The sequence below is a fragment of the Lysinibacillus sp. PWR01 genome (assembly GCF_043359455.1).
GTDB classification, from domain to species: Bacteria; Bacillota; Bacilli; order Bacillales_A; family Planococcaceae; genus Lysinibacillus; species Lysinibacillus fusiformis_F.
The window spans coordinates 1-113856 of the sequence record NZ_JBHERJ010000096.1; the positions used below are offsets into that span (position 1 = coordinate 1).

A 113856-nucleotide genomic window follows, 5' to 3' on the forward strand; every position below is an offset into this window, starting at 1 on the left:
TTAGGAATCTGGTCTCCATTTTATTTTATCAGTGAATACATATAGGTATCATGTGGCACATTATTTTGATGCATATATTTTTTTAATAAGCCTTCTTGTTCGAAGCCTATTTTTTGCAATAACAGATTAGAAGCTTCATTTTCTTTAAACACAATGGCACCAATTCGTACTAAATCCATCTCTTCAAAACCATAGGAAATGGCTCTTTTCACAGCTTCCTGAGCATAGCCCTTTCCCCAATATTCAGGAAAAAGTGCATAGCTGATTTCCGCTCTTCGATGCTCTATTGACCACTCTTGAAAGCCGATTGTACCAATAATCCCTTCTTGTTCCTTTAATGCAATGCCCCATTTAATACCGCGTTTTTCGGTAAAATTATTGGCAAAATTTTTAATGATTTGTTGCACCTGTACTAAATTCGTTAAAGGTTGTTGTCCATAATGACGTAAAACTTCAGGATTCGAAAAGCAATCAAGGAGAGCTTGTGCATCAGGACTCGCCAATTCTCTTAACACTAATCGTTCAGTATGTAATATAGGAAACATCGTATACCTCTTTTATCATGGATTTGTTAATCAAATTTTACATTTGGCAACGAACGATTTCAATCTTTATTTCCATTAGATGACATCTTATTAAAAGGACAAGGCCAAACGACCCTGTCCTTTTTGTGCGTGTTAGTTTGCTTGCGCATCCCGACAGCTTAAGACTAACACAGCCATCTAAACATACTCTATACAAATCCTCTACGAGTTCTCAACATGCTTCTGCATAAAATCAGCCAACTTGACCACAATAAGTTCTAAATCAGTCAATGCGAGGTGCACGAAATGGAACATTTTCCACTCATACATACAAATTTTTGGGATGCCGTCATTGCAGTACCTGTCGTGATGTTGATTACACAACTCATCAAGAAAATATGTCATATTAAGCCTTTCTGGGTTCCGACCATTGCATTAGTCGTCGGCTTACTCATTTCCATTTTCATCAGCCATCGCCATAATCTTCTTGCTGGACTATTTATGGGCTGGTTTTATGGCTATGCAGCAATTGGGAGTTATGCTTCTTTAAAGACTTCTTATATTGCCTATAAACAAAAGAAGCAAAAGAAGCAAAAAAAACAGAAGTACACCGCTCCTTAAAAGGGTAGCTATTGCACCAATATGTACAAAAGTTTATACTAAATTTTAACATTTACAATTCTACTATTAAGTTACTTTTTTAACAGAAAGATTAATTGGAGAGGAGGAAAAAACATAGCTGAACGAGATCTTACACCTGAAGAAATAGATGCTTTTTTATCTAGGCAGGAAAAATTAAATCGTCCTGCAAGCCAAAAAGATATTCAGGCTATGATAACAGCGATTGCTCTTGAATTAGACAAAGAAACAAAAGCTGAAGCACCGAACGAACAAATCATTCAACAATTTAAGCAATTGCTAGAGCATCATACGAATTACACTATATATATTAATGACAATTCAGCCGACAGCATTTTTTATTCTTTTTCTCCAAAGAAAAAAAGCTTCGTTACTGAAAATAAGAACGACATACAATTTCTTATTATTCGACCATAGTTGCACACGCCAGAAAAACGGAGGAAAATCACGTGTCTAAAATCATTACTTTTGCCTTCAATACCAAGTATAAAGAGCAAATCCAGGAAACATTTTCATTTGAGCAATTAGGGATAAATGAGCAATTACCTAGCGATGAAATGAAAAAGCAAATCGATCAGCTATTCGAAAACTGGGTATGTGATCGCCTCAATCTTTCCTACAGCATCGTTATAGAGGAGGAAGATCAATGACCACTCTATCCCCTTCTAGTAACTTCCATTAAAATTCGTTACATCAGCCTGCAAACGGTTAACGAACACTTGGATTTGTTCCATCGTCACGATTATACATAATGCAGGGCCACATTCTCTTGCTCCGTAATGATTCCTCTCATAGGCATCTAGGACAAACATTAATTTATAACGAGGCTCTGCTTCCTCTCTCTCCTCCTCAGGGATTTGAAAAATACCATATCCAGGGTAAAAATATTGCCCATAATGAGGGATATGATAGATGCATAGTCCAGGATCATGCGGCTCGAACATACTTAAATGGGTAGGCTTCAATTGCGTCATGTCTTCTAATAATTGAAGAAAATCTCTTTTTAAACAATAAATTTCAGTATGTATAGCTGGGAAAGCTGGTCCATAGCGAAATTCAATGCGGAATCTTACACTTCCCTCGTTCACCAATATAATGTTAAGCTCTACCTCACAACAAGGATTGCTCGAATATTCTTTTAATAGTGCCATCCTATCTCTCCTTTGTTCTTCTCTCTACAATATACTACGAAACTAATAATTTACCAAATAAATGAAAATATACGCATTTATGTATGATACAATAGAAGTACTTTTCATTTTATGGAGGTGAAGGTGTTGAAAAAATATTTGGTGACAGGCATTGTACTAGGAGCCCTCTTCCTTACAGGCTGTAATAATGATGACGAAGCAGCCTCACCACAATCTACATCAGTCGATGAACAAATAATAGAAAAGAAATCTGTCATGGCACCTGTTCCATTAGTTTTGACGCTAGCACAGAAGGAACAATACTATAAAGAATATTCGACGATTGTCAATCAATTAAATGAAGAGTATGGTACAGGCTTTAAACTAGATCCCATTACAACATTTTCAGCGGATTATTGGCTTGAATTAAATGATTTTGAGGACATGTTAAAAGGAAGAATCGACACTTCATTTGTCGTGGTCGATAATAAAGAAATTTTTTCACCAGTAAAAGTACCAAAATTAGTGAAATTACATATGGGATCACATCAAACAATCATTCGTGTTGATGGTTCATTTGACACCCAACTAAGCAAGGATATTCCTGGTGGAAGACAGTTATTCTCGGTTATGCATTCATTGTCGTCAAAAATTGAACAGGGCGAAGGCAACTGGACGCAAACAGGATATGACCCTTCCATTAAAGATCAAGGCAGTGCTTACAATATTACAATCGGTGGCTACTATTCATATAATGGTGTATCATCGCCTCATATTATTGAGGTCGAATATTATTGTAATATATATGGTGGCATTACTTAATAACTAGTAACAGAGCTTGTCTGTAATCTTTTTTACAGACAAGCCCTATTCTTTTATAAGATAGCCTCTATTCCTTTCATCATATCAAAAGCTCCCTTTGATTTATTAGAACAAACGACAACTTTGATGGACGACGCAGGATAATAAGCTGAATGGAAGCACACACCAGGATCATATCCCATTACATGGTATTTTAGTATAGCTTGTTCACTGTTCTTCTTAATCCATACACCATAGCCATAACCATCATTTTCATCTATTTCTACATGAGGTAAAAGCAGCTGATTCGTTAAATCTTCATTTAAAAACTCAAAGTTCATGAGCGCACACCAGAACTTTGCCATATCCTTCCCTGTGACAAATGCTCCCCCATCAGAACCACCTTTTACAGGTAATGAATAGATATTAGTTTTCCAGGTCCCGTCTGGGTTGTCTAGATACCCTAACGCTGTATTAGATGGCAGAGAATCAAACGAAAAATAGCCAGATTCCGTCATATTCACCCGATCGAATAGATGTTGCTGAATGTAATCGGAAAAATCCATCCCAGCGATATGCTCTACGATTAACCCTAATACAATATATCCTGCATTGTTGTAATGAAATTTCTCACCTACTTTATATTTCATCGGTCGATTTTGGAATAAGGGTAAGAAATCACGCAATGTTCGAAGCTGATACATCGGATTTTCAACCCACAACGCTTCAAATTCCGCCATTTCTTCCTCATCAAAATAATCGGGTATGCCCGAAGTATGTGTTAGCAGATGAGCAACGGTTACTTGCTCATCGAAGTGCTTAAAATGTGGAGGCAGACAATCACTTAATTTCGTGTCAAAAGAGAGCTTCCCTTTTTCAATAAGCTGACAAATAGCGACTGCGGTAAAGATTTTACAGCCAGAGGCAATGCCAAAACGAGTTTTAGCATGATTATCGATTTGTTCTGAGCGATTCGCATAGCCAAAGCTTTGGCTGACTAAGGCAACCTTCTCCTCATTTTCCACTAGAACTGTACCTGAAAAATCAACCTTCTCTTGTATTTCCATTACGATATGTTGTAATTTTGTTTGCATAAGTATTCTCCTGGTTTTCTTAAAATTACTAAATAATAGATTTTTTATTTTAACCATATCGTTTTGAACATATTTTTACAAGTCTATTTCGTTTCAATCATAAAGATCCGCATAATCATGTAACGGAAGGAAACAATAAGAAAAAAGAGGATGTGTCACTGTGGAATTTTTTCATAGTCAAGAATCACTTACGGCGATTCAATGGATTCTCCGAGCCATTATCGCTTTTTTCTTCTTACTTTTCGCGACAAAAATTATGGGGCAGCGTTCTATTTCTCAGTTAAGATTACTGGACTTTGCCATGGCCATCACACTTGGGAATATTATCGCACACCCCTTATCTGATGAAGGATTAGGAATGAAGGGCTCCATGATTACCATGACCGTTTTAGTTTTGTTATACCTTATCGGTGTTTTTATAAGCCTAAAATGGATAGCCTTTCGCCATTTGATAGACTCTCCGCCAATTCCTCTTATTAAAAATGGGCAAATTATTAACGCCAACTTACGGAAGGCTAGAATCTCTGTAGATTTGCTTTTATCCGAGCTAAGAAAGGAAAAAATTGAAGAGGTTCAAAATGTAGCGCTGGCATTGTGGGAACCAGACGGATCGATTTCTAGTTTTTTACACACGCCCTATCAAACACCGACACGGGCAGATATGAATTTACAGCCGGAACCCTTTTTTCTTCCGATTATTCTTATTAAAGAGGGAAAAATTGATTACCATGAGCTAAACAAAACCAAGCATTCTGAGCAATGGTTGAAGGGTCAACTGAAAGCAATCCATAACCTAGAAATAAAAGATGTCCTTCTCGCTACAGTGGATCAAAAGGACAATTTGCATGTATTTGAATACTAATTAAAATAAAGAGCATTAGGCTCTATTTAATCCCAATGCTCGAAGAAGATATTCAAGTCAAGTCGTCTTGGTTACATGTCGATTGTCTATCAATGCATGGAGCTTACGCTGGATATACCATTCCATTACGATGAAATTGGGCACCCAGCATAGCCAGGCGATAACGGCGTAACTATACTGAAAATGATCAAAGCCAAATAATACCGTAAACAAAGGTAGCCAAATTCGTAATGTGACAGCTGCAAAGGTTAAAGCATAATTTCTTAACATCCATTTCTGATGGCCTTGGATGTTTCGTTTTTTAATATGAACCAGCGCTTGAAACATGGTGATGAGCCACCCTATAGCTAATAAAGCAAAGCCTAGCTGTGCTACCCAGCCCCCTGTTGCGTTCAGTGCTAAATAAAGTCCTGCCAAGCCACCAAATAAAATACTGACCATATAAATACTGCCTAATATTCTATGGCGTTTCACATTTTTCTCTCGTAACTTTGATGACAATGTAAAAGGACCGATGACTAAGGCTAATACACCGAATACAATATGTATATAGAGCATCATATACCAAAATGAATTCAATGTAGCACTAAGCATGAGCTTTAATTGAACAAATCCTGCCTGCCGTGCATCGAATAGTAAGTATTGAACAATCGAATAGCCCGCTATGAATAATGCCAAGCCGCATACAATCAACCACAATTTCTTTTTCATTTTTATAGCTCCTTTCTATGTTAGCGTACCATTGCAATTTCCTATCTTTTAACATAAACAAATAACAGGGCGTAAAAAGCATATAAGTGGACGTTTATCGACAGTACAACGAATTGACCATTATGTAGTGCAGGTTAATAGACAGGCAAAACGCTCCACCCCAGGGTATTTTTCTCCTAAACTCGTAATGTGAAAGCCAAGATTTTTATAAAAGAGTACGGCTTCTTGATCTGTTTCTGCATAAATAGAAGAAAAAGCATGATATTCTTCTACATACCGAATCATCTCACGTCCAATACCTTTTCCACGAAAAGCGGGCGATACGGCAATATGTTTAATTTCACAGCGATTTGCCTCTCCTTTAACGATTCCTATACAACCGACTAAATCTTGCTCGATGGTATAGCCATACAACACTCTTTCTGTATTTTCAATATACAATGGATATTCCCTATCCACTTTCTTTTCTGAAGTAGCATAGGATAATAATGTTTTCACTTCAGGTTGGATCTTGCTTGATTGAATCAGTTTCATGGAATTCTACCTTTCTTGCGGTTCATTTTAACTTACTAATAATACCTTTAAATTACTATATTTGTAAATAACACTTTGGTACTTCCATAATATACTAAAACATTATCTTTTATGTTATGATGACTTAAAAGTTGAGGAGGGAGTCCCTTGCTGGTTAAAGGCTATAAATTTAGTTTACCGCCCTTTTATTGGCTACTTTTCATACCCATCTTTTTGGGGACGAGTTACAAAGCATTATTTTTTGATTGGCACATACAAAAATATACTTTTCATGAATTAGAAGATTTCGGTCGTTATGTAATGATACTAGCAACAAGCTTGATTGAAGCTTTTATCTATCTACTCATTTTGCGACTGATTGTGTATTTGCTTCAACTCGTTTTTCGACAGTCTAATAGAAATCATAGCTAATGAGTAGGAGGAAGAAATTAAGAAATTTAAGGGTAGCCACCTACTCGGCACACCCTATTTCTTTGTCCACCTCAGTTAGGATTGAGGTGATTCCATGTAATGATTTCCACAGTGTCTATGTTTACATTGCCTAAGCTTAAGAGATGCGGAATATACGCAAAAAGCCCAAAGTTCTTGCCTTTTTCTTTCTCCGTTTGAAAATAGTCAATGGTTGCTGAAGGTAGCTGTTCCAGTTCCCTATAATCATCTATTGACAGTGGTTTAATATCCTTTGCAGCGATTGCCCCTGCAGGCACTTTATAGTGTTCCTTCGAATACAGGTACATCGTATTTTGATTAGCTGTCAGCTTTTGGATTGGAATTTGATAAAACATAAGGTTTTCTTTCGTTTCAATACCTAGCTCTGTTAACTTCTTATAAATATGATTAGGGTGGATAGGTAGGAAATGGACAACATCATGCCACAAGCAATTTAATGGAGGGATTTCTCTTGATAGCAATTTCGTTCGCTCAGGATGGTCAAAATACTTTTTCGTATAGCGTTCATATAAATGTGGATACTTTGCCCCTAGCCTATTTAATGGCATGAGCTCCTGACCGACCATTTCCCTTGGAACCATATGATAAACATACCTCTGCATGACAAGCACCTCCACCTAACTATTTCTTCATACATTTGGAAATTCCTGTTACAATGATTGTAAAAATAGAAAGTAGGTGCATGATGGAATTATTGTTTGTCATTGTTATTTTTGCTGGGATTTTGGCGATATATGATTCGATTAGACGAGTCAACAATACTATTTTGGAGCAAACTGAGGAAATAAAGAAATTACGAGAAGAGCTGAAAAATAAAAACCAGAAGGGCTAATACTTTTGCTTTGGATAATCAATTGAATTGGCAATATCAATCAGGACTTCAGCTGTTAAATGGACGTAAAGTAGCTAAGTGTCGGTACTATGTTATTCGCGTGAAGCATTCTTTCAAGCTCTAGCTTTGTGACCCATTGAATCGCTGTCACTTCCTCCTCTTGAAGTATGGTGTCACTCATTTCAAAGCTTTGGTCAAACAACCAAACATCGTAAAAATCATTGAAACAATCACGACGTTCACTCTTTACTAATTGTCCATTGGTCCTCAATAATTGTATCCCTATTTCCTCTTCCACCTCACGAATAGCCCCATCCAGACTGCTTTCACCAGCTACTATGGAGCCACCAGGACATTCCCATAAATGAGGATAATGTTTATTGGGATGTCTTTTTGTTAAAAGGAATTCTCCCTTGTTATTACGAATCCATACATGCACAACGATATGGTAATCTTCAGCTGCTAATTCTGTCCCTCGTACATGACGCTTATTTGTTTTTTTTCGGTTTTTATCGTAGATATCCCATACTTCCAAAGGGCACCTCATTTCTGAATTTGAACAAGCACATACTGCTTCGTCCACATTTCCGTTGTCACAATGGAACGTTCCCCATTTTTTTCAAAAAATAGCCCGCTCCCCTCCTTTTCAAGAAATGCCCATCCTTCATTAGCCATCATTTGCTGAATGTCCTCGTCCACCTTCTGTATGCCCCTAGCTGAAATGGCTGTGAGATACCAAGTTGCCTTCCTATCATTGGAGAGCGCCACTACATCAAAGGGGGATGTATTTAATTTTTGTATGGCTTCCTTTGGTGTAAGGGAATCGATCGGCAAAAGAGGATAAAATAATTTATTGCTATCAATAAAGACTGCACTTACTGCCAAAAGAGCTGCTATTAGTAAGCCTAAACTTTTCATTATTTCATCTCTCCTTCACTAAAAATATTCTAATGTAAAAAAACTCTTTAAAACTTTTCATGATTTATTTCTTCAATCATTTCTATTATTCCATTTTCATGAACGGTCTTCACCTTCACATCTTGAATTGGACTAATGGCATACCAAAATCGTTGATCGTTTTCAATGGGAAGGAGCTTCGCTTGTTCGTTACCTGCATAAATCTCAACAATTGAATTGTCGTCTATTGTACCTGAATAGATATAGGGTTCACTATTCATCGCTGACCATTGTACAGGAGAATGCCACTTAGCTCCCCTCGTTTGTATCCATTCCCACTGATTCTTTTCTTTTTCAAAGTAAGCAATATAAATTTTTTCTTCCTGATCTTTCTGTTCTAAGAAAATGGCAATGGCATCCCCTTCATGAACGACATTCAACTCTTTCTGAACGAGGGAATACGTAAAGTTTTTTTCACCTAGATGCATTTCCGTCATTTTTTGCTGAAAAAAATGTTCAAATTGTTGTTCTTCATTTGAACATCCCAGTAAGAAAACTAAGAAACTTACCATCATCACTCTTTTCAATGTTCTTTCTCCTTTTACTATGCTATTCAAGCTTTTAATAGTGAAGAAAAGTTATAAAAAGCATTTAAAACATCCTCTCCTAAAGGATGAGCAAATGCTTGATCTTTAAATGGGAAGATACCTTCATTCTCTAACTGCACCAAATATTTTTTGAAGCCCTGCTCTATAGCCTCCATATACTCCCTAAGAGTAAATTGATAATTAACTATTCTTTCGATAGGATAATGACTTTTATGTTCAATTAATATGTATTCACCATCACTGGAAAAAATATAGTAATCAAAGTATCCATGACAATCTATCGTTACTTGATTTGTATTCCCTTGATAAAAACTGGTGAGCGTGGAGAAAAATTGTGGGATGGCTATAAAGGCTAAACCAGATCTAAAACTAAATAATTGTTCATCATTTGACACATCAAATTGAATATCTCCACCATCTAAATTAATTTGAATAGTACACATATACTTATTTTTCAAGAATACCCTCCTCTATAAACCTATACATTTCATATTTTACCTTATTTAGTAAATAAACTGTAGAACATGTTATAATTCCGTTTATAAAGATTTACATAGGAGGTGATAAAATTGATCGTTAGAAAGGCAACCATACAAGATGCGAAAGGCATTGGAAAAGTGCATGTTGATAGTTGGCGAACAACCTATAAACATATTGTGCCAGCTGAATATTTAAGTAAGTTATCTTACGAACAAAGAACGCAATTATGGACGCAACAACTTGCCGATAAAACCAAGTATGTTCTAGTAGCTGAAAATGAATTGGGCGACATTATTGGCTTCACATCTGCAAGTAAAAGAGACTCAAACCCCACACCTAATTCCAATTATCTAGAAACGCTCTATCTTTTAGAAGACTATCACGGGAAAGGGATAGGAAAACTATTGTTGAAGGCAATCTTTCACTACTTTCATCAAAAGAACTGCCAAACTATATTTGTTGAAGTCTTAGCTGAGAATAAAACACGTCATTTTTATGAACATTATGGTGCGAATCTTATAAAAAGCTTAGAAATTACAATTGGTGGGAAAGTAGTAGAAGAATTAGTGTATGAATGGCATGATATCGAAGAAACTTTAGAGAAACGCATGTAATAAATTTGATTTTTAAATACTATCTAGTCAAAGCAAATAAAGAAAATCTTTTCAGCATTGGATCATTTGTTTTATTAGCTATAATGTAAATAGTATTCACAAATTTATGTAATGATCTTCCAACAATAAAGGCCACTCATCATGAGTGACCTTTAAGGGTTTATTTCATTCTTATTGTTTATTCGTCAACATGTTTACAACTTCTTTGATTTGCAGCTCTAATGAAATGGGATCATTGCCCCAGAATAAATCTGGATCTAGCTTGAACACTCGGTCATTCTTCACAGCGTCTAGTGATTTCCAAAGTCCTTCGCTCTCACCCCATACTTCTGAGATCAAATCACCCTGATCGATGAAGATATAATCGCCCGCATATTCAGGAATAACCTCGTACGAAACTTGTCGATAGGCTTCTTTCCCTATCATTTCCTTCTCCTGTTTGGCAGGTGGCTTTAATTGCAGATGCTTATAAATAGCTTCACCGCCCCTATAGCCTCCGTCACCGTAAATATAAAATCCTTTATCTACTACGAAAACGCCCATCAGTGCAAATGTGTCATCTGGCTTCACAATATTCGCAAGCTGTGCTCGTGCTTCCTCTGCTGTCTTATCTAGATGCTTAATCCATTTTTCGGCTTCCTCTTTTTTATCTAAAGCATCACCCAAAAGACGCATAATTTCATAAATATCACCTGAAGAGCTATAAGGGAGCGCAAGCGTTGGTGCAATTTTCTCATACTGCTGAAGAATCTTTTCATCACTCACCCAAGTGATGATTAAATCTGGCTTCAGCTGAACGATTGTCTCCAATGATCGCTCTCCAGTAGATTCAATTCCTTCAATCTGATCCTGTATGACTTTGTTCTCCAAATCCCATTGCGTAGAACCGACTGGCTTCACCCCTAGCACAAGCAGCTCTGGTAAATAGCCATCTGTTACAATGCGCTGCGGATTACGTGGCATTTCAAGCTCTCCACGTTGCGTTTTAATTATTTTTGTCGCTGAGTCTGATGTTTCAGCTGTTGAGGAAGTATCCTTATTTGTCTCCGTTTTCGTGCTATCATTTGCATTGCCACAGGCAGTAAGTATAACGATTAAAGCAAGAAATAATATGGTTTTTACCAGTTTATGTAAGTACAAGATTGTACCTCCTTGTTTGATAATGATTATCATTCGCGATGATATGTTCATTATAAAGACAAGATTGTACAAGGACAACGCCTATAAATTGGATGTTGTATAGGGAAAATTGTTGGATTTAACTTTGATTAGTTAACAATTTTACCATTACATCAAGTTGAAGCTCCAATGATAGACCATCATCAAACCAAAAATCATTTAGCTTCAGTAAGTGTAGTTGGCAGCCTTGTTCATACACTAATCGTTGCCAAACAGAGCGCTGTATCAACTTTTCACGGAAAGATTCCGTATCATCAGCCGGCACAATTAAATACATGTGACTTGCCGCGTACATTGGTACGTCCTGTTCTTCGACTTTCAGATGTTTACCTGTTTGCAGTACCTCCTGCTGAATACGCTGAGGCGCACTGAGTCCTAAAAGCTGATATAAAGTATAGGCGGAGCGAACGGATAGATAAGGAATCAGCCATAAATTATCGTGCCCTAATTCATAGATTCCTGCTGTCATCCCGGGCTCTAAAAATGGTTTGATGATTGTTCTTGCTTCCTGAGCTGATTGCTGCAACCTCGTCATCCAATCCTCAGCCTCCTGTGTTCGCCCAAGCAGTGTACCAAGCAATTGCACTTCCTCAAGCTTGTCTAGCTGCCCCCAAGGAAGAGTCAAAACAGGAGCGATTTGTTCGAGTGTTTTCAGTATCTCAGGGTAATTATATAAATAAGTGGGAGCCACGATTAGCTCTGGGGCTAGTTGTCGCAACACTTCCATTTGATCAAAGGATTCTATCTCCACAATATTCGGCAAATGCTTGTGCAACAGATGGGATGATTGAAGCAGCTCCCGTGTAGTCGCAAGGGGCTGAATATCTAGAGCCAGTAATGCCCCTAGAAATTGAATACTGACGATACGGTTTGTATGTCTCCTTTTGCGAAAACTACTAGCTGAAAGGTGAACATACTTGGTGAACGTTTTCCCCAAATACGAGCCATCTGCGAATCCTGTTTTCAATGCAATATCCTGCAATTTGTCATTTGTGCCAAGTAGCATACGCTTTGCCTGATCAATCCGAATTTGATTGACGTACTCAGCAAAGCTCCATCCTGTCTCTTTCTTAAATAATGAAGAAAAATAGCTTTCATTAAAACCAGTCATATTGGCCATAAAAGAGCGTGTTAGTGGTGCTGCAAAATGCTGTTTAATATAGGTAACGGCCTGCTGAATGGCTTGATCATGTGTCACGAAACTAATATCGATACGCTTTCTTTCAAAAATCGTATCGAATAACTCATGCAGGAGCAAATGGAGCTTAGGAGTAGCACTTACCTTTTGTGTCTGCTGAAACTGCGCCATCAAATTTTTCAGCAGTCCTTCCGCATATCGAGGAAATTCCATAACCTGTCCATGCCCTGGCAAATGTGCTGTATCTGCCACATAGAGCAGCGTGTCTTGTTCCCGTTTAGCCAATCGATAACTGTTAAAGGATAGACAGTAAACAGGAGCAAATGCTTCTCCCTCACTTGGGACCATATGAAAGCCCTGTTCTGGATGCAGAAGCAAGACAAATTGCCCTTTCCCTATTCGACAACTACGCTTCTCTGCCCGAATGGCAATCGGTTGTGTAGGAATGATAATCATAGGAAACGGCCCTGTCAGCATAACAGGACGAATCGTTCCCTCATCGGCTAGTAGCCTTGTATCCAAAAGCTCATAGGTTAGCATTTTATCACCTCTTTCTTTAATTCTTCTATGTATCTCTCAACCTGTAATTTATCTGCTTCTTTATTTCCAAGATCTTTTTATCCTATGCAATTATATTATATCCCCTATTGGAATTGATAATTTCCTTTTCTATTTCAATGAATTTATTGTCAAGGCAGACCTATTCATTTCTCCGAAGAAAAGGGATTGGCTAGGTAAACGTACAAAAAGCCTAACTCTTTACGCATAAAGTAGCCATATATGACCGAAAGGATGTCCTGTGTGGGGAAAGAACAGAAATATTTTAAAAAATTCAAGTTCAAATCAAATCCAAATTGTCATTGTCGCTGCTGTTGTCCTTGTTGTCGTTGTAATTGTAAGCCCCCATTTTTACCCATACCACCAAGCTGTCATTATCTCGTCTATGTGACAGATGCTGGGCAGCTCGCAACGCCTGATAATAGAGTATCTGTGATCGATACCGCAACAAACACAATCGTCGCTACCATTCCAGTAGGAACTGCTCCGCTAGAAGTAGCGATTACACCAAATGGCGCTTTTGGTTATGTTCCAGCGCTCTTCTCGGATAATGTAACGGTTTTTAGCACGGCCACAAACTTGCCAATCGCTACCATCCCTGTAGGCATTAACCCCCTTGGTGTTGCCATTTCACCAAACGGGACGCTTGCTTATGTATCCAATCACGGATCGAGCACTGTATCTGTCATCAACACAGCTACTAATACCGTAACCGCTACGATTCCAGTAGGGCTACAACCTCAAGGTATTGCCTTTACGCCGAATGGTGCGTTTGCATATGTTGCAAACGAGAATTCAAATTCAGTATCAGTTATCAATACTGCCACCAATACGGTGATTGCGACAATCCCTGTAGGAATTCGTCCTAGATCCATTGTTTTCACGCCAAGCGGACAATTTGCTTACGTGACAAACGAAAATAGCGGCTCAGTATCGGTCATTAATGCCACTACAAATACGGTAGTGAATACTATCCCTGTCGGAGCAGGCCCAGTAGGAACAGCTATTACACCTAATGGAACACTTGTTTACATTGTAAATAAAGGCAATAATACGGTATCTGTTATCAGTACAGCCACTAACACGGTAATTGCGACAATTCCAGTAGGATCATCTCCAGACCAAGTAACCATCTTGCCAAACGGAACACTTGCTTATGTAACAAATCAAACAGAAAATACGGTGTCTGTCATAGACATAGCAACAAACATGGTGATTGCCACAATCCCAGGATTTAACGGCCCTACTGGTATCAAAACCGGAACCATCTGCCTATAATTTCCCAAGAAAAAAGCAACCGACTATTCCCTGTCCATCTTAAAAAATGGTCGGTTTTTTGTCGGTTGCCTTTGTTCATTATGAAATTAGATTGGTATAAAACGTTGAGTTAGTCTTGAATTGCTGCGTCTAACGCTACCACAATCATATCATTGAACGTTGTTTGACGTTCTTCACTTGTTGTTACTTCACCTGTAATGATGTGGTCACTTACTGTTAGAACAGAAAGTGCTTTACGGCCGAATTTTGCAGCTAATGTGTAAAGAGCTGCTGATTCCATTTCTACTGCTAGTACGCCGTATTGAGCTAATTTTTCGTTTTGGTGCTCGTCTGAGTAGAATAAATCTGCTGTAAAGATATTCCCTACTTGTAAGTTAAGACCTGCTTCTTTTCCTGCATTGTAAGCTTTTAATAATAGGTCAAAGTCAGCGATTGGTGCGAAGTCGATAGCACCGCCCCAAATGATTTGGTTCATACGTGTATCCGAAGTTGCTCCTTGCGCTAAAATCACGTCACGCACTTTTACATCTTTTTGAATTGCACCACAAGTACCTACACGGATTAATTTTTGTACATCATATTCTTGCATTAATTCTGTTACATAGATAGAAATAGATGGCACACCCATACCAGTTCCTTGTACAGAAATACGTTTCCCTTTATACGTACCAGTGTATCCGAACATATTACGTACTTCATTGTAGCAAGTTACATCTTCTAAAAATGTTTCTGCAATGTATTTTGCACGTAGTGGATCTCCTGGAAGTAAAATTGTGTCAGCGATTTCACCTTTTTTTGCATTAATATGAATACTCATACTGCAATCCCTCTTTTCTGTCAGTTATCACTATAAATAATACTGTGTTTCTGTCATTTACGCAATGCTAGACGTCTAGCAACTTCAAAATTATTTATAGTTTTCGTACAATTAAGCTTGTTCCTCATAAAGCGTCCACAAAGAATCAAAGGTCTCGATTGTTAAGTTTTCCGTCGCGTAGGTTTCGATATAGTCGGACAACTCATTAAAGTCTGTGCTCTGCTTTGGAAAATTATGCTCATGAAATACTTCCTCTGCAAAGCGTACTTTAGGGTCAGACCAATCACCACCTCGATAGGTTAGGACATATAAATAAAAACTTTTCTTCATCAAACAATTTCCCCTTTTTATGCATTGGCTTTTCGCTAGTGTATCAAAAAAAATAGCGTTCGTCATAACTTCCACTACTACTATATTTTACCCACTTATGATTTTAGAACTATTTTCATGGTCGGTCCTGACTTTTGTCATAGTTATTTTATCTGAAAAATTTTAATTTTTAGAAATAACGATAGAAAAATCTAGCAAAATAAGATAAAATTGAAATCGACTATTTAAAAAAATAGGAAGGTGATGGCGATGAAAAAGACTAAAAAAACTCATGATACAGCGAAAAAACGCCCGTCTCTCTTTATTTTTAGCTTTTTTAAAAAGAGGAAAGCTTCTACACAAGGGGAAACCGGGAACAATCCCCCTCCTATTAAAGAAAAACGACAACGTTTTTACCATTTAATTCGGGGTAAAGTGCTTATTATGTTTGCACTTCTTATTGTAATTAACGGTGTAATGGGTATATTGTCCTATGTCAATATACAAAATTTGCAGCACCAAATGGAAGACTTCACAAAGAAAAATGTGCAGGAGCAACTAACGGTGAATCAACTTGCCTACGAGATTGCTAGACTGACCAATTTAGAACAATCATATTTGATTACTGGTAACGGCATTTATTCCACTTCTTATCATTTAAAAATTGATACCATTAATAAAAAGTTAGCTGCTTTGAAAGATCAATTTCAAGATCGACAAGTGGAACTAGGTCATATGCAGGCAATCGAACAATATTATAAAAATTACCTTGATTATTCAGATAAAGTTATGACGATGCGTGATGAGCTCGGTCTTGAGCAGGCTCGTAAGCTGATGATGGGTGCTACTGGGGAAACAATGAAAACGCATATCGATAAAAACATCGAGACCATCAATACCGTCATGGACGATTCCAATAAAACAAAATTAGACAAGCTTAACCAGCAGGTAAACCTTTCGATCACGACATTCTTTCTTGTATCAATCGTTGGCTTTTTAGCGATTGTGATTTTTGGCTTTATGCTATTTAAATCACTGAAACGTAATACACAGGCGATTAATGACTCTATCCTTGATATTGCACAAGCTGGCGGCGATTTGACAAGACGAGTAAATGTACGTAATCGTGATGAATTTTCGATTATTGCAGCCTCAACGAATACGTTAATCGAGTCGATTTCCAACTTAATTCGACGCGTAAGTGAATTGGCCGATCATGTATCAAGCAGTAGTCAGGAGCTGATGTCGTTAGCAGATGAAAATGCGCGTACAATTCAGGATATTGCGGATGCGACAGCTGATATTGCGAGTGATAGTGACAATACAATTTCCAGTATGAATAGTGCACAGCAAAAAATGAGCGACTTAGAGCATTCGATGCACCAATTAAATGAGCAAGCGAGTGCTGTCCATCGTGCCTCTGTTGCCATGCAGCAAGCAGCCGATGAAGGTAGTCGCTCTGTGGAACAATCGTCACTCGTGATGCAATCCATTGAAGAAACAATGGCTTCTACAACGTCTACTGTGGAGGCATTAGGTCGTAAATCGGCGGATATTACGTCCATTATCGGTACGATCACGGCCATTTCTGAGCAAACAAACCTTCTCGCTTTAAATGCGGCGATTGAAGCGGCGCGCGCTGGCGAGCATGGACGAGGCTTTGCGGTCGTAGCCGATGAGGTACGCAAGCTGGCGGAGCAATCCCAAAGTGCAGCAAAAGAGGTTACATCGATTGTCACATCCATCCAAGATGAGGTCACATCGATCATTGCCCAAAATCATGAAGGTGTGACAACGGTCATCCGAGGCGTTGAAGTGACCAATGAAACAAATCAATCCTTAGCCAATATTTTGTCGCATACCGAGGAAACAACGTCCATCATTGCAGCCATGGTGGATAAAATTGCGACAACACTTGAAAATAGCAATGCGGTGGCAAGTGACTTCATTCATGTCAATGCCTACGCAGAACAATCCGCGGCCAACACCGTGACATCTGCCGCAGCAGCCACACAAGGCTCCGCATCCATGCAGGAAATCAACGCCGCAGCCACTGAGCTCGCCCAACAAGCCGATAGCCTACGAAACCTCGTAAGCGAGTTTAAAGTTTAAGGGATTTGAATTGGAGAGGGAGAACCAATATTTTCGATTGGTTCTCTTTTTTAATTTATAGGGCTATCCTTTACTTTGAGTATTCTATCCTTCTATCTGCGAGGGCTCCTCCTAATTCGTGGGGCTATCCTCCACTTTGAGCGTTCTATCCGCTACTTTTTCAGTTCTATCCTGCGCTTTTAGAATTCTATCCTTCTATCTGCGGGGGCTCCTCCTAATTCGTAGGGCTATCCTCCACTTCCAGCATTCTATCCGCTACTTTTTCAGTTCTATCCTGCGCTTTTAGAATCCTATCCTTCTATCTGCGGGTTCGCTTCCTAATACGCAGGGCTATCCTCCACTTCCAGCATTCTATCCGCTACTTTTTCAGTTCTATCCTGCACTTTTAGAATCCTATCCTTCTATCTGCGGGGGCTCCTCCTAATTTGTAGGGCTATCCTCCACTTCCAGCATTCTATCCGCTACTTTTTCAGTTCTATCCTTCACTTTTAGAATCCTATCCTTTTATCTGCGGGGGCTCCTCCTAATTCGCGGAGCTATCCTCCACTTCCAGCATTCTATCCGCTACTTTTTCAGTTCTATCCTTCACTTTTAGAATCTTATCCTTCTATCTGCGGGGGCTCCTCCTAATTCATGGGGCTATCCTCCACTTTCAGCATTCTATCCGCTACTTTTTCAGTTCTATCCTACGCTTTTAGAATCTTATCCTTCTATCTGCTGTTTCTCCCCCTCACTTTATAATGACACAAAAAAACCTAGCAAGGAGCTACCTTGCTAGGCTTTACTATTTAAATAATGCTAGGTATTCGCCATAGCCTTCTTTTTCTAAATCTTCTTTTGCGATAAATCGAAGCGCTGCTGAGTTTATGCAGTAGCGTAAGCCGCCTTGCTCACTTGGGCCGTCTGGGAAGACATGTCCTAGATGGGAATCCGCTTCTTTGCTGCGTACCTCCACACGACGCATGCCGTGAGATGTATCGAAATACTCGGTTACCTGTTCTTTTTCAATTGGCTTTGTGAAAGCTGGCCAGCCACAGCCGGAGTTGTATTTATCGAGTGAGCTGAATAAAGGCTTGCCAGATACAATATCTACGTAGATGCCTTCTGCAAAATGGTCATCGAATTCATTGCGAAATGGTGGCTCAGTACCATTTTCCTGTGTCACATAATACTGCATTTCAGTTAATTCTTTTAAACGCTGTTCTTTACTCATGCTTATTCCCCCAGTGATGCTCCTGAAACGCTCGTCGACCGGATCCAATCGAATAGCGCTCATAGTGCATTGGATTTTTCTTATAATACTGCTGATGATAACCCTCAGCCGGATAAAACGTAGTGGCTGGTAAGATTTTTACCATAATTGGTTTATCAAACTTGCCAGACGCTTGTAAATCCGCCTTTGAACGTTCAGCTAGCTCACGTTGTTCTTCGTCATGATAAAAAATGGCCGTTGTGTAGGATTCTCCACGGTCGTAAAATTGCCCGCCTGCATCTGTTGGGTCAATCAATGTCCAATAAATCGCAAGTAACTGCTCGTAGCTATATAATTCATCATCAAATGTGATTTGTACAGCCTCTACATGCCCTGTTGTTTCAGAGCACACCTGTTCATAGGTAGGATTCACAACATGTCCACCTGTATAGCCTGAAATCACAGAATCAATGCCGGGTGTTTCGTCAAAGGGCTTGACCATACACCAAAAACAGCCTCCCGCAAATGTTGCATATTGCTTTGCCATTCATTTCACTCCTTATTCACCAGGAACAATAATTTCCAATAAGATTTTATCCTTTGGTAAGTCCAATTCTTTAGCACGTACACGTGATCCAGAAGCAATGTTAATGCGCGATAAATCAATATAAATTTCGGCTTTATTCGGATTCACAGTAATCCATGAGGGAAATTCCACCGAATCGCGCATGATTTTCATCGTCGTCTCCGGTGGAATGTTTAATAACCCGACATTCATGCCCGTCTGTTTTAAAATAATATTCCCCTTGTCATCCACAATGGGCTCAAAATTCATGGAAATAGGGATTTCCGTATAAAATACCGTTAGTGTGCTGCGTAATTGAATATCATCCCCAATTGTGAAATCAAGTGGTAAAGGTGAGCCTTTCGCTGCATCCTTTAAATATTTTTTTGATATCGATTCTAATTCCTTTGTTGTGGTTTGCACCACGAGTACATTCCCTTTGCTTTCACTTTCACCTGCTGAACTCTTCGCAACATGGACGCCATCCACTGGTCTAGTTGCTAAAAAAACGACGAGGAGGATTGCAAAAAGCACTGTGCCCGCTAAGGCGAAAAACGCGACTTTCCATTTATTCATTTTGTCACTCCTCGAAGCCTATTGCCTTGTTAATCTTTTTTTCCATACCACACTGCTCCATTGCTGCTAGTATACGCTCTGTCATTTTTTCATACCCCTTTGCATTGGGGTGGAAAAAGTCTGTATGATAAACGAGCTCTTCATTTGAATCAAACAAATCTTCTACTGATACGTAACAAGCATTGGAATCCTTGCTGGCTACTTCCTCAATCACATTATTCCATTCTGTGATAATCGTATCAAATTCATTCGCCTCATTGGTCACAATCGAAAAGGGATTATAAAAACCAATGAGTAATAAGGGAACTGTCGGATTTTTTGCGCGAATGCCTTCTACGATTTTGCTGTAACGTTCTTTATAAGCCAGCAATTCCTTATCAAAAGCGTCACGCTTCAAGTTAAATAAATCCTGCCTGACGACCTTCATGACATCATTGCCACCCATTGTTAAGGAAATGAACTGTGCTTCTTGCAGCTCTTCATCATAATGCCCTTTTTTCACTAATTTTAGTAGCTGATCGCTGCGTCTACCACGTTTGCCCCGATTATCGACCTCCACATCCGAGATTGAAGGCCATGCGAGCAATGAATCTGCTAATCTTCCAACATAACCGTCTTGACTATACTCATCACCGACACCATCTGTCAACGAATCTCCCAGTGCCAAGTAATGTAGTTGCTTTGCTTGTTCTTCATCAATTTGCGATAAATCCTCTGCTGATGGCTCAAAAAAATGTTCAAAAATTTGCGTCAACATATTCTTAGATGTTTTTTCCTCATCTTCTGTTTGTTGCTCATCCTGCGGCATATCTTGCTCCGTTCCTGCTTGCTCACCTTCAGGCTCTGCTTGCGGATTCGGTTCATCGATTGAAATTGCACAACCACTTAGTACTAAGACGGTCAAACACGACAACATAAATCGCCAAATGTCCATTTGACCACCTTCCATCCCTTTCTATTACTTCTATTATAGAATAGTTTATGCCGCAATGAAAAGTGACTTACCCTTAGTTCTCCATAATTTTGTGTTCTTGCCAAATTTCCTCACTCAATTATGGGGTGTATGTATGGATAATGTGTATTTATTCAGTGTACCTTTATGCGGAAGTGATGATCATTAGGAGGATTACTCATTGTATTTGATGGCAAAACGATCACTATTTAATTGAAGACGATCATACTTAGTGGTTAGCCGCTCTTCTTTTTTTAAACCCGCTCATATCAGGCGAGAAAGCGATCACACTTTGTTTGAAGACGCTCTTACTTCGTGTTAAACCGATCACCTTTGTAACGAAGCCGCTCTTTCTTGGTAGCAAAGTGATCACTATTTAATCGAAGACGCTCTTTCTTAGTAGCAAAGTGATCTCCATTTGATCGGAGACGCTCTTTCTCACTAGCAAAGTGATCTCCATTTAATCGGAGACGCTCTTTCTTGGTGGCAAAGTGATCACCATTTGACCAGAGACGCTCTTTCTTGGTAGCAAAGTGATCACCATTTGACCGAAGACGCTCTTTCTTAGTAGCAAAGTGATCACCATTTAATCGGAGACGCTCTTTCTTGGTAGCAAAGTGATCACCATTTGACCGGAGACGCTCTTTCTTGGTAGCAAAGTGATCACCATTTGACCAGAGACGCTCTTTCTCAGTAGCAAAGTGATCACCATTTAATCGGAGACGCTCTTTCTCACTGGCCAAGTGATCACCATTTGATCGAAGACGCTCTTTCTCACTGGCCAAGTGATTACCATTTAATCCAAAACGCTCTTATTTAGTTGGAAACGGATCACGGGTTAATTAAAATGGCTCATCTTTGGCACAAAGCCGCTCATCCCTGGTGTGAAAGTTATGGTTGCTACGAGAGCAACGTATAAAAAAAGCCACTACATTTACTTATGTAGTAGCTCCTTCCTATTATTCTGCAAAGTAAATAAAACCGATGGCTCCTGGACCTGTGTGTGTCGAGATGATTGGGGATGTAAAGGCAATTTCTACATCGTTAAAGCCTGTGTCTTCGATTAACGATTTTAATGGGTTGCCCATCGTTACTAAACCGTCTGCATGGGAAATGCCGACTGCCTTAACCGTTTTTCCGGCTGTGTCTGCTTGGAATTGTTTAAATAAGAAATTGACTACTTGCTTATGACTACGTACCTTTGACACAGGGTTGTATACGCCCCCTTCAAGGTTGGCAATGACTTTGATGTTTAGGAGAGAACCGATAAAGCCTGTTCCTTTACCGATTCGACCGCCCTTAATTAAGTTTTCGAGCGTGTCCACAATCACGTATAAATGCGTATTGTCTCGTACCTTTTCCAAACGTGCTACGATGTCCTCTACTGTTGCGCCTTCATCACGCATACGGATTGCCTCACGTAGTTGGATAGCCAATCCAATCGCGATAAAGCGTGAGTCAATGACTGTCACATCGACATCTGTCATTTGTGCCGCTTGACGTGCAGATTCTACTGTTCCACTCATGCCGCCTGTCATATGGATGGAGATTATTTGATCACCATCTTTACCTAGCTCATCATATAATTCTTTAAATTTCCCTGGTGCTGGCTGCGAACTTTTTGGTAAATTTTTCGCATTTTTCATTAAGCCTAAAAAAGACTGTGGCTCTAAGTCCACACCATCTGTATATGTTTGACCATCAATTTGAATCGTTAAAGGCACGATATGTATTCCATGTTGTGCTACTTCTTCTTTTGTTAAATCACAAGTTGAGTCCGTTACTATATGAATTCGTCTCACTTCGACACATCCTTTTACTTCATTAAAATTTATTATATAGACTAATGAATCATTATGTAAACATGACATTTGTCATTAGGCAAAACCTTGTCCTCACTTGCATGTAAACGCTACCTTGGATACTATAGCGTTTTCGCCTACCTCTTGTCTATCAATGCCCCTCAAAGATTATGACAGCCTTATGACATTTTTGATATGAAATATATGACAAATGTAAATGTTCATGTACAAATTATTGGGGTATAGTAAATGTATGAACGAAAGGAGTGTTTCAAATGGTTGATTCATTTGACTATAAATCATGGAGGGAAGAGCTGTGGAATGCCATTACACATGGTATTGGTTTCATCGCTAGTATTCCAGCACTGGTTGTTCTACTGTTAGCAGCCGTACAAACAGGAAATGCCCTACATATTACAACCTTCAGCATTTTCGGTGCGTCTGTCATCATTCTGTTTTTAATGTCTACCTTGCTACACAGTATGCCAGAAAAATATAAACACTTTTTCGCTATTTTGGACCATTCGTCCATTTATATTTTAATTGCCGGCACCTATACGCCATTTTTATTAATTGCCGTTGGTGGTACTCTAGGATTGACGTTGCTATGTATTATTTGGTCACTGGCTGTGCTTGGTGTGCTGTTTAAATGTTTCTTTATTAATCGCTTTGAAGTACTTTCATTGATTTTTTATATCGGCATGGGCTGGTTAATTATATTTGCCATTAAGCCTGTTTATCTGTATTTAGGTTTACATGGCTTTGCTTTACTGCTAGCTGGTGGGCTGTTCTATACGATTGGGGCCATCTTTTATGCATGGCGCTCACTGCCCTTTAACCATGCGATCTGGCACCTCTTTGTGCTAGCTGGCTGTGCCTCTATGTATGCATGTGTTTATTTTTATCTATAATAAAAGCAATCGCTCATTGTGAAGGGAGCGATTGCTTTTTCGTTTATTTACGTTCAAAAATTTGATATTGGAATGTATAGCCTTCTGGTGCTGTTTCAGGCTCCTCTGAAGAGACTTGAACAAAATTCTGTTCATAGCTTGGGAAATAGGTATCTCCCTGAAAGGCGTGATTAATTTTCGTGATATACAAGCGATCAGCCATCTCCATCACTAAACGGAAAATCTGCTCGCCACCAATAATCATCACCTCAGGTACATCTCCAGCTAGCGCTAAAGCCTCTTCCAAGCTTGTCACGGTTTCAATGCCCTCTGCCTGATAGTTTTCATCACGCGTAATGACGATGTTGCGTCGCCCTGGAAGTGGTCGACCGATGGATTCAAATGTTTTACGTCCCATAATCATAGGCTTGCCCATTGTTTTTTGTTTAAAATACTGCAAATCCCCTGGTAAATGCCACGGCATCCCATTGTTATAACCGATGACGTGGTTGTCATCATGTGCCACAATTAAAGAAATCATACTGTCCCTCCAAATACGTTCATCCCTTTTATTATAAACATAATGCGCTGATTTCACCTCATTTATAAATAAATAAACTTTTTCTAAATCAAATCCTAGTAAAATTATATGAATAGTTTATAATAGAAATAACAAACCTCACGATAAAGGAATGATGAAGATGACTACTTTAAGAAAAGAAGCTGTTCACTATATAGAAGCTCAGCGTACTGGTACACCTTATTACAAAGTGACACCACAGGAAGCGAGAGCTATGCGAACGGTTACGCAATGGCAATCCGCCCATAAACCGAAGCTAGCATCCATTGAGGATCACAACATTACGGTGCGAGATGGCGCGCAAATTACAGTTCGGCTTTATACGCCCGTTGTCGGTAAAGCATTACCAGTTATTGTTTATTACCATGGTGGTGGCTGGGTCTATGGCAATTTAGAATCTGTCGATGCAGGCTGCCAGCTATTAGCAGATCAGGCACAGGCGATTGTGGTGTCAGTGGATTATCGTTTAGCACCCGAATACCCCTTCCCAATACCCTTACACGATGCCTACGATAGCTTAGTATGGGTGCATGACCATATTGAAGCCATAGGTGGAGATGTAAGTCGATTGTCGGTTGCTGGGGATAGTGCAGGTGGAAATTTAGCTACAGTCGTTGCGCACTTAGCTACTACACTGGATGGTCCAATGCTACAAGCGCAAGCACTGATCTATCCTGTGACAAATGTCGATTTTTCAACAGTATCTTATCTGGCATATGGTGAAAATTACGGCTTAGATGCACAAGCCATGCAATGGTTCTCTCAGCACTATACGGAGGAAGCAAACTTCACGAATCCATTTGTGTCCCCTCTTCAGCTAGAGAATGTCCGTAACATGCCAAAAACATTGATTATCGCGGCAGAGGCAGATGTTCTCTTTGATGAGGGTCTAAGCTATGCACAAAAGTTAAAGGCTGCTGGTGTGGCAGTCGAGCATATTACAATGCCAGGATTAATCCATAGCTATTTCAGTAAAATGAATTATTTTGAAGACGCAACAATTGAAACCGTGACAAAAATTGCGCAATTCCTGAAATAAGTTTGGCTATCCCGCTCAAACAGTGCGATAATAGAGCAAAACGTTTTTTAAAGGATGACACTATGACACAAATAATGGCACTACAAATACAACAGCCCTTTTCTGATCAATTAAAAAAAGGCTACCCTCTTATTTCAAAGGATGCGGTCGATGCACGACGTCTACCTGCTGAGCAAGGAACACTCCTAAAGCTCATGGATCACCATAACCGTTTTATTGGAACAGGTTACTACGGAATCCAAAATAAAGGGATTGGCTGGGTGCTAACGACCGATGCGAATGAAACCATCGATAAACCTTTTTTTATGAAAAAATTCAAAAAAGCCATCGACAATCGTACTGCATTCTTCAACAATGAAAACACAACAGCTTTTCGTGTATTTAACGGTGAAGGAGATGGCATCGGCGGTCTAACGATCGACTTTTTTAACGGCTACTACATGGTGAGCTGGTATAGTGAGGGTATTTACTCATTTCGAGAAGTGGTTTATGAGGCGCTTGCTGAGACAGTGAACTACCAAGCGATTTATGAGAAAAAACGCTTTGATAGCAAAGGGCAGTATATCGAGCAGGATGATTTTGTGATGGGCACGCCAGGCGAATTTCCCATCATGGTAAAGGAAAATGGTATGACCTATGCAGTGCATTTAAACGATGGTGCCATGACAGGGATTTTCCTTGATCAACGTGAGGTGCGATTGGCTATTCGTGAGCGTTATGCGAATAATACTGACATGCTGAATACGTTCTCCTATACAGGAGCATTTTCTGTGGCAGCTGCTCTAGGAGGTGCCATCAAGACAACGAGTGTAGATGTAGCCAAGCGCAGTCTAGCCAAAACAATTGAGCAATTTAGTGTCAATCATATTGATTATGAGGCACAGGATATAAAAGTCATGGATGTCTTTCATTATTTTAAATATGCGCAGCGTCATGCTTTACAGTTTGACCTTGTCATTTTAGACCCACCTAGCTTTGCACGTACGAAGCAAATGACCTTTTCAACAGCAAAGGACTACCCTAAATTACTGAAGGACACGATTGCCATTACCGCTAAAAACGGCATCATTGTGGCTTCCACAAATAATGCTAGCTTCGGTATGAAAAAGTTCAAAGGCTTTATTGACCAAGCATTTAAAGAAACTCGTACACGCTATAAAATCGTGGAGGAATACGGTTTGCCGAAGGATTTCCGAGTACAACGTGAATACCCTGAGTTTAATTATCTGAAGGTCGTGTTCATTCAAAAAATCGACTAACCCATCGAGAATCACACCTTGTTGTGATTCTTTTTTTATGTGATGAACACAACGATATCGCGAGAAAAAAGGAGGATAATTGTGAAAAAATTTTTATTCATATTAAGTTTGTTAGTATTAGTTGCATGTTCAAATGATGAAGCTAAATATGATGGAGCGCCTTTAAAAATGGCTGTAGTTGGTACTATTCCTGAATTAAATAACGAAAAAATTCATTTCGAAACCATTTCATTAGATGAATTTAGCGAGGATACATTACATATTTCCACAAATTTTGATGCTGTTATGGTAACACCCGTGATGTTTGAAGAAGCATCAGCTGATAAATTGGTTAAAGCTTATGAAAACGCTAAAATCCCTATTGTTTTTTTTGATTCACCAAAACGTCATTTTCCATTTACAAGAGAAGGAACTACATTTGAAACGGCTCATTGGGAATCATTAAATAACGGTTCTCATACAACCATTTATTTATATGATCATGATGCAAATCGAGAAGATGTTTGGTATTTCTATACGAAAGATGAAAAAGGGTTAGATATCCTTTACAAAGAGATTTTTCAAACGATTGAAACGTTATAAACAATCATACGGGGCTTTTCTATTAAAAATAGCCTAAGAAGATATGCTCTTCTTAGGCCACCCTATTATAGATATTTCACAAACCAATCACGAATATATTCAAGTCGATTAATTCGTAATGTGGGCTTGCCGCTCCTTGATAGTTCATGATTCGCCTCAGGGAAACGAACGAATTTTGTTTCTTTTTTCCGATACTTTAAGGCGATAAATAATTGTTCTGCCTGCTCAATTGGACAACGATAGTCTTTTTCACCATGTAAAATCAATAATGGTGTCTCCACATTGTCTACATACTTCAGCGGTGAATGATGCCATAGCTTCTCTATATCATCGAGTCCTGCTTGAATTTGCCAGTCTGTAAAGTAATAGCCGATATCACTGACACCCGCAAAGCTAATCCAGTTTGAAATGGAGCGCTGCGTCACAGCCGCTTTAAAGCGATTTGTATGGCCCACAATCCAGTTGGTCATAAAACCACCATAGCTTCCACCTGTTACACCAAGACGGTCTTGGTCAATAAAATCATAGTGCTCCAAAGCGTAGTCTACCGCTGCCATTAAGTCTGCATAATCATTGCCACCGTAATCGCCACGTACTGCATCCACAAATTTTTGGCCATAGCCATGACTACCACGCGGATTAGTATAAAGCACTGCAAAGCCTTGTGCAGCAAGAATTTGAAATTCATTAAAGTAGGTGTTGCCATACATCGCATGTGGACCACCATGGATTTCAAGAATAAGAGGATACTTCTTCCCTGCTTCATAGCCAACTGGCTTCATGATCCAGCCATTGACCTTCCAGCCTTCAGCGCCTTCCAATTCAATACTTTCGGGAACAGCTAATGTTTTGGTCTTTAAAAATTCTTCATTAATTGACGTCAACTGTTCTTTGTCACCTGTTTTTAGGTTTACATAAAACAAATCGCCTGGGTTTGTCGTTGTGCTAATCGCTACAATAGCCTGATCGTTTTGCGGATCAAGTGAAAAGCCATAGACATATTGATCATCATGAATCGCTGGGTAAATTTCGCCATCTATATTTCCGAAATAAATCGCCGCATTGCCATGATCTGTGACTTGGAAGTAGAAGCTATGATTATCATTCATCCATTGCACGCGTGGTGACGCTACCCCTTGTAGGAAATCACCGATGACAAAATCACCGACAGGCGCATCGAATTCACTTGTTACACAGTTTAGCAGTTTTTGCTCCATGTCATATATCCATAGCTTCGCTTGTGTGGCATTTTCAAATTCACGCTCTCCGCCTACAAAAGAAAGGAATCGGCTATTCGGAGACCAAGCCGTTTGGTAATATGCACCAGATCCTTCTGTTAGCTTGCGGCTCTGTTTAGTTTCTAAATCCAATAAATAGATATCCACATTAAATGAGAAATCCAAATCCTCCGCTTTATCGGCTAAGTACGTAAGGTATTTGCCATCTGGCGACCATGTACCGAGATGGAAGTACTCTTTTCCCTCCGTCACTTGCTCTAGCTCTCCTGATTCCACATTGACAAGGGCAATATGAACAAACTGCTCCATATCAATAAATCCACTAGCATCCGATTTGTGCTTCATTTTCTCGATTTCTAGTGGCTTGAGTTCTTTGTCCTTTTTCTTCTCATCCTCCGCTTTATCTTGGATGGTTTCATCTTTCCCTAGGACGACTGAAAAAGCAATTTTCTTGCCACATGGGGACCAGACAGGGGATGTTGCCCCATTTTTACAATGTGTCAGCTGTTTTGCCTCTCCACCTGCTTTCGATAGCACATAAATTTGCGATTTACCTGTTCTCGTTGACAAAAACGCAACTCGGCTGCCATCTGGTGACCAAACAGGGGAACTTGTTCTATCCTCACCAAATGTCCATTGCTGTGGCGTTTTGTCCTTCAAGTTTATGTAAAATAAATTCGAGATATAGTCGTTTTTCTTCTCGTCCATACGAGTCTCTACATAAACTACCTCAGTTCCATCGGGTGATAGCTGTGGATCTGCTACTGATTTTAAGTGATAAAGATCTTCTGGTTGAATCCCTTGTTTCGATGTCATGTTCTTGCTCCTTTGTATTGTAATTTTCTGTGCCTTACTACAATACTTCGACACCCTAAGTAATATTCCTGCTATTTAATAGAATTTTTTACTAGTTCCCAATATTCTGCGGACTTTGTTCTGCGATAAAATTTATAAAAGGGTTCATTCGGGCGAGCATGCTCTTTATAAAGGCCTATCATGTGCAATAAAAAATCTTCAATGTGCTCGACACCTACCCTTTTAGCGAACAATGTGCCAGCCTGTGCCTTTGCCCCCATCGGCACAGCACCTAAATAGACATCAAAGCTTTCCTGCTGATACACGAGCCCAATATCATCATAGACTGCATTGTAGCAGGCAGATGCACAGCCATTGATATTGACACGTACTCTTGCAGGTACCTTGATCCCCTCTAAAGCATGATAAAGATGTTCAGTTATCGGAGCAGCCTCCATTTTCTCACCATCACAAAAATCGCAAGCCTTCATGGCAATAATGGAACCAGAGGGCGCAACATAAAGACCCGCTTCCTGTAAGGCTTGCACAGCTTCTGTCGCATCGCTCGTTGGAATGGATACGAGAATACTATAGGAGGCGGAATACTTAATCGCACCCTTTTCGCCAGCAATTTCGGCTATTTTTTGAAATTGCGCTGGCGTATAATGCTTATTGATAATGCCAGGGCTAACTGCTAGACGGGTAAATTCACCCTCACGGTTTAGTGTTTCAAATGTTTGATCTGGTACGTTTTTTTGAAATGCGTTCATTGATATCGCTCCTTATGAAAAAGGAGCTAGCAAAGCGCTAGCTCGAATGGTTTAAAAGTTTTCAGGATAGAAGCCCTTCGCTAAAATTTCAATGGCCTCTGCAGCACGAACCCCTTCAGACGCTGCTGAAAGTGGCAGGATGACAAAGTGATCATTCTTGACAGCTTCCATCTCCTTTAATGCTGGATCATTTTTTAAGAATTGGATCTTTTGTTCGGCCGTTGTTTCACCATAATCAATCACGACAACAACCTCTGGATTGCGGTCTACTGCATCTTCCTTCGACACAGTTGTCCAGCCTGATTCCACATCACCAAAGATATTTTGACCGCCCGCGATTGTCACTAGCTCATTCATAAAGTTTTGACCAGCTGTAAATACATCCTTTTCACCGCTATCAAACACAAGAACACGTAATTTTTCGCTATCTTTTGGTAATTTAGCTTGTACTGCCTCTACATCTTTTGTCATTTGCTCAATTAAAGCTTCGCCACGATCCTCGATACGGAAAATCTTCGCGATATTGCGAATATCAGTGAAAATATCTTCTAATGTTGGTTTTGTCATGTTAGAAGCCGTATGTAAATACGTATGAATGCCTAATTCTTCAAGCTCCTCTGGTGTGCCAACGCCCTTTTCACCAAAACCACTTTTCCAGCCTGCATATAGGAAATCTGCCTCGGCATCAATCACTTGCTCCTTCGTTGGGTATTGGTCAGAAAGCACAGGGACTTTATCGTATGCCTCTTGTAGTGGCTCATAGATTTTATCATCTAAGTAAGCCGTCCCAACCATAGAATCCTCTAAGCCAAGCGCCAGCATGATTTCTGTCACATGCTGATTTAAGCTAATCGCTTTCGTAGGTGCTTCCTTATATGTTTGGGTTGTGTCATTATTTTCAATGGTTACTTCTGTTGCTGCCTCAGATGGCTCAACCTTTTCACCTTGTGCTGCTGATTCAGTTTTGTCCTTTGCATTACAAGCCCCTAAAATAGCGACTAAGGCAATGATCATCATCAGCCATATACTTTTCCATTTCTTCATGTCCTTTTCTCCTTTGTTGTTAAAATATAGAAAGAAATCAGAGACTTCTTTGCTACCAAGGTGGTTGGAAGGGCATAAAAAAACCCTCTTGTCGCCAAGAGAGTAGCATAGTGAAAAAACGGTATCATAACCTTCATCACTATCCCCATCCTCGTGGTTCTTAGTCAAAAAACACATACTGGCAGGTATCCTGGCTTAGGTTCATCATCTATACGCCTTCCCATAGCTTTACTACAGTGGCATGCTGTATAGACTCTCCATTTACAGTTGCGGGACAGCATCGGAATTGCACCGATTTCCCTTTTAAGCAAATGACAAATGCCATTTGCACCAATACGTTCTATTATGGTCAATACTATTGATAGACTAGCGTAGTATGACGCTAATTATGCAATCATCACTATATTAGCACTATTTCGACAAAAATACGAACTATTTTACAAGAATTATATATGCGAGTATTCTGTTACAATGAAAAGATAGCAATCTATAGAAACGAGGATTTCTTATGTACAAAACAATCGGTGTACTTGCGCATGTGGATGCAGGGAAAACGACCTTCTCTGAGCAAGTGCTTTTTCATACAAATAGTATTCAAGCCCGTGGTCGAGTCGATCATCAGGATACCTTTCTTGATAATCATGAGCTAGAGCGCAGGCGTGGGATTACGATCTTTGCCGAGCAAGGTCGCATGAGCATTGGCGATGATACATACACATTGATTGATACACCAGGGCATGTCGATTTCTCCCCTGAGATGGAGCGTGCCATTCGTGTGATGGATTATGCCATTATTATCATTAGCGCTGTCGAAGGGATACAAGGCCATACTGAAACGGTGTGGCAGCTTTTACGTAAATACCATGTCCCTACCTTCTTCTTTATCAATAAAACGGATCGTGAAGGAGCAAATGTAGGAGCTGTCATGAGCCAGCTTCGTAAAGATTGCTCTCAGCATGTGTTGTTCGTCGATGAACCGCTGCGAGCAGATTATGTGTCAAATAGCATCATGGAATGGCTGGCTGAACATGATGAAGAAATGCTTGATGCCTTTTTGAGTGAGTCATTGGAACACGGACAATGTCTTGCTCAGCTACAGGCTATGATTAAAAACGAGTGTGCTTTCCCCTGCTTTACAGGCTCTGCCTTAAAGGATGAGGGCATTCAGGAATTTCTTGACCAACTTCCCCTGTTAACTGTGACCCAATTTGACCAGAATGCCCCGTTTGAGGGAGAGGTTTTTAAAATTCGTCATGATGGGCATCAGCGTTTAACCTTTATGAAGGCTGTCAAGGGCTCCTTACATGTGCGGGATGAATTTTCATTTGGTGAAGTGACGGAAAAAGTGACAGAAATTCGCCTTTATAATGGCAATCGCTTTGAGACCGTTCAACAGGTTGAAGCAGGAGAGATTTTCGCTGTGAAAGGGCTGAGTCAGGCAAACATTGGAGATCGAATCGGTACAACGACGCTAACACAGCCCTATGAGCTTGTCCCAACGCTACAGGCAAAGGTTCAATATGCGGGCGATCAGCATATCAAGGAAGTGCTACAGATTTTCCGTTTACTTGAAGCAGAAGAGCCTTCTTTACGTGTCGTTTGGCAGGAAAAGTTTCAGGAAATCCATGTCCATATTATGGGCGTCATTCAATTGGAGGTCCTGACAGAGGTATTAATGAAACGTTTTTCATTAGCCGTCTCCTTTGGCGAGCCGCAAATTTTATATATGGAGACCATTGCGACGACGGTGACAGGCTATGGCCATTTCGAGCCACTCAAGCATTATGCGGAAGTTCATTTATTAATGGAGCCAAATCCACGTGGAACCGGCAATACCTTCAGCAATGCCTGTCATGCAGATCATTTATCCGTAGGCAATCAGCGCCTTGTTGAAAAACACCTGTTTGAGCGTGATCATCATGGCTTACTTACAGGCTTCCCTGTAACAAATGTTCATTTTACACTGCTAACAGGTCGCGGGCATAATGAACATACATCGGGCGGCGATTTCCGAGAAGCTAGTTTCCGTGCGCTGCGCCAGGGACTAGAGCAAGCCCAAAATGTTCTACTTGAACCCTATTATCGTTTTAAAATGAAGGCTTCAAACGACTTTATCGGCCGCATGATGACTGACATTCAGCAAGCAGCAGGCACATTCGATGACCCGATATTATCCGAAACAGATGTGGTGCTAACAGGTCGCGCGCCCGTTGCCACTTTAATGAGCTACAGCACAACCTTTGCTGCCTATACAAATGGGAAAGGTGCACTCACACTCCAATTCGATGGCTATGATATGTGTCATAATACAGAGGAAGTAATTGCACAGATTGGCTACGATAAAAATGCCGACCCTGAATATAGTTCCTCCAGTATTTTTTGTGCAAAAGGCAAAGGATATACGGTTCCGTGGCATGAAGCACAGGCAGCCATGCATTGTTTGTAGGGCTGCTCGCTCGGAGGCGTTTTGCCTGCTTTCGCGGGTATTCGTCGCTCAAGCGCGAGTATTTCACTTGCTTCCGCGGGTATTCGTCGCTCAAGCGCGGGTATTTCACTTGCTTCCGCGGGTATTCATTGCTCAAGCGCGAGTATTTCACTTGCTTCCGCGGGTATTTCTTGCTTGAACGTGAATATATTTCGATCCTGCATTTAAATGAAAGAGGCTGGGACAGAACTCGATTATTTTGAAAAATAACGAAAACAGATAATAACTTTTTCGCTTCAATGAGTAGAGTGTTCCTTCCTAAATCAAAAAAATGTTAGACCCAAATGCAATCGGTCTAACATTTTTTCTTTTTGTCCCAGCCTCTTTTATAGTGCACCGACGGCTTTCTTTGTTGGTTTGTCCATCAAATAAGCGGGTTCTACTATCACGTAGTCATGCTTGTTCGTAAAATCAATCAGTACCTTGCCTGGGCGACTTTTTAAAATTTGTAGATGATCAATTAAGTGCAGTAAGAGCTCGTGCCCATTGCCGCGTGGATGCCAGTTGAAGTGATAATCATTTAACGCTTGCACCGCTTCAATAAACTGGGCATATTCCTGCTGCACGAATGCGATGAGTTTGTCATGGTGAGGTGCCAAATCGTGTAAATATGTTTCATAAAAGCGCATGACAATCGAGCATAATAAGTCATTGACACGAGCGGCACTTAAAACAGGCTTTGGCTCCAATGTTAGACGATCAAGGTTAGGCTTTGCGCGTGTTGAATCAATGCGCGTAATTAAGTGATACGCTTCCCCATTGACTTCATAGACAATCGGATTGGTCGGCATATACATCATAAAATGATTGGTCTTTGTTTTCAGTTCATCTGTTAATGCTGCTTTTGCCAATAGATGACCATCCGCACCCCCATTTTGTATCCAAATAATTTCTTTATTATATAAGATTTGTTCAAAGAAGCGATCGTTGCGAATCAACTTCGTTGCTAATAATTGATCGATCAGCGATTCGACCACCATTCTTGTTTTCGCTTTCTTGGCAACTTCTGTGCGTGGTTGCTTACAAATGTTCATATCTTCATAAGGCGTTTCCAGCGTTGTCGTTACATGAATATTCGTCATACGTGCATCCCCTTTGCGTACATATTTTCAAAACAAAAAGGACTCCCTACGTTTTGAGGAAATCCTTCGCTTTATCTTCTTTCATCACACAATGCCAAACAAACCCTAAGTATGTGTGAACGAGTCCGATTGTGAACCCTTTCATTTACTATGGGCGTTTGACGTACTGTGACGAACAGAGCATTCTGTTTTGTCAACATGCCACCTCCTATTCCTCGTAGGTTACTGGTGTGTACTCGTAACAGGCAGGTCTCCTGACTCATGGTCATCGCTTCCTTTCTCCTTCCCGTCCAAAGACAGTGGTTGCTGAAAAGTCGCTCACATTTACAGTTGCGGGACAGTGTCGGATTTGCACCGACTTCCCTTTTAAGCAAATTGCACGCAATTTACACCTATTACTACACGCTATTCAGTTGGTAAGGAAACGAGAATACCTCGTTTTCCTATTAAAGTATTAAAATTAATTGTAAAGGAGTGCCATTTAGAAGTCAATTCTTGCTCGTTTAAAACACAATTTCATTCACCCAAATGGTCCTACACCTTTTGGAAACCAACAATCCTACTTTGTGGAATAGATGAATTATGTTCAATAACAAATACCTTGGAAAAATGGTCGTAATAGGTTTTATCATGAGCTTTTGGAGATAAAATAATTAACTTTCGATTTAACTCTTTTGCATATAAATGAAATACTTTGTCCTTGCGTTCATCATCTAGTGCGCTATCAAACTCATCAAGTACGATATAGCTTGGGGCAATCGAGAGGTTTTGCAATAAAGCTAAGGCAAAGAGGAGCGAGCTTAACGATTCCTCCCCTCCTGAAACACCTTTACCTACTTTGCCATTTCGTGCTTTTAAGCTAACATCCTCCATAGTACCCTGATGACCAATTTTACGAGCTTTCACATAAAGCAAGTATTTAATGTGCCCTGCCTTCTCTTCTATTCTTTCTTTTTCAATATGTCCCTCAAAATGAAAGATATCCATATACTTTTGGAACAACATATTAATCTTTGTTAAATACATATTAATGGTCGTTTCTAGTTTATCTTCTAAATCTGCTGCAAAGCCCGCATTTTGCTCAAGAAGTATTTCAGCACTTGCTAATTCTGCATTTTTACGCTCAAAATCTTCTTTCATTTTTTCAAAATTTACTTCAGCATGAATATTGACCTTTTCTAGGCGTGCCGCTTCGAAAGCAGCAGCTTTTTCTGCATTACCATGAATTAATCTTGCCTCAGACCATTTAATGGAGATGGATTCATCAACAACACATGCTTCGACAGGTAAAATATGCTCTAATTCCTGTAGTTTTATTACTAGACTTGCTTGGCTAGCCTCTAATTGTTCGATTTTTTCTTGCGCTCTCACCATACGTAGCCGACAGTTTGTTAGATTACTATTTATTAATTCAAGCTCTGATTCATGATTTTGTTTTAGTAATTTTAGTTGACGTTTATCATTGGACAGCTCCTCCAATTGCTCTGTCCATTGCTGATGTTTTCTTTTGGAATCATAAATGGTTTTGCGTAATTCTTTTAACGTTTGTTCCATTTGCTGTAACTGGATTTGTTGCTCTGCCACTGCCCCTAGCTCCTCATAAATGCGGCACTCCTTCTCTAGCAATTGCAGCTCTTGAAAATGTTCTGCCTGATGTTTTCTAGCTGTTTCCCGCTGTGTTTCCATTTCCGCTTGCTCATCATAAATTGCTAACAATTGCTCTGTTAAAGCTTTCTGTTGACTTTCATAGGCATGCAGTTCGCTTTCCTTCAATAGCATACTTTCAGCCTGTTGAATTTTGCGCAAGTCTCCATGCAATTGGTTAATTTGCTTGATATTATGATCATACTGAGCATTTAACTGTACTTGACGCTCTTGCAAGTTGTTTAAGTTACTCGCCTGGTCTTGTAAGGTTTGTTGAATAGCTGCATCACTTAGAATAAATTGCAGTTGTTCCTGTGCGCCTCTAGCACCACGTTCATCTATAAGCGTACCTGCCTCAATTCGAGGCGTTGAAGTGAAAAATTGCTCGATCCACCACAATGCTTTATTGGCATAGTTTTGTAGTTGCTCAGATAGTCCGCTACGCATTTGTAATCCTAAATGAGGGATATTGTCAATCATACGATTCGGTATGAGCTGCTTTAATGAAACATAATACAAATCATTCAGTGGCTTATAGCTCGCTGCATTATAAAAAATAGCGTATTTAATCGCTTCAATACTTGACTCTAACTTTAAAGGCGCACTTGGTGTCAACGAAATTAAATCACGTAATGTATATGCCTCTATACCTTGTCTATGTAAGTCTTCTAGTCCTTGTTGTTGACGAGCAGATCTTACTTTATTTTGTTGTAGCTGCTGGATGATTTTCTGCTTCTCTTGGATGGCGGAAGATAATAACTGTTTTTCCTTTAAAAATTGATGTTGCTGGAGATTTGCAGCATCTAGTTGGCTTAAAATAAAACGGCTACTTTGATATAAATGGACGATTTTACGTGCTTCCACTAGATCTTTTTTCAGGTTTTCGAAATGTATCGTCACTCGTGCGCTTTCACTATTCAAAAGTCGTTCGTTATCTCTTAATTGTTGTTCTTTTGTTTTTAGTTGCTTATCTTGCTCTTCAACTTGTTTTAGTAGAAAGGCTGTTGCTTTTTGTTTTTCCCAGGTTGTTTGTTCATCGAAACGTAGTCGCTTTGCTTTATCGGAAATTGATTCTAGCTGTGCAGAAAGCTCACTATATCGCCCTAGTAGTGTTTTTTCCTGCTGTACTTCCTCATTTAATAATGTCTTTGACTCAATAATTTGTGCTTCAACCTGTTCGCACTCATTCACTACTTGAATTAAATGTTGACCTGTACGCTCCTTTTCGTGCAACAGTAATTTTTGCTTTGTCCCTATTTGTGCTTCCTCTTCCTGCAATTGCTGAAGAATAGCTTGTGTATCAGAGCATTCATTTGAATATTTTTGCAGTAGAACATTTGTATATGTATAATACAGACGACCGTTTTCCAGAATACGTTTTTTATTATTTAAAAAGGCGTTGAGATCATTTTCTGCAATGGTTAGATTATGTTCAGCTGTTTTTACAATGGACGATAAATGGATGATTTCTTGTTTAGCTTCTCTAATTCCTTCTAATGCCGCTTCCCATTCTTTTTGCATATCAGCAATATGAAACATATTACTAAATTGACGAAATCTTTCCTCCGGGTTCATGGCGGCAAATTGGTTCACTTCTTGCTGATACCAAATTAAATGATACAAATCTGGATCAATTTTATATTTAATTTGTAAATCTTCTTTGTAAGCTCCGAAATTCCGTCCTGCTATATTGCCAGAAGTATAAGATGTTATGTTCGTTAACGTATCTTCTGAATCTCCTGTTGTTATACGATACTCTTTTTGCAAGGCACCATTTTTCACAGCTTGTTGTACAATTAATTCAAATGCAATAAATGGCGGCGCATCAATGCGGGTCATGCCTTCATTTTTAAACACTAACGATAATTTCGCATACCATGCTTCATTTGCTTGTAAATTACTCGAGCGTAGCCCTTCAATATCTACTTTTGCAGAATATAATATAGCCCCTATGCAAAACGTTAATGTTGACTTTCCGACACCATTTGGACCTGTTATTAATACGTGTTCATCGGCTTCACCTAGCACCACCCTTGTTGGTGGATAGTCACGTACACCCTGTATTTTCAACACGTAAGGAATCATTCTTTGTCCTCCTCCACATGTAAGTTATAACGGTTAAAAAATTTCATCACTTCTTCTTTATTCAACTTTGTTTCTTGCGCAAATTCGACTGTACGACGTAAAAAAGATTCGGAGAATAAATGAACACCTATTGTTGTTAATTGATATGCCTCTTCTGAAGATGCTTCATAATCTTCAACAGCTCCCACCTTTTTTAATTGGTCGATATTACTTTTCATTCTTCTATTAGCATTTAAAGACTCATGGCCAAAATCAACTAAAATTTGATGTACTAATGTAAATTCATGGCCTAATACTTCTTGCTGGTAAAACATATAGAGTAAAATCGCCAATGCTTCACTACTCAATGTAGATTTTGCATTTTTCGCTGTGATTCGCATCATGACAACAACACGATCACGCCTCTCATCATAAATAATTTTGAAATAGCGATTTAAAGCTCCATTTACGCGATCTATAAAGGATTGCAAAGCATTGTCGTCATTTTTTATACCTAATAATTTTTCTAACTCCTTCCGACGCAATCCATAATTCGCTCCCTTAATAGAGGCAGATGATGAAAACAGTAATTGCATAAAAGCCAATTCTTCCTCTGTCGTTAAATAGCCTTTTAGATGATCAATCATCGCTAAAGAGCTTATATATGGTATATCGTTTGTCGTCATCATTAATCCACTCCCATTCTTTTTCAAAGTTTGCCGTCTCCGCTTTAGGTGACCTGTCTATTTTTTTACTGCTCGTTAAAGCAGAAACAGCGAGCATTGATAAAACGGCATCATGCCATTTGTTCGAGCTAGCTTGCACGATTAATTCCTCTATTTCACTCTCTCCATGGTCATCTAAGTAACTTTCTATTTTCGTTGTGTCGATTTGGGCCTTTGTCATTTGCCAAGCAGCTTGATCAAACATTTCTTCAATGGAATCTCCCACCATTTCTACTTCTCTATATTCTGGCTCCTCTCGGTCAATGATATCGCCCTCACGTTTTGGCTCATAGGTGGCTAAATAATGGATAGCATCATTAATATCTTGATGTCCTATAGGTGCAGCAAACTTTACCGGCATCCACATGCCATCAAATGTTTCTTCTTCATATTGATTTTGTTCCATAAAGCTAAAGATATCATGTGCTGTCGGGATATTACTATGCAAGGGTGGGTTATACATCGCCAAGATGAAATTTCGTACTTTTTCAGGGGAAATAGCCTCTTCCATCGGTGTTAATTGCATCGTAACGAAACGCACATATTTAGTTAATACGCTTAAACTTAATGTTGTGCCCTTTGTAATGGCTGCCGTTCCACGGTGCATCAAGTCACTCATTACAAGACTTTCCTCTATCGTTTGGAATTGTGCTAAACGCTCCGTCATTTTTTCCTCTAGCCCCAACATTAACTGATTGATTTTTTCTAGTTGTGGCAAGGCATTGCGATCAGCCAAAAATTCAAGCTGTCTATTTTCTAATTGCTCAACGGCTTGCTCTACATTATAAATCATCGACGCAATTTTATTTCCACCTGAAATGCCTTTATCATCATAGGCTGCACTAATTTCTGCATCACGTCTTGCCTGAAATAGTGAACGGCCAATATCATCTTGTAAATAATAAGCAAGTGCATCATTTCCCATACGAATTAAGCCATCCATCATACGCTTGCCTCTGTCCATTAATTTAATTTGCCGCGTCTGCTTTACAACCCAATTATTGCGTTCTAAAATATGGAGCACACGTTGAATATACTGAAGCGTCGGTGGCTCAGAGTCATTCCCATATGTATGGCGGTAGCGATAATAAAGCGTATCTTCATGATCAATCGGGTCTCCAATACCTAAAGATGCCGTATTTAGTAATTGAATAATATTTAAAAAGCGGATAATTTCCATTGGTGAATCATACATTTTTTCCGTGCTTAAGTCTTTTAAGACAGCTGACAGAGAAGCTAAATCTCGCATTGATTTCATAAATTCAGCTGAAAAATAATCACTGTGAAAAATCGAAATGGGTGCATTTACATCCACATTTTCCATTCGGCCACTCCTCCCAATTGTTGCTCTTGCTCATGACGATTTTCATGCTGAAGCCACTGCTCGTAAGTTTCAATATCCGTAAAAATTTGCGAATCTCGTCCAATAATTTTAAAGGGACAAGGAAGAAGCTGAATAGCTTTTTTGGCAATCGTTAGTCCTGCCTCATCATAATCCGTCCAAATCAGTACTTGTTGTATGGAACTTTTAAGCAACTGTTTGATAAATTGCTTATGAGCGGATCGAATTTGCCCATCCAAACAAAGCACAAATGAATGGCTTTCTCGTAGAAATTCACTTTCCGTTGCCATACGTGTTAAAATAGCCCTATTTTCCACAAGCCATAGTGTCGTGTTGGAAGTTGTAAATGTCGTTTGTAACACTGTATTATCTGTTGTTGCATGAACTGCACCAAGATGATAGGAGGCTAGCTCTGACTGTGCATGTCCAGTAAAATAGATTGGCACGATTTTTCCTGAGCTTACAAGGCCATAAGACGGGGCATCAATACCTAATTGTGCGAGATGGGCTAAAAATTCCTCTCGCTCCTGATCAAACATTTTCGAACCACCAATTCGATCTTCATATGTCGCACCTATTTCTTTAAAGTCAAATAAGTCTTTTTGCTGAGCAAGCTGGTACATAGCAATACAAAACTGCATAAACTTTAATTGCTTTACACGACTCCAATAACGTGGCATTGCTTCCGCTGACAGTGCATGTAGAAACAGTGGCGACATTTGTAGGTCATCCGCTTGCTTTCGTAACTGTTCTAGTTGTAGCTCATATTGCTGTTGTTCTTTACTTTTACGATATTTAAGCGCAAACAGATAGGCGGGACCCATCCGATAGACATCATCTTTGATACTTATACCATCTACATGATAACGAATCTCTCGTATTATCCACCCTTCCTGGAGCCAGTCCTGAATCGTTTCAAATGGTTCATTTAGTAGGCGATTTACTTTTGGTGAAAATTTATATTTCACAAGCTCCTGTGGAATAGTTGTCTTCCAAATGGGCTGCTTTGCTACTTTGATTTGGGCAACCTTTTTGTAAATACGTGCGGACCTTCTTACAATCGTTACTGTTTGAATAGGCCCTTGGTATTCAACCTTCTCAATTTTTTCACCTGCCCTCAAAACAACTTCGTTTAAAAATTCAATTGAGGTCTTTTCTTCATATTCCACTATAGATTCCCCTTTATCTCTTCAAGAGACTATTTATTGCTTTATTATACTATGTTGGACAGGGTATTACTTATCGAATTAACGAAGGGCTAGTCCTCTACAACAAAAAAAGCCTCACATAAATGTGGGCTTCCATAACCTATTGAATCCTCACGTCCCCAAAACATACTGCGCTAAGACGCTTTGCACTTTATAAATATTTGTCGCCTTATTGAAGTTTTTTTGAATCGGTAACGGACTGCCAGACACCCATATTTTGAGCTCTGCATCTAAATCAAATGTACCGGCTGTTTCTACTGAAAAATGAACGATATTTTTATAGGGAATGGAATGATATTCCGTTTTCTTGCCAGTCACCCCTTGCTTATCGATGAGGATTAATCGTTTATTGGTAAAAATAAACGTGTCTCTAATAATTTTATAGGCATTCTTGATTGTCTCGTTTGGAATTAATAAATCATGGACCTCCTCCTGTAGTTTTTCTAAATTCACCTCACTTGCATTGCCGATTAATCCATCAAATAAGCCCATTATCTGTCCCCCTTTCGCTGTCGTTTATTTAATGTATTACAAAAAAGTAAGAGCTACGACAGAAAATGATGGTATTATTTAGCATATAGAGGGGGTGAGAGGTTGCGAACAATGGTGATTGCTTTATTGTCTCTAATAGCCGTTGTTTTACTAGGATGTAATGAAAATAGTGTACCCGATGGTGATTTAGCTAAGGTCAGCATTTCTATTGGTGCTAAATTTTACAAGGTGAACACTGATTTTTTTAAAGAATATACGGATGAAAAATCACTTACACTATTCCAACAAGCCATAACAACAGCGGTCAAAAACGAGGGTATTGTCGATATGGCTACACCTGAATATGATGTACAAATAGTGGATACGGCAGGAAACAAATATGGCTATCACCTTTGGTTAGGTGATAAAGATCAAAACAGTAGTTTGATGCATGTCAAGGATACCCATTCAATTTACACAATCTCAGAGGATTTCACTGAGGAATTAATTGCGCTGGTTCGACAATAAAAAACACTTTCCAAGTATTCTAGGAAAGTGTTTTTACGATCAATTAGTGCCATTGTGTGGCTTTTCGTAGTATTGATGAAGATGCAGGGCTAAACAATCTTGAAAATATCTATTTCTTGTTTAGACACGGAATTGATTTGTTAACTTTTGTAAGTTATCGGCTTGAACACTTAAATCCTGTGTGACATGATTAACAGCTTGCATAGAGGCTGTTTGCTCGTCCATTGAATGTAACACAGCTTCTGTATAATTCGATAGCTTGCCCATGCCAGCTGCGATGGTTGTCACAGTGGATGCCACTTCATTGGCGCTGCTTGAAAGCTGCTCAGCTGTCGTCGAAATATCCTCAAGCTGACTCGTCATCTGACTAACATGCTGTGAGATCGTGCCAAATGATTTTGTTGCCTCGTCAATGACATAGACTCCCTGTTGGACATTTTTCAAATCATCTTCCACTGATGAAGCGACCTGTTTTGTATCACTTTCTATTCCCACAACTAAATCCACAATTTGTGTAGCGGAGTGCTTTGATTGCTCTGCTAATTGACGCACTTCCTCAGCTACAACGGCGAAGCCTTTACCATGCTCTCCAGCGCGTGCTGCTTCTATCGCCGCATTTAATGCTAATAGATTGGTTTGATCCGTAATAGCTGTAATCATGTCTGTCATCGATTTAATATCTGACATTTTAAGGGATAATTGCTGCATCAGCCCGCTCGTTTTTTCTGTTGATGAGGAAATGAATTGCATTTGTTCTTTTGCCACATGTAAAATATTCGCACCATTTCCCGCTATTTCGCTGGCATCTTTCGCATGCACGAACACATCTTGTGTGGCTACTGTAATTCGCTCAATTCCATCAACGGTTTCTTGCATAGACTGGGCACTATCATTCGCAGATTGTGCTGCTTGCTTCAAGCCGTCTGACGTCTTCTCCATTTGTTGATCGACTTCTTCCACAGCTAGCGTAATTTCATTCGTACTTGCCGATAATTCTTCAATGCTTGCTGATAAATCCGTAGAGCTGTGTGCAATTTTTTGTGTCATTGTTCGTAATTGTTCCTGCATCTCTAAAAAGGATTGCGCTAGTTGAGAAATTTCACTATTGTCACGAACCTCAATGACAACTGTATCTAATTGGCCTGCCGTAATCCCTTGTGCTGCCTCTGTTAATTGTTTGATAGGCTGTATCACTTTGTAGTGGACATACACCGTGTAAGATAGTGTAATAGCGATTCCTACAATCGTTAACACGGTAGAAAACCAATCTAATGTCGTTACATTGGCTAAATCGATGAATAAAATAATAATCATTAAAACATTTAAAACGGAAAAGCCAAGTAAACTCTTTTTTCGTAAACTCATAACAAATTCCCCCAACTAAAATATGTCTTCCATACCATTATTATAGTTGAATAATCCTAAAACGCATAAGGATACGCTCTATTTTTATATGAGGAAAGGTCTACAAAAAAAGACTGTAGACAGCCTTTTAAGGCATGTCTACAGTCCATCATTTTCGCTTTATTTTAGTTTCATGATACTAGAGCCCGCAATACCTGGGTGTGTCATTTCATAAGGGTCTAAAATTAAGTCTAATTGTTCTTTTGTTAGGACGCCTTCTTCAATACAAAGCTCACGAATGGAACGACCAGTTAGAATGGCTTCACGTGCAAGACGTGCTGCTACTTCATAGCCAATATGTGGGTTTACAGCAGTTAGTACCCCTACACTTTTCTCTACATATTCTTTCATGCGCTCTTCATTTGCTTCGATATCTTTTAAGCAGTTTTCTGTAAACGCACGGAAAACATTATTCATAATGCTAATGGATTGAATTAGGTTGAACACTAATACAGGCTCCATTACGTTTAACTCTAATTGGCCAGCTTCAGATGCTAGAGAGATTGTATGGTCATTCCCGATTACTTGGAAGGCTACTTGGTTCAGTACCTCTGGCATAACTGGGTTGACTTTACCTGGCATAATTGAAGATCCTGGTTGACGAGCTGGTAACAGGATTTCTCCTAAGCCTGCGCGTGGACCAGAAGCCATTAAACGTAAGTCGTTAGCAATTTTAGACATATTAATCATACAGATTTTTAAAGCACCTGATACTTCTGTATAAGCATCTGTATTTTGTGTCGCGTCTACTAAATGTGTCGCACCTTTTAATGGTAAACCAGAAATTTCAGCAAGATGCTCATCAACGGATTTAATGTAGTCTGGGAAGGCATTTAAGCCTGTTCCGACAGCCGTTGCACCCATGTTCACATCATATAAATTTGGACGTGTTTGACGAATGCGTACGATATCACGGTTAATCACGCGGCAATAAGCTTCAAACTCTTGTCCTAAGCGAATTGGCACGGCATCCTGTAAATGCGTACGACCCATTTTAATGACATGTGCAAATTGCTCTGCTTTTTGATGGAAAACCGATTGCATATAATCCATCGTTACTAATAATTCATCTATTAAATTTAACACAGCGATATGAATAGCTGTTGGGAACGCATCATTTGTTGATTGTGACATATTAACATGACTGTTTGGACTTACTGTGTGATAGTCACCTTTTTCTTTCCCCAAAATTTCTAGGGCACGGTTGGCGATGACCTCATTAGCATTCATATTGATGGATGTACCTGCTCCACCTTGGATTGGGTCTACAAGGAATTCTGCATCCCATTTGCCATCAATTACTTCTTGTGCTGCTTCGACAATTGCCTCACCAATTTCTTTTGATAATAGGTGTACTTCCATATTACTTAAAGCCGCTGCCTTCTTCACAATCCCCATCGCCTTAATAAGTGAAGAGTGAATTGTGTAGCCTGTAATTGGGAAGTTTTCCGTTGCACGTAATGTTTGAATTCCGTAATAAGCCTCTGCTGGTAATACGCGCTCACCTAAAAAATCTTTTTCTATACGTTGTGTTGACATGATTGTCGTCTCCTTTTATGTAATACTCACACTTGATAGTAGCTAATAAAAGTCGTATTGTAAACAGTCATTTTTCTGTAAACGAAAAAAATCCTTCAAAAAAGCAAAAAAATCACAGAAAACCGAGCGCTTTTTATCTTGATTCAGCAAATGTTTTGTGCAATGAAAGCCAATGTAAGGTACTTATGACTTGCTCATAATATTTGCTCAAAATTCCACTGAAATAGAAGAACACCGTCAAAAGCGCCACGTCCTGTGGCATTGACGGTGTGACCAACTTCGTGTTGCCCCAAAGCCTCCGGCGGATGTCACAGATTTTGCAGAGGAGCTTTTCGAGCAAACTCGAAAAAATCTGGACGCATACGCCGAGGCGAAATGGATAGAAGCGCTCGGTTGTATTTATTATTTATTCGACGTTACTGTGAAACGGCTATTGACATGCTGTGGGTTTTCTAATTCATCTACGACAGCCACTGCATAATCGGCATAGCTGACATAGCTTTCCCCTGCATCATTTACTAATAAATGGTCGACACCTGCTGTATAGTGACCTGTACGTGGTCCTTCTGGATCGAAAAATGCAGATGGACTGATAAATGTCCAAGTAATGGATGATTGTTGTAAATCCTGTAGGTTATGTCCTTGATTTTGCGCTGTCGCTAAGTATATTGCTGGGAAATCTGGTGTATCCATCACACGCACTTTTTTCTCTGGGTCCACAAATAGACTGCCCGCTCCCCCTACAACCACTAATTTTGTAGCAATACCTTGGAAAATCGAGATCAAATGACGCCCAGCTTTTACATGTAACTCTTCTTGTCCAGCTGGTGCACCAAATGCATTGACAACCACATCGAAGCCTTTTACATCTTCTTGTGTCACATCAAACACATCTTTTTCAATTACTGGAATCGCGGCTGTCACTTTTGCTGCTGAACGAACGATGGCTGTTACGTCATGCCCCCGTTGTAGTGCTTCCTCTACTATTTTTTGTCCTGCTTTCCCTGTTGCACCAATTACGGCAATTTTCATGATTTATTCCTCCTAAGATTTAGTTGTAACCATTTTAGTTACAGGTTAGATACAAGAAGACCATCTCCGTCTAAGTACGAAGCTGATCTAGCACATCCTGTAGCGTCTGTGCTTGTAATTGCTCTTCCATTGCCTGCCACACAGATGTATAGACACCCTCCAATGTATGCTGGATTTTTTGACCTACTGCACACGCTGGATTCGGCTCATCATGAATCGCAAAAAGCTGCTCTGGTCCATCAATTGCCTGATAAATAGCCAGCAGTGTTAAATCCTTTGGCTCCACTAACAGTTCATAGCCAGCCATGCCAGAATGAGAAGAAAGTAAGCCTGCTTTTTTTAACACACCAATCATTCGTCTTACAACGACTGGATTGGTATTAACACTTCCAGCAATAAAGTCAGACGTTAGCAGACTTTTATCAGATATTGTGGCAATGAGCGAAAGAATATGGATCGCTACCGAAAATCGACTGTTCACCATATGTATCACCACCTGTTGTAACCATTATAGTTACAGGTACAGAAAAAAGTCAAGCACTGTGACCTGTATGTATTGTTGCCCGTTTTTCTGTTGCTAATGTATGGCTTATATTTTTTTCACATAAATCACTAATTCCTGACGTATTTGGCCATTGTCCTCATAAAAATCTAAATTGTGAAACTCATATTTAAAGTGACCTCCGGGAAATGTCACGCTTTCTCCCTGTGCTGCTGCCAAAATGCCTGCTACATCTTGTGACACCATATGTAACAGCTCTTCCCCAGAAAAAGAATCGATAAAAATAACGTTCATAAAAAAACACCTCCACAGCCATTATAGCTTAGGAGGCGCTTACATTTATAGTGTTTCTTTATAACCTTTCAAACGAATCTCTTCGATGATTTGCATCATTTCCTGAATTTGCTGCTGTGACAATTCGATCGAGTTACAGGAAAATGCATGCTGCACAGAACCCATGCTTTGTTCTGGATCACCTGGCTGTCGATCATATTCATCTACTAGAAGTACCATTGCATTTTTCACAACTATCACCCCTACAATATAATGGACTAATACCATTATACCAAATAATGCTAATTATACCATAATAACTATAATCAATTTCTCTTCATCCAGTCATCCAACTACCTACCTATTTCATAAAACAAATCGTTAGACCTAATTATTTGTTTGAAAAAACAGCAACCATAAAGGCTGCTGTTAGTATTATACGGCAATCGGTGCTTTAATCGCAGGATGTGGATCATATCCTTCAATGGATAAATCCTCAAGCTCTATATCGAAGATCGATGTTTTATTTGGATTGATGTGCAATGTTGGTAGGTTCCTTGGCTCACGTGATAGCTGTTCTTTCACTTGCTCCACATGGTTCGCATAAATATGCGCATCCCCAATGCTATGAATAAATTCGCCAACCTCTAGTCCGCATTCATGTGCGATCAAATGTGTTAATAAGGCGTAAGACGCAATATTGAATGGACAGCCTAATAATGTATCTAAGCTTCGTTGCATTAACTGACAGCTTAATTGACCATTTGCTACATAAAACTGGAACATGACATGACATGGCGGTAATGCGGCTTTACTGCCCTTTGCCCCCGCATTGATCACATCCTCAGGATTCCACGCATTGACAATAATACGTCGTGAGTCAGGTTGATGCTTAATTTGATCAATGACATCCTGTAGCTGGTCAAGGCTTTCGCCATCAGAAGTTGTCCAATGGCGCCATTGTTTGCCATAGACATTTCCAAGATCTCCATATTGCTGTGCAAAGGCATCGTCTGTTAAGACACGTTCACAAAATGAAGCAAGCTCTTTTTGATACAAAGCATTAAATGACTCGTCTACTAAACAGCGGCGGCCAAAATCTGTCATATCTGGCCCTGTATAGTCGTCCGATTCCACCCATTTTTTGAATGCCCATTCATCCCAGATGTGGTTATTATGCTGCAATAGGTAACGGATATTGGTATCCCCTTTAATGAACCATAATAATTCACTTGCTACAAGCTTAAAAGGCACACGTTTTGTCGTTAGAAGAGGAAAACCTTTGCTTAAATCAAAACGCATTTGATAACCAAAGACACTGTATGTACCTGTCCCCGTTCGATCCTCTTTCTTCGTGCCATTTTCTAATATATGTTGTAGTAAATTTAAGTACGCTAATTCTGGATGCGTCATTTTTCTTCAACAGCTCCTTCAAGTTTGCTGTTGACCATTATACCATTTCACAACGAATTATTGTTGAGCTCCCTTGAAATTTCACTTTCTGTTGTGACGAAAAAAGTGGGAAGCAAGATGATATTCAGTAAAACAGGGCCAACGATAACTAATAAATCAATGCCCGGACTAAAATATAACCCAAATGCTGTAATTAGACCCGATAAAACAAGGAACACGATTTGTGCGACAATAATCAAGATCGGCACCAATTGATACAGGTAATTAAGTTTACGGAACTGATGCATATTGTCTGGATTTTCAATGATTTTCCTTTTTAACCGTCTGGATAAAATAAGACAAGCAAGCAGTTGGATGGCCATAAAGCAAAAATAAATGACACTGTATACAAGCAACTGACTTTTTTGAATGGTGCCATCAAAATGGCCTACTCTTTGGTTTAATAACTCTTGGACGGCTCCCTCATAAACATATTCACGCTCGCTTAAAAAAGTAAAAGGCTCCATAAAGCCAAGCGCTGTCCAATCCTTTGTATTGACAGTCCAATTGGATAATTTACTCGCTAAAATGCGCAATTGAATAGGATCTTGCTCGCCAAACATCCCTACGAGGTTACGATAGGGAATCGCTACTTTGAGCTGACCATCTTGCTTTTCTTGATATAAATCCTGAATATAAAAGGTATAGGCAACATCGGATTTATTGGCCTCGTAACGGGTCTCTCCAATTTTCCAATGATTAGCTAAGGAGGCTTGAATGCCGTTTTTCATTTCTGTATAGGGCACATCCTTATGCAAATGCTTCGGAATCTTATAGACAAAATGATGATCACTGCCAATAAGACCGATTTCTACTTCGACTTTATCTTGATTCACCGTTTTAGCCATCGTGGTCAATGGAATGGTGATCATAGCGATGAGGAAAAAAAGAATAAGTGTTAGAATACCTTTTTTCACGCAATCGTCCCCCTATTCGTCACTAATGATTAAATTTACCGTATCATAGCCATGTCCGAAAACACTATTTCGTTATTCCGAAAAAACAATAGTGGTTTTCCGAAACACGTTATTTCGGTATTCCAAATTTATCAATAATTAGCGATAATATATAGGAGATTCTAATCATAAGCAAAATCGAGGTTTCACAATGAAAAAATGGACATATTGTATTTTTCTTACATATTTAATACTTGGTATTTATGTATTAGGTATTGCCATCAAAACACCCTTTATTAGTCTCACTCTTGAGACGACAAATGGGCAGCCTATTTTTGTGGATAGCTATTACCCCGAATGGGCACAGCAAAAAAATATTGAAAAAGGAGATATCATTGTGGCGATCGATGGGCAGCCAACCATGGAGAATCGCTACGTTCAGCGACAAATGGTCGTTAGAAGTGCCAATTCATTAACGATTCAAAAGGCCGATAAGAGCATTCAAACCATTGCAGTCCAGCATCGAGATATGCCAGAAGAATTATATTTGCAAATTTTGTTCCCAATCTTTTATTTTTTCCTAGCTTTCAGCGTCGCCCTTTATGTTTGGCGACGTAATCAAAACAATCTTTCAACGTTTTTATTGATCCTGTTTTTATTAACCTGTTCCATGGCCTATATCAGTACGGGCGCATCAGCAAGAGGAAATATCATTGGGATGTTTGTCATTGGCATTTGTATTATTTTATGCATGGTTCTCTTTATTCACTTTTTACAACACTTTTTCAAGTACCTACGAATCAAATGGACTTACCCTCACAGTAAATGGCTATACTTATTAACGCTTATCATCCCTGGCTGTTATTTAATGGAGAGCGTCATGCCCGCAGTACGTGAGGTCACGCCTATCTTGAACTTAAGTTTATTTGCTGTCCTTGTGCTGTATGCTATTTATATTTTATTAACGAGTTATTTACGCACAAAATTGGCAAAAATTCGTTTAATTGCGCTTGCCTTTATCGTGCCGTTTTTGCCCTTTTTATTATTTTTCGTTACACCTGAAATTTTAGGACATAAGCCGATATTACACGCTGAAATCGCCGCATTGTTTTTATTATTTATTCCGTTCTCTTTTCTGTTCATTCAGGTGAACGAACGATTATTCGATATTGAATACCAATTATCACGATTACGCTATTATTCAACACTAGCCTTTTTCAGTGCACTTCTGTTGACAGCGGGAATTGCCCTGTTATTCTTGGGGCAGCTATCCATCGTCCATGTCACAAGTATTTTTTTACTTGTCTTCATGGTCATCATTGCGAGCTTCTATATAAAAGAGCGCATTGATTTTAAGTATCGAAAAATTATCTTCTCTTCTACTGGAAATTATGTACATAATTTATATGCGGCTGTTCAGCGCATGGGCAAAGCAAAAAACCAGCAAGAATTATTGGATCGCTTTAAATATGAAATCACCGAGAAGCTTGGGACAACAGCGTTTCATATCTGTACGATAACAGAAGATTTTCCACAGCATGTAGGCCATTATACGCAATTACTGTTACATGATGCTGGAGAGGAAAAGATCATGCTAGAAATACGACATGCCCTGCAAAAGGAAGAGCTCCTTTGGTTAGAATTGCTTGCGCTGTATGTGTCGATGTTTATCAATAATTTACAGCAAATCGAGGATTTAGTTCAGGAAATTCAGCATATGAAAAACACCAGTGATACACCGCTTCCTTGGCTCGATAAATTGCTATGGAATATTATTGAGAAAGAAAAGAGTATTTTAGCACAGGAATTACACGATACCATTTTGCAGGAGCAGCTTCATTTAGCCAGAGAGCTTGATGTTCTTGCCGGCTCTCCTACTATTAAAAAGGAAACCGTGCTAGCTATTCGTGAACAGCTATTAAACGCAACAAAGGACTTACGAGAATATTGCGAGAACCTAAGTCCCCCACTATTGGATACCTTTGGCTTACAAATGGCGTTAAAAAAGCTCATTCAAAAGGTAAAAATACGGGCTGACTTTTTATTAAACGCACAAATTGATCGTGTGCACTTCCAGGATGTCACCCTTCATCTCGTGGTCTACCGTCTCGTTCAAGAGCTGTTAAATAATGCAATCAAGCATGCCGAAGCAACAGAGGTTTCGCTACAATTACAAGCAATCCCTCAAGGCTTTATCCTTCAATATGATGATAACGGTATTGGCTGCGACATTGACGACTTAATTCAGTCCTCTGCATCAATGGGCATTAATGGCATTCGTGAACGTGTCCGTGCTTTTAATGGTGACATCACCATCCAATCGAGTCGTAATGAAGGCATGCATATTTTTATACAAATACAAGAGGACGGGGATTCATATGATGAACATACTTATTATAGATGACCATCCTGTCGTTTTAGATGGTACGAAAACATTGTTGCAGGATTTAGCCAATGTTCATATCGAAACCGAACAGGATAGCGCAGCCGTATTATCAAGAATGGATACAGATACCTTTCAATTATTTTTAATTGATATCAATATGAAGCCAATCAACGGCATTCAACTATCAGAAATGATCAAGAAAAAACAACCAGAGGCATTGATCATTCTTTATACAGGCTACGAACTTTCCGATTATTATGAGCTGCTGATTGAGAAAAAAATTGACGGCCTACTATCGAAGCTGGCGACAAAGGAGCAAGTCATCCAAACCATTCAAGCAGCCCTAAGAGGTGAGATTTTACTAGCAGCTGATTTCTTAGACTTTGTCCAGCAACGCACCAACCTGCCGAATGTTCAGCAGGAGGTTTTACTGAGCGACAAGGAACAGGAAATACTACAGCTCGTTGCCCAAGGCTGTACAAATAAAGCCATCGCCTCTGCTATCGGTGTCACACAGCGTACGGTGGAAAATTATTTATCGAAGCTATTCGTCAAGCTCAATGTAGAATCACGGGCAGAGGCTGTCATCGTCGCCAAGGAAAAAGCATGGATCAATTAATGAGGAAATAGCGTTTCTTTACTATTAGATTACAAATGTAAATTTTTCCTTACTAAAAACGGAATTTACTGGATATACAAACAATTCTGTACTATAATAAGGGTAATAATTACATTACTTCATTGCTATGATTAAAAACGCGTATTCAAAAGTAATACGAGCTTTTGAATACGTTTTTTATATGTGATAGAAGCAATTGATTGTTGAATTTTTTTGGGAGGGTGTTTACATGACACAAGGTACAGTTAAATGGTTTAACGCAGAAAAAGGTTTTGGCTTCATCGCAGTTGAAGGTGGCAATGATGTATTCGTACATTTCTCAGCTATCCAATCTGATGGCTTCAAAACTTTAGAAGAGGGCCAAAAAGTTGAATTCGGCGTAGAAGAAGGCAGCCGTGGACCTCAAGCAACGAATGTAGTGAAACTATAATCTTCACTTAACATAGACGTGCATAGAAAAAGAGACATCCGAAAATGGATGTCTCTTTTTCCTGTTTTAGGACCTATAAAACCTAGTTACTACCCCACCTTACCTTCACTATCATCATATCAACTTGCGCAGGTAGCCCCTCCATCCTGACTAATATAAATTAATTTGGTAATACTTTTTTGGGCGTCCACGAGTGGTGGAGGTGTTGCTTGGTAATTCATGTGCTAAGTTTTTTTCATGGAGTTGCTTTAAAATGCGGTTTGCAGAGCGTACCGTAATGCCAAGATGTGTACTGAGCAGTTCTCCACTGACGATTGTTGTCGTTAGTTTTTCCAACATCGCTTCAATTTTTTGTAATTGTAATAAGGGAATATCGTATGTCGTACTTAAATTTTTTAGGTGCTGTTGTTTTTCATCGTCAAACTGTAGCATCGTTCCATATAGCAAAGGGCCGATTTCTCGTGTATTTTCAATAATATACCCCTGTGTTTCCTTTGAGGAGCAGAGAGTTGCGGCTTTTTTAGCAAACTCCTGACTATCAATTAAAGAGTCACCAATCCCCCACCCTATTCTGACAGGAAAAGATAGTTTCTCATTTAAAAAATCAACTAAATGACAATGTGAATAACTGTTCGTTGTACTTAAAAATTGCTTATATGTCGTGATAATCGCAATGAAGGAAGCCTCACGATGCACGATAAATGAGCTGGCATACAGTTGTTTGAAATCTAAAATGGATTTGTATAAGGCGATTTGCCGATATTCTAAGTCATCTATATTCGATTTGTCTATGGGAATTAAAATATGCACTACCACAACTTTATTTTGGTTAAGCTGACGGATTTGCAGTTGATTGAGAAAATGATCTACTGTTAATTGCATGGCATATTGAGACGGGTAAAAAGCGATAAACGGTATATTTTGAAGAGCTAAGCGTTCACGTATTTCTGCAATGCGTGTAAAGCTTAAATCAATCTTGTTTTCTTTATGCAATTGTATGTGCCATTCTGCAGCTTTATCGATAATATCACTACTTGCGTACTCGCTCATCGTTTGGCTAAAAAGATAAGGTTTTTTTCCAATCGACCATTCATGAATGCCCAAATAGCCGTTTTCCTCATAGCAAAAATCAATGGCGATGCGATTCATCGCAATCTTTTTCTCATAAAAAAGCTCCGTAACGGTACGGTAAAAATCACGCTCTGAAATATCAAAATAATGCATGGGTACCGTTACTTCTTGAAAATGTTTTTGAGCATAGAAATATGGAATTTGCCCGCTAAAAAGTGCCCCATCTCCCCCATCTAAATACTTTTCTAAAAGCTCATTTAAATGGTCAAAATCAGTATAAGCATAGTAATGAAATTCACAAAAAGAGGGTTTAATTTTTTCAAGCTGTTGAACCCATGAAAGTGAGCGTTTTGCGGTAAAAACATTAATTTTATACATACAGATAGCTCCTTAATAAAAAATAAATATTGAAAATAGTCAGAAAATATGGTTTCTTTGTATAAAGGACATAGATTTTCAGTGTCTTAAAATAAAGACATTGGATTTTTAAAGAATAAGTCTAATAAAGTATAAAAGGAGATGAAATTTATGCAAGGGAATTCACAAACAATTAAGAAAAAATCTTGGATTGACAATATGTTAGATAAAATCGAGCGTGCAGGTAATAAGTTACCAGACCCTATCACGTTATTTATTATTCTAGCAGGTGTTGTACTAGTTTTATCATGGGTCTTTTCTATGCTAGGTATTTCAGCAGTCCAACCCGGTACAAACGATGTCATTCAAGTAAAAAATCTACTAAGCCAAGAAGGACTCATCTTAATTTTAACGCAGATGGTTTCAACATTTACAGGCTTTGCTCCTTTAGGGTTAGTCATCGTGACCATGATAGGTATCGGTTTAGCTGAGCAAACAGGTCTCATTTCGGCTGTCATGAAAAAAATTGTGATGTCAGCACCTACAAAATTAATTGTACCTTTTATCATTTTTACAGGTTTAGTTGGTAACTTAGCTGCTGACGCGGCATTTATCATTTTACCACCCATTGCAGCCATGATTTTTATGAGCGTTGGTCGAAATCCATTAGCAGGCTTAATTATTACATATGCAGCTGTAGCTGGAGGCTTCAGTGCCAACATATTAATTAGCTCTCTAGACGTATTATTATTAGGGATTACAGAATCAGCAGCACAGATTGCAGACCCTGCGTACACTGGTCGGGCAACGATGAACTATTACTTCTTAATTGCTTCGACTTTTTTATTAGTCATTATTGGTACATGGGTTGCAAAAAAGTTTACAGAGCCTCGTTTTGGTACGTTTCATGGTGAAATTGAAAAGCTAGAGCCATTGACAGCTTTAGAAAAGCGAGGGTTAAAATGGGCTGGAATCGTAACGGCAGTTTATAGTCTAGTGATTGCTTTTACAGTCATTCCATCGAACGGTCTTTTACGTGATCCTGCAACAGGTGGCTTTTTAAATTCACCTTTCATGTCAGGCATTGTACCCATTATGTTATTCTTCTTCCTATTACCTGGTCTTGCCTATGGTATTGCAGCGAAGGAAGTTAAAAACGATAAGGAAGTTGCAGAGAAAATTTTTAAATCCATTGCTGATATGGCGCCCTTTATTGTATTAGCGTTTGCGGCTTCACAAATGATTGCCTTTTTCAACTGGAGCAATATTGGTTCTATTTTAGCCATTAAAGGTGCGGAGCTTTTACAAGCATTAAATTTTACAGGTTTACCAATGATGATAGGATTTGTTTTAATTTGTGCCTTTGTCAACTTATTAATCGCAAGTGCCTCTGCAAAATGGGCTTTACTTGCACCGATCTTCGTACCGATGTTCCTATACTTAGGCTATTCCCCAGCAGTTACACAAATGGCCTATCGTGTAGGTGATTCGATTACAAATCCAATTACACCTATGTTACCGTATTTCGCGATTTTACTGTCGTTTGCAAAGCGCTATGATAAAAATATCGGTATCGGTACGCTTATCTCTTCTTTATTACCGTTCTCAGTGTTTTTCGCAATCGGTTGGATTATCCTCTTCGCCATTTGGTTCCTACTAGGTCTACCGCTTGGCCCTGGAGATTATATTTACTTAAAATAAGGAGTGTTATTAAATGACAACATTACAACAACAGTTAGCAGATTTATTAAAGCAATATGAGGAAGAGACGATACAGCTTCGTCGTCATTTCCATGAAAATCCTGAGCTTTCCTTTGAGGAAGTAGAAACGCCGAAAACCATTGCAGCCTTTCATCGCGCATTAGGTCATGAGGTTCGTGAAGATGTAGGTGGCAATGGTGTTGTGGCGAAGCTCGTCGGTGGGAAACCAGGCAAAACAGTAGCATTGCGCGCAGATTTTGACGCTTTAGCCATTACGGAAGAAACCGGCTTACCTTTCCAGTCGAAAATTAAAGGGCGTATGCATGCTTGTGGCCATGATGGACACACAGCTTCCCTGTTAATTTTAGCGAAGGCGTTCAACCAAATGAAGGATGACCTAGAAGGAACAATCGTCTTTATCCATCAACATGCAGAGGAGCTTGCGCCAGGTGGAGCAATTTCGATGATTAGGGATGGCTGCTTAGAGGGGGTAGATGTGATTTTTGGTACACATTTATGGGCACCCTCTGATCTTGGTAAAGTGCAAACAGCTAAAGGCCCATTAATGGCTGCAGCAGATGGTATTTATATGACGATAAAAGGCAAGGGCGGCCACGGTTCAAACCCAAGTGATACCAAGGATTCCATTGTCCTGGCAGCACAGTTTATAACAAATTTACAGCAGCTTGTCGCACGTCGTATCAACCCATTACGTCCAGCAGTAGTGTCGATTGGGCATATCGAGGCATTAAATCCTTTCAACGTTATTGCTGATCAAGTGTACATGAAGGGTACGGTGCGCACTTTCCACGAGGAGGAGCGTCTTTTGCTAGAACATGAAATCGAAGAGCTCTTAAAGGCCACATGTTATTTAACAAAGGCAGACTACGAATATGAGTATGTGCGAGGCTATCCGCCTGTTGTGAACCATGAAGCAGAGACTGAGCATATAATGGCGTCCGCAGAGAAAATTGCAGATGTAGAGTCTGTTGAAATTGTTGATCCGAATATGGGTGGTGAGGACTTTGCCTATTTCTTAGAGGAAATCCCAGGGGCCTTTTTCTTCACAGGAGCAAAAAATCCTGATTGGGAAGAAGTCTATCCGCACCATCATCCAAAATTCGACATCGACGAGCGCTCATTACGAATTGCCGCCAATGTCTTAGGCCAAGCAACATTAGACTATTTCGCAAAGAATCATTAAAAAAGAGCATTACGAAGTGCTAAATGCATTTCGTAATGCTTTTTTCGGTTGGTTATTTTAATAAGAAGAAAAGGCAGATCAAAGAGGTTTTCTCACTGGTTGAAGCGATTTTCTTATTAGTTGGATCACTTTTTACTTAGTTTGGAGCGGCTTCCTTACTGGGGGGAGCGCTTTCTCCTTATTTTGGAGCGGTTACCTTATTAGTTGGAGCGCTTTCTCTTTATTTTGGAGCGGCTTCCTTACTGGGGGGAGCGCTTTCTCCTTACTTTGGAGCGGCTTCCTTACTGGGGGGAGCGCTTTTCCCTTACTTTGGAGCGATTACCTTATTAGGTGGAGCGCTTTCTCCTTATTTTAGAGCGGCTTCCTTACTGGGTGGAGCGCTTTTCCCTTACTTTGGAGCGGTTTCCTTACTGGGTGGAGTGCTTTTCCCTTACTTTGGAGCGGTTTCCTTATTGGTTGGATCGCTTTCTCTTTATTTTGGAGCGGCTTCCTTATTAGTTGGAGCGCTTTTCCCTTACTTTGGAGCGGTTTCCTTACTGGGTGGAGCGCTTTTCCCTTACTTTGGAGCGGTTTCCTTATTGGTTGGAGCGCTTTTCCCTTACTTTGGAGCGGTTTCCTTATTGGTTGGAGCGCTTTCTCCTCTCTTTGGAGCGGCTTCCTTACTGGGGGGAGCGCTTTTCCCTTACTTTGGAGCGGTTTCCTTATTAGGTGGAGCGCTTTCTCCTTATTTTAGAGCGGCTTCCTTTTTGGGTGGAGCACTTTTTCCTTATTTTGGATCGGCTTCCTTACTGGGGGGAGCGCTTTCTCCTTATTTTAGAGCGGTTACCTTATTAGATGGAGCGGTTATCTTGAAAGTTGGATCACGTTGCCCTTACTTGTGAGTTGTTTCCGCAAAATAGGTTCACCCAGTATGATTCTCTCGCTGGGTAGATCACTTTTCACTCGACTACTCTTCAATTAGGATCACTCCTCAACCTTTTTCGAGAGACTACTCCTCTAGTAGGATCACTTCTCAACCTTTTTGGAGCGGTTACTCCTCCATTAGGATCACTTCTCACCATCTTTAGAGCGACTCCTTCTCAATTAGGATCACCTCTCACACATTTAGGAGCGACTTCTCCTCCATCAGGATCACTTCTCAACCTTCTAGGAGCGGCTTCTCCTCAAGTAGGATCACCTCTCACCCTTTTTAGAGCGGTTACTCCTCAATTAGGATCGCCTCTCACTCATCTAGGAGCGGTTACTCCTCATTTAGGATCGCCTCTCAACCTTTTTGGAGCGGCTTTTCCTCAATTAGGATCACTTCTCACTCTTTTGAGAGCGACTACTCCTTCCATTAGGATCACTTCTCATCCTTTTTAGAGCGACTACTCCTCAATTAGGATCACTTCTCACCATCTTTAGAGCAACTCCTTCTCAATTAGGATCACCTCTCACACATTTAGGAGCGGATTCTCCTCCATCAGGCTCACCATCTTTGGAGCAACTCCCCCTCACTCAAGATCACTTCTCACCTTACTTCAGAGCACCCCACCTTCAGCTAGGCATAAGAATGTAAGCCGGCGATGACTAGGTTGACAAATACTTGGTTGAACACGATGATGCCGAAGCCGATGATGGCCAGCCAGGCTGTTCTCTCGCCTTCCCAGCCTTTGGATAGGCGGAAATGGAGGAAGGCTGCGTAGAATAAAAAGGTGATTAATGCCCAGACTTCTTTCGGGTCCCAGCCCCAATAGCGACTCCAGGCAATTTGGGCCCAAATCATGGCGAATAGTAGGCCACCTAATGCAAATAATGGGAAGCCGATGACAACAGCGCGGTAGGATATTTCGTCCATTAATTGTGGCTGTACACGACTTGTCCATGGTTTTAATAAGGCACTCACTGATTTTCTTGTGATTAATCGAATGACACCATATAAAATAGTACCAACGATAAATGCCCAGACAATCGAGTTTAATTTCTTGGCGTCTATTTTGTTTGTGATTTCGACTACACCTACTGCATCACCTTTTTCGGTGACGGCTCCTTTATTAACAATCAGGGGCATCATGGCGTAAGTGGCTTGTTCTTGCTGTCCCTGTGCATTATCGAATTGTACCTGTACCTCTTCTGTGGCAACGCTGAAAAAAGTCGATACGCCGATAAAGCCAATGACAACCACCAAACAATACAACACAAATTCAAGCCCGTATGTACTGATAGATTTTTTAGAAATATCCAGCGTTCTTAATAAATAAATCAAACCTGTGGCAAAGGACACGGATAAAATGGCACTAGAAAAGGCCACTGTCATGACATGAATAGTTAACCAGTGACTTTGCAGAGATGGAACAAGTGGCGATACTTCCTTCGCGAAAACGCTTCCATAGCCAAGGATGATTAAGGACACAGGAATAGTAAATAAGCCAACTACGATTTGCTTATATAAGAAATGGATAATTAAGTAACTTCCTGTAAGCATGATGCCAAAGAACGTCATAAATTCATACATATTGCTGACAGGTGCATGGTCAACCGCTACCCATCTCACAACAAAGTATACGAGCTGTAGGGCAAAGGCTAGATAAGTGAGCAGTAATCCTAGCTGACCGAACATTTTTCTCTTCGATTTGACCGCAAGCCCTAATGGCACAATAGCAATGAGCAGTAAAATAAAGGCAATAAATAAGGCATTGCTACTAATGGATAATAAACTTTCTTGATTCAATAGAATCCCTCCAACGTCTTTTTTTCGGAATTTGCTTCCAACTACTAAGAACGTTACAGATTGCAAGAAGTGCCATGTTTTCCCTTTAAATATTTTTATTTTGAAGAATTGTTACATTTTTATGACATATAAGGAAAAGGAGTGAAATGAATAGAAGAGTCGTGGTAGGAAAATCATTATGTAGAAGGATTTGCAAAGACAGTATCCCATTAAATGGAAATGAACTTCATCTAAAAATGATATGCCTCTATCTACATCCTACAAAAAATTGTAATAAAAGTCTATTTCTTTTTATCTCTACATGGGACAATAATGATGCGCACAATTGACATAACGTTATGTTTCATCAACTGGAGGCTTTTTAATGAAACAAAATATTTATGATAATCCGATATTTTTTCATCAATATAAGACATTGAGACAAAAAGCATATAATTATAATCGTCTTTTAGAGCAGCCCACTATGAAGGCATTACTTCCACCTTTAACAAATTTACGGGTACTTGATATTGGCTGTGGTATGGGTGATTTCGCCAAGTATTGTATCGACCATCAAGCCAAGCATGTAACCGCATTAGATGTTTCGAGCAATATGCTGACCATTGCCAAGCAGGCGCATGCTCACCCCCGAATTGACTATCGGCTACAGGCAATAGAGGATTACGAAGCACCCTCGAATAGCTTTGATTGTATAACCAGCTCCCTATCGCTTCATTATGTCAAAGATTTTGATGCGGTAATTGCTGAAATTGCTCGCATGCTTCATCCTAACGGTGTATTTATTTTCTCTGTGGAGCATCCTATTGCTACAGCTCGTCACACAACGGAAGATAATTGGATATATGATGACCATCATCACCGTCTGCACTACGCCGTGGATCATTACCAGGATGAAGGCTTGCGTGAGCAAACATGGTTGGTGGAGGGTGTTGTCAAATATCATCGCACCTTAGCAACAATGGTTAATACATTGATTGCTCATGGGTTAACGATTGATAAAATCGTAGAACCGATTCCAAGCCAAGAAGCCATTCAACAGCTTCCTTCCATTGAAAAGGAGCTACGCAGACCGTCCTTTTTATTTATCAAAGTAAAAAAATAAACGAAAGCCTCACCCTATGTTTGTGGTGAGGCTTGTTTCATATAAATCATTTCTGGGTCTCCCTCATCTAAATTGTCAATAAAACCACTTTTGACAAAGCCAAGGTTGTGAAAAAGCTGTTGCATCCGCTTATTGGACTGATTTGTAGAGGAGAAAACTTTTGATGTTTTAGCCATGTTCATATAAGCCATCATTAAGGCAGACGCAACGCCTTTTCTGCGCTCGGACGGCTTGACAATGACTAAGGAAATAAAGCTATAGCCAAAAAAGTCATTGCTAAATAGCAGAAATCCCGCAATGGTATCGGCGGATTGGTAGAGCAAACAGCGTTTCTCTTCGATAGCTTGTTGAATGTCTCCCTCTCTGGATGAATCACCAATCACTTCTTGATCGATTGTACAAAGTGCTTGTAAATGCTCTCTTTTTGCTTCGATGATATGGTTCAATTATTAACCTCCTTCAAATAATAGCTCATCACCTTTAGCTCCTCTTGAAGTCCCTTTGCCTGTCTGCCTTCATCGACAAAGCCGCACCGCTTATAAAGTTCCTGTGCCGCTACATTTGGCACATTCACCCCTAGCACCAGCTCATTGATGTGCGGGAAATGCTTGCGAACAAAGTCAGGTAATAAGTGGAGTGCCGTTTTGGCGTAGCCTTTTCCCTGCTCATAAAAATCAGTGGAAAAGGAACGGATTAATAGCGCCTGTTCATTGGAGGAGTAAGGCGTCACCCCTTCTTTTTCATGTAAGACAAAGAAGGTGACTAGCTTGTTACCGTCCATTGCTAAAATAGCATGTCGACTATTATCCTGCTTAGCAAGTTCAATGCTCTCTTGTGGAGACTTTGTATAGCGGAGCTGCTCTTCTGTTAGCGTATATTGTTCGACTAAATTCTGTGCCTTGTCCTCATAGAACATGAGCAGCATGGTCATTCGAATTCCTCCTCGTAAATAGCGGTGAATTCATAGTCTCCCTCTCTAATTTGATGTAAATATTCCTCAAAGGAAGCCGCGATCACCTCAAAGCTATCAGGATCATGCACATAACGAACCACCTGACCAACTTGCCCTGCTTCATTTGGCGTAAAATCAATATATAGGCTCGATGTGCCCCCATTATTCATACAATCCGCAAAGCATAAACGTTCATTTAACGGGACATGCATATTAATCTTTTCATCTACTTCAACATACGCTAAAAATTCCTGATAGCGCTCATGAATCGTTTCACGCTTGTCATGGTAATCTTTTACGATTTGCTCCACCGATTTTAAATAATACGGGTAATCCCCTAAATCAGAGCCTAGTACTAGAACACTGATGGTTTCTTGCCCATGCTGACAATAATAGGTACCATTGACATCCTGTAATAGCTCAATCAACGCTTGTGGGCAATTCGGAAATACTTCTAACAAAGCCTGAATTTGTGCATCTGAAGCACCAACAGCCTGTTGTAATTGTTGCTGCTCCTCCTGTGGTAAGTAGTGTAATAAATTCGCAAAATAAGCTGTACGCATCTTAATCCCTCTCTCTCTTTAACTATGTCATATTTTAACATAATTTCTTCCATTCTCTTAGTCCCTCATGCTACTATGGAAGTATGCACAAAAAAGGGGTGGGTTTATGAGTGTGAAAAATGCAGTAGACGTGAAAGTATTACAAACAATCGATGGGTTGTAACGCTACTTGCAGCCCTTATACAAGGGAGAATACAATAATGGAACACTATTTAAAAACATTTTTAACAGGTCAATCGATCACTTTACAGCAAATGACTTCTGCTGACCTAGAGGCTTTTATAGCCATCGAAAGCGAAATCACCTCTTTGCTACTTGCTAATGATGAGATTCCTTTTCCACAAACTGTAGAGGATCACACCGCTTTCTTTAACAGTATCAGTGGGAAAAAGGAGGAATTCTTTTTCGGCATTTATGAAAAAGCGTCCCATCAGCTGATTGGCTCCTGTGCCGTTTATTCAGTGAATTGGCAAAATAGCACGTGCTCTGTGGGGATTTCAATCGGAAAAGAGTGGCACGGCAAGGGCTATGGCACAGATGCAATGAAAACGCTTATTGATTTTATATTCCAATATATAGCTGTTCAGAAAATCAAGCTTCAGGTTTTTAGCTTTAACCCAGCAGCTATTCGCTCCTATGAGAAATGCGGCTTCACAAAAGAAGGCATTTTACGCCAAGAAATTTTCCGCTTCGGTACATTCCATGATGTAGTAGTATTTGGCCTCTTACGCTCCGAATGGGAGAGAAATTAACTGAATAGCACAAGAGAGATACTATGCTTGCTGTAGTATCTCTTTTTTTGTTCAGATCTCTTGCCACACACGTGTTACTTCCTGTAAAGATAGCCCTTGAAAGGATAATCGATAGATATCTGGCATACTTAACTTTTGCCAAAATGCGTAATCGTACTGGGCATCAAAATAGTGCATCATTAACACCATGATATTGCCATGTGTACCGATCACGACAGACTGCTGCGGATGCGTGAGAAGGATGTTTCGCAAACTTGGAATAGCGCGAGCCATCGCCTGTTGATTGGACTCCCCTCCCGCCCATGCAAAGCTTGGCTCATGCCATACCCGCTGAACTGCTGCATGAAAATCCTCCAGCACACCACTAGAAAGCTGTCGTTCTTTTAAAGCATCTATCGTTTGGACGGGTAAATGACGAGCCTGTGCAATCCCCTCCACTGTTTGAATGGCTCTTCGATAGGGACTAGTATATACCGCATCGATTCGTTGATGTTTCAATAGATTTGTGACACGCTCTGCATCCCTTTCTCCCTGAGCAGATAGTGGACGATGATATTCATCCTCTGAATAATGGGCATGTGTGTGTCTAACAAAATAAATTTCGGTCATCTGTTTCTCCTCTTTAATCTTTAGCTAAATGAATCTTCCAAATCCCCTCTTGCTGCTGCAGAGCATATGTTTTGATGTAGCGCTGACTCCCAACGGAAATTTCCAGTTGAACAACCTGCAAATCGGGGGTGCTCGATTCATTAACAGCTATTCGATCATAAAATCTATACATGAAATAGGTAACGAGCAAATCACCTGCGAGTGAATCCGTATAATATTGCTTAAACAATTCTTTTGTGGGGAATGCATCATTGCTGTAAGTAATCGCATATAATGCATCCATACGAGGTTCCTCCACTAAATCAAACATAATTAGCAGCATTTCCTCTGGCGAAAAGGTCTGCAAATGACGAATTTCTCCATCGTTTAAAAATGCTTGATAGGCCTCTCTTTTTTCAAAAGATAGATCCGCTACATAGCTAAACTCAGTGGATGTGGATGTCGTATCCATGTCATACACAATGGTCGGTTCCTGTAAGGGCTCCTTCCTTTCACATGCCGTTAGCAAACTTAATAAAGCAATGATCGAAACCCGTTTTTTCATCATGCGCTTGATCACCTCATCTTCCATCAATTATTCCATTAATTTCAAAAATTCTCAACATTTCACCATAGACAATGAAATGTCCACATTTCTAAACAACATAAAAGGGAATTTGCTAAAATGTGACAAGATATGAATTTCAGGTAAAATTATCTGAAAATTCAATCTCTTATTACAACTTTTTTCTTAGTATAAAAGACTTAAGGCTTCTTTTTTCCCCTTAATATTTTCTAAAATAAAACAAGTGAATAACCCTATCCAGTACATGAATAGGGTTTTAAGTCATATATTTAATTCAATAAAAGGGGAATTTATCAGTATTTTTTATCTATAATAATCAAACATTTTCAATCAAGCTAAATAGGATGAAGTACCTTATCTATGACTAAATTACGAATTTGATAAACAAAACACAATATGACATTTTTTTTAATATAAGTGATATACAATGAAAAAGTTGAATCGAGGTCATCGAAATTTATTTCAGGAATATGGATAAAAAATTAGGAGGAAAATATCTTGGTTAACTTATTACTTAAACAATTCTTGAAGGCGGAAATTGAGATCAAACGAAGAATTATGTATAAAAAAGCAAAGGATCTTGGTTTCACCCACCCTACTGTTGTAGATTACAGTCAAGAATTGGATGTCTTACTTAATAGATATTTAAAACAAGCACAAGCTTCCTAATCATAACGAGGCATATAATAGAAGAAAGAATAGATTGGATAAAGCCAGGCCATGTTTTTATTGGCTGGTTTTATCATGGCTGATACATGCATTCACCTAGCCATTTCTCTGGATGTATAGAGAATGAAAAAGTAGGCGATGTTTTTGATAAGAAAACATTTGGAGGTTGAATAATGCATGTATTTATCTTAACTTTTATGGTTGTTTCCAAAATATTAATGCCACCTCAACATTCAGTAGACCATACAGCACCCACACTTTGCACACCAACTGAAATAAATACACTATATCAATACCCAAACAACCAATTTCAATCGTTTCGTGATGAGGACAAATTTTATCAGCAGCTTAATCGTGCGATTTATGAGGAATATCCCAATGCTGCATTGAATATTCGTCAAAAGATGGCTTTTAAAGATGTGGCAAATGCGACAAAACGTTTTTATTTACAAACAGATGATAAACAGGAAACAATAGACCTCTCTCAACATACTTTTATTCATCCCAATCGACAAGTTTATTTTTTAGCATCCTTTCAGCACAATACCGATGAATCCTATCGTAAGTTTCTTGTCATCGACGCTGAAACACAAGAAGTAATCGTGGGACATTCGCTTTTTCAAGAAAGTTCCAAGCACCTTTAATTCATTGTATGCACATCACGTAGATTCTAGTAGTCATTTCAAAAAAATAGAGGTAAAAATTTCTTAACATTTAAAAAGCTTGCAATGAATGACGAACATTCAAAGCAAGCTTTCTTTGCTGGCTTAAGATAAACTTTTTTGTTGAATGGCTGCTGTAACTTCTTCTATTAATTGCTGTAGTGACTTATCAGTGGAATCTTGCTGACCATGTCTGCGAACAGCTACACTTTGGTTCGCTACTTCCCGATCCCCAATGACTAAAATATACGGTATTTTTTGCAATTGGGCTTCACGTATCTTTTTACCGAGCTTTTCTTGGCGCTCATCTAATTGCACACGGATTCCTGCCTGTTGTAAGGCTGCTACTACCTGCTTGGCATAGCCTTGATGTGCCTCTGCTACACCAATGACTTGCACTTGCTGTGGTGCAAGCCAAGTTGGGAATGCTCCGCCAAAATGCTCGATTAAAATACCTAAGAAGCGATCAATCGAGCCAAACACTGCACGATGGATGACAACCGGTCTCACCTTTTCGTTGTGTTCATTAATATACGTTAAATCAAATTTCTCTGGTAGCTGGAAATCAAGCTGAACCGTTGCACATTGATGACTGCGCTGAATCGCATCTTTAATATGGATGTCAATTTTCGGTCCATAGAAAGCCCCATCCCCTGCATTAATTGTATAGGCAATGCCTAAATTCTTGAGGACATTTTCCAGTGCCGCCTCCGCTTGATTCCACAACGCCAAATCACCCATATAATCATCTGGTCGTGTCGATAATTCAATCGTATACGCAAATCCAAAGACATTGTACACTTCATCAATAATATTTAATGCAAGCGCAATTTCATCCTCAATTTGTTGTGGTGTTGCAAAAATATGGGCATCATCCTGACAGAATGTCCGTACACGTAATAGACCATTCAAGGCGCCACTAAATTCATGTCGGTGCACTTGCCCGAATTCTGCCATACGAATCGGTAAATCCCGATAGGAATGGAGGGCATTTTTAAAAATCAGCATATGTCCAGGGCAGTTCATGGGCTTTAAGGCAAAGCTTTGGTCATCTACCTGTGTGAAATACATATTGTCCTTATAATGATCCCAGTGACCCGACTGCTCCCATAGTCGTTGGTTCATCATCAACGGTGTTCGTACTTCCCTATAGTCATATTTCGCTTGTAAATGGCGCAAATATGATTCCAGTTCATTGCGTATAATTTGACCGTTGGCTAAATAGAATGGCATGCCAGGTGCTTCCTCCGAAAACATAAATAACGATAGCTCTTTACCTAGTTTGCGATGATTCCGCTTTTCCGCTTCCTCCAAAAAGACAAAATGATCATGCAGTTCTTCTTTTGTGGCAAAGGCAACGCCATAAATACGCTGAAGCATTTGGTTATTGCTATCACCTCGCCAGTAAGCGCCCGATACATGCATTAATTTAAAATGCTGTAATTTGCCTGTAGACGGTACATGTGGACCACGACATAAATCGTAAAACTCTCCCTGCTCATAAATCGTAACTAGCTCATTTGCAGGAATTGCCTCCAACAGCTCGAGCTTTAACGCATCATGGGCGAATAATTGCTTCGCTTCTTCACGTGAAACCTCGCGTCTATGAACCGGTATATTTTCCTGCGCAATTTGTTTCATTTTCTTTTCTAATTGCTGCAAATCACTCGGTGTCAGTGTATCTGCAATATCGATATCATAATAAAAGCCATTTTCAATGACTGGTCCTACCCCAAATTGTGCATGAGGATAAAGTCGTTTAATTGCCTGAGCCAATAAATGGGCCGTAGAATGGCGAATGACCTCGATCCCTTCCTTTGAGCTTGCATCGTACAATGTAATTTGAGCATCTTCCATAATCGGGCGCGTCAAATCAATGATGGTTCCGTTAACACTCCCTGCGACTGCCTTTTTGCGAAGTTCTGGACGAATCGCTTGTGCAATATCGGTTAGTGTCACACCTTTTGTAAATGCTTGCTGTTGACCATCTGGAAATTGAATGTGAATACGTTGATTTGACATGTTCTCTACTCCTTTTTTAGTAATAAAATCAATTACACCTCGGCATAATTGTGTAGATAAAAAAAACACATATCCGCCCCTAAGAAGGGACGAGTATGTGTTGATTACCCGTGGTTCCACCCAAATTCCCACTAGTTTACGTGCTAGTGGCTCATTGATTTTGCTGTAACGTCGCAAAAACGGTGCAAGTTTCCAAGCACGGCTCCAAGGTAGTAAGATAGGATTACGACATTAGGAAGCTTGCAGCCAAGGCCTCCCTCTCTAAAAATGCTTCATCGAATCTCTTGTCCTTTTCATTGCCCATTTCATTTTTGTATGAAATTGTTAATTACTATAACGAATAGTGGATTCTTTGTCAAACACTAAAAAAATTTAGCGATGGACTGGCAATGGGCGTTCTGGACGTTGTACACAGTAGTGACAATTCGGGTCATCACATGCCTCCTCCTGCCATTCATTACACATCGCACAAAAATAACTATCGAATGAGTCATCATAGATTATGGAACTTTGACAAGCCGGACATTGTTGCTTTTTTTGAATCGCTCCGCTGATCTCTAGTCCATCAATGATCACTACATCCCCACGCTGCTCAATTCGCATATTATTATTATCTCCTAGTTATTTTTCACATCTAAAGCCTCACTCTCAGATTGCCATTTCATCTGAATCTTTGGCTTCGCATCTCGTTTAAAAATTTTCTCGCTTTCTTTTCTTGTGAATGAATAATACCCTTCTTTAGTTAACTGCGCATCATCCAACGTTTGGGATTCCTTTGCCCCTTCGATCGTGATTTGTAAAGGTCCCAAATCATTGTGATCACCGAGATAAAATAAGCGCAATCCCTCATCCCCATTACTATGATAGATGGCTTTCCAATGTTCACTTTTTGCGATATAGTGAATCTCCTGCTCAGCACTTTGACAGGCCGTTAATAGGATGACGAGTACCATCGGAAAAATCCATTTTTTCATTGAACATTCCCCCTAACCTTGTATGGTGACAGCCCATCCTGTAGGCTTTTCTTCAAAGACATCTTCGTATTCTGTAAAAACAAAATGAAGTCCCCTTATATCATCTGGCAAGGGTGGTGTCACAACATACGTACTGCTTTCATGTCCATTTGTGCCACTTGTACCTTTACTACGGCATTCATAGGACGCATCGATGAATAGACCCAAATGATTTCGTTCTAATTTTTGCTGAATCGTTAGCTGTGGTTCTTGCTGCTCATCCCAATCGATTAATAATTGCACCACACTTGCATTGTCATATTGACGAATATAGGAAACCGTATACAAACGCTCTTTCTTTTCTACCGTTTTCAACACAGGGATATAGTGACGGAAGCCTGTTGGTTCTACCTTAGGTGTATAGTATTTTTCTGATTTCATCAACTGGAAAAACATCGCTAAATAAGTATCATCGAAACCATATCGCTGTGCCCATTCCGAAATGGTGTCATCCGATGGAAAGCCTGAAGTATGACTAGATTGCGCTTTTCGTTGCTTTAAAAGTGCACATATTTGCTCATCTATTAGGATAAGCCTTGAATTATTGTATTTGCTTTGTTGTTCGGACATCTATATCCTCCTCCATCCTGCAAGTCCTTCTTCTTTCTATACGTTATTTTCCCCAATTGGTTCCATAAACAGCCTATTTTTACTTGTAAATACCAAAAAAGCTACCCAATACATTGGATAGCTAATTCGTCACCACATCATTGTGCCAGCTAGTTGAGTCTGATAATTGATATGTAACCATATTGGCTGTAACAGCGAGAATAACACCGGCTCTAGACATATGAGAGACATTTGGCTCTTCCAATACAAGGACCACATAGCCCTCTCCTCGCCCTTGCTCATCAATGGCATTCGCCGCATTGATTTCAAAGGTGGAATACGTTTGCTCATTCGTCGCATACAGAATTCTTTCATCGTGATACACGCCATGTTCTTTTAGATTATAGCTGACAGGCATCCATCCTTCAGACCATTCAATACTGCCTATCATCTCTCGTTTCCTTTTGGCAAGCCGTCCAATGGAATACGTAAAATATATTTTCATAATCGCTTGATTGTCTTCATTTTTCCCTTCACAGGTGGCTGTCACTTCAAGCATAATATCATTTTTCGAAAGTTTTTTGATAAACACTAAAGCCACAGTGATAACACAGATAAATAGTACTATACCCAAGATGATAAATGCCATTAGGTCCCTCCTAGTATCACAATTGCTGTTACTACAATATTACCATGACTTAGGAGGGATAGGAGTTTTTCACCAAACAATCTTAGGAATTGACACAGCCATAAAGGATAAGACAAAATTTGATTTATTTGTTGGCTTGAAGCTCAGCAATTAGCGTAAAAGGTATTTTTAAATACTCATAGTGAATCGTTACTTTCTTGATAGCAGCAGCTTGAACTTGAACAGCGTAGTGCTGTGGCTGCTTGCCAATGGCCTGTTGGTCTATGTATTTTTGAGGCAAAATGGTTCGCTGTGAAAATTTATGAAAAGAAATATCACTATTTCCCTCTAGCTTTGTTTCTGCCTCAAAAGGTTCTGACTTACTAATTACAAGCTTTGCGCTATCAGGAAGCTGATCATTCACCAGTATTTGCTTCAGCTTAATTTCACGCAGCCCTGTATTTTCAAGTGCAATGAGTTTAACTGCTTCATTGCCTTGTTTAGTGGTGAAGCTTTGCATGACCAGTGGTGGATTGCTTTTGAGATAAATCATAAAGATTGCTCCGACCACAAGCACACTCAGTACTAAAATAAATAGTATTTTTTTCATACTTACCCTCTCTTTCCTCCCAACAGTATAACAAAAAACAACCTGACTTATTGACAGTCAAGTTGTTTTTGTAAACGTATTTCATCTCGTATTGGAATACCGTCATCACCAATAAGTGGGATAGAAGGCTTATAGGCCCTTGCTTTTTCGACTGCATTACGCAGTATTTCGATTAAACAATAGCCACGTTTTTGATAGAATTTCAATGCATGCAAATTATCGTTTGTTGTAATGAGTGAAATGCTTTTACAGCCCTGCTCCATTGCTGCTTGTTCTACCGCTTTCACAAGAGCTGAACCGATGCCTTTCCCCTCAACCGTACTATCTAACGAAATGATTTCACAGTCCTCTTCCCGCACGATATAGGTGATTAAACCGATCATCGTCTGTTGCTCATTCATAAAAGCAAAGCCCGCTAATTCACTACAGTCATAAATACCACTGGAAATGACCATCTCCGTTGAACCCCAATGTTCCTGAAAAAACTGGCGAACATGTTGGTTTGGTACTTGATGTATGGCAATAATCGTCATTTTATAAACTCCTTGTTAAATAGAAATATGAAAAACCCCTGCAATCGCTTTTTGTATGCCTAAAAATACAGCCCAAGACAGCACACCAAGACCAATAGCTAGTACAATATGCATGGAGGATTTCATCGCCATGTAAATCACAAATAGCATACACATCGTTGCTGGCAAACCAACGATAACGCCCACTGTAAAGCGCTGAATATGCTCACTCGACTCACTTTGCACTGTCAGCCAAATAATACTTAAAATACTCACCAATGGCAACGCTGCAATAATGCCCCCATAGGTAGGAAATCTTCGAGCTACCTCCGTCACAACGCCAATGATGGCAGCTGAACTCAAAATTTTAAAGAATGTATACATTATTTTGCCACCTCACTTAGACGTCGAAATGCCTGTAGAATGGCTTGCTGTTCCTGTTCAGTTAGCTGATTAAGTGCATGCTGTAGCTTATCATCATCTAGCTCCGAGTTTTTCTTCAGCACTTGTAGCCCCTCTGCTGTCAAATGCAACATGACCTTACGCTGGTCATCACTTGCACGCTCCTTCATCACCCAGCCATGACGCTCTATCTTTTTCACATGCTCAGACGCCGTGTTAGGAGAAATGTTTAGTAACCCCGCAATATCACGCACCGTCACTTCCGCTTCCTTTTGAATCATTTGCAAAATACGCACGCTCTGATGGGAAATAACATCTTCATGTGTTGTATGTAGATGATAGAATATCGTTGTAAAATAGTCATTTATCTCTTTAATCATCGTATTAACTCCTTTAATATATCGCTCTATGCGATTATATCGTATTTTACGATATATTAAAAGTTCCCTCGTTAAAGTTTATATTTTCAGATATTTCTCTTCAGTAACCTGAGTATTTGATAGCCATCCGAGGGTAATCCTGCATAAGGCTTATACCAGTTAGGATAGATTAGCGGGATTGCCGTCGCAAGAAATTGGAAGGTATTCAAATAAAAAAGCCCATTGAAAAAATAGTGTATCCCTGCATAAGCAGCAAAATAACGGGCTAGATAGCTGGCAATAAGCAACAGCAATAAAGTCATAATAGGACCACCCGCCATAAATCCGAGCATCTGCTTGCGTCTTAAGCTACTCCCCTTTTGTAGCGTACAATAGCCAAAAAATCCCCATCGAATATGGAAATGCATGCGACCTATACGACCGTTTTCAGGAAGATTTTTTGCACCTAAATAAACCTGGGCTCGTTCCTTTGAACATACTATAACGCCTAACGCATGGCCGATTTCATGCAACAGCGTGGAGAATGGTATGCCTACTACATATAAAAGCATAAAGGATAGTATGGACATCACTACTCACCCCTTCACAAATCTTCTATCTATTTTTCATAATCATCTATCTTTCTGCGCATCTTGCTACATATTATCAAGAGGTACTTGTGGGCACTTCCTTTCTACAGTATTATGACTCTATTCTGAATTTAATTGAGGGCATCCTATGTTATACTTTCTCTATTTTTTAGTAGGTGGCACGATCATGGTGCTAGCGCTGCTACTCAGCCAATCGAAATATTTATTTTTGTCAGGTATCATTACAGCCTTACCGATTTTGACGCTCATTAATATGGGCATGCAAATGAAAAATATGAAAGAAGATACATTTCATACCGTCCTACAAAACACGGTATTTGGAGCGGTTGGCATGCTGTTATTTACTGTGCTCGCGTTCCTCCTAACAAGCTGGTTTAAACCAGGCATTTCCGTTATGAGTGCGCTTGCAGTCTATGCTGTATTTATGCTTTCTGGTAAATATATTTTGTCGATGTTTGCCTAAAGAAAAGGAGCTGCCTTTTGACAGCTCCTCATTGATTACCTATCTTTTAATCATTTTCACGTAAACACCCTGCTCAAACCGTTCCAACGCATAGGCATTCATTGTTTTGACTTTGTCAGATAGATCGCTCGCCTTCCATAATCGCTGTTGATGATAGACAGCTGGATCGATGAGTCGCACTTTATTCCGAAAATGAATGTCATGGTTCTCTTGCTCCTCTCTTACCTCTACATGTTCATGTAATTGTTGTAAAAGAGCTAGAATGTCCTGATCATGTGAAGCCCTCATGTGCCCCAGCAGTTCAAGATCAGTCTTTTGGAAATCATCCAGTGTTAGAATTTGTTTTTCGAGTGCTAGCTTTAACACGTCCGCTAACGTACTAGTCGCATAAATATTTAAAGGGTGCAGAAAAAAATCCAACACTTCCTGATAATAAATTTCCACAAACCATTCTGCGCGCTCAATCGTTTGAACACACAGTTTCCCCTGAAAAACAAATAAGTCTTGTAAAAATTTTTGAATATCTTCTATGGCAGCGTGGCCATAAAAATACATATCTCTTAATGTATAATCTATGCGATCCGCACACAATGCTGGAGCAGGTTGTTCAAGTAACGACCATCTGGATGTATCTAGTATGTTCTCTACCTCGTAGCCATATTTTTCAAGAATCGCAGGTATAGAAGACTGTTTGATGACATCCATGAATAGCTCTTCATGATAATCTTCCGCCTCATTCTCCAGAACCACATCCACAACATGGGAAAAAGCGGTATGGGACACATCATGCAATAAGCCTGCTACCTGCTCCTCCAATGACCCGCCAAACTGTCGAATAAGCAGCATGACGCCTATCGAATGCTCAAATCTTGTAATAGTCCACCTGCTATTTACTAGAAAGCCTGCCCCAGCCTGATGAATTTCCTTTAAGCGTTGAACTGGCTTACTTACAATCAATTCCTCTAACAAACCATCTATCTCGAACTCCCCATATAAGGGGTCACTAATCAGCATTTATATTCTTCCGACTAATCACAAAGACTCCACCACAATGCGATAGTGGGTAAAATGTTAACTCACAAATTTCCTGTAAGGCGACCTTTAGTTCCTCATGGACAAAGTAAAATTCATCCTCATCCCAGTATCCCCTGCTATTTTGACGGCATTGCTCCAGCTGCTCTCTTGTATTGAAAGCAACATCGCCAATTAATAGCTGTCCATTCGGCTTTAGGTGCTGTAATAATTGCGTGATATACACGGCCTTTTGCTCATCTGTAAAATGATGCAGCGCATACGTACTAATAATCGCATCATAGGGCTGCTGTAATAGCTCCTGTGGCAAGCCATTCGTTAAATCCCACTCCATTAAGTGAGCCTCTGGCATTTTTTCCTTCGCAATGGCAATCATGTTCGACGAAAAATCAAAGCCATAAATCGCGTGCCCATGTTCATAAAGCTTTGCCGTTAATACCCCTGTCCCAAAGCCAATATCTAAAACCGTAGAAGTGGGAACAGCCATCACTTCATTGAAAATTTTATTTAAAATCGCTTTATAGCCTGCAAATGGATATTGATTACTTTCCTCACTGTGTTGAACCGTTTGATCATATCCATCGGCCCATAAATCAAAACCTTGTTTATTTAATAGCATAGTGCCTCCTACAATGTATAAATTCTCCAAGCATTCATTATTTTACGTGCAGTCATCTGTTTCATAATAAATCCCCCTTTATTAACCAATTCAGTCCATTATACCAATTTTTTACCTATCGAACAATTCAGAAAATAAATACATAGTGGCTTTTTGTAATGTGATATATTCTATTTTTTACTTATATCAATTACCATTCTAGATAATATTCTATTATAAATTCCCAAAATATTACTATATTTCATTTATTACGATATAATAATTATATTGGGTAGTTAACCTACAAGAAGGAGATGATTTAATGCAAGTGACAAACCAAAAGGGATTATTATGGATTAGCATTATAGTGACTTTATTGTCCATTTTCTTTGTATCCTATGGTTCTAACAAATTTGGAGCCCCTTTTCAATTTATAAGTTACATCGGTGAAAATGAGTTATCATCCGCATTTTCTTTATTTACCAAAATTGGTATTACTCAAATTCACTTTCATATACTTTATTTCTTTCTAGATGTTACACTTATTTACTTTATTCTTTCTTATGGTAGAAAAATAATTAGTTCATTAAAATTAAGCAAACAATCCTAATTTTTTCTCTTAAGACGCTCTTCAATCGCAGGACTAACGCACGATTCCATAGATTATGAGCATAACAAATTTTATAATAAACAATTGCACTTTGATGACAAAACTAAAATGTTCTCATAAAAAAACGCGCACTATCGTCGTACCCGATTTATTTATGTGTGAAATATAAGCATACGCGATACACCATATATTACAAAAATCAGCAAAACAAAAGAAAAATGAATAGTGTCCTGCATATACTGAAGATGGAACTTATTATATACAAACAATTTCGGCTACCCTGTTTTCAATGTCCAGAGAATGGTCAAGATTTGTTAAATTAAACGATTTGCAAGAGATAAATTTGCATGTCCTTCGCATCTTATGGCATTGTAAATGGATTAAATTTCAAAACAATTCAAGAGCAATTAGGGCCATCACATGTTACTATATCTATAGATACTTATGGTCACTTGACTGACTTGAAGATGTTTAACAAATTAATGTAAATTGGTCGCCTGTTTAATTCAACCTATTATAAAACCCATATAAATCAACGTTTCCTTTAAAGGAGGGATCGAAATGATCGCATTCACTTGTAATGCATGCTCTAGAACGACTTCTTTAGGTCAAAGAGGTCAAGATTAAGTTATACAACTAACAGAAATTGAATGATCTCTTTAGGCCAAAAAGTAAAAAAATAGCCTAAGAAACAGGAGAGATTTCAAATGGAACAACAAACAATTCAGCCGTTTTTAACGGTTGCCAACTATCATTTACTCGAACAGCAATTAAATAAAATTTTACATGCACTGACGACAACAAAGGATAAAGACGTTATCCTAGCAGTACGTGGCCTTGTTGATACGGAGGTAACGACAAAATTAGCATTATCAGCTGCGGAAACAAAGCTGATTGAACAGCTTTTTGCTATCACAGATCGTGCACAGGGTGAGGCATTTTTAGAGCAATTAAAACCCTATGTCATCCCGTTCAAGCCCGTGACAGCTAGTACGCTTAAAACCTTATTTAAAAAGGAAAAGAAGCTCAAGCTACCAAATCTAGAAGCACTCGATTTTCAGCAAATTTGTTATCTTGCTTGGGATGATGCTGGCACACATCGAAAATATGTTGTCCTTGAGCAAAATGGGCAGCTAAAAGGAATCAAAGGGCTATTTGCCAATAACACGGTTCGCGGCATTTGCGCTATCTGTAATCGCCATGCAGATGTTGGCTTATTTACTACGTCCATTAAAGGGCAGGTGGTTGGCACATTTACCAACCACAGTAATTACATTTGTGCTGATAGTCAAACATGTAATGAACATGTTACAGATATGAACAGAACAGTGGAATTTTTCGAGCGTATCACACAAAAATAAATGAAAAAAGGCAGAAATGTTGTGCAAGCAACGTTTCTGCCTTTTTTCTCTGTGACCTTTCTCTAATCCACACCTACATGTACCTGAAAATCCACCTTCAATCGAGGATAAAAACCCTCTCTCCAACTCTTTAGTTCTTGATAGGAAAGCTGTTGTCGGAAAAGTTGACCAAATCCGAAAAGATCCGTTTGATTGGCCTGCGCCTGTTCAAACATATCATAAAACCGTTTTTCGATAAGCTTCGTTAGCTCTTTCGTAATTTGCTCATTGGACACATCTTTTTTGCGCTCTAAAATCGCTATTTTTAATGTTAAATGACTTGTCACAGTGGGTATGCCATTCTTCAACGAGGCTTTATTTTTAATGGCACTATTGATCACCATCATACTCGCCAAATCAAAGCTTTCTACTTTCCCCTTAGCATTAAAGTTTTGAAATAGCTTAGTTAGCTGACTTTCATCTGGATTAATCTTTGCCATTAATTCACCATTTTTCAAAACGCTAGAGCCCTCATAGACTAACACGGTATCGTTTCCAGCACGTACAACTGGAATTATCCTATCTTTTGTGTAGGAGTACAGACTTCGGTATACTTCCCAAATATGAACGCTTGTTATCTCAGGTGCCCACCCTGCCCCTTTGTTAAAGTAATTATAAATGGAGGTCGCATTCACCCCTAATTTATCATTAATGTTGGAAAGAACTTTATCGATTTTATCATCCGTTATGGCTACTAGAGCTCTTGAAGGGATTTCCTCTGAATGCATTAAAAATTCAATCAGCTCCCTCATTTCCTGTTGATTAGCTGCTAGGTTGCTTTGAATAATAATTAATTCAATATGCGAGTAATCCACCGCTTCTTCAGAGTTTGTTCGAACTTGCCCCAACACCTTTAATACCGTTTCAGCTTTCCCTGTAACAATCCTCGATACTTCATTTTCTTTTTGTGTAATTGGAATTTGTAGTGTCACTTGATAGTCTCCATTTTCCTTCGCAATGCCGATAACCAAGGGCAATAATCGTTTATCTATATCTTTAACATCCCAGCACCCACCAAGAAAGGGTAAAAGAAAAAACATACATATAATCAATGTTTTATAAGGATGATTTTCTTTCATCGCTCGTCCCCTTTCTCTTGATCACAATGCCATAGATGTAAATCGTTATCGGGAGAATTAGCATAAAATAAACCTGCGCCCCTCTATTCCATAAAATCAGCGTATTTGTCCAAACTTGATTTGGAATAAATAAACCTGCAATATAGCCGATAATTGAAAAGATTATAATCCATAGGGCTGATTTTACGCGCAGCTTGCTGAATAGTTTCTGCATAATTTGACTAATCATCCATAGCATGACCGCATTAAAGATCAGCATAAAGCCAATCGAAGAAATACCAAAGAACATCGTTTGCCGATTAAATGCAAGCCACCGAATATCCACTGAATCCATCGCTATGACAAAGGGTAAGGACAGGGTAACGACAGTTTCTTGTCCAAAAATAAAAAGTGGAATATAAACAAAGGCTAAATAAAGGATGATGACAGAAAACCAGGCTATCAAAATATCTCGAAATACCAATGGTTTGTTAGAGACCATAAATCCTAAAAATAAAAATGCCGAAAATCCCATGAGATAATAGAACTCCATATCTAATAAGAAATCAAACGATGCATCCCTTATAGGGAATCCATTATAAAAATCAAAATTCACAATGGAAGAAAAACTGATGAACAATATAAAGGGAATAATCATGAAAAAAATAAACACAGAAGACCGCAATATTGTCCCTAAACCTTTTGTAGCTGTATAAGCCGAAATAAAATAAAGCAGTAACGCTATCGGCCAGTGAGGTGTCCGTAGCAAAAATAAGGAATTAATCATCTCTGTATACGTACGGATATTAAGCGCAACAAGTACCGTTAAATTCAGGACAAATGGAAGAAGGATGACGAAAGCAATCAGCCTCCCCATTTTTAAATAAATATCCACAATATCCTCATTCGGAAAATAATTTAACCCTTTCATATAGAGCAAAATTAATAGTAGCTGCAAAACACCCTGACACAAAACAACCAACCAATGGCCCGTATCTGTCAACTTATAGATCAGCTCAGGATAAAGTAAAAAGCCAAAGCTTAAATGAATAATAAAGAAAACAATCGCGATTTGAAACCGATGCGTCACTTCGTGTCCCCTTCTCTTTTCATATGGAATGTCGTATAGGGAATATGGAATGAGGTTAAACTTGCTAAATAAATGCCCGTAAGCGCTAAACCAGTAAATATACCAAGAATGCCGAAAATCGATGCTAAAATTAAAATCGGGTATTTTAGTAAGCGTATATAAAGAGAGTTTTGGATACCCGCAACAACTGAGCTGGAAATCACAATAGCCGTAATGACAATCACTAAGAGCGTACTGACTAATTTCGCTTCCACCATGGCTTGACCTAATATCACGCCCCCTACCATGGAAATAGTCGGCCCAATACTTTTAGGAAGTCTAACAATAGCCTCCAGTATTAAATCAATTAATACGACCATGATGATCGTTTCAAGCAAAGCGGGTACAGGAATCCCTTCTCGACTTTTCGCCACAAATAAAGCAAGATCGAATTTAAATATCTCAGGATTAACAGATACTAATGCGACATACAATGCTGGAAGGATAAGCGTCAATACAGCACCTACCACGCGAAGAACTCGAAGCATAACGGATAATATATAGGGGAAATTTCGATCATTCACAATACTAAACATATCTAGCAATAGATGTGGAAAAACAAGGGCAAAGGGATAATTATCTAATAAAAGGACAATTCTATTCTTCTTTAAGGAATGAATGGCCTGAATCGGCACTTCTGTCGGAAAGAAATGACTTACAGGGCTCCATTTGCGTAAACCAAAATGCCTATTAAGGTCATCAATGGATTCAATATCCGTGTCAATTTGCTTTAATTGCTCATTAACTTTTTCGACCAGATCATTTGGTGCTCTTCCATTAATATATAGCATGGACAAATTGCGTTTTTCTAGCTCACCCACTTGAAAGGAGCAATGCAATAGCCTGTCTGTTTTCAGTCTTTTTCTAATAAGCCCCACATTTGTATTCAAATCCTCAACAAATGCATCCATCGATGCTTGTATAGGACTTTCATTTTTCGGTTCATCAATACTTCGTGTTAAATTAAGGGCAACTGGATCGACTATCGCGTTTCGTTGATCCTTTTGTATAACGATGATCAGCTTCCCCTCTAACACAGCGTTGACCATCTGTTCACTCTCCACATCCAATCGATCGCTAAGATTTGTCAAAAGCTCATCTACGGACGCAGCAGAACTAGCCATTTGCCGAATGTATTGGTTAGACTTTGGATAATCAATCAGTGTTTTAAATCCCATAAGATAGATAACCGTTTGATGTATAAGCTCTTCTTCAATGAAAAAATCATCGTGATCGGCAAATTTAGACTTCATTTCCACCATCAAATTTTCCATTTGAGTCCCCCACGATCATCGAATTTTTCTTATTTTGAGAGATAAGCAATGTTTTTATACAAAGGATGCAAGCTGCCCGAAAATCTAATCGTTGTGTAAGTTGGGATTACGATCAATAAATTCCTCTATTTCATCCGCTAATCTGTAGACAAGATGAAAATAATGCTTTTCTGTCATGACACCCTTTTTTCGCCACTTTTGCATTTCTTCATAATGAAATTGATAAAAATAGCCTTCTACATCTCTTCTGGCAATCCCCTTTTTCTTCGCCATTTCTGCAATCGACAGACCTTTCGCCCATTCTTGATCATATTCCGCCATTGTCATGCCCAAAAATTTACTTATGGCATCATAATCATATTTCACATGGTATACCAGCGTTCCTTCCTTATTTTCTTCTGCATATACAGATGCCGAAAATGAGAAAACTACGATAAATAAAAGCACATACACTTTACAGGCATTTTTCATTTTGGAACCTCCAAACTTTTTGAGGTTAATGTGTGAGGTTTCCGGAAGATCTATGTCATCATTTATCAATAAACAACCAGTGACCTCCTGTTTTACGGTAAATGAAAAGAATCCGTTTTGAAAAAACATTAATACAATTTTTATTACAAAGTTTAACCAGTTCTAATCGTATTGTTGTACCATTGCACCCGATTGCTGAACTGTTCCATAACGATGAGGTTGTGACACGCTCTTAAACTATTATAATTTTCCGAGATATAAAAAAGCCGATTCTCCAATGTAATCGACTTTTTCTTTCATTCAACAAGGAAATTGATGTTGGAAAATATATTTTGAGGACTTAATTGTTGAAACATTCTTCACCCATTCCTCTTACCAACGAGTATCAACATTTCTAATAACCACCATATCCTCCATCTCAGACTGTTAAATCATTTTCTGACTTTTTATTCATCACTTCTTGTAGAAGCTGTTGGAGGACAGCAGCAAAAGCGGCGATAATCGACGAAGTAAAAATGATGATGAGTCCCATTAAGCCAATAGGAGGGTCAACATTTTTTGCGATAAAATGGAACATCGGCATACCTAATACATACAAACCACTGATAATAATCGCACAGTACTTGATGTTCTTTAACGCCCTTTCAGATAATTCCGAGAACGCTGTGTTCTTGTCAATGTACCGTAGAAGATTAAAAGCCTGATAGAGCGCAAAGTAAAAAGCCACAGCCGCTCCATACATCACGATGAAAATAAGATATTTCATTAAGGAAAAAGTTGGATACAATCTTGATGCGAAATTAGCCATAGGAGGTACTAAAAATAGACATAATGCAAGAATAGCAATCCCAGCCAGAAAAATAACTACTCTTAAGAAAGCTGTTGAAACTCGTTTACCATTCATAGGAAGCACCTCGCTTATTTAATAACAATACCAATTTAACACAACACTTATCGTTTAACAATAAATTTTAATTGTTTTTAATTATATTATTATTGTTATTTATATATTCTCTTCAAATTGACATTCATTAAAATAGTCACAATAAAAAACGCGCCCCCTCATTAATGGATTGCGTTATAAATTTAATTTTATTTATTTAACTATCAAATATAGATTTAATTTCTTGCATGAAACACCCATTCAGAAAGGTGTGACCATAGTATTTATAGTATATAAACGAAAATTAATTGGTGTGGAGAAGGGCTTGAATTTGTGTTAATTTCAGTTACTGTATAACTTACTTTTTCTCTAATGGTTTGAGAAGTTTTGATATAAATTAATAGAGCCCTACTACATTTTATTGTAGTAAGGCTCTTTAAAGCTGTTTAATCTCTATTGAACGAACTCGCCCGATTGTTGAAAATAATTAAACCAATTAACTATCCATTAATCATCTTTTTTACTTATACCTATTTAATATTTCTTTTGGAATATGACAGTAATCATTTGGACATCTAGCTAGTCTATCTTGATGTTCTTCTGCGCTTCTTACATAGTTTGTAAGAGGTAATACTTCAACCACTATCAGGTCATAGTCATGTCTTTCACTGAGGAATGCCTTCGCCTCCTCTAAATGTTCAGGATTTTCACTATACACGCCTGTTCTGTATTTCTCGCCCACATCCTGACCTTGTTTATTCAAACTGTAAGGATCAATGATTTCAAATAAATATCCCATTAATTCCCTGATGGTTACCACTGTCGGATCAAATCCTGTTTTTACACATTCGGCATACCCATCATAATCGCCCTCAAGCGTATGACTTGTACCATTAGCTCTTCCTGCTTCTGTAAATGTAACGCCAGGCAGCGTTTTTATAAAAGCTTGTACGCCCCATAAACATCCACCTGCCAAATATACTACTTCCATATTGACTCTCCTCTTTGTTAAAAAATAAGAATTCACTCCAAGTAAATAGCTTAAACAAATTTTATATTTCTCTTAAATGAAATTTCTACAAAAGCATAAAGTAAACCTGCAATACCAAAAATGATAATCGCACTAATAACACTTAAATTATATGCTTCTATAAAAGAAAATCATATATTTTTTCAGAAGCAAACGTTTCTATTACGCCACTGATAAGGGCAAAGATAATGTTAGTAGGATTTTATTTCCTGCGACTTCTTCTAATCCAAATGCTGCAATGGAAAACAGCAAGCCAAAAGGTACCCATATGATGAAACAATGATAAAAAGTTTTCATATTTTGATAAGGCTAATCTCTCATCTTTAAATAAAAAAGATCAGGTCTCAAATTCATTTGAGTAGCTGATCTTTTTGTGTGCTTGATATAGCGGTCCGTTATAATGAAAAGCTCTTCAATAGAAACGGGAGGATTAAAAGAAAAGCTGAGACAGTAACCAAAGTGGTGGTGCTTTTAGAGGATAATTTTTGTCGATGTGGACCATCATAAAATCCCGAAAATTGCAGTTTATTACGGTAGAGGACAAACAATAAACTATATATTGCGATTCCTCCCAGCCATCCTGCGTAAGAACTATTAATATTTATTCCTAAAGAGGTATAAATAAGCCTTACGCCTCCCCACATTACGGATCCAATAACGAAAAAAAGCACAATAATTCTTATTAATTCTAATAATATTTTCAGTGTGGTCAACCATAATACTCTTACTTTCTTCACGACCTCTCTCTTGCTGTGTCTATCGATACAACATGTCTACGTGTAAAATTATTATAACACTTCCTGAATTAGTCATTAAATGGTTACTTACCCGTCGTTTCGTAAAACAGTTATAAAGCCCTCCAATATATCATGACTAATGGAAAAACCTTTACGTTGATAGAACTCTAGGGCATTTTCATTGCCGTTGGATACAAAAATAAAATAGTCTTCTACATCATCAAATTGTTCCAGCCATTGAATTGACCTATTAAAAAGTGTAGATCCAACCCCATATTGTCTGTATTCTTCTTTAATGAAAAATTGAGATAAACAGCCTACATTGTTTTGGCTAACTGAAGACATATTGAAAAAAGTAGCAAAATCATTGGCATAGGTTTCTTTAGGAGAAATCGTTGAGTAGGCATAGCCAACAACCTTCTGATTATCTTTCGCAACCACAATATGATTAGCAATCGCACTTTCTATCGAAGGTACCATCCGTGTTTCGTAATTCATCGTGTTAAACAGTTCTGGCTTGATGTGGGCTTGTGATTTCTGAAAGCTCATCAGCTCATTACATAAATCTCTACAAATATCAGCTTTTTCATTAGGTATTACCTCGTATGTTATCGTCATGTTTATCTCCCCTATTCTTGATTATTGAACTACCTATCAATATAATGAATTTGTTATGTTGCAACAAGTACGCAGTAATTGTTGACTAAGTCAGGAAAAACTGATTAAAGGGGGTTTTACGATGAATCGTGTAGATGCGGAAATTACAGATAAAAAAAATTGCCCATTAAATTATGCATTCAGTATAATTGGCGGAAAATGGAGACTCCCTATCATTTGGGCTTTATGGAAAAATGACACGTTACGGTACAATGAATTAAAACGTATCGTAGATGGCATTACCAATATGATGCTATCTCAATCGTTAAAGGAGCTGGAGGAATTTGGAGTCGTTACTCGTACGCAGTATCCTGAGATTCCACCAAGAGTCGAATATTCACTAACAGAAGAAGGAAAAGACCTAGTGCCCTCACTAGAATCGCTAGCCAAATGGGGTAAGCATATGCAGCATATGTAATTTGAGCCTCGCGAATTCAAATGAAAAAGACCAACTTTATGATAAAAAGCTGGTCTAGTAATGCATTCATTTATGCCTTGTTTTGCATCTTCATAAAAAGCCAGAAAAGATTAGCGATTTCTTCTGCTTCATATTTATAAATTGTTTCAGCGAAAGAACTACGAAATGGCTGGAGCATGATCTCTAAAACACTCATGCGTGGCGTTTCTCTTTTCATTTCATCCAAAAGCAGGCTGGAAAGTTCGAGTGATTTTTGCGGAAGTTCGATAGTCGAAATTTTTTTATAAAATTTCTCTAATTTCTCTTGAATCTGTTTGCTTGTGATCGATTTATAGGCTACATCCTTCTCTAACAAATTCATTTCCTTTGGTTCCAATAAAATTTCTCCACTTTTAATCATTTCTGGCAGAAAACTTTCTACATATTTCAATGACCGAGTGACCACTTTTTTTAGATCAATCGTCATATTGGTAGCCAAATTCCAATAAAAAGATAAATATTGGAATGTGCCAAAAAAGACGACCGCACACTCATAATAATAGTGCTTTCCCTCTTCACCATAAATATCGTAGAATCTGTTTTTTAACCAGGTGATTTCATGAAAGCGATGTTCTGCAAGAATTTCTTGCAACTCTTCATCATGCAAAAAGGAGATTTCTCGAAATAAAGGCATTAAGTTATATTTTTCTTTAATTTTTAATGTAGCGATTAATTGTTCAATCAAAACGTCTACATCCTCTTTTTTCTTGCCAACTAAAATTTCCTCTTTTAAAACATTTCGTTCTTGGCGATTTTGCTCTAATACGGCTTTCAGACATTCATTTTTAGATGAAAAATAATTATAAAATGTCCCTTTAGAAATATTTGCTTTATCTAAAATATCCTGAACCGATGTATGCTGATACCCTTTTTCAGTAAATAATTGTAATGTTGATTCGATAACGATTTGTTTACGATCTTTCATACATTTCTCCAATCTCAAAACACAATAACGAACATACTACAATTATACTAGGAAAACTAGATTTCTTAAACTATGCAAATTGAAAGCTAGATGTCTTCATTATGTAGTCCCACCCAAAATCGGTTAGCTTTTTCTAAAATGTATGGATAGTAAAGCACCTTCTGTACACACTACTTTAACAACCACAATTTCAACTCGAAAAACCCTAATGCAACCCCAAACGCAATGAATTCAATGAACGTTGAATTCGGGAATGAGACTGATGTGAATGAAATCAGACAACAAATTCAACAAGCTGAAGCTAAAAAGCAACAAGCTTCTGGTTCTGTGAACACAATGAACGTTGAATTCGGGAATGAGACTGATGTGAATCAAATTAGACAACAAATCCAACAAGCTGAAGTAAACAAAAAATTTGCTTCAGGTAAATTTGCTAACGAAAACAATCCACAATAACTTTCCTTCAACATCCGCAGCCGGCATCCTTGCCGGTTTTTTGTTTCCTAAAATAACGGTATTAACATGCACTTTTAGCAAATTTTTTCATGACCTCTCTCAAGATAAAACTCTCGCTTTAGATTTTAATTCAGTAAGATGGTTATTTTTCATCATTAAACCCAATTTACATACATCTAAAATGATTCTATTGGAGTTATCAATTTGTTTTAAAAAAATTTTTTGCTTCTTCTATTTGCTCCCTTGGTAAAGTCCGTAGTAATTCTTCTTCTAACCACGCTATTGTTTTGCTTCTTAAATAATTCCGCATGTGTTCTTCAGCTTCAAGCATAACACTATTGATAGTACAGTTCGATTGACTTGAACAAGATTCACACTTTTGTTTTTTATTTTGATAAGCAAAATTCGCTTTAATATTCTTACACTGAAATATTGGATCTTCACCTTCAACAGCCCGCACAACATCCCAAAATGTAATATCTTCAGGTTTTCTATTTAGTCGGTAACCTCCTTTTACGCCAGATACCGAGCTAACGATGCCTTCCTTGGACAACTTCCCTAAAACTTTTGAAAGATAGGTCTCTGATAATCCTTGAAATTCTGATAAATCTTTTATTCCAATACTTTCATTTGGTGGTACATCAATTAAATAAACAAGACTGTGTAGGGCATATTCAACCATCACACTATATTTCATTATTTCACCCTCTTAAAACATTTTGCTTACCATGATAGTAACACATTTTAGAAATACATAAATTAATCAGTTTGACAAAAGAAAATGAAAAGTGTATATTGTAGACAAAGTTAATCAACGATTAAAAGAATCGACGATTAATATAATCTCTATTTAACTGGAGGATTTTTATGAGTAAACTACTTGTGATAAATGCACACCCTGAAGTGGAAACAAAGACATCTATGAGCCTTCAAGTATTGGACCATTTTCTAGGGACATACAAAGAGAATAAACAGGATGATGAAGTAATTGAGCAAATTAATTTATATGAAGACGTTGTTCCTATGATATATAAAGTTGTTTTAAGTGGCTGGAAAAATTCAAGAAATGGAGATCCTTTGACACACGAAGAGAATGAAGTTTTGGAACGTATGAATGAAATTTTAGTTCAATTTAAAAGCGCAAATAAATATCTAATCGTCATGCCGTTGCATAATTTTAATATTCCTTCAAAGTTAAAAGATTATATAGATAACATTCTAATTGCACGCGAAACATTCAAATATACAGAAAACGGTTCTGTAGGCTTATTAAATGATGGAAGAAGCATGATTATTATACAGGCGAGTGGCTCAATCTATACAAATAACGATTGGTATACCGAAGTGGAGTACTCTTATAAATACCTAAAATCAATGTTTGCCTTTCTTGGAATAGAAGATTTTAAAATTCTTCGTATCCAAGGAACAGCCTTATTGAATACAGAAGATGTCTTGCAAAATGCACTTCAAAATTCGGACCAATTATCAGTTGAATTAGCTAATAAATAATGGAGGGATTAACAATGATGTCACGTATGAATTATTATGAAATTGCACCAGATGCTATGAAGATAATGATGGAAATGGAAAAATACACTAAGAACAGTGGTATTGAGAGAAAACTTCGTGAGCTCGTTAAAATTAGAGCTTCCCAAATCAATGGGTGTGCATATTGCATTAACATGCACACTATGGATGCTAAGAAAATGGGAGAAATCGAACAGCGTTTATACTGTATAAGTGCTTGGAGAGAATGTACCTTTTATTCAGAAGCTGAAAAAGTAGCATTAGAATTAACGGAACATATTACGCTTATTCCAGAAAAACGCGTTCCTGATGAATTATATGAACGTGTTCGCAAGCTTTTTGATGAAAAGGCTTATGTCGATTTGGTTATCTTGATTAATCAAATTAACAGTTGGAATCGCATTTCTATTGCTATGGGCAATGTTGCGGAATAATGAAAGGCTGCCTTAACAGGTAGCTATTTTTTTATATGAGTTTGATACCAATTTGAGTCGTACTTTCATTTGTCAGCTCCCCTTATCTCTCCCTTTAACAAAATGTTCAAATGTAAGTTTAGGAAATAAAAAAATTTCCCGGGTAAGCGCAAGAAAAGACAAATTCAATACTACATTCCTCCATCAAGTGACTGATTTCTTCATTATCTTGCTTTTAAAAATGCTGACAGAAGGGATTTTGGAGTATATTTTTGTTCAAATTATTTCCTATTGAGGTTCATGTTGAATACCTTCAATGACCGAATAATCTGTGATAGCTATATTATTCCTCATCATCTCGTAATTTCGGGGTACTTGCTTTGCCTTACCTCTCCCTCTCAGTATGGTGTTTTCGCAAAAAAACACTCGTCATGTAAACGAGTGTTTCGTACTTATTATGACAACCACTTTGATGGTTTCTTTTTCCCAGAATCGAGTCCCCATGAATTCAGGACTCAAGCCGCTATTTTTAATAGTTCGATTGTCTACTTGACAGGGAGCAGTTCAAATTGGTACCTTGGCATACATTTAGTCATGTAATACAAAATGCAGTATAGTGACATTCACACATATCTTCAGTTCTATATCCTTATCCATTAATTGTTTTTGTCTGAAGTCAATCAGCTCTTGTTCATCTACATGAATCATTTTCGATACAATGTCAGTCGATAACATGTAATCTTTTAACAGATCATTCAATAGATATGTTGCCCTCTCTCTTGCATCGAAGCTTCCAAATCCATGGTTTAACATAGCTAATTTATTTTCAATAATTCCCAGCTTATCATTTGTCAAGTTACCTTTATTGTTCATTAAATTTTCTATCTCATTTATAGGCAAATCAACTATTTTTGAAAGTTGCTGGTAATTGAGTTGCAATATCTTGATTAATTCTTGAAAATCTTCTTTAAGGTAATCAAACTGCGATGAATTGGTTACAAATGCTATTTCTGCTTCGCTCTTAAACTCCCCCATAATATGACACCTCTCCTATTATTTACTACACTAATATAATACTATATACTTTTTTGTAATTAATACATATTTAAACTTTTTCCACTAGTATTAATTTTAATCTTCATTGAATTTATGCCAACGAACATGTTGAAGTATTTTTGAGTAAAGGCTATAAATTCAAACCTTTTACATGAACAATAACTTACCTTTACATACCAAAGCCTTTATGAAAGTGCCTTCTTAGTTAGTGATTGATAGCATCGCATCACCTTCTTTCGCAATAAAAATACGCTACTCGATGTGAGTAGCGCTTACTGAAACGATAGGGAAGAAGTAGCTCTTTCTCCCTAATGGAAGACTTATCTGAAAAATCATTTATGTTGCTATCCATTCATATTGAATATCAGCTAAATTTTCTTCGTTTTCATGTCCTCTACCGATGATTTTAAACCCATGTTTTTCATAAAACCGTTGTGCATTTTTATTTACTTCAAATGTGTATAATGTTAATCGCCCACTTGATTGTGCTTTTACTTTTTCTAGTAATGCATGACCTATACCGATTCCTTGATAATCAACATGAATATATAGTTGACTTATTTCGCTTTCGTTATAGGCAGTCATTCCAACCACTTTTTCATCAATTAGCGCTAAATCGATTTGAAACTGTTCAGCTACTATATGATTTAAAAAATATACGTGACGTTCAAAGCTGTGAATTTCTTTCTGACCAATAGCCTGTTCCTTACTATCTCGCCACATACCCACTGTTTGTTCAGCGTATTTGGGATTATACTGGGTAATTATTATTTTGTGTTGGTTCACTACAGCACCTCCTTACAATTGGTTCACTGTATTATCTATGGTTCTCCTGATTTGGTGAATTGCACAAAAGCCAGTTCAACATTCTACCCCCATTCTAATCTTAACCACTTTAAATAATAACAAGGTTTGATGCAATACCTTCTCCGCATTGTGATGAGAAGGTATAACTTAATGAACTACTACAAACATTGATAGATCAATGTTTTCGCACAAAAAAACACTCGTCATGTAAACGAGTGTTTCGTATCTTTTATGACAACCACTTAGGTGGTGTGTTTTTTTCCCAATAGATATCGCCAAGGTTGTAATGTGCCATGAAGTCGTCCTCGGCACTGTGGTAGTGGAAGTTGTAGTAGTAGCCTTCCTGTGGTCTTTTTTCTGTGCGTACATGGAAACGGATTAAATCTGTGCCCGTTTCATTGTTGAAGACATTGAAAATTTTCTCACCATAATTACCACTTGGCCTTTCAGAGATGGTTAAAGATGCGGCAGTTTGATCATCAAGATTAGCCACCGTCATCGCAATGGCTTCTTCCATTTTTGGAAAGATGATGCTGTCGAATTCATTACTAATTTTAGGACCAATTTTTGTGCCAAATTTTATGTACGATTGTTCTCTAGCTGCATCCACGAGCAAGGCATTATAATCGATCGCTTCCTCTTGAATTTGCATCTGTTCGTCACTGCTATCATCACGTTCAGCAGCTAAAGCAGTGCTTGTCCCTGACTCAGGGCCGATGGATGCACGGTTCGAGGGATTTTGATCAAATGCTTCCCAAATCTCATGTGTAGGCGTTATTAAGCCAAATGTTAAAAACGCAACCATGATGACTATACTTTTCTTAACCCACGTTTTCATTTATTGTCACCTACTCTTTATGTACAAATTGGTAATTCTCCTATTATTATATACGTTCTCGCCATTAAAAGGTTTCATATTTCTATAATTCATTGTACAATATTTATGAATAATGTGTCGGTTTTTTAAAGGAGGTACAAAGCATGAGCATCGTAATGGGTATTGGTCTTTTATTAATGTTAGGTTATTTATCATCTTTATGTTTCACGGACTAATTTTTATTTTGTAATCTGTACCCTACAAAGCCCTCAAAAGCCTGTTACATATAGCTTTTGGGGGCTTTTTATTTTTTCTTTATCCTGCATAATAACGCAAAACAATGCATGAGTTGGGGCTAAAATATTACTTTGTAGCGTGTTAAGCAAAAATATTAAAATTACCCCTTCCACGGTTATTAAATAAAAGGAATTGGGGTGGTTATCACGTTCACGGCACCTAAGGTCAATTCAAATACGTATCAATGTTTTTTATCACGACTGGTTAGCCTCTTCATACCAGTACCTTCGTATTTAGTGATTGATAGCATTGCATCACAGTCTTTTATAATAAAAATACGCTACTCAATTGAGCAGCGCTTTCTGAACAAAATGAAACAATAATATTTTATTTTAGTAGAGGAACCAGACGCCAGTATGTTAAGCATCTCCAAATCCATTCCACGGGTCCATAATAAAAATACTTTAACCATATATTACTAATAATTATTTGTGTAATCCAAGTAATCATGCATACTCCATAGATAATTAATGATGGAGAAAAATAACCAATCAACATTGGTAAGATAAATATTCCTACCACAGTTTGACCTAAATAATTACTCATCGCCATTCTTCCGTAAGCTTGTAAAGGATATAAAATATAACTTCCTCTTTTTTTCTTAACCAACCATAATAATAGAAGAATGTATGTTAGCATTAATGGCAGTTGTGAAATGATTAATAAAATGTGTGCTGGCTTATGATTAGTGATCATGAACTGCGCAATGACGGAAATTACAGAAATACTTCCAAGGGTGATGAGCAACCACTTGTGCATTCTGGGACGCATTTTTAATTTCTCAAGAACATCCATATTCATTAAAGTGTAGCCTTCTATAAAATAAACTAAAAATGATGTTAAAGCCGTGATTAAAAGTAGGATATCCAATATAGGGGGCATATGCGTCTTTCCACCATATAACCAATCATAGGCAAATACATTCACTAGTATGCCTATGATATGTAAACTAAAAGTTATTTTAAACAATACTTTTGCAGGGACTTTGTGCAAAGCAAATAGTACTAAACCAACTAAAGCATACGGTAGTAACACATCTCCACCCCAAACTAACGAATGAAGGAATCCTATCACTGCAAGTACAACCATTCGGCGAATAAAAAGTATAGAAGGTTTTCCTTTTTCTTTAGCACGGCTTAAGAAAATAGCTGCACCAGCTCCAAATAAGAGAGAAAAGATAGCGTAAAACTTTCCTGTAAAAATAATATCAATCCAATTACCGCCAGATAATAGCTGACTACCTATGCCAGCCTTTTGTATAAAATTGAAGATATTTACTAAGAAAATACCTATTAAAGCAAATCCTCTAATGATATCAAGTTCATATATTCTATTTTGATTGGGTGAGTTTTCTTTCATTAAATTCATATGATATCTCCTTTCACAAAATTAATAATAGAATTTTGATATTACACCTTACTAACTTAAACCTTACATAATCCTTAAATTCTATTACCTCGGTCTTACCACCTTACTTTTTCGAAAGTTGATTTTCATGTTAGTTCAATATAAAAAAGGCTGTACCCGCCAACAAGATCCTTTTTCTAATAAATCATTGATATTTTTCTCAGTAAGCTTTTTAGTTGCGATTGTTTTATTAATCGAAAACTTACAACCATTTTTATACTCACTGCATCCTAAAAAAGTTTTACGATTTATCATTTGACCTTTCTTAACTCTAATTAATCTAAAAGGCACTTTCCTTGTTTCCAGGAAAGCGCCCGATTGTGGAAATAAAAATTAAAATCTAATTCTCCTTTAAATAAGGGTTTTTATTTCATGTGTTTCTTTTTCCAATCTACTAACGTCATCATTTTTTCGTTATCAGGAAGTTCCATATCTAGTGGTGTTATTAATTCTAATGAATTGCCATCGGGATCATAAAAATAAACAGCAGCATGATGTGGATTATTTTTAAATACTAACGGTTGCATCTCTGGAGAGAAACCAAATGAGGTACGAACTTCAGTATTTACAGATTCTAACCACTCCTTTACTCTTTCAATTTCACACCTATCTACTTTATATGCTACATGACGAATGGATGGATGATATGGAAGATTTACTGTTTCATTTTCCCAAAGGCCTAACCAACTTTCCCCCTTTCCAATCCTCTTTGTTAAGAGTGTAATGATAATGAGTTTGTTCTTCAATTTCAATTTCTCTATTAAAACGAAATCCGCATTTTTGAATAACTTTATTTGAGCCTAAATTGTGAGGTAGAACAACTGTATTAAGCAGCTCTACATCTGTATTCTCAAACAAATATTTTATCAATCCTTTTACTGCATTTGTTGTGTATCCACGACAACTGTATTGCTTTGAAATTGCATAAACAACTTCTCGGTTTGGTTCACTTAGCTCTTCTTTTATACCTGTATTGCAGAAACCAATAAATTCTCCAGTTTCCTTCAATATAATTCCCAACTTCAAGTAATTAGCACCACTAATATTAGGTACAGCTAACAAAAACTTTTTATTGTCGGGTATTTCATAATTCGTGACCCAGTTTAATCGTTGTTCTTTTGTTGAACGCCAATCTGGCAGAAAATTATAAACCTCAGGTTGTGAGGTTAGCTCATAAATAGCATCAGCATCTTCAATTCTAAATTCTCTCAGTAATATGTCACCACAATCTATTGTAAATAAATTGTTCATATTTATCCCCCTATTCCTTTGCTAATATTCATTTTGCACATAAAAACAATTCCTTAAGTAACAATGTCCGCCCAATACATACTTCCACTTCAGTTCATTAATCTAGATAAACTACGTCTGGGTCTCAAAAATCAATTAACTGGTTGCCCTTACCTTTTATAAGAGTTGAGTTGAGTTGATTATATCTGACTTACATTACTTGAAAAAACCTCAAACTTATTTCATAAAAGAAAATAAGCCAATGCGGCATAAAACCACATTGGCTTATTTTAAAAATTTGTTCTTTTTCTTTTCTCTTTTAATACAATTCTTTGAATACTTTTTGATGACAAATAATATTTTTCACACAAAGAAGCTATATTCATCCCGATAGATAATCATTATATATATTAGAATTTCTTAGATCCAATTCTCCTCTGGTAGCAGTACTGGACCCCCAACTCTTTTTACTATCTTTTCTTCGTGGGATATAAATATATTCACCATCAACATATTTCTGTATTAACTCCACCAACTCAGTTGGAAGTATATGCTTTGCTTTTTTATAGCTCATTTTTGCACTCCTAATTTTTAGTATTTCTTTTAGGAAGAGCAAAGGCTACTTTCAATTATTTTATTACGCAATAGCCTTTGCTATGCAAAAATAGTATTCCTTCACACACACTCAATCCTCCTTGCAATTTTAGATTTTAATACAATTTCACTTTACATTTAATACATATTATACCATATCTATTTTTGATTTATAAGAATCCAATCCCTTAATCTGCTTCAAAAATTAGTTGTTTCAAAATAAATATCAACACTTTATTATTAAAATTTTCAACTTCTACAAATTGTTCTCTATGATAATAAATTTGTTTAAATTCGTTACTAATAAAGAGCATAACACCATCCGTAAATATGGACAGTGTTAAATAAAGTTGTTCAATTTGCATTGTAAATTCTTTTTTATGCTAAAAATATATCGTTTAATTTGATAAGTAATACAAAAATCACATTTATTGTGGAAAATTTTATTTCACGGATTATTAACTAGCTTTTTCCGTTTCTTTTATGTCATTTATCCTTAACTAAACACTTTATCCCTAGCATTCTCTACGATCTTTCCTAATTCTGTTTTAACACGTAAAAACGGGCCATCACCTTTAATATACATTCCAATAATAGTTTTTACTATAGGATCGAAATTGCTTTTCGAAAGCTATAAAACTTAGGAGAAGGTTTTGTCATGCAAGGATTTAAAGACAGATTTCTTGACAATCTTCTACGTGGATATTGTATTAGATAATGCGAGCCACGTGTCCTAAACAAGTTTGATACTGTGCATTAGGAAAGAGCGAAAAAATGGTACTTACTATGCCTTTTAAGCCAATAAAAGACTTCCATCCCTTTTATGAGTTCCGTGAGCTGGTCCTTCCTCCTGACCAATACCTACACCTTGAAATTAAAAACTATTTATTCAAATAATCATTCCATAATCCTTGGATTTTCTGTGGTATTTGTATACCTATTTCTGAAAATTTTTCTTTAATAAACTTATAACAATCTAAACTTTTTTTTCTTTTATTATGTTTAATTAAAAATTCTAATAGTAAAAACATATAATGTTCATTAAATTCATCTAACTCTAATAATTTCTGTAAACAATTATAGGTTATTAGAAAATCTTTTGAATTTGGATTTGTAATGTATCTTTCAAGTGCTTGAATTACTTTTTCTTTTAAATTTATTTTTAATTGAATGGACCACATATATTCTTCTTGTGCTAAAAAATCATCTTCATAAAAATTAATGATTTTTTGAATAGACGCTCCATCATGACTAACTTCTTGCAGTAGTTGAATTAATTCATCATAATCACTTTCGATTTTTAAAGTTAATTGGTAATGATTATTCGTCATTTGTATAGCTTTTTCAATGCCATTTTCCTTAAAAAGCTTTCTTAATTGATATATAGAAGTATGTAAATTCTTTGTGGCTTTCTTTAAATCTAATTCTGGCCAAAGCTCTTCTATAAGTAAAGCACTTAATACAGGTTTTTTTTGATGACTCCATAAATAAAGGAACAATTCTCGCACTTTTTTAGTTCGCCACTTTACCACCTCATGTTTAACATCTAGTAAGTAAAAACTACCAAGAGTATGTGCATATAACATGCTATCTTTTAAATTCTTTCTAAGTGTTACTTCTTGTTTCCACTTTTTCTGAGACTTATTCAATGCTTTAATTAAACGCTTTTCATGTACAGGTTTTAATAAATAATCCATAGCCTCTATTTCAAATGCATCCACGGCAAATTGTGCATGGGCCGTCACAAAGATTATTTGTAAGAATGGGTGTTTTTGTAACAATTGTTTAGCCACTTGCATACCATGCATGTCGATCATTTCAATATCTAAAAAGACAAGGTCAACCGCCTCCTTTTCAAGGAAAAGAAAGGCGTCTACTGCATTTGTAAATGCCCCTTTGATGTCAATCTGAAATTGAGTAAGCCGTTTTAACATGATGCTTAGAACATCGATTGCCATTATTTCATCATCAACAATAATTATTTTCATACTCCACCACCCTCTGGTAATAAAACGACAATAGTAGTCCCCTTTCCTTCCTCGCTGTATAAACGTAAACTGGCATTTTTCATTAACTTGAATTTCTTTAAAGGATTCATAAAGCCAATACGTGTACTTTCTTCATTTATCAGCAGTTGAAGTTTTTCCTCAGGGATACCAACACCATTATCATAAATTTTAATGCAGACAAACTGCCCCTCACGCTGAACACTTATTTCCACAGTACCGCCCTCTTGTTTTTTAGAAATACCATGGAAAACAGCATTTTCAACTAAGGGCTGAATAGATAATGCAGGAATCATTAAATTAATGGATTCATCAATATCATATTTAATCGTTAAACGATCACCAAAACGCATCTTTTCAATATATAGGTATGCTTTTACCAGCTCCATCTCTTCATCAACAGAGACAAAACTATTGCGGTAATAAACATTGAGCTTGGCTCGGAAATATGTTGCCAAACAATAAAGTGCTTCCCGGGTATTGTCCATATCCGTATAGCTCAAACCAATAATTGTGTTAAGTGTGTTATACACAAAATGCGGCGTTACCTGTGAATACAAATAATTCATTTCCACTTCTATGGCATCTATTGAAGATTGACGAACAGCTAACAAAGATTCAATGCGAATAAATAATTCATCCGTTGAAACAGGTTTTTGTAAGTAATCATTTGCACCTACCTTTAAAGATAGCACTAAATCAGAATGCTTCATGATTGCTGTTAAAATAATGATTGGAAGTTCCAACATATCATAATGTTTGCGTACTCGTTTACATAACTCATAACCTGACATCCCATTCATCATTAAATCTATTAACATACAATCTACTTTATTATTTTTAATATAATCTACAGCATCAAAGCCATTATCAACAGCTATCACTGTATATCCTTTTACAGCTAAAGCGTCAGCTAAAGCTTTAATATTGATATGATTATCATCCACCACAAGTATTTTTTTATCATTTCCTTTACGAATAAGTGGTAAGTTAAGCTGGAGAACCTCAGTAGTTGTATGTGTGACAATTGGAGGTTGGTCCAGACTTACGTTTTCACCTGTTGCAAGTGGCATCGTAAAAGTAAATGTTGTCCCTTGTCCTAGTGTACTTGTCACATGAATGTCACCATTTAATTTTTCTACAATATTTTTAGTAATACTTAATCCCAAGCCAAGCCCTTCTTTTTTATGTTGATTATTTACTTGATAAAAGGCATTAAAGATTCGATCTAAATCTTGTGCAGGAATGCCAGCGCCTGTATCACTCACTTGGATCACCATATGCTCTGCACGGACATAAGCCGTAACTACAATTTCGCCATTTTCTGTGTATTTCATGGCATTGTGCAGTAGATTATAGAGCACTTGCTTAAAACGTAATTCGTCTGTCAATATAGCTGGCAACGCTAAATCAACCTCATCATGTAAACTTACTTGACTATTTTTAGGCATCACACTACGAATTTCTTCTACTACCTCATTAATAACATCGATAGGTACATGACGAAGGGAAACCCTTACTTCACCAATCATTTGGTTAGATGAAAACGATAAATCCTCTACAAAATGTCCTAAACGCTGTGTCACATTATGAATCAAAATAACTTGCTCCTGTTGCGTCCGTTTCAAAGGTCCTTGCGCACCTTCCATCAAGGTTTTTGATAAATTTAAAATACCATTAAGGGGGGTACGTAGTTCATGTGATGTTTTTAGTAGAAATTCATCCTTCATTTGATTGTGTGCCAGCAATTCTTCTGATAAAGTTTGGATTTTCTCAAAAGCTTGATTAGCCCTGTAATTTAATAATGAAGCAAAGCCGAATAAGATCAGTAAAAACAGCACAAATTCTGTATAATCAATCGGTACACCAATTAAAAAATTAAAAACAAGTAAAATCGTATAACAACAAATAGCGGAAATAACGATTAACATATAACGAACACCTTCAAGTCGATTTAACATCACTTGGATCAGTATCCCTACATTATAGAAAACAATAGGAGCTGTAATACTGATATATATTATTTTTCTTAGGAACATTTCCAAATCAGAAGATGCTCTTTCATTTTTAGTAATTGGATTATAAATACCGTAAAAAACAAACACAATACCGAGTAAGGCGACAATCATATAAACGACCTTTCTCTTTTGTAATTGTGGATACATCGAATAAATAAATAGTGTTAAAGATAGGAGCGCTATCGGAATCGAACCTAACTGTAAACGCAATTGATTGACAGTTTCAAAATCGGAAAATAATAGGAAAAAGATTTTTTGATTAATGAACGACATATAAAATCCTAATGAAATAGTAAAAAGCCCAAAGAACAATTCTTCAATGCGTTTGCGATTCTGTACATAGGTAAAGATATAAACGATTCCAATAACTATATGCCCAATGCTTACTAATGCATCTAAAAACACTTTCCAATTATAATACTGTTGAATAACCTCCACCGTTCCAAATTCAATAGGATAAACAATACCAGACTGAGCAACATTGTAGTTCACCACATGTATGACAATATTTAATTCATTGTTATCACTTTTAGCATAGACAGTATATTTATCATCATTTTCAGCTTCATATTCACTTAACACCGTACTTGCTTTTCCTTTAGCCCCTACTTCTATACCGTTAATAAAAACACGACTAGCCTGTCGGATAGACCGAATATATAAGCCGTAAACTCCCTCCGTTGGTACCTTTATTTTGACGTGATAGGTGCCAACAGCAAGCCCTTCTTCATTTGGCTCTACATATTTGTCCCAATTAAAGGGGATATCTAGTGTAAGTTGTTTATTTTTATAGTTATCAAGCTTTTCCCACGAAGGAATTAAGACGTTTGGATAAAAAGCCCAATCTCCTTCTAGCTTTATTGGTTTTTGTAGTTGCTCCTCCTCAATTTTCACAACACCTTGGTGAACCATTTGAAGATTATTATTAGAGTAATAATGCCAATTGCTAAAGAAAAAAACCAAAACAAACAGCATGATAACACTCATAATAATTAGCATATTCTTTTTCATTATCACGCCTCCGTAGACGAGTAAATTCTTATGTATGTTAACATCTTATTGTTTATGATTCAATCAACTCCCGTTGGAATATTAACATAGAAAACATGAACAAAATCTGAACAATGGATTATTTTAATATTTATAGTTGAAACTATTTCCCTTCAAAATTAATAAGCAGGCTAAGAAAATTCTTCCTTGCCTGATTAAACTTTCATTACTTCGAAAGTTGATTCTTTACCATCCCTATCAACAAGATACATGTGAAAATTAGCTACTTCTTCGATTTCCTTAATTGCCCAATGTGTGACTTTGACATCTGGGAATCTTGGTTTTGTCACTCCATGTAATGGACCGCGTTCAAACATACGGTTCATCATCACGACAGGGTGTGCACGTGTTAAAGCTGCATTTGTTGCAAAGTTTCCATCTTCCAGACCGTTGAGGGTGCTACAGCGCGATTTGCTTCAATGATCCACTGTGTCTAGTGGCCTTTTGTATCCTTGAATGTAATCCAAAACCTTTTTCTATAGAAAGTTGTTTAAAGTTGGCTGAAACTGCGACCATTTCAGCATGTGTGATGTTGGCATTTGCATGGAATTTATCATGTTGATCACCATTCATAAATGCCCTGTTCTTTGACTGAGGCAATCGCTCAAGCAGCACTATAATCTTTTTCCCCATCTTTGAATGGTGCTTTATTTACTGTTTGTCCTTCTGTAAAGCCTAAAATACGTGCAATCATGATGGCTACTTGTACACGTGTTACATTCTTATCAGGACTAATATTAAGAACCATTCGCTCAACCTCTTCAAAAGGTTTAAAATTGCCATGTTATACGCTAGCTCCTTTTTGACAAGAAAAAGGACTCACCAGTTTTGATGAATCCTTAACTTTGGATAGATTTTACGAATCTTGTCTGCATTAACAAGAAGTTTTAACACTAACGTTCATAAAATCATTTGCCTTGATTTCTATATGTTTTTTGTTCTTTCGTTAATATATTTTCTTGCTGCAGATAATCATTTATATCAGAAACAGAAAGATCATTCGCAAGTTTTTTTAAAGATATACCGCTATCAACTAGCCATATGAACTCCTCGTCAATGTTTTAGTTTTTATCTTTCATAACATTTTCATCAACTTCTATTACCGCAGTTATTTTTTTAGCCATACATAAATCTACCACTATAAAATGAAATAACGCTAGTCGTTCAACTCACTTCCAAAGATTCACCATTTTTGATGATTCCTGTTTACTCTAAAACTTAATTATTCTTTTCACTTTTTAAGGGCAAAATTCCAATGGGTATCAAACCAAATCTTTGTCTATTTTCGATTATTTGCACCTTCACAGTATTCCGAATTCAATTTAAAACCAACCTAGGAATGTTTTGTATTGTCATACGCTAAAGGTGTACTAATGCTCCCATGTAGCTATCTAACAATGTGTCACCTGGATTAGTGTAAGTTAGTAAAAGATACTCAAGCAGTGATAACGGTTTTTGTGTCGGGTGTCAAGTTTTACTGTCACTAGGAAAATCAAGTGCTGATTTAGGAATTTTTTTCTTTTCAGGATATGTGGCTTAGTTTCATTTCTATCTCTAAGTACTTTCATTTTATGAGAATTTTTTATTAATACAGGTTTTCAATATATCTTTAGAAAAACAAACTAATTAGTGCTAAAATAGCAGGTCCACCTTGTTTTAATAGAATCGATTTAGAGCTTGTTACGCTTCCGTACAAAGCGACAATGATCACAAAGATTAAAAACATGGCGACAACTTCAGTTTGCTGATGAGAGAAAAATAAACCATACAATAAGGCGATCGCAATCAGACCATTATAAATGCCTTGATTTTTGAAAAGAACTTGGACATTTACATTCTTCAATGTTTCCTCAGACAGATTAAATGTTTTTGCTGTTCTTTTGGAAGTAGTTGCAAACGTTTCTAAATACATAATATACAAATGCTCAGCTGCTACGAGTAAGCTTAAAATAAAAGTTAATGAAGACATCCTAATCACTCCTAAAAAATCTTTAAAAAAGCAATGTCCGCAAAAGAAACAGGGACATTGCCTTATATTATTTATTAAACCTTACAATACGATCCATTGGTAGGCGTGAAGAACCATACGCTGGGGCAGCTGCTTCCCCAATGGCTAATAATAAAATCGGAATTTCATTTGCTGGTAATTCCATGTATTCAGCGAATTTCGCTTTATCAAACCCACCCATTGGAACGGTATCATAGCCCATTTCCTTCGCTAATAGCATGATTTGCATAGAAACTAAGCCAGCATCAAAGTGTACAATATTTTCTAATGTTTTTGTCGAAGCTGAGCCATACATTGCCAATGCATCTTGTGCAAGCTTATTGGCAATTTGTTCAGGCATGTAGCCTAATTCCACATTTTTTGCATAGATTTCCTCAGCATTTACGTACATTTCAATATCACCAATGACAGCAATAATGGCAGAGGCTGTTTCGATTTGCTCTTGATTAAATGAAAAGAAGTTAATATTCTTTTGAATTTCCTTATCATCAATGACGATAAAACGCCATGGCTGCATATTACTTGAGGAAGGTGCTGAAGTAGCATCCTGTAGCAGCTGCATGATTGTGTCACGCGAAATTTTAGTTTGAGCATTGTATTTACGTACAGATTTACGCATTTGCATAATTTGTTTTAGTGTTGTAGTGGATAACATGTACTTTCCCTCTTTTCGAAAATTAAACTGCTTTTATTGTTACATTGATATTGCCCATTGTGGCTTTTGAATAGGGGCATACAGTATGTGTGACCTCTAATAATTCCTGTGCTTCCTCCAGTGCTAAGCCTTCAATATGTCCTTCAATGTCCACAGCAAGCACATAGTCAAAAGAAGCCTGTTCCATTAATTTAACTGTTACTTTAATTGTTGATGCGTTTTTTAGTTTCTTTTGGCGTTTAATTAAATCTAATGCACTATTAAAGCAGGCACTATAGCCAGCCGCAAATAATTGTTCTGGGTTTGTCACATTGTCTAGTTTGGAGCCTGGTGGTGCAATTTTTAACGATAATGATTGATCTTCTGCATAGGATGTGCCACTACGGCCACCTTCATTAATCATTGTAGTTGCGTATAATTCTTTCATAATTAAAAACCCCTTATCTTTTGTTGTTAATTAAATTGTGTACAATCTAATTTTTACAAATTGAATTGTACACAATTTAATTGCGTTTGACAAGTAGGAACTTTATTTTTAATATAAATGGTAGTAGAAGAACTTTAAGAGGGGATTTTTATGCCTAATCATTTAGATAATCAACTGTGCTTTCTTTTATATGCAACATCAAAGGAAATCACTCGACAATACACCTTATTATTGAAGCCATACGATCTTACTTATACAGGCTATATTACTTTATTAGCTTTAGAGGAAAACGAACAGATAACCGTGAAAGAATTGGGACAACGTTTATTTTTAGATTCAGGAACATTAACACCATTATTAAAAAAATTAGAGGCAAAGAATTACATTTGTCGTGAACGTTCGAAGGATGATGAACGACTAATGAAAATATATTTAACGAATGAAGGCGCAAATGTACGAAGAAAACTTCCAGAAGTGTCTCGCCAAGTGATGAAGCAATCCAATATCTCGGAGCAGCAATTTGTACAACTGAAAAATGTACTTCAAGATATCGTATACAACGACTGGAAAATAAAAGATGAAAATTAAGAGAACTGTTTTTCGAAGTTTAGGTTTGTCATAAGCGGCGTATGTATAAAAATGTGCAAGTTAGAAGGATCGGGGCTATATTGGCTTCGATCTTTTTTGTTTTCCCCCACCCCTTTGTGACTCGATTTAAAGTAATAACGCTTAAATTTTAGTATACTTACATTTAGTGATTACTTTAATTTGCACCATAGATTGAGGCTAAACTAACGAAATAAATAATATTGGAAGTAGAGGTGTTTATTGATGAAAACATGGACGAAGACTATAAACATAAATGCCCCCATCGAAAATGTTTGGAAATTGCTTGATGGCTCTCTAGCTGATTTGCAGAAGATTATGCCACAAGTAATTGAAAACAAGCCTGTGAACATAACGGAAGAAGTGGTTGGTAGCATTTATCGCCAAAAATATAAAGAAGGAAAACGTATCGAGGAGTATGATGTAGAAACATTTGAATATACGAATACACCCGATAAAAAAATATTGAAGGTAGGTTTTGTACTCGCTAATCTGTTTGAAATTACGGCTTACTATGAATTAAATAAAATAAATGAAACAGAGACTTCCTTTACTTATACCGTAACAAATAATGCGTTGAAATGGTTTGTCAAATTATTTTTATTGTTTGCTTCGGACAAAGTAGTCGTTGAATTTTTAGATCGTGTCAAAAAAGTCGCCGAAGCACAAGAATAGAATAGCACCTAAAAAAAATAAACCGTAGAACTCCATGTGATGAGCTTCTACGGTTTATTTATGACTAAAAGTCTGAACCCGTAATTTCTTTTAATTTACCGTTTTCTTTAATCTTTTTAAGGCCTTCATTTAACTTATCTAAAAGCTCCTTGTTCCCCTTTTGGACCATGAAACCATAGTATTCTTTTTCAAACGAATCATCTTTGATTACTTTAATCTTGTCATTTGGATGTGCCTTGATGTATTCATAAACAACTGAATTATCACCAATTGCTGCCTCTACGTTGCCATTCAGCATCTCTTGAATAGCGATTGGTTGATTTTCGAATGCAAGAATGTTTGGACTAGATTCACCCTGTAGCTTGTTGGCAGCCATATGACCAGTAGCATTAATTTGTACGGAAATCTTTTTATCCTTTAATTCATCTAATGATTGGATCTTTGAATCTTCTTTCACCACGATTAATAATTGAGATTCGTAATACGGCTCAGTAAAATCAAATGTTTCCTTACGCTCGTCTGTAATTGTAATCCCTGCACCACCGATATCTGTTTCACCATTTTTAATTGTTTGGAATACAGGCTCCCAACCAATACTTTCCCATTTCACTTCAAAATCCATCTCATCTGCGATTGCTTGTAGTACATCCACATCAATCCCTACAATTTTCCCTTTATCGTCGAGTGATACGATCGGTGCAAATGTAGCCTCAGTGCCTACCTTATAAACTTTTTTACTATCTCCATCACCTGATGATGTATTGTCCTTCGCACCGCAACCCGCTAAAACTAGCGTGAAAGCTGCCATAATTGTTAGCAACACCATTAAATTTCTTTTCATAGCCCATCCCCCTAGTTTGATATTTTTCCATAATGCGTATTATTTTTCGCAATTCGGAAATGTAAGACTATTACGTAAATTATAGTGACAATATTCTCTTTAGACAATACTTTTTTTGTATAAAAATAATCATTTCTTTATAAATAGAAATATTTAACCTTATTTTTAGTATAAAAAGAATTTATTGGTAAAAAACAAGATGGATATTTATCCAATTCTTCCCTTAAATTAGATATGCAAAAAAAATCCTCCTAAGGGAATCTTTCATAGTGTTGAAAATCAAAGCAATAAATAGTATTTTTAGCAAAGGTTTTCAACTAAAGTGAAGGTGTTCACTACTCTTTATGGCACTTTGGAGGACGTTGGCGGAGCGTAAATCAACCTCTCGCCTTACCAAAAGGTCTTTTCTGCTAGTGACATCATCTTTTTTCAACAACATGAAAAAGAATCCCCCTAAGGGAATTCTTTTTTGACCATTTGGACCTTCATCGTATCGGATTTTCGAAATTCCAATTCGTATAAATGGCAGCGGCCTGAACTGGGTGTGCGGAGGTATCTTCTGTATAGCCGCCGATTAAATTACCTACTCTAAATGTAGGCTCAAAAAACTGTTCTTCCTTAGGTGGCGCTGTCGGCCCATCTATTCCTATTTTGGTTTTGTCTGTAATGACTACTTCCATGCCATTATCCAACGTAAAGCTCAGCCCATCTTCTCCGACATCTGTAATGGTCCCTTCGATATTTACTAGCGCACTGGCTGCAGGAGCTGAGTGATCCGCAACAATTCTCTCCGTTAAATCTATCGGTGTATCATGATTTATATTGACCATAGCAAGGACAGCAATCACTGCACAGGCTACTAAGCTTCCTACACTTATTTTTACTTTTTTCATAAAGGCCCTCTTTTCTTTTTTCTCATATTCCATCATTTCTTTCTGCATCTTACGTTTAAATTCATCAGAAGCATGAATCTGCTTCATCACATTCTTATAAGCATTCATCACACTTTGCTCCCCTCTTCTAGAATCGTCTTCAGCTTCATGCGTGCCCTTCTCAGCTTTGAGCCTACTGTGTTGACGTTGATCTCCAATAAATGAGCAATTTCTGCCGTTGTGTAACCCTCGTAATAATGTAAATAAACAATGACTCTCTCTTCTGGAGGAAGCTCAAAAATTTCAGTGAGAACCATCTGCTCCTCTTTTGCAATAAAGGTCATTTCTTCTGTTATTGGTACCGTCTTCTTGACACGTGAGGACTTAAAATAATCCTTACACTTGTTAAATGTCACTTTAATGAGCCAAGCCTTTAAATGTGCTTCATGAGAAAAAGGCTTTTTCTGCCTCATAAGTGTCAGATAAACCTCCTGCACAATATCCTCCGCCTCAGCCATATTTTTGGTCTGTTGTACAGCAATTCGTATAAGGGTGTCACTATATGTTTGAACAATTTCTTGCACACATAAGCCAGCAAACTTTATCATATTTTTCACCTAACCTCCTTCACGACATAATACGATTCAACTTCAATTATTCGTGCAACAGATACTTTTCAACTTACATTTTAATAAAAAAGAAGAGACCATTCATTAGACATCCCAAATGAAATTCCCCTTCTTATCCGCTATTAGGTTACTGAAAAATAGGCATGCAAAAACCCACAAACCATAGAAGATTTGCGGGTTCTCTCTCATCATTGCCAAGCCTGATTGTCACACTGCCATTGCTTAAAAAATTCATCCTCAGCCAAAATAGCTTCATAAACAGGGTTAAAAAATTGTTTCAGAATCCCTGTTGACTCGAACGTAGGATTTAGCTCGATTGTAAAATGATAACGATCAAATAAGTCCACAATATACGCCTGTAATTTTCGTCCTTCAATAGGTTGCGTTTGTAGCAATTGTTGTACTTCACCTATTGTTTTTTCAATCTTTTCTAATGCTGGATACTGGTATATTTCGATAAATTTTTGTGCGATCACGAATTCCGTTGGATATGTATAAAGCACCGCTGCCTTACTGTCTAGCAAGCTCGGAAAAATAATAGTCTTCGGTGTTATTCGCATGTTTTCGTTAAAGGTAACCCTTACTTCTATGTATGATGTCATTTGGCCCAATGTAGCTGGAATAGTTAAATGAATACTGTCATTCGTTACAGTAGATTCGATTTGCTGTGCGTCCCATTCAATGCCATCCTCTGGTACTGCCATCGAGCAAATTTCTTTAAAGGCCTGTTTGACAATTTCATGTTGATGAACACTCGCTTGAGCTGTCAGTGTGACTTCTTTGGAGGGCTTCACCAATCCATTTGTTAATGCAAATAATAGTAGCTCTCCATCTAGATAAAATTGTTCGTCATAGGATGATGCTGATAGACGATAAAGTAGTCTTTCTTGGCAATAGCGTGCTACTAGCTGATCCATATTGTCTTGCCGTGATGTAGCTATTTCTGTTAATTGTGTTACTACATTCGTAGATAGTGTGTCGATATTTTCCATAGACATCCCTCACCTTTTTGATTTTTCTGATATCTTTATTGAGAATTTAGATTTTTACTAAAATTCATGCTTTTATTATCACTTATTTATGGATGAGAGTAAACGGTAATGTATACCAAAAAAGCCTGTCATAGTTAGACATGACAGACTCTAAAAATTAGACAAGGGGCAGCCTCGCTGTTGCGAAACTACCCCTTTAGCATTTATAGGTAACATTCTCGTAAATTGTAAAAGTCTCAACCCAATCGTCTGGGGAATATTATCTTGAAACCAGATTCGTTTCATCACCGCGGTAAAATTCCACTGTGTGCCTTCTAACTTAAGCAACGCAAACCCTACCATCTTTTGCGTCCTTGCAGCCCCAAAGCATGCGCCAGTGTGAATAAGTATCTACAAAAACAAAAAGCAGAATGCCAGATTACGGAAATATGCTACCTAAAATAGCACGTTTCCTATTATAGCATCCTATTTTATAAAAGTAAAGGTCAATATGTGATTACTACGGAATGCAAGCCAACACACCATTGATTAGAAGGCTTGTGCAGATCAGGGTTCGCATATCTAATTTTACATATTATCCTAACAATCTTTTATTACCCTATACTAAAAAGAGGCTTGTCTCAAGAACAAGCCTTTATACGTCTAACACACCATAATGAAATTTTGCTGTTACTCGTTCATGCTGCTGAAAGCCATAGGTCGCAAACCACTCTGATCGAAAATGTGCCTTTAACACCACACGCTTTTTCGCTACACGCTTGGCTTCATGAACCCATTCATCCGTTAATGTCACATGCTCCCCTGCTAGCCGTAGTGCCTGAAAATTATTGGCCTCTTCAATAACCTCCTCAAACATCGGGTCCATATAGACCACATCAAACACATTGTCTGGTAAGGTTTTTAAATAGTGAACAGCCTCAGACTGAACAACCTCAATGTGCCGCATACAGGCAGTTAACGGTAGCTCGGCTATATCATAGGTTTGCATCCCCTGTCTAACAATAAATGCCACATTCGGATTCGCTTCCAGTCCCACAACACGACCTGCTTCACCCACTGTATAAGCCGCTAACATAGCATCCGCCGCTAAACCTAACGTACAATCCAGCACCGAATCCCCCAGTTGAAGCTGTGCCGCTTCCAAAAAAGGCTCTGCCTCGCCACGGGCAACACGCTTTAATCGAAACGCCGCAGAATTGGGATGAAAGAAAAATGGCTCCTGTGCCCCATAGGCATAATACTCGTAGCGATTCTTCCCAGCGACCATCACATGTGCCTGTAAGTCCTGTGAAATCTTGCGAACAGAGCGCTTTTTCCGTGGCTCAAATGCAGCACCTAATTCTTGACACGCAAAAGCAGCGAGCGCCATCGATATATCGTCTGGTCTGCCCGCTGTCGTCACAATCGTTTTTAGTTCTCGCATGTTTGCTCTAGCACGCCAGTTAAATGAGAGACAATTTGCTCCACAGGGAATCCCTCAATTTGTTCACGTGGGATAAAGTAAGCCAATTCCCCATCCTTTAAAATCGCCATAGATGGTGAGCTAGGTGGCACATCCTCAAAATAACCACGCATCGCCGCAGTCGCCTCTGGGTCCTGCCCCGCAAACACCGTCACAAGATGATCTGGCTTCACCGCTGCAATCGCCTCACGCGCTGCTGGACGAGCAAGCCCTGCCGCACAACCACAAACCGAATTAATCACCACTAACGAAGTCCCCTTCGTCTCCGCCATAAATTCATTCACCGCATCAGCCGTTGTCAGCTCTGTAAACCCAGCCCCCACAAGCTCCTCACGCATCGGCTTCACAACCTGCTTCATATATTCATCATAAGCGTTCATGCTTTTACCCTCTTTCATATGTATTCGCAAAGCTTATTATAGCAAGGTTTTGTGTGAATGTACAAAGACATGCTTTTTGCTTGATTTCGTAGGTTTTCAGGAGGAATGTGACTTTTTCGTGATTTTGGTGACTTTTTTGTGTAACGGATAGTGGTTTTATTTGGGGTCGTTACACATCTGAAAATGGAATAGATACAATCATAGTTACTTATTTCATGGAACTAAAAAAAGCCCAGAATCAAGCTTTAACAATGGTGAAACAGATTCTTTTTAATTAAGACCTTTGAGAATAATAGACTTATAAATTTTTCTAAATATTTACTATGCATCGTTTTGGCAATATTATTTATTCAATAAGAGTGAGTATATGACTTTTTTCTTACTTTAAGTAACAGATGCTTTAGTTGGTTAACTAGAAAGTTTTCATAGGGTGTTCTTTTATATTTAAAAGGTGTAATAACTCTAATTGAGTAGAATAACACTTAAATAATCCATAATATTAAAACCTTTTAATCTATTATACGTATTAACTGGTAATATATTTAAAAGGAGGTGATATCATTGCTGGTAATGCAGGTAATCATCGCGATGGTGCAGTTACAGATCGCAGTCAATTCAAAGGACCTAATTGTAACTACATCAAACGAGATACAAATATAGGGAGTTTCATGAACCAAAAAACTTCTGGCGGGAAGTTTAAAGGTGTACGTATGGAAAAAAAATTGCCCTAACCCATTGAAAACATCTACATTTAGCTATTCTATATTCTAAGCCTTCTAGCTTTTCCATGTTTTTACGAATCTCCTTTTCAATCATTTGATAATGTTCTAATTTGTCTTCAAGGGATGCAATACGACCGTTCAAACGATCTGTACGTTGTAAAGTAATATCTAATCCATACTTTCCTGCACCTATTGAGGCAAATGGCAAATGTCCATTCTTGCCTATCCAATATTCTTTATCTACTTCTAACATTTCAATCTTTGCTTTTACGATATCGATAATGCGTAAAAAATCCGCATAGTTCTTAAATGATCTCCATTCCTCTTTTTGCCCCTTTTAGTTCACTTCAATGTATATTATGTTGAACACATTACATAGTTTTAATACCATTTATCACAATGCTCCACGATAGACCTTTATTATAAAAATTTTTTTCTTCTTCTGTAGAAATTCTGTGCATCTAACTTCCTCATCTCTTTTTTGTCTTATAATACATTTTTCTTACCTAAGAATAGAATGTTCCAGCCTTTAGTTAAATACTAAATATTATCATAAACACCATCTACGATGAGTTGTTAAAACTTCACTCTTTAGTTGTTTTAGGTATTCCATTGAATAAGAAATAAAGATAAGGTGTCAAACATACAAAGAATAATAATAAAATAATATTATTTGTTTCATTCATAAGTAATGTTGTGGTTAGAGTTTCTGACTTTTGACTTTTCTCAAAAGATTCTTTTACCACTTCTGTTTCTTTTTCTTGCATAGACATTAACATCATATTTGTCATTATTGGTATAAAACCAGCAAATACAGTCCATCCAGCAAAATATTTTTCGTGTCTATCATTTATTTCTATTATTTTTTTCCCTCTAATCTCTATTTTATATAAATATTCAATTGATAATTTAAATACGTTATATATAATAAAGAACAATATAGATATAATAATTACAATAAAAAATGCTAAATTTTTATTATTTTCTTCTATAAAAATATCAATATCAAAATAATCAAAAAGTTTCGATATTCTTTCGAGTATCCACGTTCCTAATAAAACAGAAATAATTGATAACAGCGCTATAAAAGAGAAGGTCCCATAAAAAGACATTGTTTTATCAACTAACTTTTCAAATTTCTCAGATATTATCATTCTATATATAAGTAATAAAAAAGGACTATTAATAAAAACAACAACCTTTTATTACCTTCAATTTTCATAAATATCATAGTGCATAAATAAAAAATAATATAAAAATAACCTATGTATATTACATTTAAAATTTTATTGTTTTTTATCATACTCTTCAATATCACACTCCATTTTGATAATAGTTTCTAACCAACCTATATACTTAGATATCTTCCTATATCTCCCATTCACTAAAATTACAATTACAATACATACAAAAATAAAAAACAATCCAAATAATGGCATTATTAAATTAGTTGATAAAATAATTATTTCTGCAAAATTATCATATACACTTGTAAGAGTAGTAGTGGAACTCCCACTACTAATCTCCTCCATTACTACCCCTAAATGGACATTATAGAAATTAAAGATAATAACTAACAAAGTTCCAAAAGTAGCCACAAATGCTGTTGCCATCGCAATTAAAACATTAGTTATATTTTGTACCAAAATATTAAAAATAGAATTCTCACTTTTAAGAGCATTTTTTAGAAATATAATTTCATCATTACTATGAAATTTCTTAAATGTTTTTAAAAATTCCACATGTTCTTCTACTGTATTCCTTTTTAGAAATTGCTTTTCAATTGCCCTAATATAGCCAACTGAACTATTTTTTGTTCTCTTTAATATATTGATACTTCTATCGTTCAAATTAGTTTTCCCCCAATATTAAAAATAGTAATATATTCTATTTAATACTATTATATCAATATTTATTAGTTAGTTGATTTATAAAGGGAAGAAAATTAAGTCTAAAACTCCTCCCCCTCATCAAATTCAACTCGCTTTACCTTCCCTTGATAAGTAAAAATTTTAGTCTTCGTATGCGCTGGAAGCTCAGAGAATTTTGCAATACCATCTGACAAGACAATGATACAGTTTTCAGGTAGTTCCATAATGTCAACTTGTAACATACCCTCACTTGAAATTTCTAGTTGTTTTAAACGCATAAATGCTTCCCCCTTATGCTGTTCTTACACCTACTTCAATGGCACTTAACGTTTGTCTTGTTATTTCAAGACCTCGTGCCACTTCTGTGTTTTATCTCCTCGAAGTTTAATTAATTTCTCTCTCACGCTTCACCTCTCCTTAAAAGTAACATTTAGTTACCTAATAACCTCAATACAAAGCAACCATATGTTGCTTATAATACTTTTAGCAACTATGAGTTGCACACAGCAACTCATTGTTACGATATAATAAAAATTGTTTAATATTTACTAAACTAAGGGGGATTACAATGCTCTCAATTCGTTTAAAAGCCTTAAGAACACAGCAACGTAAGACCCAACAGGAAATGGCTGATTTACTTGGGATTACAAGACAAGGTTATGCAAAATATGAAAATAATTTAGGTGAACCTGATAACTCAACACTAGCTAAATTAGCTGATTATTTTGAAGTAAGTACTGACTACCTTCTTGGACGTACAGACAATCCAGCAAATACACAGCAAGAAAAAGACGAAGCTGCTTTTCATGCCTTCGCCAATGATCCAGAATTAAATGTATTTTACAGGGAGCTTCCTGAATCAGATGAAGAAGCAGTGCGCAAGCTTCGCAACATTTGGGAAATCATAAAGAACGAGAAAAAATAGGACATGCTGTAATGGCATGTCCTTAAAGACAACCCTAATATGTAAAATTAAAACATAAAAGGTATATATCATATTTTTTTATTCTCTTAATAGTAATATTTACACATTACTTTTTTCATAAAATTATAAAATACTGGAGGAAATAAGATGGGTACTTCAAAAAGCAATATCTCTGATAAAGTAAAAAAGCTTTTAAAAGATAAACCTTTTCAAGAATTGAAGAATTTGGCACCAGAAGTTTCTAAAAAAGTTTTAACAAAAAAAGAACTAAATAATCATTTAGGCGAAGAAAAGAGCATAATACAATCCTTTGAAATTGTATCAAGAAATTTTAAAGGAATTTCTACTGGTGGATTTAAAGGCAAATCTAAAAAAGAAGTAATCGACAATCCTTTAACACTTGAAGAATTTCTTAGTATGATACTTGATCAATTAGATGATTTAGGTATAATTACAAATTCACTTCTTGAAAAAGCGTATAAAATAGCAATGACTACATGTCTTCAAGATGAAGAATTCGATATTTATATATTTGCTCAACTTCTATTTTATCATCTCATTCAAGAAATACTGAAAAAGGATTTATATGATACATTAAAAAATGTTTATGATGATGTGCCATATGATAAAATAAACGAGCTTATTTTAAATCTAACTAATCAAATAATGAACACATCTATTTATAGCTTGGTTGATGAATTTGTTAATAAAAAAATTCCTATTACTAATATAATTAATGCCATTGTTTCAGAAACACAGAATGCAAGCTTTGGGGAGTTCTAAATATGGTTTCAATAAAGATTTTAAATAGCCTACACGCTTCTTTATTAACTGGCTTTCCTTATGATTACGCTGATGTAAAACAACTACCTATAATTGATTTAGTAACTACAATGGGAGCTATATACTATAAAGATGTTATTTCTACTTCAAGAAAAAAATTAAATATTGTTATTCCAGTTTTTGAGCCTTTAAAATGGAACTCTATTTCAAAAGAAATTAATCAATTAGCCAACTGGGTTTCTGGAGAACAATTTAATATTAGTTTTATACAAAATAAAAACTTAGAATTTAATAACTCATTAGAAAACTTTAGCTTACCTTTACCAAACAACCATTCAGTAACATTATTTTCTGGTGGATTAGATTCTTTAACAGGAGCATTTAGAAATTATAAAGATAGTATAAAAAGTGATTATTTGGGATTCCTGAATAAAAGTGAAGAAGCAACATATCAAAAAAATTTACAAAAATTTTATTTAGAAACTTTTTCGACAGAAGTTATGCTTATCCCAAAACCTGTTCCAAAAAAGAATCATTTAGTTCAGTCTACCCGTTCGTTGCTTTATCTTGCATTAGCAATTGCTAAAGCATACTATAATGAGTCAAATGATGTATATTTATATGAAAATGGGGTACTTTCATTAAATCCTGAGATAAATAATAGATTTACAACAAAAACAACTCACCCAAAAACTATATATCTTTATAAGGATATATTGAGGAAGATAGATATTAATATTGTAATAAATCATCCATTTATATTTTCTACTAAAGGTGAAAAAATAAATGCTATGAATGAAGAATTTAAAAAACAAATTTCAAGTACATTTACTTGTGGGTCAGGCAGATTAAAAAGGCAAGATGTAGTACATACTGGTCAATGTGGTGTATGTATTCCCTGCCTATTAAGAAAAATATCCATTGCTGCGTTTGAAAATGAAAAATATGATACTACATATTTTTTTAATTATGGAATTAAATTTGATGACATAGAACAATCAAGCTATAAATTTGAATATGAAAGTAACATTAATTATTTTGAGAATTACT

130 protein-coding genes, 1 pseudogene and 2 riboswitches (1 of these 133 only partly in view) are annotated in these 113856 nt (G+C 37.6%); of the genes and pseudogenes, 37 read left to right on the forward strand and 94 right to left on the reverse strand.

Going from position 1 to position 113856, the window contains the following annotated elements; translation table 11 throughout:
* Nucleotides 1-20: 20 nt before the first annotated feature.
* Nucleotides 21-545: a GNAT family N-acetyltransferase gene (locus ACEVFT_RS22055; RefSeq protein WP_205443377.1), complete on the reverse strand. Its 525-nt coding sequence runs from the start codon at nucleotides 543-545 to the stop codon at nucleotides 21-23.
* Between the two features lie 285 nt (nucleotides 546-830).
* Here ACEVFT_RS22055 and ACEVFT_RS22060 point away from each other — a divergent pair, with 285 nt between their 5' ends.
* The 3 genes from ACEVFT_RS22060 (at nucleotide 831) to ACEVFT_RS22070 (ending at nucleotide 1813) form a co-directional block, all read left to right on the forward strand.
* Nucleotides 831-1145: a hypothetical protein gene (locus ACEVFT_RS22060; protein WP_393951302.1), complete on the forward strand. Its 315-nt coding sequence runs from the start codon at nucleotides 831-833 to the stop codon at nucleotides 1143-1145.
* A 210-nt stretch (nucleotides 1146-1355) separates the two neighbouring features.
* Nucleotides 1356-1580, forward strand: coding sequence for a hypothetical protein (locus ACEVFT_RS22065; protein WP_393951303.1), 225 nt, complete (start codon nucleotides 1356-1358; stop codon nucleotides 1578-1580).
* A gap of 32 nt (nucleotides 1581-1612) precedes the next feature.
* Nucleotides 1613-1813, forward strand: a complete 201-nt coding sequence (locus ACEVFT_RS22070; RefSeq protein WP_342534653.1) for a hypothetical protein — start codon at nucleotides 1613-1615, stop codon at nucleotides 1811-1813.
* A gap of 15 nt (nucleotides 1814-1828) precedes the next feature.
* On the opposite strand, the gene ACEVFT_RS22075 is transcribed toward ACEVFT_RS22070, so the two are convergent.
* Nucleotides 1829-2314, reverse strand: coding sequence for a hypothetical protein (locus tag ACEVFT_RS22075; protein ID WP_393951304.1), 486 nt, complete (start codon nucleotides 2312-2314; stop codon nucleotides 1829-1831).
* 123 nt (nucleotides 2315-2437) lie between these two features.
* Here ACEVFT_RS22075 and ACEVFT_RS22080 point away from each other — a divergent pair, with 123 nt between their 5' ends.
* Nucleotides 2438-3115 carry a hypothetical protein gene (locus ACEVFT_RS22080; protein WP_393951305.1) on the forward strand — a complete coding sequence of 226 codons (678 nt, stop codon included), beginning with the start codon at nucleotides 2438-2440 and terminating at the stop codon, nucleotides 3113-3115.
* 53 nt (nucleotides 3116-3168) lie between these two features.
* Here ACEVFT_RS22080 and ACEVFT_RS22085 read toward each other — a convergent pair whose 3' ends face one another.
* Nucleotides 3169-4188, reverse strand: a complete 1020-nt coding sequence (locus ACEVFT_RS22085) for a serine hydrolase domain-containing protein (protein WP_393951306.1) — start codon at nucleotides 4186-4188, stop codon at nucleotides 3169-3171.
* Nucleotides 4189-4348: 160 nt separating this feature from the next.
* Here ACEVFT_RS22085 and ACEVFT_RS22090 point away from each other — a divergent pair, with 160 nt between their 5' ends.
* Complete coding sequence (locus ACEVFT_RS22090) at nucleotides 4349-5050, forward strand: DUF421 domain-containing protein (protein ID WP_393951307.1); 702 nt, start codon at nucleotides 4349-4351, stop codon at nucleotides 5048-5050.
* A gap of 57 nt (nucleotides 5051-5107) precedes the next feature.
* Here the strand turns inward: ACEVFT_RS22090 and ACEVFT_RS22095 are convergent, their stop codons facing one another.
* From ACEVFT_RS22095 to ACEVFT_RS22105, 3 genes are all read right to left on the reverse strand, one after another.
* The gene (locus tag ACEVFT_RS22095; RefSeq protein WP_393951308.1) at nucleotides 5108-5761 is read right to left on the reverse strand and encodes a DUF2306 domain-containing protein; all 654 of its coding nucleotides are present in this window, start codon (nucleotides 5759-5761) and stop codon (nucleotides 5108-5110) included.
* A 120-nt stretch (nucleotides 5762-5881) separates the two neighbouring features.
* Nucleotides 5882-6295, reverse strand: coding sequence for a GNAT family N-acetyltransferase (locus ACEVFT_RS22100; RefSeq protein ID WP_393951309.1), 414 nt, complete (start codon nucleotides 6293-6295; stop codon nucleotides 5882-5884).
* Nucleotides 6296-6777: 482 nt separating this feature from the next.
* Nucleotides 6778-7347, reverse strand: a complete 570-nt coding sequence (locus tag ACEVFT_RS22105) for a group-specific protein (RefSeq protein ID WP_393951310.1) — start codon at nucleotides 7345-7347, stop codon at nucleotides 6778-6780.
* An 80-nt stretch (nucleotides 7348-7427) separates the two neighbouring features.
* On the opposite strand from ACEVFT_RS22105, the gene ACEVFT_RS22110 reads away from it, so the two are divergent.
* A complete protein-coding gene (locus ACEVFT_RS22110; protein ID WP_393951311.1) occupies nucleotides 7428-7577 on the forward strand; it encodes a hypothetical protein in 150 nt (49 codons plus the stop codon).
* Nucleotides 7578-7632: 55 nt separating this feature from the next.
* Here the strand turns inward: ACEVFT_RS22110 and ACEVFT_RS22115 are convergent, their stop codons facing one another.
* The 4 genes from ACEVFT_RS22115 to ACEVFT_RS22130 are packed head-to-tail and all read right to left on the reverse strand — an operon-like array spanning nucleotide 7633 to nucleotide 9540.
* Complete coding sequence (locus ACEVFT_RS22115; protein WP_393951312.1) at nucleotides 7633-8112, reverse strand: NUDIX hydrolase; 480 nt, start codon at nucleotides 8110-8112, stop codon at nucleotides 7633-7635.
* A gap of 8 nt (nucleotides 8113-8120) precedes the next feature.
* Entirely contained in the window at nucleotides 8121-8495 is a 375-nt protein-coding gene (locus tag ACEVFT_RS22120) for a hypothetical protein (protein WP_393951313.1), read from the reverse strand.
* A gap of 47 nt (nucleotides 8496-8542) precedes the next feature.
* Complete coding sequence (locus tag ACEVFT_RS22125; RefSeq protein ID WP_393951467.1) at nucleotides 8543-9052, reverse strand: hypothetical protein; 510 nt, start codon at nucleotides 9050-9052, stop codon at nucleotides 8543-8545.
* A gap of 35 nt (nucleotides 9053-9087) precedes the next feature.
* On the reverse strand, nucleotides 9088-9540 hold the full coding sequence (locus ACEVFT_RS22130) for a hypothetical protein (protein ID WP_342534642.1): 453 nt from the start codon (nucleotides 9538-9540) through the stop codon (nucleotides 9088-9090).
* Between the two features lie 111 nt (nucleotides 9541-9651).
* On the opposite strand from ACEVFT_RS22130, the gene ACEVFT_RS22135 reads away from it, so the two are divergent.
* Nucleotides 9652-10176 carry a GNAT family N-acetyltransferase gene (locus ACEVFT_RS22135; RefSeq protein WP_393951314.1) on the forward strand — a complete coding sequence of 175 codons (525 nt, stop codon included), beginning with the start codon at nucleotides 9652-9654 and terminating at the stop codon, nucleotides 10174-10176.
* Between the two features lie 171 nt (nucleotides 10177-10347).
* On the opposite strand, the gene ACEVFT_RS22140 is transcribed toward ACEVFT_RS22135, so the two are convergent.
* On the reverse strand, nucleotides 10348-11316 hold the full coding sequence (locus tag ACEVFT_RS22140) for an ABC transporter substrate-binding protein (protein ID WP_393951315.1): 969 nt from the start codon (nucleotides 11314-11316) through the stop codon (nucleotides 10348-10350).
* 118 nt (nucleotides 11317-11434) lie between these two features.
* The gene (locus ACEVFT_RS22145; protein ID WP_393951316.1) at nucleotides 11435-13033 is read right to left on the reverse strand and encodes a helix-turn-helix domain-containing protein; all 1599 of its coding nucleotides are present in this window, start codon (nucleotides 13031-13033) and stop codon (nucleotides 11435-11437) included.
* Nucleotides 13034-13285: 252 nt separating this feature from the next.
* Between ACEVFT_RS22145 and ACEVFT_RS22150 the strand changes: the two genes are divergently transcribed.
* Nucleotides 13286-14329: a beta-propeller fold lactonase family protein gene (locus tag ACEVFT_RS22150; protein ID WP_393951468.1), complete on the forward strand. Its 1044-nt coding sequence runs from the start codon at nucleotides 13286-13288 to the stop codon at nucleotides 14327-14329.
* 109 nt (nucleotides 14330-14438) lie between these two features.
* On the opposite strand, the gene deoD is transcribed toward ACEVFT_RS22150, so the two are convergent.
* Both deoD and ACEVFT_RS22160 read right to left on the reverse strand, forming a co-directional pair.
* On the reverse strand, nucleotides 14439-15146 hold the full coding sequence (gene deoD, locus ACEVFT_RS22155) for a purine-nucleoside phosphorylase (protein WP_393951317.1): 708 nt from the start codon (nucleotides 15144-15146) through the stop codon (nucleotides 14439-14441).
* A 111-nt stretch (nucleotides 15147-15257) separates the two neighbouring features.
* Nucleotides 15258-15476 carry a YozE family protein gene (locus ACEVFT_RS22160; protein ID WP_205443357.1) on the reverse strand — a complete coding sequence of 73 codons (219 nt, stop codon included), beginning with the start codon at nucleotides 15474-15476 and terminating at the stop codon, nucleotides 15258-15260.
* Nucleotides 15477-15725: 249 nt separating this feature from the next.
* Between ACEVFT_RS22160 and ACEVFT_RS22165 the strand changes: the two genes are divergently transcribed.
* Nucleotides 15726-17567, forward strand: a complete 1842-nt coding sequence (locus ACEVFT_RS22165; RefSeq protein WP_393951318.1) for a methyl-accepting chemotaxis protein — start codon at nucleotides 15726-15728, stop codon at nucleotides 17565-17567.
* Nucleotides 17568-18351: 784 nt separating this feature from the next.
* Here ACEVFT_RS22165 and msrB read toward each other — a convergent pair.
* From msrB to ACEVFT_RS22195, 6 genes are all read right to left on the reverse strand, one after another.
* The gene (gene msrB / locus ACEVFT_RS22170; protein WP_393951319.1) at nucleotides 18352-18780 is read right to left on the reverse strand and encodes a peptide-methionine (R)-S-oxide reductase MsrB; all 429 of its coding nucleotides are present in this window, start codon (nucleotides 18778-18780) and stop codon (nucleotides 18352-18354) included.
* Nucleotides 18773-19306, reverse strand: coding sequence for a peptide-methionine (S)-S-oxide reductase MsrA (gene msrA / locus ACEVFT_RS22175; RefSeq protein WP_205443352.1), 534 nt, complete (start codon nucleotides 19304-19306; stop codon nucleotides 18773-18775). Before msrA ends, msrB begins: the two co-directional genes overlap by 8 nt.
* A 12-nt stretch (nucleotides 19307-19318) precedes the next feature.
* Nucleotides 19319-19900 (reverse strand): YpmS family protein, encoded by a 582-nt coding sequence (locus tag ACEVFT_RS22180; RefSeq protein WP_205443351.1) that lies wholly within the window; start codon nucleotides 19898-19900, stop codon nucleotides 19319-19321.
* 4 nt (nucleotides 19901-19904) lie between these two features.
* Nucleotides 19905-20816 carry a GDSL-type esterase/lipase family protein gene (locus tag ACEVFT_RS22185; RefSeq protein ID WP_393951320.1) on the reverse strand — a complete coding sequence of 304 codons (912 nt, stop codon included), beginning with the start codon at nucleotides 20814-20816 and terminating at the stop codon, nucleotides 19905-19907.
* A gap of 344 nt (nucleotides 20817-21160) precedes the next feature.
* The gene (locus ACEVFT_RS22190; RefSeq protein WP_393951321.1) at nucleotides 21161-21637 is read right to left on the reverse strand and encodes a hypothetical protein; all 477 of its coding nucleotides are present in this window, start codon (nucleotides 21635-21637) and stop codon (nucleotides 21161-21163) included.
* Nucleotides 21638-21811: 174 nt separating this feature from the next.
* Entirely contained in the window at nucleotides 21812-22654 is an 843-nt protein-coding gene (locus ACEVFT_RS22195) for a DegV family protein (RefSeq protein WP_393951322.1), read from the reverse strand.
* Between the two features lie 275 nt (nucleotides 22655-22929).
* On the opposite strand from ACEVFT_RS22195, the gene trhA reads away from it, so the two are divergent.
* The gene (gene trhA, locus ACEVFT_RS22200; RefSeq protein WP_016993322.1) at nucleotides 22930-23565 is read left to right on the forward strand and encodes a PAQR family membrane homeostasis protein TrhA; all 636 of its coding nucleotides are present in this window, start codon (nucleotides 22930-22932) and stop codon (nucleotides 23563-23565) included.
* Nucleotides 23566-23608: 43 nt separating this feature from the next.
* Here the strand turns inward: trhA and ACEVFT_RS22205 are convergent, their stop codons facing one another.
* Complete coding sequence (locus ACEVFT_RS22205) at nucleotides 23609-24085, reverse strand: dihydrofolate reductase (protein ID WP_393951323.1); 477 nt, start codon at nucleotides 24083-24085, stop codon at nucleotides 23609-23611.
* A 160-nt stretch (nucleotides 24086-24245) separates the two neighbouring features.
* On the opposite strand from ACEVFT_RS22205, the gene ACEVFT_RS22210 reads away from it, so the two are divergent.
* The 3 genes from ACEVFT_RS22210 to ACEVFT_RS22220 all read left to right on the forward strand — a co-directional run bounded on the left by ACEVFT_RS22210 (nucleotide 24246) and on the right by ACEVFT_RS22220 (nucleotide 27004).
* Nucleotides 24246-25163 carry an alpha/beta hydrolase gene (locus ACEVFT_RS22210; RefSeq protein ID WP_393951324.1) on the forward strand — a complete coding sequence of 306 codons (918 nt, stop codon included), beginning with the start codon at nucleotides 24246-24248 and terminating at the stop codon, nucleotides 25161-25163.
* A gap of 62 nt (nucleotides 25164-25225) precedes the next feature.
* Nucleotides 25226-26422, forward strand: coding sequence for a class I SAM-dependent rRNA methyltransferase (locus ACEVFT_RS22215; protein WP_393951325.1), 1197 nt, complete (start codon nucleotides 25226-25228; stop codon nucleotides 26420-26422).
* 81 nt (nucleotides 26423-26503) lie between these two features.
* On the forward strand, nucleotides 26504-27004 hold the full coding sequence (locus ACEVFT_RS22220; protein WP_393951326.1) for an amino acid oxidase: 501 nt from the start codon (nucleotides 26504-26506) through the stop codon (nucleotides 27002-27004).
* 65 nt (nucleotides 27005-27069) lie between these two features.
* On the opposite strand, the gene ACEVFT_RS22225 is transcribed toward ACEVFT_RS22220, so the two are convergent.
* The 3 genes from ACEVFT_RS22225 to ACEVFT_RS22235 all read right to left on the reverse strand — a co-directional run bounded on the left by ACEVFT_RS22225 (nucleotide 27070) and on the right by ACEVFT_RS22235 (nucleotide 30851).
* Complete coding sequence (locus ACEVFT_RS22225) at nucleotides 27070-29058, reverse strand: S9 family peptidase (RefSeq protein WP_393951327.1); 1989 nt, start codon at nucleotides 29056-29058, stop codon at nucleotides 27070-27072.
* 71 nt (nucleotides 29059-29129) lie between these two features.
* On the reverse strand, nucleotides 29130-29807 hold the full coding sequence (locus ACEVFT_RS22230; protein WP_393951328.1) for a precorrin-3B methylase: 678 nt from the start codon (nucleotides 29805-29807) through the stop codon (nucleotides 29130-29132).
* Nucleotides 29808-29858: 51 nt separating this feature from the next.
* Entirely contained in the window at nucleotides 29859-30851 is a 993-nt protein-coding gene (locus ACEVFT_RS22235) for an ABC transporter substrate-binding protein (protein ID WP_393951329.1), read from the reverse strand.
* 163 nt (nucleotides 30852-31014) lie between these two features.
* Nucleotides 31015-31201: riboswitch (cobalamin riboswitch) on the reverse strand.
* Nucleotides 31202-31359: 158 nt separating this feature from the next.
* Between ACEVFT_RS22235 and ACEVFT_RS22240 the strand changes: the two genes are divergently transcribed.
* On the forward strand, nucleotides 31360-33297 hold the full coding sequence (locus tag ACEVFT_RS22240; RefSeq protein ID WP_393951330.1) for a GTP-binding protein: 1938 nt from the start codon (nucleotides 31360-31362) through the stop codon (nucleotides 33295-33297).
* 365 nt (nucleotides 33298-33662) lie between these two features.
* Here ACEVFT_RS22240 and ACEVFT_RS22245 read toward each other — a convergent pair whose 3' ends face one another.
* The 6 genes from ACEVFT_RS22245 to ACEVFT_RS22270 all read right to left on the reverse strand — a co-directional run bounded on the left by ACEVFT_RS22245 (nucleotide 33663) and on the right by ACEVFT_RS22270 (nucleotide 41893).
* Nucleotides 33663-34418, reverse strand: a complete 756-nt coding sequence (locus tag ACEVFT_RS22245) for a hypothetical protein (RefSeq protein ID WP_393951331.1) — start codon at nucleotides 34416-34418, stop codon at nucleotides 33663-33665.
* 227 nt (nucleotides 34419-34645) lie between these two features.
* A riboswitch (cobalamin riboswitch) is annotated at nucleotides 34646-34829 on the reverse strand.
* 123 nt (nucleotides 34830-34952) lie between these two features.
* Nucleotides 34953-38147: an SMC family protein gene (locus ACEVFT_RS22250; RefSeq protein WP_393951332.1), complete on the reverse strand. Its 3195-nt coding sequence runs from the start codon at nucleotides 38145-38147 to the stop codon at nucleotides 34953-34955.
* Complete coding sequence (locus ACEVFT_RS22255; RefSeq protein WP_205447477.1) at nucleotides 38144-38812, reverse strand: hypothetical protein; 669 nt, start codon at nucleotides 38810-38812, stop codon at nucleotides 38144-38146. Before ACEVFT_RS22255 ends, ACEVFT_RS22250 begins: the two co-directional genes overlap by 4 nt.
* Nucleotides 38766-40175, reverse strand: coding sequence for a hypothetical protein (locus ACEVFT_RS22260; RefSeq protein ID WP_342443559.1), 1410 nt, complete (start codon nucleotides 40173-40175; stop codon nucleotides 38766-38768). The genes ACEVFT_RS22255 and ACEVFT_RS22260 overlap by 47 nt, the downstream gene beginning before the upstream one ends.
* Nucleotides 40157-41362 (reverse strand): DUF2399 domain-containing protein, encoded by a 1206-nt coding sequence (locus tag ACEVFT_RS22265; RefSeq protein WP_393951333.1) that lies wholly within the window; start codon nucleotides 41360-41362, stop codon nucleotides 40157-40159. Before ACEVFT_RS22265 ends, ACEVFT_RS22260 begins: the two co-directional genes overlap by 19 nt.
* A 150-nt stretch (nucleotides 41363-41512) precedes the next feature.
* Complete coding sequence (locus ACEVFT_RS22270; protein ID WP_205443306.1) at nucleotides 41513-41893, reverse strand: PH domain-containing protein; 381 nt, start codon at nucleotides 41891-41893, stop codon at nucleotides 41513-41515.
* A gap of 111 nt (nucleotides 41894-42004) precedes the next feature.
* On the opposite strand from ACEVFT_RS22270, the gene ACEVFT_RS22275 reads away from it, so the two are divergent.
* On the forward strand, nucleotides 42005-42400 hold the full coding sequence (locus tag ACEVFT_RS22275) for a YhfM domain-containing protein (RefSeq protein WP_393951469.1): 396 nt from the start codon (nucleotides 42005-42007) through the stop codon (nucleotides 42398-42400).
* Between the two features lie 120 nt (nucleotides 42401-42520).
* On the opposite strand, the gene ACEVFT_RS22280 is transcribed toward ACEVFT_RS22275, so the two are convergent.
* The 8 genes from ACEVFT_RS22280 to ACEVFT_RS22315 form a co-directional block, all read right to left on the reverse strand.
* Nucleotides 42521-43765, reverse strand: a complete 1245-nt coding sequence (locus tag ACEVFT_RS22280; RefSeq protein ID WP_205443303.1) for a methyl-accepting chemotaxis protein — start codon at nucleotides 43763-43765, stop codon at nucleotides 42521-42523.
* A 159-nt stretch (nucleotides 43766-43924) separates the two neighbouring features.
* Nucleotides 43925-45343: an aspartate ammonia-lyase gene (gene aspA / locus ACEVFT_RS22285; RefSeq protein ID WP_205443302.1), complete on the reverse strand. Its 1419-nt coding sequence runs from the start codon at nucleotides 45341-45343 to the stop codon at nucleotides 43925-43927.
* Between the two features lie 402 nt (nucleotides 45344-45745).
* Nucleotides 45746-46375 carry an NAD(P)-dependent oxidoreductase gene (locus tag ACEVFT_RS22290; RefSeq protein WP_342443556.1) on the reverse strand — a complete coding sequence of 210 codons (630 nt, stop codon included), beginning with the start codon at nucleotides 46373-46375 and terminating at the stop codon, nucleotides 45746-45748.
* A gap of 70 nt (nucleotides 46376-46445) precedes the next feature.
* Entirely contained in the window at nucleotides 46446-46859 is a 414-nt protein-coding gene (locus ACEVFT_RS22295) for an Rrf2 family transcriptional regulator (RefSeq protein WP_205443299.1), read from the reverse strand.
* A gap of 105 nt (nucleotides 46860-46964) precedes the next feature.
* Nucleotides 46965-47171 carry a thymidylate synthase gene (locus ACEVFT_RS22300; protein ID WP_205443298.1) on the reverse strand — a complete coding sequence of 69 codons (207 nt, stop codon included), beginning with the start codon at nucleotides 47169-47171 and terminating at the stop codon, nucleotides 46965-46967.
* Nucleotides 47172-47216: 45 nt separating this feature from the next.
* Nucleotides 47217-47402 carry a hypothetical protein gene (locus tag ACEVFT_RS22305; protein WP_205443297.1) on the reverse strand — a complete coding sequence of 62 codons (186 nt, stop codon included), beginning with the start codon at nucleotides 47400-47402 and terminating at the stop codon, nucleotides 47217-47219.
* A 183-nt stretch (nucleotides 47403-47585) separates the two neighbouring features.
* The gene (locus ACEVFT_RS22310; RefSeq protein ID WP_342443554.1) at nucleotides 47586-48563 is read right to left on the reverse strand and encodes a thymidylate synthase; all 978 of its coding nucleotides are present in this window, start codon (nucleotides 48561-48563) and stop codon (nucleotides 47586-47588) included.
* Between the two features lie 47 nt (nucleotides 48564-48610).
* Complete coding sequence (locus tag ACEVFT_RS22315; protein ID WP_393951335.1) at nucleotides 48611-49519, reverse strand: hypothetical protein; 909 nt, start codon at nucleotides 49517-49519, stop codon at nucleotides 48611-48613.
* 190 nt (nucleotides 49520-49709) lie between these two features.
* Here ACEVFT_RS22315 and ACEVFT_RS22320 point away from each other — a divergent pair, with 190 nt between their 5' ends.
* From ACEVFT_RS22320 to ACEVFT_RS22330, 3 genes are all read left to right on the forward strand, one after another.
* Nucleotides 49710-51902, forward strand: coding sequence for an ATP-binding protein (locus ACEVFT_RS22320; RefSeq protein ID WP_393951336.1), 2193 nt, complete (start codon nucleotides 49710-49712; stop codon nucleotides 51900-51902).
* Nucleotides 51877-52503: a response regulator gene (locus ACEVFT_RS22325; RefSeq protein ID WP_342534631.1), complete on the forward strand. Its 627-nt coding sequence runs from the start codon at nucleotides 51877-51879 to the stop codon at nucleotides 52501-52503. The genes ACEVFT_RS22320 and ACEVFT_RS22325 overlap by 26 nt, the downstream gene beginning before the upstream one ends.
* Before the next feature lie 229 nt (nucleotides 52504-52732).
* On the forward strand, nucleotides 52733-52933 hold the full coding sequence (locus ACEVFT_RS22330; protein ID WP_004230248.1) for a cold-shock protein: 201 nt from the start codon (nucleotides 52733-52735) through the stop codon (nucleotides 52931-52933).
* Nucleotides 52934-53083: 150 nt separating this feature from the next.
* Here ACEVFT_RS22330 and ACEVFT_RS22335 read toward each other — a convergent pair whose 3' ends face one another.
* Nucleotides 53084-54382, reverse strand: a complete 1299-nt coding sequence (locus tag ACEVFT_RS22335; protein ID WP_393951337.1) for a hypothetical protein — start codon at nucleotides 54380-54382, stop codon at nucleotides 53084-53086.
* Nucleotides 54383-54532: 150 nt separating this feature from the next.
* Here ACEVFT_RS22335 and ACEVFT_RS22340 point away from each other — a divergent pair, with 150 nt between their 5' ends.
* The 3 genes from ACEVFT_RS22340 (at nucleotide 54533) to ACEVFT_RS22350 (ending at nucleotide 58147) form a co-directional block, all read left to right on the forward strand.
* Entirely contained in the window at nucleotides 54533-56062 is a 1530-nt protein-coding gene (locus ACEVFT_RS22340; RefSeq protein ID WP_342534630.1) for an AbgT family transporter, read from the forward strand.
* Between the two features lie 13 nt (nucleotides 56063-56075).
* A complete protein-coding gene (locus tag ACEVFT_RS22345; RefSeq protein WP_393951338.1) occupies nucleotides 56076-57266 on the forward strand; it encodes an amidohydrolase in 1191 nt (396 codons plus the stop codon).
* A gap of 452 nt (nucleotides 57267-57718) precedes the next feature.
* A complete protein-coding gene (locus ACEVFT_RS22350; protein WP_393951339.1) occupies nucleotides 57719-58147 on the forward strand; it encodes a hypothetical protein in 429 nt (142 codons plus the stop codon).
* Nucleotides 58148-58806: 659 nt separating this feature from the next.
* Here ACEVFT_RS22350 and ccsB read toward each other — a convergent pair.
* The gene (ccsB, locus tag ACEVFT_RS22355; RefSeq protein WP_393951340.1) at nucleotides 58807-59976 is read right to left on the reverse strand and encodes a c-type cytochrome biogenesis protein CcsB; all 1170 of its coding nucleotides are present in this window, start codon (nucleotides 59974-59976) and stop codon (nucleotides 58807-58809) included.
* 364 nt (nucleotides 59977-60340) lie between these two features.
* Between ccsB and ACEVFT_RS22360 the strand changes: the two genes are divergently transcribed.
* Nucleotides 60341-61078 carry a class I SAM-dependent methyltransferase gene (locus ACEVFT_RS22360; RefSeq protein ID WP_393951341.1) on the forward strand — a complete coding sequence of 246 codons (738 nt, stop codon included), beginning with the start codon at nucleotides 60341-60343 and terminating at the stop codon, nucleotides 61076-61078.
* Nucleotides 61079-61092: 14 nt separating this feature from the next.
* Here the strand turns inward: ACEVFT_RS22360 and ACEVFT_RS22365 are convergent, their stop codons facing one another.
* Genes ACEVFT_RS22365 through ACEVFT_RS22375 form a run of 3 tightly spaced genes read right to left on the reverse strand, consistent with a single transcriptional unit; the run spans nucleotide 61093 to nucleotide 62593 of the window.
* Nucleotides 61093-61524 carry a GNAT family N-acetyltransferase gene (locus ACEVFT_RS22365; protein WP_393951342.1) on the reverse strand — a complete coding sequence of 144 codons (432 nt, stop codon included), beginning with the start codon at nucleotides 61522-61524 and terminating at the stop codon, nucleotides 61093-61095.
* Entirely contained in the window at nucleotides 61521-62009 is a 489-nt protein-coding gene (locus tag ACEVFT_RS22370) for a GNAT family N-acetyltransferase (protein WP_393951343.1), read from the reverse strand. Before ACEVFT_RS22370 ends, ACEVFT_RS22365 begins: the two co-directional genes overlap by 4 nt.
* Complete coding sequence (locus tag ACEVFT_RS22375) at nucleotides 62006-62593, reverse strand: SMI1/KNR4 family protein (RefSeq protein WP_393951344.1); 588 nt, start codon at nucleotides 62591-62593, stop codon at nucleotides 62006-62008. Before ACEVFT_RS22375 ends, ACEVFT_RS22370 begins: the two co-directional genes overlap by 4 nt.
* A 200-nt stretch (nucleotides 62594-62793) precedes the next feature.
* Here ACEVFT_RS22375 and ACEVFT_RS22380 point away from each other — a divergent pair, with 200 nt between their 5' ends.
* Complete coding sequence (locus ACEVFT_RS22380; protein ID WP_205443274.1) at nucleotides 62794-63345, forward strand: GNAT family N-acetyltransferase; 552 nt, start codon at nucleotides 62794-62796, stop codon at nucleotides 63343-63345.
* A gap of 51 nt (nucleotides 63346-63396) precedes the next feature.
* Here the strand turns inward: ACEVFT_RS22380 and ACEVFT_RS22385 are convergent, their stop codons facing one another.
* Together ACEVFT_RS22385 and ACEVFT_RS22390 are read right to left on the reverse strand one after the other, a co-directional pair.
* Nucleotides 63397-63954, reverse strand: coding sequence for a histidine phosphatase family protein (locus tag ACEVFT_RS22385; protein ID WP_393951345.1), 558 nt, complete (start codon nucleotides 63952-63954; stop codon nucleotides 63397-63399).
* A 13-nt stretch (nucleotides 63955-63967) separates the two neighbouring features.
* A complete protein-coding gene (locus ACEVFT_RS22390; protein WP_393951470.1) occupies nucleotides 63968-64525 on the reverse strand; it encodes a hypothetical protein in 558 nt (185 codons plus the stop codon).
* Between the two features lie 492 nt (nucleotides 64526-65017).
* Here ACEVFT_RS22390 and ACEVFT_RS22395 point away from each other — a divergent pair, with 492 nt between their 5' ends.
* The gene (locus ACEVFT_RS22395; RefSeq protein WP_036122469.1) at nucleotides 65018-65188 is read left to right on the forward strand and encodes an aspartyl-phosphate phosphatase Spo0E family protein; all 171 of its coding nucleotides are present in this window, start codon (nucleotides 65018-65020) and stop codon (nucleotides 65186-65188) included.
* Nucleotides 65189-65361: 173 nt separating this feature from the next.
* Nucleotides 65362-65832 carry a hypothetical protein gene (locus ACEVFT_RS22400; protein ID WP_205443272.1) on the forward strand — a complete coding sequence of 157 codons (471 nt, stop codon included), beginning with the start codon at nucleotides 65362-65364 and terminating at the stop codon, nucleotides 65830-65832.
* Between the two features lie 123 nt (nucleotides 65833-65955).
* Here ACEVFT_RS22400 and thrS read toward each other — a convergent pair whose 3' ends face one another.
* The 10 genes from thrS to ACEVFT_RS22450 all read right to left on the reverse strand — a co-directional run bounded on the left by thrS (nucleotide 65956) and on the right by ACEVFT_RS22450 (nucleotide 72535).
* Complete coding sequence (thrS, locus tag ACEVFT_RS22405; RefSeq protein WP_393951346.1) at nucleotides 65956-67872, reverse strand: threonine--tRNA ligase; 1917 nt, start codon at nucleotides 67870-67872, stop codon at nucleotides 65956-65958.
* 372 nt (nucleotides 67873-68244) lie between these two features.
* Nucleotides 68245-68475 (reverse strand): hypothetical protein, encoded by a 231-nt coding sequence (locus tag ACEVFT_RS22410; RefSeq protein WP_205443269.1) that lies wholly within the window; start codon nucleotides 68473-68475, stop codon nucleotides 68245-68247.
* A gap of 14 nt (nucleotides 68476-68489) precedes the next feature.
* Nucleotides 68490-68846, reverse strand: a complete 357-nt coding sequence (locus tag ACEVFT_RS22415; protein ID WP_205443268.1) for a hypothetical protein — start codon at nucleotides 68844-68846, stop codon at nucleotides 68490-68492.
* A gap of 12 nt (nucleotides 68847-68858) precedes the next feature.
* The gene (locus ACEVFT_RS22420; protein ID WP_205443266.1) at nucleotides 68859-69455 is read right to left on the reverse strand and encodes a hypothetical protein; all 597 of its coding nucleotides are present in this window, start codon (nucleotides 69453-69455) and stop codon (nucleotides 68859-68861) included.
* 121 nt (nucleotides 69456-69576) lie between these two features.
* Nucleotides 69577-70083 (reverse strand): hypothetical protein, encoded by a 507-nt coding sequence (locus ACEVFT_RS22425; protein WP_393951347.1) that lies wholly within the window; start codon nucleotides 70081-70083, stop codon nucleotides 69577-69579.
* 124 nt (nucleotides 70084-70207) lie between these two features.
* Nucleotides 70208-70672 carry a hypothetical protein gene (locus tag ACEVFT_RS22430; protein ID WP_205443263.1) on the reverse strand — a complete coding sequence of 155 codons (465 nt, stop codon included), beginning with the start codon at nucleotides 70670-70672 and terminating at the stop codon, nucleotides 70208-70210.
* A gap of 47 nt (nucleotides 70673-70719) precedes the next feature.
* Nucleotides 70720-71205 carry a GNAT family N-acetyltransferase gene (locus ACEVFT_RS22435; protein WP_393951348.1) on the reverse strand — a complete coding sequence of 162 codons (486 nt, stop codon included), beginning with the start codon at nucleotides 71203-71205 and terminating at the stop codon, nucleotides 70720-70722.
* A gap of 15 nt (nucleotides 71206-71220) precedes the next feature.
* Nucleotides 71221-71568, reverse strand: coding sequence for a DUF3147 family protein (locus tag ACEVFT_RS22440; protein WP_205443261.1), 348 nt, complete (start codon nucleotides 71566-71568; stop codon nucleotides 71221-71223).
* Entirely contained in the window at nucleotides 71568-71966 is a 399-nt protein-coding gene (locus ACEVFT_RS22445; RefSeq protein WP_393951349.1) for a MarR family winged helix-turn-helix transcriptional regulator, read from the reverse strand. Before ACEVFT_RS22445 ends, ACEVFT_RS22440 begins: the two co-directional genes overlap by 1 nt.
* An 86-nt stretch (nucleotides 71967-72052) precedes the next feature.
* Complete coding sequence (locus ACEVFT_RS22450) at nucleotides 72053-72535, reverse strand: hypothetical protein (protein WP_205443258.1); 483 nt, start codon at nucleotides 72533-72535, stop codon at nucleotides 72053-72055.
* Nucleotides 72536-72683: 148 nt separating this feature from the next.
* Between ACEVFT_RS22450 and ACEVFT_RS22455 the strand changes: the two genes are divergently transcribed.
* A complete protein-coding gene (locus ACEVFT_RS22455; protein ID WP_036080739.1) occupies nucleotides 72684-73019 on the forward strand; it encodes a hypothetical protein in 336 nt (111 codons plus the stop codon).
* A gap of 39 nt (nucleotides 73020-73058) precedes the next feature.
* Here ACEVFT_RS22455 and ACEVFT_RS22460 read toward each other — a convergent pair whose 3' ends face one another.
* Both ACEVFT_RS22460 and ACEVFT_RS22465 read right to left on the reverse strand, forming a co-directional pair.
* Nucleotides 73059-74033, reverse strand: coding sequence for an HD domain-containing protein (locus tag ACEVFT_RS22460; protein ID WP_393951350.1), 975 nt, complete (start codon nucleotides 74031-74033; stop codon nucleotides 73059-73061).
* Nucleotides 74023-74670, reverse strand: a complete 648-nt coding sequence (locus tag ACEVFT_RS22465) for a class I SAM-dependent methyltransferase (protein ID WP_393951351.1) — start codon at nucleotides 74668-74670, stop codon at nucleotides 74023-74025. The genes ACEVFT_RS22460 and ACEVFT_RS22465 overlap by 11 nt, the downstream gene beginning before the upstream one ends.
* Nucleotides 74671-75966: 1296 nt before the next feature.
* Between ACEVFT_RS22465 and ACEVFT_RS22470 the strand changes: the two genes are divergently transcribed.
* A complete protein-coding gene (locus tag ACEVFT_RS22470; protein ID WP_393951352.1) occupies nucleotides 75967-76620 on the forward strand; it encodes a FusB/FusC family EF-G-binding protein in 654 nt (217 codons plus the stop codon).
* Between the two features lie 62 nt (nucleotides 76621-76682).
* On the opposite strand, the gene ACEVFT_RS22475 is transcribed toward ACEVFT_RS22470, so the two are convergent.
* From ACEVFT_RS22475 to ACEVFT_RS22490, 4 genes are all read right to left on the reverse strand, one after another.
* On the reverse strand, nucleotides 76683-77738 hold the full coding sequence (locus tag ACEVFT_RS22475; protein WP_393951353.1) for a Ger(x)C family spore germination protein: 1056 nt from the start codon (nucleotides 77736-77738) through the stop codon (nucleotides 76683-76685).
* Nucleotides 77716-78807, reverse strand: coding sequence for a GerAB/ArcD/ProY family transporter (locus ACEVFT_RS22480; RefSeq protein WP_393951354.1), 1092 nt, complete (start codon nucleotides 78805-78807; stop codon nucleotides 77716-77718). Before ACEVFT_RS22480 ends, ACEVFT_RS22475 begins: the two co-directional genes overlap by 23 nt.
* Entirely contained in the window at nucleotides 78804-80120 is a 1317-nt protein-coding gene (locus tag ACEVFT_RS22485; RefSeq protein WP_393951355.1) for a spore germination protein, read from the reverse strand. Before ACEVFT_RS22485 ends, ACEVFT_RS22480 begins: the two co-directional genes overlap by 4 nt.
* A gap of 84 nt (nucleotides 80121-80204) precedes the next feature.
* A complete protein-coding gene (locus ACEVFT_RS22490) occupies nucleotides 80205-80591 on the reverse strand; it encodes a hypothetical protein (RefSeq protein WP_393951356.1) in 387 nt (128 codons plus the stop codon).
* Between the two features lie 101 nt (nucleotides 80592-80692).
* On the opposite strand from ACEVFT_RS22490, the gene ACEVFT_RS22495 reads away from it, so the two are divergent.
* Nucleotides 80693-80827, forward strand: a complete 135-nt coding sequence (locus tag ACEVFT_RS22495; RefSeq protein ID WP_393951357.1) for a hypothetical protein — start codon at nucleotides 80693-80695, stop codon at nucleotides 80825-80827.
* Between the two features lie 182 nt (nucleotides 80828-81009).
* Here ACEVFT_RS22495 and ACEVFT_RS22500 read toward each other — a convergent pair whose 3' ends face one another.
* The 4 genes from ACEVFT_RS22500 to ACEVFT_RS22515 form a co-directional block, all read right to left on the reverse strand.
* Entirely contained in the window at nucleotides 81010-81495 is a 486-nt protein-coding gene (locus tag ACEVFT_RS22500) for a DUF2975 domain-containing protein (RefSeq protein ID WP_393951358.1), read from the reverse strand.
* Nucleotides 81496-81994: 499 nt separating this feature from the next.
* Nucleotides 81995-82465: a peptide-methionine (S)-S-oxide reductase gene (locus ACEVFT_RS22505; RefSeq protein ID WP_205443248.1), complete on the reverse strand. Its 471-nt coding sequence runs from the start codon at nucleotides 82463-82465 to the stop codon at nucleotides 81995-81997.
* Between the two features lie 434 nt (nucleotides 82466-82899).
* Entirely contained in the window at nucleotides 82900-83241 is a 342-nt protein-coding gene (locus ACEVFT_RS22510) for a hypothetical protein (protein WP_393951359.1), read from the reverse strand.
* Nucleotides 83242-83328: 87 nt separating this feature from the next.
* Nucleotides 83329-83859 (reverse strand): GNAT family N-acetyltransferase, encoded by a 531-nt coding sequence (locus ACEVFT_RS22515; protein WP_393951360.1) that lies wholly within the window; start codon nucleotides 83857-83859, stop codon nucleotides 83329-83331.
* A 121-nt stretch (nucleotides 83860-83980) separates the two neighbouring features.
* Here ACEVFT_RS22515 and ACEVFT_RS22520 point away from each other — a divergent pair, with 121 nt between their 5' ends.
* Nucleotides 83981-84316, forward strand: coding sequence for a winged helix-turn-helix transcriptional regulator (locus tag ACEVFT_RS22520; protein WP_205443244.1), 336 nt, complete (start codon nucleotides 83981-83983; stop codon nucleotides 84314-84316).
* Nucleotides 84317-84386: 70 nt separating this feature from the next.
* On the opposite strand, the gene ACEVFT_RS22525 is transcribed toward ACEVFT_RS22520, so the two are convergent.
* Complete coding sequence (locus ACEVFT_RS22525) at nucleotides 84387-85280, reverse strand: TetR/AcrR family transcriptional regulator (RefSeq protein ID WP_205443243.1); 894 nt, start codon at nucleotides 85278-85280, stop codon at nucleotides 84387-84389.
* A gap of 207 nt (nucleotides 85281-85487) precedes the next feature.
* Here ACEVFT_RS22525 and ACEVFT_RS22530 point away from each other — a divergent pair.
* Nucleotides 85488-85736, forward strand: a pseudogene (locus ACEVFT_RS22530) (gamma-type small acid-soluble spore protein); the annotation flags it as partial.
* 199 nt (nucleotides 85737-85935) lie between these two features.
* Here ACEVFT_RS22530 and ACEVFT_RS22535 read toward each other — a convergent pair.
* Nucleotides 85936-86433, reverse strand: coding sequence for an Rrf2 family transcriptional regulator (locus tag ACEVFT_RS22535; RefSeq protein WP_393951361.1), 498 nt, complete (start codon nucleotides 86431-86433; stop codon nucleotides 85936-85938).
* Nucleotides 86434-86603: 170 nt separating this feature from the next.
* Between ACEVFT_RS22535 and ACEVFT_RS22540 the strand changes: the two genes are divergently transcribed.
* Together ACEVFT_RS22540 and ACEVFT_RS22545 are read left to right on the forward strand one after the other, a co-directional pair.
* Nucleotides 86604-87245 carry an NAD(P)H-dependent oxidoreductase gene (locus ACEVFT_RS22540; RefSeq protein ID WP_393951362.1) on the forward strand — a complete coding sequence of 214 codons (642 nt, stop codon included), beginning with the start codon at nucleotides 86604-86606 and terminating at the stop codon, nucleotides 87243-87245.
* Between the two features lie 14 nt (nucleotides 87246-87259).
* A complete protein-coding gene (locus ACEVFT_RS22545; protein WP_393951363.1) occupies nucleotides 87260-87697 on the forward strand; it encodes a carboxymuconolactone decarboxylase family protein in 438 nt (145 codons plus the stop codon).
* Between the two features lie 567 nt (nucleotides 87698-88264).
* Here the strand turns inward: ACEVFT_RS22545 and ACEVFT_RS22550 are convergent.
* The 17 genes from ACEVFT_RS22550 to ACEVFT_RS22630 all read right to left on the reverse strand — a co-directional run bounded on the left by ACEVFT_RS22550 (nucleotide 88265) and on the right by ACEVFT_RS22630 (nucleotide 102048).
* Nucleotides 88265-88711: an HTH domain-containing protein gene (locus tag ACEVFT_RS22550; RefSeq protein ID WP_393951364.1), complete on the reverse strand. Its 447-nt coding sequence runs from the start codon at nucleotides 88709-88711 to the stop codon at nucleotides 88265-88267.
* A gap of 357 nt (nucleotides 88712-89068) precedes the next feature.
* Complete coding sequence (locus ACEVFT_RS22555; protein WP_205443240.1) at nucleotides 89069-89518, reverse strand: GNAT family N-acetyltransferase; 450 nt, start codon at nucleotides 89516-89518, stop codon at nucleotides 89069-89071.
* Between the two features lie 250 nt (nucleotides 89519-89768).
* Nucleotides 89769-90377: a YpjP family protein gene (locus ACEVFT_RS22560; RefSeq protein WP_205443239.1), complete on the reverse strand. Its 609-nt coding sequence runs from the start codon at nucleotides 90375-90377 to the stop codon at nucleotides 89769-89771.
* A 603-nt stretch (nucleotides 90378-90980) separates the two neighbouring features.
* A complete protein-coding gene (locus ACEVFT_RS22565; protein WP_393951365.1) occupies nucleotides 90981-92021 on the reverse strand; it encodes a DUF418 domain-containing protein in 1041 nt (346 codons plus the stop codon).
* Nucleotides 92022-92156: 135 nt separating this feature from the next.
* Complete coding sequence (locus tag ACEVFT_RS22570; RefSeq protein WP_393951366.1) at nucleotides 92157-92315, reverse strand: hypothetical protein; 159 nt, start codon at nucleotides 92313-92315, stop codon at nucleotides 92157-92159.
* A 110-nt stretch (nucleotides 92316-92425) separates the two neighbouring features.
* Complete coding sequence (locus ACEVFT_RS22575; protein WP_393951474.1) at nucleotides 92426-92806, reverse strand: VOC family protein; 381 nt, start codon at nucleotides 92804-92806, stop codon at nucleotides 92426-92428.
* Nucleotides 92724-93311, reverse strand: a complete 588-nt coding sequence (locus ACEVFT_RS22580) for a GNAT family N-acetyltransferase (RefSeq protein WP_393951367.1) — start codon at nucleotides 93309-93311, stop codon at nucleotides 92724-92726. Before ACEVFT_RS22580 ends, ACEVFT_RS22575 begins: the two co-directional genes overlap by 83 nt.
* Nucleotides 93312-93672: 361 nt before the next feature.
* On the reverse strand, nucleotides 93673-93864 hold the full coding sequence (locus ACEVFT_RS22585; protein ID WP_393951368.1) for a CD3324 family protein: 192 nt from the start codon (nucleotides 93862-93864) through the stop codon (nucleotides 93673-93675).
* A gap of 901 nt (nucleotides 93865-94765) precedes the next feature.
* Nucleotides 94766-95872: a response regulator gene (locus ACEVFT_RS22590; protein ID WP_393951369.1), complete on the reverse strand. Its 1107-nt coding sequence runs from the start codon at nucleotides 95870-95872 to the stop codon at nucleotides 94766-94768.
* The gene (locus tag ACEVFT_RS22595; protein ID WP_393951370.1) at nucleotides 95869-98919 is read right to left on the reverse strand and encodes a sensor histidine kinase; all 3051 of its coding nucleotides are present in this window, start codon (nucleotides 98917-98919) and stop codon (nucleotides 95869-95871) included. The genes ACEVFT_RS22590 and ACEVFT_RS22595 overlap by 4 nt, the downstream gene beginning before the upstream one ends.
* Before the next feature lie 194 nt (nucleotides 98920-99113).
* Nucleotides 99114-99287, reverse strand: a complete 174-nt coding sequence (locus tag ACEVFT_RS22600; RefSeq protein WP_393951371.1) for a hypothetical protein — start codon at nucleotides 99285-99287, stop codon at nucleotides 99114-99116.
* A gap of 70 nt (nucleotides 99288-99357) precedes the next feature.
* Complete coding sequence (locus ACEVFT_RS22605) at nucleotides 99358-99531, reverse strand: hypothetical protein (protein ID WP_205443230.1); 174 nt, start codon at nucleotides 99529-99531, stop codon at nucleotides 99358-99360.
* Nucleotides 99532-99562: 31 nt separating this feature from the next.
* Nucleotides 99563-99706: a hypothetical protein gene (locus ACEVFT_RS22610; protein ID WP_205443228.1), complete on the reverse strand. Its 144-nt coding sequence runs from the start codon at nucleotides 99704-99706 to the stop codon at nucleotides 99563-99565.
* A gap of 611 nt (nucleotides 99707-100317) precedes the next feature.
* Complete coding sequence (locus ACEVFT_RS22615) at nucleotides 100318-100401, reverse strand: hypothetical protein (protein ID WP_205447473.1); 84 nt, start codon at nucleotides 100399-100401, stop codon at nucleotides 100318-100320.
* A gap of 166 nt (nucleotides 100402-100567) precedes the next feature.
* Nucleotides 100568-100927 (reverse strand): DUF1304 domain-containing protein, encoded by a 360-nt coding sequence (locus tag ACEVFT_RS22620; protein WP_393951372.1) that lies wholly within the window; start codon nucleotides 100925-100927, stop codon nucleotides 100568-100570.
* Nucleotides 100928-100994: 67 nt separating this feature from the next.
* Nucleotides 100995-101621 (reverse strand): nitroreductase family protein, encoded by a 627-nt coding sequence (locus ACEVFT_RS22625; protein ID WP_393951373.1) that lies wholly within the window; start codon nucleotides 101619-101621, stop codon nucleotides 100995-100997.
* A gap of 22 nt (nucleotides 101622-101643) precedes the next feature.
* Nucleotides 101644-102048, reverse strand: coding sequence for an Ohr family peroxiredoxin (locus ACEVFT_RS22630; RefSeq protein WP_205443224.1), 405 nt, complete (start codon nucleotides 102046-102048; stop codon nucleotides 101644-101646).
* Nucleotides 102049-102198: 150 nt separating this feature from the next.
* On the opposite strand from ACEVFT_RS22630, the gene ACEVFT_RS22635 reads away from it, so the two are divergent.
* Together ACEVFT_RS22635 and ACEVFT_RS22640 are read left to right on the forward strand one after the other, a co-directional pair.
* Complete coding sequence (locus tag ACEVFT_RS22635; RefSeq protein ID WP_393951374.1) at nucleotides 102199-102636, forward strand: MarR family winged helix-turn-helix transcriptional regulator; 438 nt, start codon at nucleotides 102199-102201, stop codon at nucleotides 102634-102636.
* A gap of 243 nt (nucleotides 102637-102879) precedes the next feature.
* Nucleotides 102880-103329, forward strand: coding sequence for an SRPBCC family protein (locus ACEVFT_RS22640; protein ID WP_393951375.1), 450 nt, complete (start codon nucleotides 102880-102882; stop codon nucleotides 103327-103329).
* Between the two features lie 64 nt (nucleotides 103330-103393).
* Here the strand turns inward: ACEVFT_RS22640 and ACEVFT_RS22645 are convergent, their stop codons facing one another.
* The 10 genes from ACEVFT_RS22645 to ACEVFT_RS22690 form a co-directional block, all read right to left on the reverse strand.
* Nucleotides 103394-104170 (reverse strand): basic amino acid ABC transporter substrate-binding protein, encoded by a 777-nt coding sequence (locus tag ACEVFT_RS22645; RefSeq protein ID WP_393951376.1) that lies wholly within the window; start codon nucleotides 104168-104170, stop codon nucleotides 103394-103396.
* 485 nt (nucleotides 104171-104655) lie between these two features.
* On the reverse strand, nucleotides 104656-105171 hold the full coding sequence (locus ACEVFT_RS22650) for a hypothetical protein (RefSeq protein WP_342534600.1): 516 nt from the start codon (nucleotides 105169-105171) through the stop codon (nucleotides 104656-104658).
* Entirely contained in the window at nucleotides 105171-105650 is a 480-nt protein-coding gene (locus ACEVFT_RS22655) for an RNA polymerase sigma factor (RefSeq protein WP_393951471.1), read from the reverse strand. Before ACEVFT_RS22655 ends, ACEVFT_RS22650 begins: the two co-directional genes overlap by 1 nt.
* Nucleotides 105651-105859: 209 nt before the next feature.
* A complete protein-coding gene (locus ACEVFT_RS22660; RefSeq protein WP_393951377.1) occupies nucleotides 105860-106663 on the reverse strand; it encodes a nucleotidyl transferase AbiEii/AbiGii toxin family protein in 804 nt (267 codons plus the stop codon).
* A gap of 634 nt (nucleotides 106664-107297) precedes the next feature.
* Entirely contained in the window at nucleotides 107298-108086 is a 789-nt protein-coding gene (locus ACEVFT_RS22665) for a class I SAM-dependent methyltransferase (RefSeq protein WP_393951378.1), read from the reverse strand.
* The gene (locus tag ACEVFT_RS22670) at nucleotides 108074-108505 is read right to left on the reverse strand and encodes a BrxA/BrxB family bacilliredoxin (RefSeq protein ID WP_205443200.1); all 432 of its coding nucleotides are present in this window, start codon (nucleotides 108503-108505) and stop codon (nucleotides 108074-108076) included. Before ACEVFT_RS22670 ends, ACEVFT_RS22665 begins: the two co-directional genes overlap by 13 nt.
* A gap of 696 nt (nucleotides 108506-109201) precedes the next feature.
* Nucleotides 109202-109480, reverse strand: a complete 279-nt coding sequence (locus tag ACEVFT_RS22675; protein WP_393951379.1) for a hypothetical protein — start codon at nucleotides 109478-109480, stop codon at nucleotides 109202-109204.
* A gap of 331 nt (nucleotides 109481-109811) precedes the next feature.
* Nucleotides 109812-110381 carry a hypothetical protein gene (locus tag ACEVFT_RS22680; RefSeq protein ID WP_393951380.1) on the reverse strand — a complete coding sequence of 190 codons (570 nt, stop codon included), beginning with the start codon at nucleotides 110379-110381 and terminating at the stop codon, nucleotides 109812-109814.
* Nucleotides 110382-110513: 132 nt separating this feature from the next.
* Nucleotides 110514-111077 (reverse strand): hypothetical protein, encoded by a 564-nt coding sequence (locus ACEVFT_RS22685; protein WP_393951381.1) that lies wholly within the window; start codon nucleotides 111075-111077, stop codon nucleotides 110514-110516.
* Nucleotides 111078-111178: 101 nt separating this feature from the next.
* Nucleotides 111179-111376, reverse strand: coding sequence for an XtrA/YqaO family protein (locus ACEVFT_RS22690; RefSeq protein ID WP_393951382.1), 198 nt, complete (start codon nucleotides 111374-111376; stop codon nucleotides 111179-111181).
* A gap of 290 nt (nucleotides 111377-111666) precedes the next feature.
* Between ACEVFT_RS22690 and ACEVFT_RS22695 the strand changes: the two genes are divergently transcribed.
* The 3 genes from ACEVFT_RS22695 to ACEVFT_RS22705 form a co-directional block, all read left to right on the forward strand.
* Nucleotides 111667-112023: a helix-turn-helix domain-containing protein gene (locus tag ACEVFT_RS22695; RefSeq protein WP_393951383.1), complete on the forward strand. Its 357-nt coding sequence runs from the start codon at nucleotides 111667-111669 to the stop codon at nucleotides 112021-112023.
* Nucleotides 112024-112170: 147 nt separating this feature from the next.
* Nucleotides 112171-112806: a hypothetical protein gene (locus ACEVFT_RS22700; RefSeq protein WP_393951384.1), complete on the forward strand. Its 636-nt coding sequence runs from the start codon at nucleotides 112171-112173 to the stop codon at nucleotides 112804-112806.
* Between the two features lie 2 nt (nucleotides 112807-112808).
* Nucleotides 112809-113856, forward strand: the 5' portion of a protein-coding gene (locus ACEVFT_RS22705) for a hypothetical protein (RefSeq protein WP_393951385.1). The gene runs 152 nt beyond the window's last position; 1048 of the gene's 1200 nt are visible here — the first part of the coding sequence; it begins with the start codon at nucleotides 112809-112811; its stop codon lies beyond the right edge, outside the window.

Bases quoted from the DNA above. Each gene is read 5' to 3' on its own strand.
- ACEVFT_RS22055 (WP_205443377.1), bottom strand. From the start codon at position 545: ATGTTTCCTATATTACATACTGAACGATTAGTGTTAAGAGAATTGGCG.
- ACEVFT_RS22060 (WP_393951302.1), top strand. From the start codon at position 831: ATGGAACATTTTCCACTCATACATACAAATTTTTGGGATGCCGTCATT.
- ACEVFT_RS22065 (WP_393951303.1), top strand. From the start codon at position 1,356: ATGATAACAGCGATTGCTCTTGAATTAGACAAAGAAACAAAAGCTGAA.
- ACEVFT_RS22075 (WP_393951304.1), bottom strand. From the start codon at position 2,314: ATGGCACTATTAAAAGAATATTCGAGCAATCCTTGTTGTGAGGTAGAG.
- ACEVFT_RS22085 (WP_393951306.1), bottom strand. From the start codon at position 4,188: ATGCAAACAAAATTACAACATATCGTAATGGAAATACAAGAGAAGGTT.
- ACEVFT_RS22095 (WP_393951308.1), bottom strand. From the start codon at position 5,761: ATGAAAAAGAAATTGTGGTTGATTGTATGCGGCTTGGCATTATTCATA.
- ACEVFT_RS22100 (WP_393951309.1), bottom strand. From the start codon at position 6,295: ATGAAACTGATTCAATCAAGCAAGATCCAACCTGAAGTGAAAACATTA.
- ACEVFT_RS22105 (WP_393951310.1), bottom strand. From the start codon at position 7,347: ATGCAGAGGTATGTTTATCATATGGTTCCAAGGGAAATGGTCGGTCAG.
- ACEVFT_RS22110 (WP_393951311.1), top strand. From the start codon at position 7,428: ATGATGGAATTATTGTTTGTCATTGTTATTTTTGCTGGGATTTTGGCG.
- ACEVFT_RS22120 (WP_393951313.1), bottom strand. From the start codon at position 8,495: ATGAAAAGTTTAGGCTTACTAATAGCAGCTCTTTTGGCAGTAAGTGCA.
- ACEVFT_RS22145 (WP_393951316.1), bottom strand. From the start codon at position 13,033: ATGCTAACCTATGAGCTTTTGGATACAAGGCTACTAGCCGATGAGGGA.
- ACEVFT_RS22150 (WP_393951468.1), top strand. From the start codon at position 13,286: ATGTCCTGTGTGGGGAAAGAACAGAAATATTTTAAAAAATTCAAGTTC.
- deoD (WP_393951317.1), bottom strand. From the start codon at position 15,146: ATGAGTATTCATATTAATGCAAAAAAAGGTGAAATCGCTGACACAATT.
- ACEVFT_RS22160 (WP_205443357.1), bottom strand. From the start codon at position 15,476: ATGAAGAAAAGTTTTTATTTATATGTCCTAACCTATCGAGGTGGTGAT.
- ACEVFT_RS22165 (WP_393951318.1), top strand. From the start codon at position 15,726: ATGAAAAAGACTAAAAAAACTCATGATACAGCGAAAAAACGCCCGTCT.
- msrB (WP_393951319.1), bottom strand. From the start codon at position 18,780: ATGAGTAAAGAACAGCGTTTAAAAGAATTAACTGAAATGCAGTATTAT.
- msrA (WP_205443352.1), bottom strand. From the start codon at position 19,306: ATGGCAAAGCAATATGCAACATTTGCGGGAGGCTGTTTTTGGTGTATG.
- ACEVFT_RS22180 (WP_205443351.1), bottom strand. From the start codon at position 19,900: ATGAATAAATGGAAAGTCGCGTTTTTCGCCTTAGCGGGCACAGTGCTT.
- ACEVFT_RS22185 (WP_393951320.1), bottom strand. From the start codon at position 20,816: ATGTTGTCGTGTTTGACCGTCTTAGTACTAAGTGGTTGTGCAATTTCA.
- trhA (WP_016993322.1), top strand. From the start codon at position 22,930: ATGGTTGATTCATTTGACTATAAATCATGGAGGGAAGAGCTGTGGAAT.
- ACEVFT_RS22205 (WP_393951323.1), bottom strand. From the start codon at position 24,085: ATGATTTCTTTAATTGTGGCACATGATGACAACCACGTCATCGGTTAT.
- ACEVFT_RS22210 (WP_393951324.1), top strand. From the start codon at position 24,246: ATGACTACTTTAAGAAAAGAAGCTGTTCACTATATAGAAGCTCAGCGT.
- ACEVFT_RS22215 (WP_393951325.1), top strand. From the start codon at position 25,226: ATGACACAAATAATGGCACTACAAATACAACAGCCCTTTTCTGATCAA.
- ACEVFT_RS22225 (WP_393951327.1), bottom strand. From the start codon at position 29,058: ATGACATCGAAACAAGGGATTCAACCAGAAGATCTTTATCACTTAAAA.
- ACEVFT_RS22230 (WP_393951328.1), bottom strand. From the start codon at position 29,807: ATGAACGCATTTCAAAAAAACGTACCAGATCAAACATTTGAAACACTA.
- ACEVFT_RS22235 (WP_393951329.1), bottom strand. From the start codon at position 30,851: ATGAAGAAATGGAAAAGTATATGGCTGATGATGATCATTGCCTTAGTC.
- ACEVFT_RS22240 (WP_393951330.1), top strand. From the start codon at position 31,360: ATGTACAAAACAATCGGTGTACTTGCGCATGTGGATGCAGGGAAAACG.
- ACEVFT_RS22245 (WP_393951331.1), bottom strand. From the start codon at position 34,418: ATGACGAATATTCATGTAACGACAACGCTGGAAACGCCTTATGAAGAT.
- ACEVFT_RS22250 (WP_393951332.1), bottom strand. From the start codon at position 38,147: ATGATTCCTTACGTGTTGAAAATACAGGGTGTACGTGACTATCCACCA.
- ACEVFT_RS22255 (WP_205447477.1), bottom strand. From the start codon at position 38,812: ATGACGACAAACGATATACCATATATAAGCTCTTTAGCGATGATTGAT.
- ACEVFT_RS22260 (WP_342443559.1), bottom strand. From the start codon at position 40,175: ATGGAAAATGTGGATGTAAATGCACCCATTTCGATTTTTCACAGTGAT.
- ACEVFT_RS22270 (WP_205443306.1), bottom strand. From the start codon at position 41,893: ATGGGCTTATTTGATGGATTAATCGGCAATGCAAGTGAGGTGAATTTA.
- ACEVFT_RS22275 (WP_393951469.1), top strand. From the start codon at position 42,005: ATGGTGATTGCTTTATTGTCTCTAATAGCCGTTGTTTTACTAGGATGT.
- ACEVFT_RS22280 (WP_205443303.1), bottom strand. From the start codon at position 43,765: ATGAGTTTACGAAAAAAGAGTTTACTTGGCTTTTCCGTTTTAAATGTT.
- aspA (WP_205443302.1), bottom strand. From the start codon at position 45,343: ATGTCAACACAACGTATAGAAAAAGATTTTTTAGGTGAGCGCGTATTA.
- ACEVFT_RS22290 (WP_342443556.1), bottom strand. From the start codon at position 46,375: ATGAAAATTGCCGTAATTGGTGCAACAGGGAAAGCAGGACAAAAAATA.
- ACEVFT_RS22295 (WP_205443299.1), bottom strand. From the start codon at position 46,859: ATGGTGAACAGTCGATTTTCGGTAGCGATCCATATTCTTTCGCTCATT.
- ACEVFT_RS22300 (WP_205443298.1), bottom strand. From the start codon at position 47,171: ATGAACGTTATTTTTATCGATTCTTTTTCTGGGGAAGAGCTGTTACAT.
- ACEVFT_RS22310 (WP_342443554.1), bottom strand. From the start codon at position 48,563: ATGACGCATCCAGAATTAGCGTACTTAAATTTACTACAACATATATTA.
- ACEVFT_RS22320 (WP_393951336.1), top strand. From the start codon at position 49,710: ATGAAAAAATGGACATATTGTATTTTTCTTACATATTTAATACTTGGT.
- ACEVFT_RS22325 (WP_342534631.1), top strand. From the start codon at position 51,877: ATGATGAACATACTTATTATAGATGACCATCCTGTCGTTTTAGATGGT.
- ACEVFT_RS22330 (WP_004230248.1), top strand. From the start codon at position 52,733: ATGACACAAGGTACAGTTAAATGGTTTAACGCAGAAAAAGGTTTTGGC.
- ACEVFT_RS22335 (WP_393951337.1), bottom strand. From the start codon at position 54,382: ATGTATAAAATTAATGTTTTTACCGCAAAACGCTCACTTTCATGGGTT.
- ACEVFT_RS22340 (WP_342534630.1), top strand. From the start codon at position 54,533: ATGCAAGGGAATTCACAAACAATTAAGAAAAAATCTTGGATTGACAAT.
- ACEVFT_RS22345 (WP_393951338.1), top strand. From the start codon at position 56,076: ATGACAACATTACAACAACAGTTAGCAGATTTATTAAAGCAATATGAG.
- ACEVFT_RS22360 (WP_393951341.1), top strand. From the start codon at position 60,341: ATGAAACAAAATATTTATGATAATCCGATATTTTTTCATCAATATAAG.
- ACEVFT_RS22370 (WP_393951343.1), bottom strand. From the start codon at position 62,009: ATGACCATGCTGCTCATGTTCTATGAGGACAAGGCACAGAATTTAGTC.
- ACEVFT_RS22375 (WP_393951344.1), bottom strand. From the start codon at position 62,593: ATGCGTACAGCTTATTTTGCGAATTTATTACACTACTTACCACAGGAG.
- ACEVFT_RS22380 (WP_205443274.1), top strand. From the start codon at position 62,794: ATGGAACACTATTTAAAAACATTTTTAACAGGTCAATCGATCACTTTA.
- ACEVFT_RS22385 (WP_393951345.1), bottom strand. From the start codon at position 63,954: ATGACCGAAATTTATTTTGTTAGACACACACATGCCCATTATTCAGAG.
- ACEVFT_RS22390 (WP_393951470.1), bottom strand. From the start codon at position 64,525: ATGGAAGATGAGGTGATCAAGCGCATGATGAAAAAACGGGTTTCGATC.
- ACEVFT_RS22400 (WP_205443272.1), top strand. From the start codon at position 65,362: ATGCATGTATTTATCTTAACTTTTATGGTTGTTTCCAAAATATTAATG.
- thrS (WP_393951346.1), bottom strand. From the start codon at position 67,872: ATGTCAAATCAACGTATTCACATTCAATTTCCAGATGGTCAACAGCAA.
- ACEVFT_RS22410 (WP_205443269.1), bottom strand. From the start codon at position 68,475: ATGCGAATTGAGCAGCGTGGGGATGTAGTGATCATTGATGGACTAGAG.
- ACEVFT_RS22415 (WP_205443268.1), bottom strand. From the start codon at position 68,846: ATGAAAAAATGGATTTTTCCGATGGTACTCGTCATCCTATTAACGGCC.
- ACEVFT_RS22420 (WP_205443266.1), bottom strand. From the start codon at position 69,455: ATGTCCGAACAACAAAGCAAATACAATAATTCAAGGCTTATCCTAATA.
- ACEVFT_RS22425 (WP_393951347.1), bottom strand. From the start codon at position 70,083: ATGGCATTTATCATCTTGGGTATAGTACTATTTATCTGTGTTATCACT.
- ACEVFT_RS22430 (WP_205443263.1), bottom strand. From the start codon at position 70,672: ATGAAAAAAATACTATTTATTTTAGTACTGAGTGTGCTTGTGGTCGGA.
- ACEVFT_RS22435 (WP_393951348.1), bottom strand. From the start codon at position 71,205: ATGACGATTATTGCCATACATCAAGTACCAAACCAACATGTTCGCCAG.
- ACEVFT_RS22440 (WP_205443261.1), bottom strand. From the start codon at position 71,568: ATGTATACATTCTTTAAAATTTTGAGTTCAGCTGCCATCATTGGCGTT.
- ACEVFT_RS22445 (WP_393951349.1), bottom strand. From the start codon at position 71,966: ATGATTAAAGAGATAAATGACTATTTTACAACGATATTCTATCATCTA.
- ACEVFT_RS22450 (WP_205443258.1), bottom strand. From the start codon at position 72,535: ATGTCCATACTATCCTTTATGCTTTTATATGTAGTAGGCATACCATTC.
- ACEVFT_RS22455 (WP_036080739.1), top strand. From the start codon at position 72,684: ATGTTATACTTTCTCTATTTTTTAGTAGGTGGCACGATCATGGTGCTA.
- ACEVFT_RS22460 (WP_393951350.1), bottom strand. From the start codon at position 74,033: ATGCTGATTAGTGACCCCTTATATGGGGAGTTCGAGATAGATGGTTTG.
- ACEVFT_RS22465 (WP_393951351.1), bottom strand. From the start codon at position 74,670: ATGCTATTAAATAAACAAGGTTTTGATTTATGGGCCGATGGATATGAT.
- ACEVFT_RS22470 (WP_393951352.1), top strand. From the start codon at position 75,967: ATGGAACAACAAACAATTCAGCCGTTTTTAACGGTTGCCAACTATCAT.
- ACEVFT_RS22475 (WP_393951353.1), bottom strand. From the start codon at position 77,738: ATGAAAGAAAATCATCCTTATAAAACATTGATTATATGTATGTTTTTT.
- ACEVFT_RS22485 (WP_393951355.1), bottom strand. From the start codon at position 80,120: ATGGAAAATTTGATGGTGGAAATGAAGTCTAAATTTGCCGATCACGAT.
- ACEVFT_RS22490 (WP_393951356.1), bottom strand. From the start codon at position 80,591: ATGAAAAATGCCTGTAAAGTGTATGTGCTTTTATTTATCGTAGTTTTC.
- ACEVFT_RS22495 (WP_393951357.1), top strand. From the start codon at position 80,693: ATGAAAAGAATCCGTTTTGAAAAAACATTAATACAATTTTTATTACAA.
- ACEVFT_RS22500 (WP_393951358.1), bottom strand. From the start codon at position 81,495: ATGAATGGTAAACGAGTTTCAACAGCTTTCTTAAGAGTAGTTATTTTT.
- ACEVFT_RS22505 (WP_205443248.1), bottom strand. From the start codon at position 82,465: ATGGAAGTAGTATATTTGGCAGGTGGATGTTTATGGGGCGTACAAGCT.
- ACEVFT_RS22515 (WP_393951360.1), bottom strand. From the start codon at position 83,859: ATGACGATAACATACGAGGTAATACCTAATGAAAAAGCTGATATTTGT.
- ACEVFT_RS22520 (WP_205443244.1), top strand. From the start codon at position 83,981: ATGAATCGTGTAGATGCGGAAATTACAGATAAAAAAAATTGCCCATTA.
- ACEVFT_RS22525 (WP_205443243.1), bottom strand. From the start codon at position 85,280: ATGAAAGATCGTAAACAAATCGTTATCGAATCAACATTACAATTATTT.
- ACEVFT_RS22535 (WP_393951361.1), bottom strand. From the start codon at position 86,433: ATGAAATATAGTGTGATGGTTGAATATGCCCTACACAGTCTTGTTTAT.
- ACEVFT_RS22540 (WP_393951362.1), top strand. From the start codon at position 86,604: ATGAGTAAACTACTTGTGATAAATGCACACCCTGAAGTGGAAACAAAG.
- ACEVFT_RS22545 (WP_393951363.1), top strand. From the start codon at position 87,260: ATGATGTCACGTATGAATTATTATGAAATTGCACCAGATGCTATGAAG.
- ACEVFT_RS22550 (WP_393951364.1), bottom strand. From the start codon at position 88,711: ATGGGGGAGTTTAAGAGCGAAGCAGAAATAGCATTTGTAACCAATTCA.
- ACEVFT_RS22560 (WP_205443239.1), bottom strand. From the start codon at position 90,377: ATGAAAACGTGGGTTAAGAAAAGTATAGTCATCATGGTTGCGTTTTTA.
- ACEVFT_RS22565 (WP_393951365.1), bottom strand. From the start codon at position 92,021: ATGAATTTAATGAAAGAAAACTCACCCAATCAAAATAGAATATATGAA.
- ACEVFT_RS22570 (WP_393951366.1), bottom strand. From the start codon at position 92,315: ATGATAAATCGTAAAACTTTTTTAGGATGCAGTGAGTATAAAAATGGT.
- ACEVFT_RS22580 (WP_393951367.1), bottom strand. From the start codon at position 93,311: ATGAACAATTTATTTACAATAGATTGTGGTGACATATTACTGAGAGAA.
- ACEVFT_RS22585 (WP_393951368.1), bottom strand. From the start codon at position 93,864: ATGAGCTATAAAAAAGCAAAGCATATACTTCCAACTGAGTTGGTGGAG.
- ACEVFT_RS22590 (WP_393951369.1), bottom strand. From the start codon at position 95,872: ATGAAAATAATTATTGTTGATGATGAAATAATGGCAATCGATGTTCTA.
- ACEVFT_RS22595 (WP_393951370.1), bottom strand. From the start codon at position 98,919: ATGAAAAAGAATATGCTAATTATTATGAGTGTTATCATGCTGTTTGTT.
- ACEVFT_RS22600 (WP_393951371.1), bottom strand. From the start codon at position 99,287: ATGATGAACCGTATGTTTGAACGCGGTCCATTACATGGAGTGACAAAA.
- ACEVFT_RS22605 (WP_205443230.1), bottom strand. From the start codon at position 99,531: ATGAATGGTGATCAACATGATAAATTCCATGCAAATGCCAACATCACA.
- ACEVFT_RS22610 (WP_205443228.1), bottom strand. From the start codon at position 99,706: ATGGTTCTTAATATTAGTCCTGATAAGAATGTAACACGTGTACAAGTA.
- ACEVFT_RS22620 (WP_393951372.1), bottom strand. From the start codon at position 100,927: ATGTCTTCATTAACTTTTATTTTAAGCTTACTCGTAGCAGCTGAGCAT.
- ACEVFT_RS22625 (WP_393951373.1), bottom strand. From the start codon at position 101,621: ATGTTATCCACTACAACACTAAAACAAATTATGCAAATGCGTAAATCT.
- ACEVFT_RS22630 (WP_205443224.1), bottom strand. From the start codon at position 102,048: ATGAAAGAATTATACGCAACTACAATGATTAATGAAGGTGGCCGTAGT.
- ACEVFT_RS22635 (WP_393951374.1), top strand. From the start codon at position 102,199: ATGCCTAATCATTTAGATAATCAACTGTGCTTTCTTTTATATGCAACA.
- ACEVFT_RS22640 (WP_393951375.1), top strand. From the start codon at position 102,880: ATGAAAACATGGACGAAGACTATAAACATAAATGCCCCCATCGAAAAT.
- ACEVFT_RS22645 (WP_393951376.1), bottom strand. From the start codon at position 104,170: ATGAAAAGAAATTTAATGGTGTTGCTAACAATTATGGCAGCTTTCACG.
- ACEVFT_RS22650 (WP_342534600.1), bottom strand. From the start codon at position 105,171: ATGAATGCTTATAAGAATGTGATGAAGCAGATTCATGCTTCTGATGAA.
- ACEVFT_RS22655 (WP_393951471.1), bottom strand. From the start codon at position 105,650: ATGATAAAGTTTGCTGGCTTATGTGTGCAAGAAATTGTTCAAACATAT.
- ACEVFT_RS22660 (WP_393951377.1), bottom strand. From the start codon at position 106,663: ATGGAAAATATCGACACACTATCTACGAATGTAGTAACACAATTAACA.
- ACEVFT_RS22665 (WP_393951378.1), bottom strand. From the start codon at position 108,086: ATGCGAGAACTAAAAACGATTGTGACGACAGCGGGCAGACCAGACGAT.
- ACEVFT_RS22670 (WP_205443200.1), bottom strand. From the start codon at position 108,505: ATGAACGCTTATGATGAATATATGAAGCAGGTTGTGAAGCCGATGCGT.
- ACEVFT_RS22675 (WP_393951379.1), bottom strand. From the start codon at position 109,480: ATGTTAGAAGTAGATAAAGAATATTGGATAGGCAAGAATGGACATTTG.
- ACEVFT_RS22680 (WP_393951380.1), bottom strand. From the start codon at position 110,381: ATGATAATATCTGAGAAATTTGAAAAGTTAGTTGATAAAACAATGTCT.
- ACEVFT_RS22690 (WP_393951382.1), bottom strand. From the start codon at position 111,376: ATGCGTTTAAAACAACTAGAAATTTCAAGTGAGGGTATGTTACAAGTT.
- ACEVFT_RS22695 (WP_393951383.1), top strand. From the start codon at position 111,667: ATGCTCTCAATTCGTTTAAAAGCCTTAAGAACACAGCAACGTAAGACC.
- ACEVFT_RS22700 (WP_393951384.1), top strand. From the start codon at position 112,171: ATGGGTACTTCAAAAAGCAATATCTCTGATAAAGTAAAAAAGCTTTTA.